83 protein-coding genes and 1 pseudogene are annotated in these 98,500 nt (G+C 69.2%); 55 read left to right on the top strand and 29 right to left on the bottom strand.

The genetic code is table 11. The features are described 5' to 3' along the window. From AC16DP_RS39340 to AC16DP_RS39355, 4 genes are all read left to right on the top strand, one after another. The coding region (locus AC16DP_RS39340; protein WP_483956959.1) for an RHS repeat domain-containing protein at window positions 1-1,571 on the top strand (1,571 nt) is incomplete at its 5' end. Window positions 1,572-1,579: 8 nt separating this feature from the next. Then, window positions 1,580-2,233 (top strand): hypothetical protein, encoded by a 654-nt coding sequence (locus tag AC16DP_RS39345; protein WP_329733129.1) that lies wholly within the window; start codon window positions 1,580-1,582, stop codon window positions 2,231-2,233. 59 nt (window positions 2,234-2,292) lie between these two features. Next, window positions 2,293-2,424: a hypothetical protein gene (locus AC16DP_RS39350; RefSeq protein ID WP_329733128.1), complete on the top strand. Its 132-nt coding sequence runs from the start codon at window positions 2,293-2,295 to the stop codon at window positions 2,422-2,424. Beyond that, the gene (locus tag AC16DP_RS39355; RefSeq protein ID WP_329733127.1) at window positions 2,421-2,900 is read left to right on the top strand and encodes a hypothetical protein; all 480 of its coding nucleotides are present in this window, start codon (window positions 2,421-2,423) and stop codon (window positions 2,898-2,900) included. The genes AC16DP_RS39350 and AC16DP_RS39355 overlap by 4 nt, the downstream gene beginning before the upstream one ends. Window positions 2,901-2,916: 16 nt before the next feature. Here AC16DP_RS39355 and AC16DP_RS39360 read toward each other — a convergent pair whose 3' ends face one another. Together AC16DP_RS39360 and AC16DP_RS39365 are read right to left on the bottom strand one after the other, a co-directional pair. Then, on the bottom strand, window positions 2,917-3,906 hold the full coding sequence (locus tag AC16DP_RS39360) for a hypothetical protein (RefSeq protein ID WP_329733126.1): 990 nt from the start codon (window positions 3,904-3,906) through the stop codon (window positions 2,917-2,919). 101 nt (window positions 3,907-4,007) lie between these two features. Continuing rightward, window positions 4,008-5,378: an MFS transporter gene (locus tag AC16DP_RS39365; protein WP_329733125.1), complete on the bottom strand. Its 1,371-nt coding sequence runs from the start codon at window positions 5,376-5,378 to the stop codon at window positions 4,008-4,010. A 70-nt stretch (window positions 5,379-5,448) separates the two neighbouring features. On the opposite strand from AC16DP_RS39365, the gene AC16DP_RS39370 reads away from it, so the two are divergent. Together AC16DP_RS39370 and AC16DP_RS39375 are read left to right on the top strand one after the other, a co-directional pair. Further along, a complete protein-coding gene (locus AC16DP_RS39370; RefSeq protein WP_329733124.1) occupies window positions 5,449-6,342 on the top strand; it encodes a LysR family transcriptional regulator in 894 nt (297 codons plus the stop codon). Window positions 6,343-6,353: 11 nt separating this feature from the next. After that, on the top strand, window positions 6,354-7,541 hold the full coding sequence (locus AC16DP_RS39375; RefSeq protein ID WP_329733123.1) for a winged helix-turn-helix domain-containing protein: 1,188 nt from the start codon (window positions 6,354-6,356) through the stop codon (window positions 7,539-7,541). Between the two features lie 11 nt (window positions 7,542-7,552). Here the strand turns inward: AC16DP_RS39375 and AC16DP_RS39380 are convergent, their stop codons facing one another. Together AC16DP_RS39380 and AC16DP_RS39385 are read right to left on the bottom strand one after the other, a co-directional pair. After that, window positions 7,553-7,804: an RpnC/YadD family protein gene (locus tag AC16DP_RS39380; protein ID WP_329733133.1), complete on the bottom strand. Its 252-nt coding sequence runs from the start codon at window positions 7,802-7,804 to the stop codon at window positions 7,553-7,555. Window positions 7,805-7,889: 85 nt separating this feature from the next. Then, window positions 7,890-8,018: pseudogene (locus AC16DP_RS39385) on the bottom strand (Rpn family recombination-promoting nuclease/putative transposase); the annotation flags it as partial. 160 nt (window positions 8,019-8,178) lie between these two features. Between AC16DP_RS39385 and AC16DP_RS39390 the strand changes: the two are divergent. From AC16DP_RS39390 to AC16DP_RS39400, 3 genes are all read left to right on the top strand, one after another. Next, complete coding sequence (locus tag AC16DP_RS39390) at window positions 8,179-8,718, top strand: GNAT family N-acetyltransferase (protein ID WP_329733122.1); 540 nt, start codon at window positions 8,179-8,181, stop codon at window positions 8,716-8,718. Further along, on the top strand, window positions 8,715-10,316 hold the full coding sequence (locus tag AC16DP_RS39395; RefSeq protein ID WP_329733121.1) for an alpha/beta hydrolase-fold protein: 1,602 nt from the start codon (window positions 8,715-8,717) through the stop codon (window positions 10,314-10,316). Before AC16DP_RS39390 ends, AC16DP_RS39395 begins: the two co-directional genes overlap by 4 nt. A gap of 156 nt (window positions 10,317-10,472) precedes the next feature. After that, the gene (locus tag AC16DP_RS39400) at window positions 10,473-12,503 is read left to right on the top strand and encodes a sensor histidine kinase (protein ID WP_329733120.1); all 2,031 of its coding nucleotides are present in this window, start codon (window positions 10,473-10,475) and stop codon (window positions 12,501-12,503) included. 15 nt (window positions 12,504-12,518) lie between these two features. On the opposite strand, the gene AC16DP_RS39405 is transcribed toward AC16DP_RS39400, so the two are convergent. Continuing rightward, a complete protein-coding gene (locus AC16DP_RS39405; RefSeq protein ID WP_329733119.1) occupies window positions 12,519-13,307 on the bottom strand; it encodes a tRNA1(Val) (adenine(37)-N6)-methyltransferase in 789 nt (262 codons plus the stop codon). Between the two features lie 210 nt (window positions 13,308-13,517). Between AC16DP_RS39405 and nrfH the strand changes: the two genes are divergently transcribed. From nrfH to AC16DP_RS39425, 4 genes are all read left to right on the top strand, one after another. Continuing rightward, window positions 13,518-14,036, top strand: a complete 519-nt coding sequence (nrfH, locus tag AC16DP_RS39410; protein WP_414640796.1) for a cytochrome c nitrite reductase small subunit — start codon at window positions 13,518-13,520, stop codon at window positions 14,034-14,036. A 24-nt stretch (window positions 14,037-14,060) separates the two neighbouring features. Continuing rightward, window positions 14,061-15,557, top strand: a complete 1,497-nt coding sequence (locus tag AC16DP_RS39415; protein WP_329733118.1) for an ammonia-forming cytochrome c nitrite reductase subunit c552 — start codon at window positions 14,061-14,063, stop codon at window positions 15,555-15,557. A 253-nt stretch (window positions 15,558-15,810) separates the two neighbouring features. After that, window positions 15,811-16,470, top strand: a complete 660-nt coding sequence (locus AC16DP_RS39420) for a DNA-binding transcriptional response regulator (RefSeq protein WP_329733117.1) — start codon at window positions 15,811-15,813, stop codon at window positions 16,468-16,470. Between the two features lie 80 nt (window positions 16,471-16,550). Next, window positions 16,551-17,867: a hypothetical protein gene (locus AC16DP_RS39425; RefSeq protein ID WP_329733116.1), complete on the top strand. Its 1,317-nt coding sequence runs from the start codon at window positions 16,551-16,553 to the stop codon at window positions 17,865-17,867. 9 nt (window positions 17,868-17,876) lie between these two features. Here the strand turns inward: AC16DP_RS39425 and gshB are convergent, their stop codons facing one another. Then, window positions 17,877-18,836, bottom strand: coding sequence for a glutathione synthase (gshB, locus tag AC16DP_RS39430; protein ID WP_329733115.1), 960 nt, complete (start codon window positions 18,834-18,836; stop codon window positions 17,877-17,879). Between the two features lie 357 nt (window positions 18,837-19,193). Here gshB and AC16DP_RS39435 point away from each other — a divergent pair, with 357 nt between their 5' ends. Together AC16DP_RS39435 and AC16DP_RS39440 are read left to right on the top strand one after the other, a co-directional pair. After that, window positions 19,194-20,180 (top strand): AAA family ATPase, encoded by a 987-nt coding sequence (locus tag AC16DP_RS39435; RefSeq protein ID WP_329733114.1) that lies wholly within the window; start codon window positions 19,194-19,196, stop codon window positions 20,178-20,180. A gap of 17 nt (window positions 20,181-20,197) precedes the next feature. Next, a complete protein-coding gene (locus AC16DP_RS39440; protein ID WP_329733113.1) occupies window positions 20,198-22,636 on the top strand; it encodes a S8 family peptidase in 2,439 nt (812 codons plus the stop codon). 816 nt (window positions 22,637-23,452) lie between these two features. Here the strand turns inward: AC16DP_RS39440 and AC16DP_RS39445 are convergent. After that, window positions 23,453-23,707, bottom strand: coding sequence for a hypothetical protein (locus AC16DP_RS39445; RefSeq protein ID WP_329733112.1), 255 nt, complete (start codon window positions 23,705-23,707; stop codon window positions 23,453-23,455). A gap of 110 nt (window positions 23,708-23,817) precedes the next feature. Between AC16DP_RS39445 and AC16DP_RS39450 the strand changes: the two genes are divergently transcribed. Genes AC16DP_RS39450 through AC16DP_RS39460 form a run of 3 tightly spaced genes read left to right on the top strand, consistent with a single transcriptional unit; the run spans window position 23,818 to window position 29,388 of the window. Beyond that, window positions 23,818-25,101, top strand: a complete 1,284-nt coding sequence (locus AC16DP_RS39450; RefSeq protein WP_329733111.1) for an endonuclease domain-containing protein — start codon at window positions 23,818-23,820, stop codon at window positions 25,099-25,101. Window positions 25,102-25,105: 4 nt separating this feature from the next. Then, window positions 25,106-26,128 carry a hypothetical protein gene (locus AC16DP_RS39455; protein WP_329733110.1) on the top strand — a complete coding sequence of 341 codons (1,023 nt, stop codon included), beginning with the start codon at window positions 25,106-25,108 and terminating at the stop codon, window positions 26,126-26,128. Window positions 26,129-26,160: 32 nt separating this feature from the next. Continuing rightward, window positions 26,161-29,388, top strand: coding sequence for an AAA family ATPase (locus tag AC16DP_RS39460; RefSeq protein ID WP_329733109.1), 3,228 nt, complete (start codon window positions 26,161-26,163; stop codon window positions 29,386-29,388). 85 nt (window positions 29,389-29,473) lie between these two features. Here the strand turns inward: AC16DP_RS39460 and AC16DP_RS39465 are convergent, their stop codons facing one another. The 3 genes from AC16DP_RS39465 to AC16DP_RS39475 all read right to left on the bottom strand — a co-directional run bounded on the left by AC16DP_RS39465 (window position 29,474) and on the right by AC16DP_RS39475 (window position 33,550). Then, window positions 29,474-30,964 (bottom strand): hypothetical protein, encoded by a 1,491-nt coding sequence (locus AC16DP_RS39465; protein WP_329733108.1) that lies wholly within the window; start codon window positions 30,962-30,964, stop codon window positions 29,474-29,476. A 146-nt stretch (window positions 30,965-31,110) separates the two neighbouring features. Then, entirely contained in the window at window positions 31,111-32,922 is a 1,812-nt protein-coding gene (locus AC16DP_RS39470) for a protein kinase domain-containing protein (protein WP_329733107.1), read from the bottom strand. A gap of 340 nt (window positions 32,923-33,262) precedes the next feature. Further along, window positions 33,263-33,550 carry a hypothetical protein gene (locus AC16DP_RS39475; protein WP_329733106.1) on the bottom strand — a complete coding sequence of 96 codons (288 nt, stop codon included), beginning with the start codon at window positions 33,548-33,550 and terminating at the stop codon, window positions 33,263-33,265. A 200-nt stretch (window positions 33,551-33,750) separates the two neighbouring features. On the opposite strand from AC16DP_RS39475, the gene AC16DP_RS39480 reads away from it, so the two are divergent. The 7 genes from AC16DP_RS39480 (at window position 33,751) to AC16DP_RS39510 (ending at window position 39,626) form a co-directional block, all read left to right on the top strand. Beyond that, complete coding sequence (locus AC16DP_RS39480; RefSeq protein ID WP_329733105.1) at window positions 33,751-35,934, top strand: tenascin-X; 2,184 nt, start codon at window positions 33,751-33,753, stop codon at window positions 35,932-35,934. 109 nt (window positions 35,935-36,043) lie between these two features. Further along, entirely contained in the window at window positions 36,044-36,400 is a 357-nt protein-coding gene (locus AC16DP_RS39485) for a hypothetical protein (RefSeq protein ID WP_329733104.1), read from the top strand. Continuing rightward, a complete protein-coding gene (locus tag AC16DP_RS39490) occupies window positions 36,397-36,807 on the top strand; it encodes a hypothetical protein (protein WP_329733103.1) in 411 nt (136 codons plus the stop codon). Before AC16DP_RS39485 ends, AC16DP_RS39490 begins: the two co-directional genes overlap by 4 nt. Then, a complete protein-coding gene (locus tag AC16DP_RS39495) occupies window positions 36,807-37,208 on the top strand; it encodes a hypothetical protein (RefSeq protein WP_329733102.1) in 402 nt (133 codons plus the stop codon). The genes AC16DP_RS39490 and AC16DP_RS39495 overlap by 1 nt, the downstream gene beginning before the upstream one ends. A 93-nt stretch (window positions 37,209-37,301) precedes the next feature. Continuing rightward, on the top strand, window positions 37,302-37,949 hold the full coding sequence (locus AC16DP_RS39500) for a hypothetical protein (RefSeq protein WP_329733101.1): 648 nt from the start codon (window positions 37,302-37,304) through the stop codon (window positions 37,947-37,949). 26 nt (window positions 37,950-37,975) lie between these two features. Beyond that, window positions 37,976-38,446: a hypothetical protein gene (locus AC16DP_RS39505; protein WP_329733100.1), complete on the top strand. Its 471-nt coding sequence runs from the start codon at window positions 37,976-37,978 to the stop codon at window positions 38,444-38,446. A 145-nt stretch (window positions 38,447-38,591) separates the two neighbouring features. Further along, a complete protein-coding gene (locus tag AC16DP_RS39510; RefSeq protein WP_329733099.1) occupies window positions 38,592-39,626 on the top strand; it encodes a phytoene/squalene synthase family protein in 1,035 nt (344 codons plus the stop codon). Between the two features lie 4 nt (window positions 39,627-39,630). Here the strand turns inward: AC16DP_RS39510 and AC16DP_RS39515 are convergent, their stop codons facing one another. Next, window positions 39,631-40,611 (bottom strand): aldo/keto reductase, encoded by a 981-nt coding sequence (locus AC16DP_RS39515; protein ID WP_329733098.1) that lies wholly within the window; start codon window positions 40,609-40,611, stop codon window positions 39,631-39,633. 177 nt (window positions 40,612-40,788) lie between these two features. Between AC16DP_RS39515 and msrB the strand changes: the two genes are divergently transcribed. Further along, complete coding sequence (gene msrB / locus AC16DP_RS39520) at window positions 40,789-41,265, top strand: peptide-methionine (R)-S-oxide reductase MsrB (RefSeq protein WP_329733097.1); 477 nt, start codon at window positions 40,789-40,791, stop codon at window positions 41,263-41,265. A gap of 3 nt (window positions 41,266-41,268) precedes the next feature. Here the strand turns inward: msrB and AC16DP_RS39525 are convergent, their stop codons facing one another. Then, on the bottom strand, window positions 41,269-41,868 hold the full coding sequence (locus AC16DP_RS39525) for a DUF938 domain-containing protein (protein ID WP_329733096.1): 600 nt from the start codon (window positions 41,866-41,868) through the stop codon (window positions 41,269-41,271). A 201-nt stretch (window positions 41,869-42,069) separates the two neighbouring features. On the opposite strand from AC16DP_RS39525, the gene AC16DP_RS39530 reads away from it, so the two are divergent. Beyond that, on the top strand, window positions 42,070-43,536 hold the full coding sequence (locus AC16DP_RS39530) for a mechanosensitive ion channel family protein (protein WP_329733095.1): 1,467 nt from the start codon (window positions 42,070-42,072) through the stop codon (window positions 43,534-43,536). 94 nt (window positions 43,537-43,630) lie between these two features. Here AC16DP_RS39530 and AC16DP_RS39535 read toward each other — a convergent pair whose 3' ends face one another. Next, the gene (locus AC16DP_RS39535; protein WP_329733094.1) at window positions 43,631-44,329 is read right to left on the bottom strand and encodes a head GIN domain-containing protein; all 699 of its coding nucleotides are present in this window, start codon (window positions 44,327-44,329) and stop codon (window positions 43,631-43,633) included. A 94-nt stretch (window positions 44,330-44,423) separates the two neighbouring features. After that, window positions 44,424-47,426, bottom strand: coding sequence for a serine/threonine-protein kinase (locus tag AC16DP_RS39540; protein ID WP_329733093.1), 3,003 nt, complete (start codon window positions 47,424-47,426; stop codon window positions 44,424-44,426). A 181-nt stretch (window positions 47,427-47,607) separates the two neighbouring features. On the opposite strand from AC16DP_RS39540, the gene AC16DP_RS39545 reads away from it, so the two are divergent. The 6 genes from AC16DP_RS39545 (at window position 47,608) to AC16DP_RS39570 (ending at window position 54,781) form a co-directional block, all read left to right on the top strand. Then, entirely contained in the window at window positions 47,608-48,093 is a 486-nt protein-coding gene (locus AC16DP_RS39545) for a hypothetical protein (RefSeq protein WP_329733092.1), read from the top strand. Continuing rightward, window positions 48,090-49,640 (top strand): AAA family ATPase, encoded by a 1,551-nt coding sequence (locus AC16DP_RS39550; RefSeq protein ID WP_329733091.1) that lies wholly within the window; start codon window positions 48,090-48,092, stop codon window positions 49,638-49,640. Before AC16DP_RS39545 ends, AC16DP_RS39550 begins: the two co-directional genes overlap by 4 nt. A 523-nt stretch (window positions 49,641-50,163) precedes the next feature. Further along, a complete protein-coding gene (locus AC16DP_RS39555) occupies window positions 50,164-52,224 on the top strand; it encodes a PilZ domain-containing protein (protein WP_329733090.1) in 2,061 nt (686 codons plus the stop codon). A 250-nt stretch (window positions 52,225-52,474) separates the two neighbouring features. Continuing rightward, window positions 52,475-53,413 (top strand): TIGR04222 domain-containing membrane protein, encoded by a 939-nt coding sequence (locus tag AC16DP_RS39560; RefSeq protein WP_329733131.1) that lies wholly within the window; start codon window positions 52,475-52,477, stop codon window positions 53,411-53,413. After that, complete coding sequence (locus AC16DP_RS39565) at window positions 53,410-54,258, top strand: MbnB/TglH/ChrH family RiPP precursor modification enzyme (RefSeq protein WP_329733089.1); 849 nt, start codon at window positions 53,410-53,412, stop codon at window positions 54,256-54,258. Before AC16DP_RS39560 ends, AC16DP_RS39565 begins: the two co-directional genes overlap by 4 nt. Next, entirely contained in the window at window positions 54,245-54,781 is a 537-nt protein-coding gene (locus tag AC16DP_RS39570) for an SCO6045 C-terminal-like domain-containing protein (RefSeq protein WP_329733088.1), read from the top strand. The genes AC16DP_RS39565 and AC16DP_RS39570 overlap by 14 nt, the downstream gene beginning before the upstream one ends. Window positions 54,782-54,818: 37 nt before the next feature. On the opposite strand, the gene AC16DP_RS39575 is transcribed toward AC16DP_RS39570, so the two are convergent. Next, window positions 54,819-55,442, bottom strand: a complete 624-nt coding sequence (locus tag AC16DP_RS39575; RefSeq protein ID WP_329733087.1) for a Uma2 family endonuclease — start codon at window positions 55,440-55,442, stop codon at window positions 54,819-54,821. A 65-nt stretch (window positions 55,443-55,507) separates the two neighbouring features. Further along, on the bottom strand, window positions 55,508-56,920 hold the full coding sequence (locus AC16DP_RS39580) for a hypothetical protein (RefSeq protein ID WP_329733086.1): 1,413 nt from the start codon (window positions 56,918-56,920) through the stop codon (window positions 55,508-55,510). 224 nt (window positions 56,921-57,144) lie between these two features. Between AC16DP_RS39580 and AC16DP_RS39585 the strand changes: the two genes are divergently transcribed. The 4 genes from AC16DP_RS39585 to AC16DP_RS39600 all read left to right on the top strand — a co-directional run bounded on the left by AC16DP_RS39585 (window position 57,145) and on the right by AC16DP_RS39600 (window position 65,497). Further along, window positions 57,145-62,430, top strand: coding sequence for a trifunctional serine/threonine-protein kinase/ATP-binding protein/sensor histidine kinase (locus tag AC16DP_RS39585; RefSeq protein WP_329733085.1), 5,286 nt, complete (start codon window positions 57,145-57,147; stop codon window positions 62,428-62,430). A 104-nt stretch (window positions 62,431-62,534) separates the two neighbouring features. Continuing rightward, on the top strand, window positions 62,535-63,419 hold the full coding sequence (locus tag AC16DP_RS39590) for a hypothetical protein (RefSeq protein ID WP_329733084.1): 885 nt from the start codon (window positions 62,535-62,537) through the stop codon (window positions 63,417-63,419). Window positions 63,420-63,545: 126 nt separating this feature from the next. Next, a complete protein-coding gene (locus tag AC16DP_RS39595; RefSeq protein WP_329733083.1) occupies window positions 63,546-64,841 on the top strand; it encodes an AAA family ATPase in 1,296 nt (431 codons plus the stop codon). Then, window positions 64,838-65,497, top strand: a complete 660-nt coding sequence (locus AC16DP_RS39600) for an HNH endonuclease family protein (RefSeq protein ID WP_329733082.1) — start codon at window positions 64,838-64,840, stop codon at window positions 65,495-65,497. The genes AC16DP_RS39595 and AC16DP_RS39600 overlap by 4 nt, the downstream gene beginning before the upstream one ends. Window positions 65,498-65,527: 30 nt before the next feature. Here AC16DP_RS39600 and AC16DP_RS39605 read toward each other — a convergent pair whose 3' ends face one another. Next, entirely contained in the window at window positions 65,528-66,163 is a 636-nt protein-coding gene (locus AC16DP_RS39605) for a hypothetical protein (RefSeq protein WP_329733081.1), read from the bottom strand. 98 nt (window positions 66,164-66,261) lie between these two features. Between AC16DP_RS39605 and AC16DP_RS39610 the strand changes: the two genes are divergently transcribed. The 9 genes from AC16DP_RS39610 (at window position 66,262) to AC16DP_RS39650 (ending at window position 78,601) form a co-directional block, all read left to right on the top strand. After that, entirely contained in the window at window positions 66,262-67,356 is a 1,095-nt protein-coding gene (locus tag AC16DP_RS39610) for a glucose 1-dehydrogenase (protein ID WP_329733080.1), read from the top strand. A 103-nt stretch (window positions 67,357-67,459) separates the two neighbouring features. Next, window positions 67,460-68,089, top strand: a complete 630-nt coding sequence (locus AC16DP_RS39615) for a cyclase family protein (protein WP_329733079.1) — start codon at window positions 67,460-67,462, stop codon at window positions 68,087-68,089. A 106-nt stretch (window positions 68,090-68,195) separates the two neighbouring features. Continuing rightward, a complete protein-coding gene (locus tag AC16DP_RS39620) occupies window positions 68,196-69,437 on the top strand; it encodes an AAA family ATPase (RefSeq protein WP_329733078.1) in 1,242 nt (413 codons plus the stop codon). Continuing rightward, window positions 69,434-70,126, top strand: coding sequence for a hypothetical protein (locus tag AC16DP_RS39625; protein ID WP_329733077.1), 693 nt, complete (start codon window positions 69,434-69,436; stop codon window positions 70,124-70,126). Before AC16DP_RS39620 ends, AC16DP_RS39625 begins: the two co-directional genes overlap by 4 nt. Window positions 70,127-70,304: 178 nt before the next feature. After that, entirely contained in the window at window positions 70,305-72,167 is a 1,863-nt protein-coding gene (locus AC16DP_RS39630) for a glycoside hydrolase family 15 protein (protein ID WP_329733076.1), read from the top strand. A 353-nt stretch (window positions 72,168-72,520) separates the two neighbouring features. After that, a complete protein-coding gene (locus AC16DP_RS39635) occupies window positions 72,521-73,447 on the top strand; it encodes a TIGR04222 domain-containing membrane protein (protein WP_329733075.1) in 927 nt (308 codons plus the stop codon). Next, the gene (locus AC16DP_RS39640; RefSeq protein ID WP_329733074.1) at window positions 73,444-74,280 is read left to right on the top strand and encodes an MbnB/TglH/ChrH family RiPP precursor modification enzyme; all 837 of its coding nucleotides are present in this window, start codon (window positions 73,444-73,446) and stop codon (window positions 74,278-74,280) included. Before AC16DP_RS39635 ends, AC16DP_RS39640 begins: the two co-directional genes overlap by 4 nt. Next, window positions 74,277-74,768 carry an SCO6045 C-terminal-like domain-containing protein gene (locus AC16DP_RS39645; RefSeq protein WP_329733073.1) on the top strand — a complete coding sequence of 164 codons (492 nt, stop codon included), beginning with the start codon at window positions 74,277-74,279 and terminating at the stop codon, window positions 74,766-74,768. The genes AC16DP_RS39640 and AC16DP_RS39645 overlap by 4 nt, the downstream gene beginning before the upstream one ends. 218 nt (window positions 74,769-74,986) lie before the next feature. Continuing rightward, window positions 74,987-78,601 carry a WD40 repeat domain-containing protein gene (locus AC16DP_RS39650; protein WP_329733072.1) on the top strand — a complete coding sequence of 1,205 codons (3,615 nt, stop codon included), beginning with the start codon at window positions 74,987-74,989 and terminating at the stop codon, window positions 78,599-78,601. Window positions 78,602-78,631: 30 nt separating this feature from the next. On the opposite strand, the gene AC16DP_RS39655 is transcribed toward AC16DP_RS39650, so the two are convergent. The 8 genes from AC16DP_RS39655 to AC16DP_RS39690 all read right to left on the bottom strand — a co-directional run bounded on the left by AC16DP_RS39655 (window position 78,632) and on the right by AC16DP_RS39690 (window position 86,372). Next, window positions 78,632-79,240, bottom strand: coding sequence for an RICIN domain-containing protein (locus AC16DP_RS39655; protein WP_329733071.1), 609 nt, complete (start codon window positions 79,238-79,240; stop codon window positions 78,632-78,634). Window positions 79,241-79,482: 242 nt separating this feature from the next. Beyond that, window positions 79,483-80,256, bottom strand: coding sequence for a hypothetical protein (locus AC16DP_RS39660; RefSeq protein WP_329733070.1), 774 nt, complete (start codon window positions 80,254-80,256; stop codon window positions 79,483-79,485). A 177-nt stretch (window positions 80,257-80,433) separates the two neighbouring features. Continuing rightward, window positions 80,434-80,580 carry a hypothetical protein gene (locus tag AC16DP_RS39665; protein WP_329733069.1) on the bottom strand — a complete coding sequence of 49 codons (147 nt, stop codon included), beginning with the start codon at window positions 80,578-80,580 and terminating at the stop codon, window positions 80,434-80,436. A gap of 217 nt (window positions 80,581-80,797) precedes the next feature. Continuing rightward, window positions 80,798-81,667 (bottom strand): SDR family oxidoreductase, encoded by an 870-nt coding sequence (locus AC16DP_RS39670; protein ID WP_329733068.1) that lies wholly within the window; start codon window positions 81,665-81,667, stop codon window positions 80,798-80,800. Beyond that, window positions 81,648-82,265: a TetR/AcrR family transcriptional regulator gene (locus tag AC16DP_RS39675; RefSeq protein ID WP_329733067.1), complete on the bottom strand. Its 618-nt coding sequence runs from the start codon at window positions 82,263-82,265 to the stop codon at window positions 81,648-81,650. Before AC16DP_RS39675 ends, AC16DP_RS39670 begins: the two co-directional genes overlap by 20 nt. A 60-nt stretch (window positions 82,266-82,325) precedes the next feature. Further along, entirely contained in the window at window positions 82,326-83,156 is an 831-nt protein-coding gene (locus tag AC16DP_RS39680) for an alpha/beta fold hydrolase (RefSeq protein WP_329733066.1), read from the bottom strand. Between the two features lie 126 nt (window positions 83,157-83,282). Then, window positions 83,283-84,572, bottom strand: coding sequence for an adenylate/guanylate cyclase domain-containing protein (locus tag AC16DP_RS39685; RefSeq protein WP_329733065.1), 1,290 nt, complete (start codon window positions 84,570-84,572; stop codon window positions 83,283-83,285). Window positions 84,573-84,614: 42 nt separating this feature from the next. Next, a complete protein-coding gene (locus AC16DP_RS39690) occupies window positions 84,615-86,372 on the bottom strand; it encodes a hypothetical protein (protein ID WP_483956960.1) in 1,758 nt (585 codons plus the stop codon). Window positions 86,373-86,734: 362 nt separating this feature from the next. Here AC16DP_RS39690 and AC16DP_RS39695 point away from each other — a divergent pair, with 362 nt between their 5' ends. Both AC16DP_RS39695 and AC16DP_RS39700 read left to right on the top strand, forming a co-directional pair. Then, the gene (locus AC16DP_RS39695) at window positions 86,735-87,109 is read left to right on the top strand and encodes a hypothetical protein (protein ID WP_329733063.1); all 375 of its coding nucleotides are present in this window, start codon (window positions 86,735-86,737) and stop codon (window positions 87,107-87,109) included. 96 nt (window positions 87,110-87,205) lie between these two features. Beyond that, window positions 87,206-87,670, top strand: a complete 465-nt coding sequence (locus tag AC16DP_RS39700; protein WP_329733062.1) for a hypothetical protein — start codon at window positions 87,206-87,208, stop codon at window positions 87,668-87,670. A gap of 174 nt (window positions 87,671-87,844) precedes the next feature. Here the strand turns inward: AC16DP_RS39700 and AC16DP_RS39705 are convergent, their stop codons facing one another. Further along, complete coding sequence (locus AC16DP_RS39705) at window positions 87,845-87,988, bottom strand: hypothetical protein (RefSeq protein WP_329733061.1); 144 nt, start codon at window positions 87,986-87,988, stop codon at window positions 87,845-87,847. Window positions 87,989-88,122: 134 nt separating this feature from the next. Between AC16DP_RS39705 and AC16DP_RS39710 the strand changes: the two genes are divergently transcribed. The 5 genes from AC16DP_RS39710 (at window position 88,123) to AC16DP_RS39730 (ending at window position 94,973) form a co-directional block, all read left to right on the top strand. Continuing rightward, a complete protein-coding gene (locus AC16DP_RS39710; protein ID WP_483956961.1) occupies window positions 88,123-88,596 on the top strand; it encodes a hypothetical protein in 474 nt (157 codons plus the stop codon). A gap of 4 nt (window positions 88,597-88,600) precedes the next feature. Then, complete coding sequence (locus tag AC16DP_RS39715) at window positions 88,601-89,197, top strand: hypothetical protein (RefSeq protein WP_329733059.1); 597 nt, start codon at window positions 88,601-88,603, stop codon at window positions 89,195-89,197. 119 nt (window positions 89,198-89,316) lie between these two features. Further along, window positions 89,317-90,177, top strand: a complete 861-nt coding sequence (locus AC16DP_RS39720; protein ID WP_329733058.1) for a DUF2381 family protein — start codon at window positions 89,317-89,319, stop codon at window positions 90,175-90,177. After that, on the top strand, window positions 90,174-92,030 hold the full coding sequence (locus tag AC16DP_RS39725; RefSeq protein WP_329733057.1) for a serine/threonine protein kinase: 1,857 nt from the start codon (window positions 90,174-90,176) through the stop codon (window positions 92,028-92,030). Before AC16DP_RS39720 ends, AC16DP_RS39725 begins: the two co-directional genes overlap by 4 nt. 231 nt (window positions 92,031-92,261) lie before the next feature. Beyond that, window positions 92,262-94,973, top strand: a complete 2,712-nt coding sequence (locus tag AC16DP_RS39730) for a DUF3427 domain-containing protein (RefSeq protein ID WP_329733056.1) — start codon at window positions 92,262-92,264, stop codon at window positions 94,971-94,973. A 197-nt stretch (window positions 94,974-95,170) separates the two neighbouring features. Here the strand turns inward: AC16DP_RS39730 and AC16DP_RS39735 are convergent, their stop codons facing one another. Beyond that, window positions 95,171-95,626 (bottom strand): hypothetical protein, encoded by a 456-nt coding sequence (locus AC16DP_RS39735; protein ID WP_329733055.1) that lies wholly within the window; start codon window positions 95,624-95,626, stop codon window positions 95,171-95,173. On the opposite strand from AC16DP_RS39735, the gene AC16DP_RS39740 reads away from it, so the two are divergent. Both AC16DP_RS39740 and AC16DP_RS39745 read left to right on the top strand, forming a co-directional pair. Next, complete coding sequence (locus tag AC16DP_RS39740; protein ID WP_329733054.1) at window positions 95,625-96,218, top strand: hypothetical protein; 594 nt, start codon at window positions 95,625-95,627, stop codon at window positions 96,216-96,218. The two genes, AC16DP_RS39735 and AC16DP_RS39740, sit on opposite strands and share 2 nt — an antisense overlap. Next, window positions 96,215-97,306 (top strand): hypothetical protein, encoded by a 1,092-nt coding sequence (locus tag AC16DP_RS39745; protein ID WP_329733053.1) that lies wholly within the window; start codon window positions 96,215-96,217, stop codon window positions 97,304-97,306. Before AC16DP_RS39740 ends, AC16DP_RS39745 begins: the two co-directional genes overlap by 4 nt. A gap of 66 nt (window positions 97,307-97,372) precedes the next feature. Here the strand turns inward: AC16DP_RS39745 and AC16DP_RS39750 are convergent, their stop codons facing one another. Both AC16DP_RS39750 and AC16DP_RS39755 read right to left on the bottom strand, forming a co-directional pair. After that, on the bottom strand, window positions 97,373-97,993 hold the full coding sequence (locus AC16DP_RS39750; RefSeq protein WP_329733052.1) for a hypothetical protein: 621 nt from the start codon (window positions 97,991-97,993) through the stop codon (window positions 97,373-97,375). Between the two features lie 7 nt (window positions 97,994-98,000). Beyond that, window positions 98,001-98,165: a hypothetical protein gene (locus tag AC16DP_RS39755; protein WP_329733051.1), complete on the bottom strand. Its 165-nt coding sequence runs from the start codon at window positions 98,163-98,165 to the stop codon at window positions 98,001-98,003. Window positions 98,166-98,500 lie beyond the last annotated feature (335 nt).

Raw genomic sequence — 98,500 nt, forward strand, 5'->3', positions numbered from 1 at the left:
AGGCGGAGAACGAGTCGGGGAAGGTGGCCCTGACGAGGGACTCCCTGGGACGGGTGGTGGCCGAGAAACAGGCGGAGGGGGAGGTGACGTCGCGCTACTCGCCTTCTGGCCACCGTATGGAGGTGGAAAGCAGCCTGGGCGCGCACCAGAAGCTGCTGCGGGACGCACTCGGGACGGTAAGGGGGGTGACGTACACCTCACCCGGCAGGCCGGAGTGGGCGGTCCGCATGGAGCGGGACGCGGGCGGGCTGGAGGTGTCGCGGTGGATGCCGGGCGGGGTGGTGGCCACCTGGAAGCATGACGAGGCGGGCCTCCCCACGGAGCGGCGCACCCTGGTGGGCGGCGGGACGGTGGCCCAACGCACCTGGCGCTGGCGTCCCGAGGGGCAGCTGGCGGCCATGTCGGACGCGGCGCACGGCCACACCGAGTACATTCATGACGCCTGGGGACGGATGGTAGGAGAGCGAAGGCCCGACGGCGGCCTCCAGCACCGGGCCATGGACGCGGTGGGCAACCTCTACCGACACCCCGGGATGAAGGACAGGCGCTACGGCCCGGGTGGACGGCTGCAGGAAGCGGATGGCACCCGGTACACCCATGACGCCGATGGCAACCTGACGGAGAAGCACACGCCCGAGGGCACCTGGCGCTATGGCTGGAATGGAGCGGGCCTTCTCTCCGAGGTGCAGCGGCCGGATGGGGTGCGCGTACACCTGGAATATGACGCACTGGCCCGGCGCACGCGGAAGGTGGTGCTGGGCGCGGAGGCGGAGGGCCGGGCGGCCCCCGAGCGCGAGGTGCGCTTCGTCTGGGACGGGCACGTCCCCCTGCACGAGGTGGCCTCCACCGAAGACGTCACCACCTGGCTGTTCGAGCCGGAGAGCTTCGCGCCATTGGCCAGGGAGGACTCCACGGGGCGCTACGCCGTGGTGACGGACCACCTGGGCGCTCCCACCGAGATGTACGACGAGCTGGGGCAGCTCGCCTGGCGGATGCAACTGGACGCATTTGGTGTAGGCAAGGCCGACGTGGCCCTCCAACACTGCCCCTGGCGCTGGCCGGGACAGTACGAGGACGAGGAGACGGGTCTCCTCTACAACCGCTTCCGCTACTACGACGCCTACGCCGGGCGCTACATCAGCCAGGACCCACTGGGGCTCGCCGCTGGGCCCCGCCTCTATGGCTACCCCGAGGATCCGCTCTCCGCCACCGATCCTCTGGGTCTGGCCAAATGCGGGCCCAAGGTCGTTCGTGCGAACTCACGCTCACAGGCGATGCGGCTTGCCCAGCAACATGCCCAGGTGCCGAGAATCTCCCGAGGCGGTCAAGTCATTGGATTTGACGACTTGAACGCGACAAGCAAGGGCCCCAACTTCGGTAGCCTCAAAAAGGATGGAGCCACCAATCTGGGCCGAAGAGATCCTCATAGCAGCGCGCATTTCATGGATCATCCAGATGGGCATCCCGACATGATCGGTCCGGGTCATCCCGCGCACCACGAGTCGCCTCATATCCATTCAGTCAACAGAAAAGGTGACGAAATCATCATCACCTATCCCGGAAAGCATTGAGGTGTCTTGTGGGTATCTTCTTCACGGATGGGCATGAGCGCCTCAAAACGGAAGTATCGTATTGGAGCAATTTCCTTTCCTCTGCTGAGTGCTACTTGCTCGTCTACAAGGCATCTCACATGGGTCCTTCTGGCTTTGATCGCTTTCCAGAAGGACAGGCCTTGGTCGAGCACATTCTTCGAACCTCGACGATCCTCTCTCAAGGATTGGACTCCATTCCCCTGGCTCAGCACCCCTTATTCGAGATCGTACGGAAAGAGGCATCTCCCGGCTGCGTCTCCTTTGATTCACCCGACTCCAACCTGCGCAAGGAACTGGAGAATCTCCAGAAACTTCGAGATGCACTGAAGAAGCAGGCGTTGCTCAAACGGTACGGAAGGAACCCGCCGCCACAACCCCCAGCCCTTTTGAGATCACTTTTTCAAGGGAGCCAAGAAGTGGAGTTCCGCTCTCCACCACATGCGATCGACTCGATGTGTCTGGAATTCATATTGAAGCACTCTTCCCATGCGTGTATCTGGCGATGGGGAGAGTTTGGGCTTCACTTCTTGAGCCTCAGTCGAGACAAGGGAGGCTCGCTCCAATTCATCGAGGAAGCAGCGCACGGGTTGGACGTCGAGCTGATTCGAGCCCGTTCGATCCGCGAAATCCCCACCTGGTAGGAGATGGAACGAGGCCATGTCGCACAGTCCATCCCCCTGACTGGAAGAACCAGTCCCGCATGAGTCTCACCGAGGAGAACTCGCAGGTGCTCCATCTCGTTCAGGCGATGATGGGCGCCATCACGCCCGATTTCCGCAGAGGCACCCTGAAGCCGATCGGCAGTGACAGAAGGCCGCAGGTGAGGCGATGAGCAAGGTGGCGCGGGAACTGAACGCACTCCAGAGGCAGATGGAGGGAGGAGCGCCCCTTCCCCATCAGGCCACGGACTGGGCGATGAGGCTGTTCACCCTCTCGCGTGACACCCAGGTGGATCCGTCCGCGGTCCAGAAGCTGCTCGAGCACTTCCTCGACAGCCTGCCGGAGTGGGGGCTGGAGGATCTCCCCGCTCGAACCGCGGAGTACGCGCACGGACTGGCGACCGCACCCGGGGAGCTCGAATACGAGGAGCTGCACAAGCTCTTCTCGCTCCGGGACGAGCTCCACGTCCTGTGTGAGCTGGGCATGTCCATCGGCAGCGAAACCCGATCCGAGCTGGACGAGGCCCTGCGCGCACGCTTCCAGGCGCAGAAGAAGGCGGCCAGCTCCGTCGCCCGGGACAGGGCCGAGGACTGGAACAGGACCCTGTGGTGGTACGCGGAGCGCTTGAACCCACGCTTGAGGAAATGACCCCGCGCGGAGCCGTCTACCTGCCGCCGCGCTTCTTCACGGCCTTCTTGGGGCGGCACAACGGATGGGGCTTCTTGTCCACGGAGGCGAGCTGGAACGAGCGCTTGCCGTTGCAGGCCACGCGGAACTCGGGGTTCTCCTCCTTGGGCACGCGGAACGTCTTCGCCTTCGCGCCGCGCAGCAGCTGGTGCTGCCACCACACCTTCGTCCGGTCCCTCCCGTACATGCCCGCGCCGCACTCGAGGTACGGCAGCCGGCCCAGCACCGGCGTGAAGGACGGCGCATGCACCCCCTCCACGAGCCGCGTGCCGAAGAAGACGCGGCCCTCGTAGCGCACGAAGCCGCAGCCCAGCTCCTCGTACCCCTGCCCATCCCCTCGCGGCACCGCGACGAAGGCGGGCAACTCGGGGCGCTCGGTGTGGTTGAGGTAGAAGAAGCGCGCGTCCCGCGGCCGGCAGTCCGCGTCCACCTCGAACGTCTCCGCGTCCGCCAGGTCCATGCGCGTGAGCACGTCGGCCCGCTGCCCGTTGGGCTCGTTCACATGGTCCTCCTCGCTCAGCGGCCGGCCCCAGTAGACGCTGGTGGCGTAGCGGAAGTAGCCGCAGCCGATGGGACGGAAGGAGTCCGGCGCGAAGGGCACCGGTGGACGGTTCTTCAGCGGGCGCTGCAGCAGCAGCGTGCAGCCCCGGCGCACCCGGCGCCCATCGGCGTAGAAGCCCTGTCCGAGCGGCCGGAGCATGCCCTCGCCGGTGCCCACCTGCGTGTCGCCACAGTGGGTGATCTCCGGCTCCACGGCCGAGACGGGAGCGGACAGGGAGGAAGCGGGCGCGGGGGCGGCCTCGGCCGGGCTCGCGGGGGCCGCGGGGCCCAAGTCCCGAGCGGGCTCCCGAGCGGGCTCTGGAGTCCTCGCGTCCTGGGCGCGCGCGGCCGGGCCCGCGACCAGCGCTCCGAGCAGGAGTGCCAGGGGGGTTCCAAGCCGCTTGGAAGAATGCCTCGTGCTTCCCATGGGGGCGCATCATGGCGCGTCCGGGGCCTGGGAGCGAAGAATCCCGCTGTCCGGGGAAGCGCCGCCCGGGAGCCCGGAGGGGAGGCGAGCGGGAGCCGGGCTCAGGAGGTGGCGGTGGCCTCGGTGACGACGTGGCCGGGGGCGAAGAGGGCGAGCCCCAGGGCGGCGGTGCCGGCGAGGGAGGCGAGGACGGCGAAGCGCACGGAGAAGCCGGGGGGGACGAGCTCCAGGGCGGCGAGGGTGAAGGAGCCGCCGAGCATGCGGGTGGCGTAGAGGGCGCTGGTGACCATGCCGCGGTGGTGCCAGGGGGCGCGCGTCTGGGGCCCGAGCAGGGAGGTGGAGGCGGCGGGCCCGAGGCCCAGTCCCATCAACCCGAGGCTGACGAAGGCGGCGGGGGTGCCCCAGTCCCGGGAGACGGCGAGGGCGAGCAGGCAGGCGCCGGTGAGACAGAGGGCGAAGCCGCCCCCGGCGCTGGCGCGGAGGCCGCCCCGGAGGAAGACGCGGACGCCGAAGGTGGAGCCACAGGCCCACCCGCCGAGCAGCGGCACCAGGGCGAGCCCGGCCAGGAGGGGGCTGTGGCCTCCGAGTCCCGTCATCCACAGGGGGACGAGCGCGGTGGTGGTGTAGAGGAGGGCGCCGCCAATCACCCCGCCGAGCACGCCACACAGCACGGTGCGATCGCGCAGGAGCTCCAGGGGGACGAGCGGGGAGGGAGAGGAGCGCTGCTGGCGCACGACGGCGGCGAGCCCCACCCCCGCGGCGAGGGCGAAGGAGAGGCGGAGGGCGGAGGAGCCGCCACGCTCGAAGGCGAAGAGGAGCAGCCCGAGGGAGACGCCGGTGAGGACGGGCCCCTGGACGTCGACGCGGGAGGAGGAGGCGCGTGCGGGGTCGCGGTAGGAGGCGTGGAGCAGGGCGAGCGCGAGCAGGCCGACGGGGAGGTTGACGAGGAAGGCCTGGCGCCAGGAGGCGGAGGTGACGAGCCAGCCGCCGATGAGGGGTCCGACGACGGTGGCGGCGCCCCAGGCCCCGGTGAAGAGGCCCTGGACGGCGGCGCGCTCGCGCAGGGTGTAGAGGTCGGCGCTGAGGGTCATGGTGGTGGGCTGGAGCGCCCCGGCGCCGAGCCCCTGCACCACCCGGAAGGCGATGAGGGCGGGGACGGAGGGGGCGAAGCCGCAGAGGGCGGAGCCGAGGAGGAAGAGGCCCATGCCGGCGGAGAAGACGGGCTTGCGGCCGAGCTGATCGGCGAGCTTGCCGAAGAGGAGGATGCCGAGGGTGGAGGCGAAGAGGTAGGAGGAGAAGACCCAGGAGTAGAGGTGCTGGCCGCCGAGCTCCCGGGTGAGGGTGGGCATGGCGCTGGTGACGACGGTGGCCTCGAAGGCGGAGACGACGAGGCCGAGCAGCACGGCGGTGGTGGCCATGCGCCGGGCGGTGCCGGGGAGGGCGGCGGGCTGGAGCCCGGAGGAGACGTCCATGGGGAAGGAGTACGCCTCCGGGAAGCATGCGGAAACCGCATCTGGCGCATAGAGTGGATGCGGAAAGCGCATGAACACGGAACAGCTCAGGGCCTTCGTGCAGGTGGCACGGGAGGGCCGGCTCACGGTGGCGGCGAGGCAGCTCGGGGTGTCGCAGCCGGGGCTGTCGAGACAGCTGCAGGCGCTGGAGACGGAGCTGGGGGTGCGGCTGCTGGTGAGGACGCCGGGAGGGGCGGTGCTGACGGACGCGGGGGAGCGCTTCCTGCCGTACGCGAGGCGGGCGCTGGAGGCCCTGGCGGCGGGGACGGCGGAGCTGGGAGCGCTGACGACGACGCCGAGGGGCACGGTGGCGTTGGGGACACTGCACTCGGTGGGGACGTACCTGTTGCCGGAGCTGGTGAGGGCCTTCAAGGAGCGCTACCCGGAGGTGCTGCCGAGGCTGAGCGAGGGGACGCACGTGGAGCTGGAGGCGCGGGTGGCGGGAGGCGAGTTGGATCTGTGCATCGTGAACCTGCCGATGAGGCGGGTGGACCTGGTGGCGCAGAAGCTGTGGGAGGAGGAGCTGGTGCTGGCGGTGCCGCGAGGGCATCGGCTGACGAAGCTGAAGCGGGCGGTGGCGTTGGCGGAGGTGGTGGAGGAGCCGCTGGTGGTGATTCCGGGCATGGCGGGCACGCACGCGCTGGAGGCGGCGTGCGAGGCGCGGGGGATGAAGCCGCGGGTGGCGGTGGAGATGGACAACGCCGAGGGGCTGAGGCGGATGGTGGAGCGGGGCCTGGGGGTGGCGCTGTTACCGAAGCTGATGGCCCGGGACCATGCGTCGCGAGGCTTCGACGTGGTGGAGGTGGAGAAGGGAGGCCCGAGGCGGCAGGTGGCGCTGGTGCACCGGGGCGAGGAGTACCTCACGGCGGCGGCGCGGGCGCTGAAGACCTTCATCGTGGACTCGCTGCGCCGATCCGGACCGTAATCCCAGACACCATGCCCAGGACGACCCTTCCCCCCGCGATGACGCTCCCCACGGATGAGGCACGCGCCTGGCTCGTCAGCCACCTCGGGCTGGCCACGTCCTCCTGGCCCCAGGGCGCCGAGGGCGTGCGCGCGCTGCTGCGCCACCTGCGCCACATCCAGTTGGATCCGCTCGATGTCATCGGCACCAACGCGGACCTCGTGGCACTCGCGCGCGTGGACGGCATCGCCAAGGGCGACGTGTACCGCCACCTCTACCCCGGCCACGCCTTCGAGCACTGGGCCAAGGAGCGCTGCATCCTGCCCGCCAGCGCCTTCCCCCACTACCGCGAGCGCTCGCTGGAGACCCCGTGGTGGCGCCTCGCCACGCGGCTGGAGCGTCTGCCCGAGAAGGTGCTGGGCGCCGTGCTCGAGGAGCTCGAGGCCCGCGGCCCCCTCACCGCCGCGGAGCTGACCGACCATGGCGCGGTACAGCCGCTCGACTGGAGCGGGTGGAAGGGCACGGGCAAGGCCACCTCCATGGCGCTCGAGGTGCTGTGGACGCGCTGTGAGATCGTCGTGTGTGGCCGGGGCCCCGGTGGCAAGCGCTACGACGTGCCGCACCGGGCGCTCCCGGACGTGGCGCGAGCCCCCGCGGGCCACACCCATGACGAGAGCTTCGCGCGCTGGGCCCTCACCGAGCGCGTGGAGGCCGCGGGCCTGCTCTCGCGCGCCAGCGGCCCGCACTGGTCCACGCTGTCTCCGGTGCGCACCTCGCCACTGCCGGACGCCATGGTGCGCGAGGGGGTGCTGGAAGAGGTGTCACTGCCCGGCTCACCCCGGCGCTACCTGGCTCCCGCGGGCTTCCGCTCGCGGTCCGTGACGGCGCCGGACGAGCGGATGCGGATACTCGGCCCCTTGGATCCCCTGCTGTGGGACCGAGGGCTGGTGAACCAGCTCTTCGGCTTCGAGTACGTGTGGGAGGTGTACAAGCCCGAGGAGCAGCGCCGCTGGGGCTGGTACGTGTGCCCGCTTTTGCACCGGGGCCAGCTGGTGGGAAGGCTGGAGGCACGCGTGCAGGAGGGCGTGCTGCGTGTGGAGAAGTTGTGGAGGGAGAAGGGCGTGAAGCTGGACGACGCGGCGCTCGACGAGGCCCTGGCGCGCCATGCACGGGCCTGCGGCGCGGTGAAGGTGCGCCGGCCCCGGGCCCGCGTGGGCTGAGCTGGACTGAGCTACTGCGCCAGGTCTTCCAGGACGTCGGAGAGCGTGGTGGCGTTCAACGCCCGGTCGAACCAACGGTCGAGGGTGGTCACGTCCGTGCAGGTGAGGATGCGCTGGCGGGACGCCTCATCCACGTGCACGCCGCGCGCGGTGAGTGTCCGCAGGATGTACTCGGCACGCCCCTCCACCCGGCCCTCTTCCCGGCCCCTGACCAGACCCTTCTGGACTCCCTGCTCGAGCATCTCCTCGGCCCAGGTTCTCATCAGTTCCTCCGCTCGCTGCGCATCCAGCACTGAATGTAACACCCGTCTCGCCGCTGTGTGGACTGCGGTCCACCACGCTGATGGGCTCTCGCCGCAGGGACGTCCAGTCCACCTCGGAGACGACGTGCGCGGGCAGCACGGCGCGCAGTTCAGCGGCGGCCCGCTCGGGGTGGCCGAAGGTATAGCGGGCGAAGAGATCATGCGGTCCAGACATGGCCACCCACGCTCAAGCATCCGGCGGGCCAACGGCGCCGGAACGGACCCCTGACGCACTCCGCCAGGGCTCGGGGCGTGAGGAGGGCCACACCCCCGGCGAACCCGGGTGGGCCGGGTCCGTCCCACCTGCTAGGGTTGCCGCCCGCATGTGGCGCACGATGACTCCGAGAGGAGAGACCCTGTTCGAGGTCGGGAAGTACCGGGTCCGGCGGGTCTCGGAGGAGGACGCGCCGATCATCCGCGAGCTGGGCGAGCGCTGCCTGGAGCACCTCGAGCTCCACTACGGCTCACCCCCCGACCCCGCGCAGATGATCCGCGATCTGCTCACGGACCTGCCTCCGGGCAAGACACTCGGCGACAAGTTCGGCATGGGCGTCTTCGATGGCTCGGGCCGCCTGGTGGGCGCCATCGACGTCATCCGCGACTACCCCGAGCCCCACGAGTGGTACCTCGGCCTGCTGGTGCTCGAGCCGGCCTGGCGCAACCAGGGACTGGGCGCCAGGCTGCTCGACGCGCTCACCCAATGGCTGCTCCGGCACGACGCCGCCTACCTGCGCCTCGCCGTGTCCGAGCACAACGCCGCCGGCCAGCGCTTCTGGAAGCGCGGCGGTTTCGAGCCCGTCAAACAGGTGCTCGCCGAGTTCGGCAACAAGAAGAGTGTCTTCCACGTCCTGCGCCGCGCCTTGGAGGTGCGATGACTCTTTCCCCTCACCCGCAGTCCCCCATCCACATGACGCACCGAACTCCCACGCGGCTTCCGCTCCTGCTCCTGCTCACGCTGACGGCCCTCACCGGCTGCCCCAGACCCCCGACGACGACTCCCGAGCAGAACTACTCCGACATCCAGTTCGACGTGACGGTGCCGCTTGAGACGCCCGTGAACGCCACGCTCCTGCTCTCGGGCGAGGACGCGGCCTTCAAGGGCCCCACCGGGCAGGGCCTGGAGCTCGTCTATCAGGGCGGCACCACCTTCTCCGTCAAGACGCGGGTGCCCAAGCACCAGCCGCTCACCTACACCGTGCGGATGACCACGCCGTCCGAGCAGGTGGCGCTCGACACGGCGGGGAGCGCGGTGCCCGCGAGGACGCTCGAGGCGCACGAGAACGAGGAGAACGTGAGCTTCGGCGTGGAGCGCTGGGGCCCGGCCGGGGGAGACACCCAGCCGCGGACCGCCTTCGTGGTCGCGGTGCCGGAGACGACGCCCAACACCGAGGACATCTACCTGGCCGGCAACCATGAGCAGCTGGGCGGATGGAACCCGGCGGGCGCGAAGCTCTACAAGGCGGTGAACAACGGCTACGCCACCGTGCTGTCCTTCGCGCCGGACACGTCGCTCGCGTTCAAGGTGACGCGGGGCGAGTGGACGAAGGTGGAGAAGACGGCCACGGGCGCGGAGATCGCCGATCGCACCCACAAGACGGGGAGCGGCTTCGAGCGCGTCTCCATCACCGTGGGGGGCTGGGCGGACTTCTTCACCGAGGAGCCGCCCGAGGCGGTGCTCACCGGGAAGATCGAGTACCTGCGCGACGTGACGCCTGGCAACACGCTGCTGAAGAAGCGCGACATCATCATCTGGCTGCCGCCGGACTACGACACGGCCACCGAGCGCCGCTACCCGGTGCTGTACATGCACGATGGGCAGAACCTGATGGACGCCACCACGGCCTTCGCCGGGGAGTGGGGCGTGGACGAGACGGCGCAGGAGCGCGTCCTGGCCGGCAAGGTGGAGCCGCTCATCATCGTGGGCATCTACAACACCTCGGACCGCGGCCCCGAGTACACGCAGGTCCCCGATGCCCGCTACCCCCAGGTGGACGGCGCCAACGGCGGCCGGGCGGACGCGTACGGCGAGTTCATCATCAACGAGCTCAAGCCGATGATCGACGGCAAGTACCGCACGAAGCCGGAGGCGGAGTACACGGGCCTGGCCGGCTCGTCGCTCGGTGGCCTGGTGTCCCTGTACCTGGGCATGAAGCACCCCGGCACGTTCACCCGTCTGGGCGTCCTCTCGCCCTCGGTCTTCTGGGGCAACAACGACATCGTGACGAGGGTGGACGCGCTGTCCGGGAAGCTGCCGCTGCGCCTCTGGGTGGACATCGGAACCGACGAGGGCAGCAGCAGCCAGGAGACGGTGGACGACACGCGGCTGCTGCGCGACGCGCTGGTGCGCGAGGGCTGGGTGCTCGACAGCGACCTGAAGTACACCGAGGTGGAGGGCGGCGGGCACAACGAGGCCTCCTGGGCCGCGCGCTTCGGCAACGTGCTCGAGTACCTGTTCCCCCCGCCTTCTCCATGAGCTGAGCCGTCAAGCGTTGGCGGATTCAACCCCGAGGGAGCCCCGCCCATCCCGGGAGGAACGGGAAAGCGGGGGTTCCTGGTAGGATTCCGCTGCTTCGTAGGCTGGCCGTACACGCGTTGCGCGGGGGTGTGGCTGTTGGTGCCCATCGACACAGTGGCTCGACGCCTCCCGTTGCTGCTCGCGGTGGCCGCCCCGTTCCTCGTCTGCTGGCTCTTCATCGACGCGTACGTCCTGCCCGCCCACGCCGAGCCCTACGTGCTGCGCCTGAACGGGACGTGGAAGCTCCAGGAGGGCGACGGGGTGGGGTGGGCGGAGCCGGAGTATGACGACTCGGGGTGGGGGGAGATCCGCTTCCCCGGGGGGTACTCGGCGCAGGGGTACCGGGCGAGCCAGGCGTGGGCGCGCAAGCGCTTCGAGCTTCCTCCACTGCTCCGGGACAAACCCCTGCTCCTCACGCTGGGAGGCATGCGCACCAGCCGCGTGACGCTCTTCGTGAACGGACACGAAGTGGGCCGGACGGACGAGTCCTTCCGGGGACTCAAGGGCGAGGTGGATGGGTTGGAGGCCTGGAGGGTGGACAGCCGGGAGCTGCGGCCGGGCTCCAACGTGCTCGCCCTGCGCTTCGAGTGGATGCTGCCCGGAAGCGATGGCGTGGTGGACGCGCGCATGCTGCTGGGGGCGCAGGAGCGGCTGACGCCGTACTACCTGCGCGCGAGCGACATCCGCCAGTTCTTCCAGAACGGAGCGCTCGCCCTCTTCGCGTTCATGCTGCTGCTGCTGGGCATGTTCATGAGCCGGGAAGCCGATCCCTCGCGGCGGGCGCTGCAGCGCTCCACCGTCTTCGTGGTGACCTGGGCGGCGCTCTATCTGGGCACCCGGACCGGGCTGCTGCCCTTGAGGCAATCCTCTCCCCTGACGTTCACCGTGCTCATCCTCACGGTGGGGGGCCTCGTCTGGGCGATGATGGAGTTCTCCCAGCACTACTGCCTCGGGCACATCACCCGCGGCGGGAAGGTCCACCGGGCGGTCTGCGGGGTGTTCGCGGCCACCCTCCTCGCGGTGCATGGGCTCGGTCCGCTCGGGGGGGCGGTGGTGCTCTACCGGCTCTTCGCCCTCTACATCTTCGGGACCGTGCTGTACGTGACGGGGCTGACGATGGCCACGCTGCTTCGCCGCAAGCGCCCGTCGGATGCGGTGTTCGCGGCGGCCGTCTTCTGCATGCTCGGCGCGGGCGTGGTGGATCTGCTCACCGATCTGTATGTGTTCCAGGCGCCCCGGCTCTTCTCGGTGGCGATGATCAACCTGGGGCTGTGCGTGGGGGTGCTGCTCATCGCGGACTTCATCCAGCTCAGCTACGTGAACGAGACGCTCTCGGCGAGCCTGACGCGGACGAACGCGGAGCTCGCGGTGGCGCTGGCCCGGGCGGAGGACGCGGCCCGGCTCAAGAGCGCGCTGCTGACGGAGCGGCTGGCCTCGGTGGGCACCCTGGCCACCGGGGTGGCCCATGAGATCAACAACCCCATGGCCTACGTGACGGCGAACCTGGCGTTCCTGGCCAAGGAGCTGCCGGAGCTGGCGCGCTCGGAAGGCAACGGCGGGGCGAAGGAGGAGCTGGCCGAGCTGGGACAGGTGGCCGCGGAGAGCCTGGAAGGGGCTCGGCGGGTCAACCAGATCGTCAAGGAGTTGAGGCTCTTCGCTCGGGGCGGTGGCGGGGACGAGCGGCTGGAAGCGGTCGACGTGCGCGCGGTGGCGAAGCGGTCCTTGAACCTGGCGCTGCACGAGCTGGAGCCGCGCGCGCGGATCATCGAGGAGCTGGAGGAGGTACCCCGGGTGCTGGGCAGCGAGTCACAGCTCGGGCAGGTCTGTCTCAACCTGCTGCTCAACGCGGGCCAGGCGATGACGACGGGAGACACGGGCCGGAACGAGCTCCTCCTGCGCACGCGCCGGCGCGAGGATGGCTGGGTGATGCTGGAGGTCGCGGACACGGGCTGCGGGATTCCCCCGGAGGATCAGCGCAGACTCTTCGATCCGTTCTTCACCACGAAGCCGGCGGGGGAGGGGATGGGGATGGGGCTCTCCATCTGCCACGGAATCGTGAAGCGGCTGGGAGGGGAGATCCAGGTGGAGAGCGAGGTGGGGAAGGGAAGCGTGTTCCGGGTCGTCCTGCCGCCGCACGCCGCCTGAGCACCCCACCGTGAATCAACCGGGCTCGAGACGCTCGGCCCGGGGAGCATCCATGAGCGCGGCCACCTCGGGCGAATAACCCCCGGGGCCCTCCCCGTGAGCGATGAGCGGAGGACGCACGGCCAACCCACGCTGCCTGTCACGCACCGCGTGCACGAGGAAGCGCGTGGCGGGAGCGTCCACGCGCGCATGCACGAAGCGCAGGGCCACCGGGTACAGCTTCGAGGCCATGAGCAGCCCAAGCACCTCCGCCACCCGCGCCGCCGGGTACACGAGGCTCACCCGCCCACCCGGAGCCAGCGCGTGGCGGGCGGCCGCCACCACCGAGGGCGCGTCACACGCGAGCTCCTGCTTGGACAGGGCGCGCTCCGCATCCGGGCTACGCACGCCGGCATTCACGGTGCGGAAGGGCGGGTTGGACACCACGTGCGCATAGGCCCCCGAGGGGAACAGCGAGCGGGCCTCGCGCAGGTCCCCGAGCAGCGGCCGCACCCGTCCCTCACAGTCATTGAGGGCCACGGCGCGCACCAGGCGCGCATGCACCTCGGGTTGCAGCTCCAGCGCGTCCACGGGTCCGAGGCCGAACTGGCGCACCAGCAGGAAGGACACCACGCCACTGCCCGCGCCGAGCTCCAGCAAGGGGCCTCCGGCGTCCCCGCCCTCGGTGGCCGCGAAGGCGGCGAGCAGCACGGCATCCAGCGTGAAGCGGTAGCCGCTCCGGCGCTGCAACAGCTTCACGCCCGCGGTGCCAATGGAGTCGAGCGTCTCGTCCAGGGGAATGGGGGCGTGGCTCTTCTCGCTCAAGCGGGGCTCCGCGGAGTGTCGGACAGAGGACCCTGACTCTACCCGGCTGTCCGTGACCTGGGGGGGTGGGCGTTTTTCCAGCGTGCCGGGGTTGGCGTCACGCAAGGTGTGCTGACAGCGGCATTGAGCACCCGGGACCTCACGAATGAGTCCAGTCCGGAGCGGGGATGTGGCATCACGCTCTCCATCATCGGAGAAGGAGACTGAGCCGTGGCCAACGAAGTTCCCGCACCGGAGTCCCCTCCTGGCCCCAGACGCCGGGGACCCTCGGCGTTCGCCTGGCTGAGCCTGGGGTTGAGCGCGCTCGTCGGGGTGGCGATCGGCATCGGGAGCTTCACCTTCGCCTACGCGAAGGGGGCCTCGTACATGACGGACGATCCCGCCGCGTGCGCCAACTGCCACGTGATGAATGATCAGTACGCCGAGTGGACCAACTCCAGCCACCACACCGTGGCGGTGTGCAATGACTGCCACACGCCGCCGGGCTTCGTGGGCAAGTACCTGGCCAAGGCGCGCAATGGCTGGCACCACTCGGTGGCCTTCACCGCGGGGGGCTTCCACGAGCCCATTCAAATCACCCCGCACAACCGCGCCATCACCGAGCAGCGCTGCCGCTCGTGCCACCAGCCCATCGTCCAGGCCATCGACGCGCACGCGGCCACCACGAGCAACGAGCGCGACGACCTCTCCTGCATCCGCTGTCACAGTGACGTCGGACACGGACCCTGAACCCTCTCCACGGAACCGCATCGTATGGAAGCTTCGCCTACCCGCCGCCGATTGACGCTCCTGCTCGCCGCCATGGTGCTCGCCGCGGGCGCCGCCGCCGGTGCCGCCGCGCTGGCGGTGAACATCATGGAGCGCAAGCAGGAGGCCCGGAATCCCTTCTACCGGGTCGTCGAGCTCACCGACGACACGGTGGACCCGGCCATCTGGGGCAAGAACTTCCCGCTCCAGTACGACGACTACAAGCGCACCGTGGACATGACGCGCACGAAGTACGGCGGCAGCGAGGCGGTGCCGCGCGAGCCCACGGCGAATGATCCCCGCGCGGTGACGGCGCAGTCGCGGCTGGAGGAGGATCCGCGGCTGAAGACGTTCTGGGCGGGCTACGCCTTCGCGACGGACTTCCGCGAGGAGCGCGGCCACGCGTACGTGCTGGAGGACCAGCTCTTCACCGAGCGCCAGCACGTCACGAAGCAGCCGGGCGCGTGCTTGCACTGCCACGCCTCGGTGTACGTGACCTACAAGAAGCAGGGCGAGGGAGACCTCATCAAGGGCTTCGAGAAGGTGAACGCGATGCCCTACCCCGAGGCGCGCAAGCGGGTGGAGCACCCGGTGGCGTGCATCGACTGCCATGACTCGCAGACGATGCAGCTGCGGGTGACGCGGCCGGGCTTCCTGGAGGGGATTCGCGCGTTGAAGGCGAGCCAGGGCGTGCAGAACTACGACGTGAACAAGCAGGCCACGCGCCAGGAGATGCGCACGTACGTGTGCGGGCAGTGCCACGTGGAGTACTACTTCAAGGGCCCGGAGAAGCGGCTGACGTACCCGTGGGCCAACGGCATCAAGATCGAGAACATCCTCACGTACTACGCGGAGAACGGGCACAAGGACTGGACGCACGCGGAGACGGGGGCGCCGGTGCTCAAGGCGCAGCACCCCGAGTTCGAGATGTACAACCAGGGCATCCACGCGCGCTCGGGCGTGGCGTGCGCGGACTGCCACATGCCCTACAAGCGCGAGGGAGCGCTGAAGATCAGCGACCACCACGTGCGCAGCCCGCTGTTGAACGTGAACCGGGCCTGCCAGACGTGCCACAACTGGACGGAGACGGAGCTGACGCAACGCGTGACGACCATCCAGGACCGGACCTTCGAGCTGCGCAACCGGGCGATGGACGCGATGATCGCGCTGATTGGGGACATGAAGGCGGCGAGGGGCGCGGGGAAGACGGACGCGGACCTGAAGACGGCGATGGAGCTGCAGCGGCGGGCGCAGTTCATGGTGGACTTCGTGGAGGCGGAGAACTCGATGGGCTTCCACGCGCCGGAGGAAGCGGCGCGCATCCTGGGCATCGCGATGGACCTGGCGAGGCAGGGGCAGCTGGCGGTGAGGCAGGCGGACTACACGCCGAACCTCTTCCCGAGCACGACGCCGTCGGTGAAACCCACGGAACGAGAAGTGACCCCGGCGCCCGGGAGCGCGACGGGTGGCGGCACCCGGGGTGGCGGCGGCACGAACCACTGAAGCTCCCACTGAGAAGCTCCCTCACACGCCGAGCAACAACCCCTCTCCCCTCGGGAGAGGGACGGGGTGAGGGTATCTCGCGCCCCGGATTCCCACCCGTGAGCCTCACCCGAGGCCCCCCGACCCCGCGAGCCGACTATCGGCCACCTGACTCTCCGGGCGTGTAGGCGAGCAACCCTTCGTTCGCCCCGTTCGTTCAATGAATGGTCCGCTGCGGAGGAGCCGGAGTAGACTGGCCTGGAGGACAACCCCCATGGCGAACAGCAGCATCGAGCCGGCGCAGCTCCTAGGGCAGCCGCCGCACATTCTCTGGATGGCTGGCTCCGTCGATGGGGCTCACGGGCCGGGCATGCGCCAGGCGTCGCAGGGAGGGCTGAGGCCGGAGGCGCAGGGTCCGAGGCGCATCCTGGTCGTCGACGATGACCCGGCGATCCTGAATGTCTGGCGCCGGGTGCTGGGGCAGAGGTCGCGCCCCTCGTCGCTGGACCACCTGGAGAAGAAACTGTTCGGGGGCACGCCGCCGGCCACGACCGCGTCCGCGCCACCGGCCACGCCACCGGCGGCGTCGGCGGACGTGGGCTTCACCATCGACACGGCCTCGCAGGGGATGGAGGGGTACCAGAAGGTCATCGCGGCCCTGGAGGAGTCGCGTCCGTACACGTTCGCGCTCGTGGACATGCGGATGCCGCCGGGCTGGGACGGGCTGGAGACCATCCTGCACATGCTGGAGAAGGATCCCCGGCTGGAGGTGGCCATCTGCAGCGCCTTCTCGGACATCTCCCGGGAGGAAGTGGCCAAGCGCATCGGCCGGTCGGATCTGCAGTGGCTGCGCAAGCCGTTCGATCTCGAGGTCGCGAGGGATCTGGCGCGCAAGCTGAGCGAGCAGGGCACCCAGCGGCGTCTGGCCCGCTGAACAGCGCGCATGATGAAATCATGATGGAGCCATGAGCCCCGGATGCGGCCCGGATCCGGGTGATGCGTCAGGGTGCTCCCATGACCCCAGCGCGGCATCTGGCTGTCTCCGCCATTCTCCTGATGGCGGGCTTCCTCGCGTGCGGAGCTCCCCCGGCACCCGCGCGGCTCCAGACGGACACCATCAACCTCGTCCTCGGGGATGAGAGCTTCCACGAGCGCTTCGGGCGGGCTCCGACGGTGGAGGACAACGAGGATCTCCGGATCCGGGTCCACCTGGAATACGTGCTGGAGCGGCTGCGGCGGCGCTCCACGGCGGAGCTCTCCCCGGCCGCGCGCGAGGCCCGGGCCCGGAGTCTCGAGCGGCTGGAGGCCTATGTCCGGCGAGGCGAGTTCCCCCGGAACGACGGCCATACCGATGCGCGGCGCCCCACCTTCATCGACTCGCGGGGACGCATCTGCGCGGTGGGGTACCTCTTCGAACAGGATCTCGGCCGGGAGGCCGCCGGAGCGATCGCCGCCGGATACAAGTACGCCTTCCTCCGGGAGATGGAGTCACCCCTGCTCAGGCAGTGGGCCGCCACCACGGGGCTCGAGCTGGAGGAGCTGGAGATGATCCAACCCACCTACTCGAATCCCGCGGATGATGCCGAGGAGTATGGGCCCCGCTTCTCCCTGTTGGATCCCTTCGATGGAAGAAGCCACCTCTCCCTCGCTCCAGGGTTCCTGTTCGATGGCGGGGGAGACGGCGTCCCCGTGCGGCTCGATCTCTCCACGGCCTTCATGGGGGGATGCGGCCTGGGCGCCTACGCGGCCGTGTCCCTGACGAAGCTCACGGGAGCGGAGCGCTCGGCCTCGGCGCTGAGCAACCTCGACGTGGGAATGGCCTGGGGCCGCTCCATCTTCTCCGACAGCTGGCTCGTGCTCCGCGGAGGGATGCTGCTTCCCACGGGGGACGAGGACGAGGTGGGCTCTTCCCTGAATGGCTCGGTGGCGGCGAAGCGTCCCTCCCAGGCCGTGCTGTTCCAGCCAGGAGCCCTCGGCGGAAGGGTGGGCGCTTCGGTGATTCTGGGCAGCGCCTTCTGCTCGTCCTGCACGCTCCGGCTCGAAGCCGGGCTGGATGGGTATTCGCCCTTCTCCAAATCCTTTCAATTCTCGCCGCGGTGGGGAGCGGGGTTCGCCTATCGCTATCAATACCTGGTCGCCCTGCTCGAGGTCGCGGGCGCCCGGTACGCGGAGAGCCTCTCCTCGAGGAGCAGGCTCCATCATTCCGTCGGATTCGCGTTGCGGCGCGCCACCGGACAACCGGGATTCCAGCCCGGGATTTCGCTCTCGGTCCCGCTGGAGGGACGGCTGAAGCGGTGGTTCCTGGGCTTGGATCTGACGATGCGGTACTGAGCCGGCACCTCAGCGCCGCTGGCCCACGAGCCGCTCGGCGACGTCGATCACCTTCGCCTCGACGTTGGTGTCGTCCAGCTTGTCGATCTCCGCGATGCCGGTGGGGCTGGTGACGTTGACCTCGGTGAGCCAGTCGCCGATGACGTCGATGCCCACGAGGTACAGGCCGCGCTCCTGGAGCGAGGGCTTGAGGCGGGCGCAGATCTCCCGCTCGCGAGGGGTGAGCGAGGTCTTCACGGGAGTGCCGCCAGCGGCCATGTTGCCACGGTGGTCATCGTGTGCGGGGACGCGGAGGACGGCGCCACAGGGCTCGCCATCGACGAGGATGATGCGCTTGTCGCCCTGACGGCTCTCGGGGAGGTAGGCCTGGACGACGATGGCCTTCCTGCCGCCGAGGGTGCTGATTTCGAGGAGGGAGCGGGTGTTGCGGTCGCCGGGCTGGAGGAAGACGATGCCCTGGCCGCCGAAGCCCTCGACGGGCTTGAGGATGGTGCCCTGGGGGTGGCGGGCGACGAACTGGGCGATGGCCGTGAGATCGCGGGAGATGAGCGTCTCGGGCATGAGGTCGGGGAAGCGCAGGCCGAAGAGCTTCTCGTTGGCGTCGCGGATGCCGGTGGGGTTGTTGAGGAAGACGGGCTCGCGGCCGTTGCACAGCTCGACGAGCTGGGTGGCCTGGAGGAAGTCGGCGTCGACGGGAGGATCCTTGCGCAGGAAGAGGACGTCGAGGCTGGAGAGGGGGCGGACCTGCTCGTCGAGGAGATCGAAGTGGCGGCCGGGCTCGCGGCGCACGGTGACGGTGCGCATGCGGGCCTCGGCGCAGGAGCCGCTGAAGCGGAGCCAGGGCTGCTCGAAGTAGCGCACCTGGTGACCGCGGCGCTGGGCCTCGAGCATGAGGGCGAAGGTGGAGTCATGGTCCACCCGGACCGTCTCGAGGGGATCCATGAGGAAGCCGAAGGTGAGCGCGGCCATGGGGACGGGTGCCTCCTGGGGGGTACGAGGATGATACCCGGTGAGTAGACGCACGGAGGCGCGAGCGCGACAGAAAAAGTACGCGGAGTAGGAGAGGGGGCTATGGGGGGCGCGGTGGAGACACCCCGGGAACTTCGACCCACGAGTATACGGCAATCACGAGGGGGCCCCGGCTCCGATCCCCGCCTTACCTCCAGCGAGCTCTCCACGAGGGTTGGATGCCTTGCCCTCGGGCATCCGAACAACGAAGCCCCTGTAGCGGCCGCTACGCTCCCATAGCAGCGCCATCCGTTCATGGCTCGGAAGCCGGGGACGTCATAGGGTTGCGGTAGGATTCCGTTTCACGAGGAGATGGACTTGGCGACGGCAGAGCAACTGAAGGCACTCGTGAGGAGCTACGCCGAAGGTGACCAGGCCCAGTTCCTTTCGGTGGCCATGCAGGTCGCCGCCCATGCAGCCAGGCAGGGGCATGCCAGGCTTGCTCAAGAGCTTCGTTCGCTCGTCGATCAGGTGAAGTCACGAGGGGAGATGGCTCCCCGCCGTCTCGAACCTCCGACACCGCTCGCCCAACCTCGCGGCGAGCTCTCGGGGCTCCTGTCCGTCAGCTACCCGGACACGCGCCTCAACGAGATGGTTCTACAGCCCGCTGTCCGTGAGCGCCTGGAGCGTGTCCTGCGCGAACAGCAGCAGGCACACAAACTCCGGGAGCATGGTCTCCGCCCTCGCCATCGGATGCTTCTGGTGGGCCCACCCGGCTCCGGGAAGACCATGACGGCGGCCGCTCTGGCGGGTGAGACACAACTGCCGCTCTTCACCATCCTGTTGGATGGCCTCATCACCCGGTTCATGGGAGAGACCGCGGCGAAGCTGCGGCTGGTGTTCGATGCCATCCGCTCGACCCGGGGTGTCTACCTCTTCGATGAGTTCGATGCGATTGGCGGGCACCGAAGTGCTTCGAATGATGTGGGGGAGATCAGGCGTGTCCTGAACTCCTTCCTGCAATTCCTGGAGCAGGATCAGTCGGACAGCCTCATCATCGCCGCGACGAACCATCCCGAGCTGCTGGACCATGCGCTCTTCCGGCGCTTCGATGATGTCGTCGAGTACAATACTCCTTCAGGAGAATTGGCTACCCGGACCATTCTCGCCAAGCTGGGGTCCTTCTCTTCCGAGGACCTGGATTGGAAGCTCTTGAGCAAGGCGGTGAAGGGGCTGAGTTATGCCGAGCTGGCGCGAGCCTGCAATGACGCCATCAAGGAAGCCATTCTCGATGACAAGTCATCGGTCACGACTCAAAGCCTTCTTCGAGCGTTCGATGAACGCCGCTCCACCCGGCGCTCATGAGCCTCCCGGGAAAATGATTGGCTAGACCCTTCAATCGGCCGCATCTCTTCATCCGGAAGCTTCCGGACATCTCGCTCTTCACCTCTCCGAAATCAGGCGGAGGGGGCATCAGGACCAAGGCCCAGGACCGGGCGAAGCATGGCGCCCACCTGAAGGAGCAGTACGAGGCCGAGCTCGCCCGGATCGAGGAAGACGAGACGCTGGCGCTCCGCTTCGAATTCGAGAGCGAGCCAGGGTTCGATCTCAAGCTTCAAAGCCTCGAGTCCGAGCGGCAGGGGATCGAGCTGCTCGCCGTCCGGGACGTAGGAGAGACCACGTTCGCGACGGTGCTGATCCCTCGCGACAGGCTGGGGCACTTCATCAAGCTCTTCGAGGACTACCTCACCAAGACGCGCGGAAAGAAGAACAATCCCGCCAACAAGGACCTCGTCGAGAGCATCGCCCATGTCCGGCGCGCCTCCGTCCGCTCCTTGTGGACGGACCCGGAGGAGCGTTTTCCCTCGGGAGACGGTCCCTTCTGGTGGGAGGTCTGGCTGCGCCGGACCCAGGGCGCGTTCGAGCGGTTCCGAGCCACGGCGCAGCAGGCGCGGCTGTCCGTCAGCAACATGCCGCTGCGTTTCGTGGATCGCATCGTGCTGAACCTGCAAGCGACGGTCATCCAACTCAGCCAGCTGCTGGAGCAGGACGAGTTGATCGCCGAGCTCCGGGAGGCCAAGACCACCACGGCGGAGTTCATGGAGCTGACGCCGTCCGAGCAGGCCGCCTGGGTCAGGAATCTCCTGCCGCGCATCCAGGCACCGCCCGGGGATTCACCCTCGATCTGTATCCTCGACACGGGCGTGAACCGGGGGCACGAGCTCATCGGACTGGCGCTCCCCGCCTCCTCCCTGCTCACGGTCGATCCCCGCTGGAAGGCGGATGACCACCATGGCCACGGTACCGAGATGGCCGGGCTCGCGCTGTATGGCGATCTGGGTCCCGTGCTCATGTCCAAGGGGCCTGTCGCGCTCAGGCACCAGCTGGAAAGCGTGAAGCTGTTCCCCATGCCGGGAGATACGCACGCGCCCGAAGTCTACGGAGCGGTGACCCAGGAGGCCACCGCTCGTGCGCAGATCCAGTCTCCCGGGCTCGCACGGACGTTCTGCATGGCCGTGACCAGTCCCGATGGTCATGAGAAGGGGGTCCCGTCTTCCTGGTCGAGCGCCGTCGATGCCATCGCCTTTGGTTCCGCCGATGGAGAGCGCCGCTTGATGTGCATCTCCGCGGGCAACATCCAGCTGGACCACTTCATCCATTACCCGGATCGCAACGTGACCGAGCTCATTCGCGATCCGGGGCAGTCGTGGAATGCCGTCACCGTGGGGGCGTACGCCGACCGGGATGTGGTGATGGACCCGGCGCTGTCAGGCTGGAAACCAGTGGCTCCGCTGGGTGGGCTCTGCCCTTCCAGTCCGACTTCTGTTGCTTGGAACGAGACCTGGCCCATCAAGCCGGACATCGTGATGCCCGGCGGTAATGCCGTGGTGGATCCCACGGGGACGAGGTGCGATTTCACCGACAGCCTCTCGTTGCTGACAACCTACTCCCGGCCGATCATCCGGCAGTTCACCGCCTCGGGAGAGACCAGCGCGGCCACGGCACTCGCGGCACGGCTCGCGGCACGGCTCCACGCCCAGTACCCGCGGCTCTGGCCCGAGACGGTCCGGGCCCTGCTCATCCACTCCGCGGAGTGGACGGAGTCGATGCGCGGCCACCTTCCCCAGAAGAAGCCCAGGAAGAGCGACTACGCGAGGCTCCTTCGAACGTTCGGCCATGGGGTACCCGATGAAGAGGCAGCTCTCTTCAGTGCCAATGACGCGCTCACGCTGATTGCCCAGCATGAGATCCAGCCCTACGACGCGCATCCCCACAAGAAAGGGGAGTTCGTCACCAGGGACATGCACCTGCACGCGCTCCCATGGCCCGAGGACGTCCTCCGGGGACTGGGAGAGATCGACGTCGAGCTGCGCGTGACGCTCTCCTACTTCATCGAGCCCCTACCGGGAGACCGGGGTTACAACCAGAAGCAGCGGCATCGGTACGCGTCCCACGGGTTGCGGTTCGATTTGAAGACGGCGGCCGAGACGCTCGAGCAGTTCAAGATCCGCATCAACAAGGCGGCGCGAGAGGAGAAGGAGAAGGCAACGAGCACCAGCGATTCCAAATCCTGGAGGTTCGGCCCGGACATCCGGAGCAGCGGGTCCATTCACTCCGATCGCTGGACAGGTCCCGCGGTGGACCTCGCGGACAAGGGGTATCTGGCCGTCTATCCGACGATTGGCTGGTGGAGGGAGCGGCCTCGCCATCAGCGTTGGAAGACGAGAACCCGCTACGCCCTGGTGGTCTCGATTCGCACCCCAGGAGTGGACGTCTACACGCCCGTGGCCATCGAGCTGGGCATTCCCATCACGGTTTGAGCAGGTGGGTACCCCCATCGGACTCATGGGGATGGCGACAGAAGCCCTGGACACAGGAAGTGCCCGGGGGGCACGCCGGCCCACCGTCCGAGCAGGAGACCCGGGAGCAGGCCATCTTCAGCTCCAGCCGGGAGTCCTTGTAGCGCGGGGGCCAGACGGAACAGAGGCCGCCCTCGGAGCAGGGCACCTTCTGACAGTTCTCCCCACGCACCACCGCGCAGACCGAGATGCCCTCCCCGAGGGAGACGCACTCCTGGCCTTCGGAGCAGCCCGTCGCCTCGCAGGTGGGAAGGCAGGAGGGACCGTCCAGGCCCTCGCGGCAGAAGAAGCCCCGGGGACAACTCGTGGGTTCATCTGGCTGGCAGGAGCGGCCACACCATCCCACGTTGCAATGAAGTTCCCGCGCGCAGGTCTCCTCTTTCATCCCCAGGGTCTGCACACATGCTTCGCCCTCCTTCCTCAACCCAGGAGGGACACAGGTGCGTATCAGGGTTTCACTCCCCAGCGTACGGACCGTCTGGCACATCCAGTCCTCACCACACTGGAAGTCCGCCTGGCACGTGCTGCCTCCACAGAATCCTTCGCGCTCACCCGCGAAGTACAAGCAACCAAGGGGCGCTTCACACTCCTCACCTCCCGAGCAATCGAGCCCGAAGCTCTGGAGTGCTTTCTGCTCACGCATTGGAAGAATGGGAGCCACCTGCTCCTTCGCTCGAGGCAGTTCGTCCCGCTGCTCCCGCCGCATCTCACCGGCCAGAAGCATCAGGGGCACGGGCAACAACAGCCCGGCGATGCCACCGAGGAGGGTGCTCCACCTCACTGGCACTCCACCTTGCATGGATACGAGGTGCAGTCACGGACTTCCATCTTACCCTCGGGACAGTGCTGTCCCTCATCGTCCTCCATGTCCTCCCGTCTCTCCCTCAGCTCACGCCTTCGCTCCTCTTGCATGTCCTGGATGTCCTTCGCCATGGCCTGATCGAGCTTGCCGCCCTTTCCGTAGACATCCGGGCAACCGGTCCCCAGGATCAACAACCCCATCACCGCCGCGAGCATCGCGCGTCGAGTCATCAAAGCCCCCCGGAGACAATACCACCTGAGGGGTAGATGGAATCCGGGCGGGGTCGTGCATCATGCCCGTGAGCTGACCACTGCCAGACACAGCCGTGGGGGAGGGGCTCTTGCTGACACGCCCCGACTTCATGGACGCTTCTCCCCCCGTGCCTCTCGCCAGACCGGACAACCGGAGTGATGCCTTCGTCCTCCACGAGCTGGAGCGGCATCAGCGCCGGCGTGAGCAGGGCATCCCCACCCTCACCGTGCTCGCCGGCCCTCCCGGCACCGCGGCCTCCTTCTGGCGCCAATGGCTCGGCTCGATCCACAGGCCGGGCTGTACCGTGCCCGCTTCGAGCGAAGCCGAGGTGGTCCGCGCCTGGCTGGAGGCGCTCGCCCGCGTCAGGGCGCTCGAAGCCGATGCCGCGGACTTCCTCGGCACGGCCGGAGGTCTCGCTCCGGGCGAGCTGCACGCCCGCTTGAGAGGAAAGACAGCCCACGAGCGCGGCGTCCTCCTCCAGGAGCTGTTCTCCTCCGCTCCCGATGGAGATGTCTCCACCGCGTGCAGGTGTCTGCTCCAGCCACAAGTTACCCACAATTCAGGGGCCCCCCTCGACGCGGTGCTCGACGCACTCGAGCATGATCCCCTCCGCGCCCTCACGGCACTGCACGCCCTCGTCCCGCACGGCACGGCGCCCGCGCTGCTGCTCACCGGCTCCGGCTCCGAGGGGTTCGCACACGCGGCGCGCGTCGCCTCGCGGCTGTGCGCCTCCCTCCCGGCCCTCGTCATCGCCCTGATCGCGGACCGCTCCACCCTCGACACCTACCTGCGGGGCGGCGGCTCCCAATCCCTCGCCATGGTGCGCGAGGGCCTCCTCAAGCTCGCCGCCCCCTCTCCCGAGGCCCTCGGGGTGAAGCTCGAGGCCCTCGGTGTCCCACCCTCGGAGGAGCTCGCCCGCCCCCTGGCCAGGCTCGCCGCGGAGGGCGTCTCGGACGAGGTGCTCGCGCTCTTCGGTGAAGTGGTCCGCGAACACCAGCGCACCTCCCCTCCCGAGGCCCCCGAGGACCGGGCTCGCAGCACCGAGGAGCGCTTCCTCTCCGCCTTCCTCGACTCGCACCCCGCCACCCACGGACTGTTCGAGCTCAATGCTTCTCCGGGGTTCCGGCTCGCGGGCCGTGACGTGGAAGTGGATCTGCTGTCACGGCGCTTCCGCCTCGCCATCGAGATCGACGGCTACCGCCACTTCCAGGATGCTGAGGCCTACCGGCGGGACAGGCGCAAGGATGCCGCGCTGCAGAGCCACGGTTTCTTCGTGCTGCGATTCCTCGCCCAGGACGTGGTGGCGCGGCTCGAGGAAATCCTCGACACTATCTCGGAAGTCATCTCGCATCGACGTGAGCTTGGAGGTTGAACACATGCAGGGGCCTGAGGTTTCTCGACTGGGTGAGCTGGCGCTCACGTGGCTGCTGACACGCGAGGAGGGGAAGGGCTCCCGGAGCGAGCTCTCCCGCGCGCTGAAGCCCTTCGCCGAGCACCGTTGGACCGCCGGTGACTGGAACCTCCGGCTCGACGAGACGCTCACGGCACTCGAGACGGCGGGGCTCGCCCGGCGCACCGCGCGCAATGGCCTCGAGCTCACCTCCCAGGGGCGGACGCATGCGCTCGCGTGGCTCGGGGTGAAGCGGCTGCCCGACGGCACCTCCTGGAAGAAGCTCAAGAACACGCACCTCCTGGCGCGCGTGCTGGAGCTGCCGCCCTCCCACGGCAACCTGGACCGGCTGGGCACGGCCGATGGCATGCGCGCGGTGCTCGTGCAGAAGCAGTTCGGCGGCGAGTCCCCCGGCATGAAGAGCCTCACCCAGGTGCGCGATGCGCTGTGCTGGAAGCAGCTCGGCATCGACACGGACAAACCCTTCACCGCGGCCGCCGTGCAGGCCGTGCTGCTTGCCCGCGTCCTGCAGGCCTCGCGCGAGGCCGAGCCCACCCAGGCCATGCGCCAGCTCGCGGCGAAGAGCGTGGGCGCGAAGCGCTCGGACGCGGAGAGTCTGCGGCTGGCCGCCCTGCGCTCCTGGCTCGTCCCCGGCTCGGAGCCCGTCACCGCGCCGTCCACCGCGCCGGCCTCGCGCAACGTGCTGACCCCGGCTCCGGTCCGCGAGGATCTCCAGTCCTTCGCCGAGCGGGTCCATCAGGCGGCGAAGGCCTCCACGAGCGGCCGCTTCGGTGAGGACAAGATCTTCATCTCCCACGTCTGGCGCGCCCTCCAGGGCCAGGTGCGGGGTCTGGACGAGCAGGCCTTCAAGAACAGGCTGGTGGAGGCCAACCGGGCCCGGTTCCTCTCGCTGAGCCGCGCCGATCTGGTGGAGGCCATGGATCCCGCGGATGTCGCCGACTCGGAGACCCGCTACCTCGGCGCCACCTTCCACTTCATCTCCCTGTAGTCCTCTCCCCACCCGGTTGCCAGGGACTCCCCATGAGCCCGTCCGATCTCCGCCTCGCCGCCTTCCTCTCGGACCGCACCGAGGTCTTCCACTCCATCCAGCACCGCCACGAAATCTGGCGGCCGGATCCCTTCGACGTGGAGCGCGTGCACCAGGACGCCCGTGCCTCCTTCGAGCGCCTGCTCACCCGCGCCACCACGCCGCCCGGCCTGAGCTCGGGACGCATCCTGTTGCTGCTCGGCGAGTCCGGCTGCGGCAAGACGCACCTGGTGCGCGCCTTCCGCGCCCGCGTCCATGAGCACTCCCTGGGCTTCGTGGGCTACCTGCAGATGACGACGTCCACCAGCAACTACGGGCGGTACGTCCTCTCCAATCTCATCGAGTCGTTGGATCAGCCCTACTTCGAGCCCTCGCAGCCCGGCTCCGGGTTGATGAAGCTCTCCAGCGCGCTCTTCGCGCGGTGCGGCAAGTGGGCCGCCAGCCTCTCGCAGACCGAGACGGACGCGGACGACGTCCACCAGATCGTCAGCGACGCGGCCGACGAGCTCATCGATCAGCCCGAGCTCAAGGAGTTGGATCTGGATCTGCTGCGCGCGCTGCTCTACCTGCAGCGCAGCGAGTCGCGCATCAAGAACCGGGTGCTCAAGTATCTGCGCTGCGAGGATCTCTCGGAGCCGGATCGCAAGGTGCTGGGCGGGATGGTGCCGCGCATCCACGACGAGGATCCGAAGAAGATGGTGGAGCACCTGGGCCGGCTCATGCGGGCGCTGGGGCACTCGCTGGTGATCTGCGTGGACCAGCTCGAGGACATGTATGATCAGCACAACGCGGGCGAGCCCTTCCGGCGAGCCGTGCAGACGTTGTGCGATCTGGCCGATCGCGTGCCCTCGTCGCTCGTGGTCATCAGCTGCCTGAAGGACTTCTGGACGAAGCTGAGCCCGATGCTGACGCGTCCGATGCTGGATCGCCTCACGTTGGATCCAGCGCCCATCCATCTGCACAGCCTGCGCACGGCGGAGGAGGCGCGGCTCATCGCGGAGAAGCGGCTGGAGTACCTGTACGATCAAGAGAACGCGCCCTTCGAGGCCGCGGAGCCCACGTACCCCCTTCCGCACGAGGGTTTCGAGGCCCTGGCGGGCCTGCGGGCCCGCGACGTGCTCAACCACTGCCGCCGCTATCGGGAGCTCTCCGTCCATCTGGGCCGTCTGCCCGAGCACTTCCCGCTCGTGGAGGAGCTGACGAAGCCGGGCTCCCCGGAGAGCACTCCCGAATCCACGTCCGTCTCGGAGCTGGATCCGCTCTGGAACGACTTCCGCACCGGGTACAAGGGCTCGACGCCCGATGACGACTCGGAGCTGGCGGTGCTGCTCACGTGGGCCCTGAGCACCAGCACGGACGAGTGGGACGGCGGCCACCGCTTCGAGGCCAGGACGCTGGACGAGTCCATCCAGGTGGATGTCTCCCCCGGCAACACGAAGCTCCAGGTGGTGCTGTGCAACAGCAAGCCCAATGGAGGAGCACTCGCGCGGGAGATCGAGCAGGCCCGCAAGGAAGCCAAGGGCCGCACGCCCGTCGTCGTGCGCACCACCGTCTTCCCCAGCAATCCCAAGACGCAGGCGGCCGAGGAGCTGGGCAAGCTCATCGCCAAGGGCGGACGGCGCGCGGTGCTCGAGGACAGTGATTGCCGAACGCTGCTCGCGCTGCGGGACTTCCGCGCCCAGCACGAGTCCCGGGCCGACTTCGCCGCCTGGCTGCGCTCGGCCCGGCCCCTCACGCAGGTCAAGGCCCTGCGCGACATCCTCGATCTGGAGCATCTGCGTCCCGTGGCCCGCACGCCTCCGGCCGCTGCCCAGGCCCCAGCCACCGAGAAGCCCGGCACCCCGCAGCAGCCGCTCGCGCTCCGGACGGATCCGAAGCCCCAGGAGGCGTCGCCGCAGCCCTCGCGTCAGCACGAAGCGTCCCAGGAGCCTCCCCGGAGGCAGGAGCCCATGCGCATCGGCGAGCTGGAGAGCCTCTCGCGCGACACCGTCACCCTCACCCCCCAGGAGCTCATCCAGCACGCCGCGTTCCTGGGAGGCTCGGGCAGTGGCAAGACGACGCTCGCGCTCAACGTGGTGGAGCAGCTGCTCCTGCAAGGCATTCCGGCCATCCTCGTGGACCGCAAGGGAGACCTCGCCGGGTACGCGCAGGACGCGTCCCACCCCACCTGGACGCGCCCGCTCGATGATCCGCGCCGCTCCGATCGCCGGGCCCTGTTGCGCGATCGGCTCGACGTGGCGCTCTTCACGCCCGGGCACCCACATGGCCGCCCGCTGGCCATTCCCATCGTCCCGGACGGGCTCGGCTCGCTGTCCGAGTTCGATCGCAAGCAGGCCACGCAGCTCGCGGGCGACGCGCTCGGCGGCATGCTGGACTACCGGCACAGCGGCCGGGACAAGGCCTGCCGGACCGTCCTCACGCAAGCGATTGATCAACTCGTGCAGCTCTCGCCCGCGGGCGTCACGCTGGAGAAGCTCGTCTACTTCATCGACGAGAAGGATCCGCGGCTGGTGAACGCCGTGGGCCGGCTGGAAACGAAGCTGTTCGAGAAGCTGGTGCAGGATCTGGAGACGCTGCGGCTCAGCTCCTCGGCGCTGCTGGGCAGTGGAGGGGAGAAGCTCGACATGGAGCTGCTGCTCGGCCGGGGTGCGCACGCGCGGCCCGGGAAGACGCGGCTGAGTGTCATCAGCACCAAGTTCCTCGGGGACACCGACAAGGTGCTCTTCTGGGTGTCCCAGCTGCTCATCGAGGTGTCGCGCTGGCTGGGCCACCATCCCTCCACCGCGCTGCAGGCGGTGCTCATGTTCGACGAGGCGGACATGTACCTGCCGGCCACGCGCCAGCCCGCCACCAAGCAGCCGATGGAGAACCTGTTGCGGCGGGCGCGCTCGGCGGGCCTGGGGGTGATGCTCGCCACGCAGAGCCCGGGGGACTTCGACTACAAGTGCCGCGACACCATCCGCTCGTGGTTCGTGGGCCGGGTGAAGGAGAAGAACTCGCTGGACAAGATGAAGCCCATGCTCAGCGAGGCGCGGGTGGACTTCACCGCGAAGATTCCCAACCAGGTCACCGGCCAGTTCCACGTGCTGCGCGAGGGCAACGTCCAGCCCATGAAGGCGGATCCCTCGGTGCTCGCCACCGAGCAGCTCCCGGATGACGAGCTGCTGCGGCTCGCGGCGAGCACGCTGCCTCCGGCGGATCCGAGGCGCACGGGCTCCTGACGCCTCGTGCCGTTCCCTCTCCCTCTCCCGTTGGGAGAGGGAACATGCCTCGACCCTGCTCTTGCTGAATCGAGCGCCCGTCAGCTCACCGCCGCAGCAGCTCGTTGCCGATGGCGCGCTGGGCCTCGAACGTCCTGGGGATGGAGGAGGGCGACTGGTGCGTCCACAAGCCGAAGTTGAGCAGGCCTTGGATGCGCGGGTCGCTGCGGGCCAGGTCGTAATACTCCCAGTTCGCGCGGGCGAGCGACGCGTCATCGCTGTAGGCGCCCACCAGATAGGACTGCGGCACCAGCCAGAGCTTCTGGGAGGGAGTCAGGGTCGCACGCAGCGTGTTGAGGTAGCCCACCACCTCGGACATGGGGCCGTAATGGTCAAAGCCCACCCAGTCCGCGCGCGCGGGAGTGACGAGTGACGGCGACAGCGAGGGCACCGCGTGCACCACCATCACCGGAATGGTGGGGAACGTGTCCTTGAGGGTGTTCACGCACGTCTCCAGATCCCTCACGGAGACGCCCACCCAGTAGGGCTCATCGATGACGTAGAACCCGCCCACGCTCCCCAGGTACGGGGTGATCTGCGTGACGAGCTGGTTCCAGGCCTGGACATAATCCGGGCGCAGCGCCGAGCCGTTGAAGAACTGCCAGCGCGTCTCCAGCAGGCACTTCACCCCGCGCGCGGCGCAAGCGGCGAGATCCTCGGGGCGCTGAACGAAGTTGAGGTTGGTATGGGCCGTCACCTCATCCAGGTGGGGGCCATGACTCCCGGACTGGGCCCAGTAATAGCCATAGTGCTTCAGGTGGTTGACCACCGGGGAGACCGCCACGTCATCGAAGCGGGACACCTGTCCCTCCTCCACGTACGCCCCCAGGTAGAGGTACGCCGAGGAAGGAAGCACGCCGGGCCCGTTGAGCCGGGCGGAGAAGGACACACCGTTGACGGTGCCGAGCACCTGTCCGTCGCGCACGGCGAGGCTCACCGAGTACCTGTCCGCCGCGGGGACGCTCCCCGGCGTCACCGTCATGAACTGGCCATTGTCGAAGATGCCCAGCCCACCGTTGGAGCGGATGAGGAAGCCGAAGTCGATGTCCGCGTTGCTGACGTAGCCGCTCGAGGTCCCCGTGCCGCCGAGCATGACGGACATCCAGTTGCCGCTGTCACGGGCATCGGAGACGACGGGCTCGGCGACGAAGGAGAGACGGAAGGCCCCCGAGGCATCCCGCGAGAAGGGCTTGTCCATGCGCAGCGCCGAGGGGGACGCATGGAAGGAGAGCGTATCCGGGCTCCAGATGTGGTTGACCTGGGCCACCCAGATGCTGGGCGCGGGCGCGGGGTACCACAGGCCCGAGAGGCGCGTATAGGTCGCCGGAGCCAGCGAGCCGGACTGCCTGCCCGCGAGGTTGTCGTTGAGCCCCGTGCCGTTGGCGTTGTTGGCACCGTTGAAGGTGTCCCGGAACTGCTCGGTGGGAATCAGCGCCTGCTGTCGCGACGCCGGTGCTTCCCACTCGGGCTCCGTGAGCCCCGCACTGCACCCACACAGCACCGACACCGCCAGCCAGCCCATTCGAATCCGATGCATTGCTCTCTCCCCACGAAGACGGTGGCCTTCATGATCCACCATCGGTTGGAGAGGCTGTATCTCATTCCCCTCACGCTTCGTGTACAGCCAACCAGACAGGCGTCGCGGCTCTCCCCCGCCCTCTCCCAGGGGAAGAGGGCGCCAGCTCAGCGCTCGGGGATGTCCGTCAGCTTGAGCTTGAACTGCGTCGTCTTGCCCACCCGGATGGGAACCGACAGCTGCCGCCGCTTCCCGTCCGCGCCCTTGATGCGCAGCAGGTGTCTGCCCGCCGGCACCGGCTTCTTGATGAGCGGCGTCTTCCCCAACGAGCGCCCGTTCAGGAACACCTCGGCCTCCGGCAGCACCACCAGCGTCAGCGTGCCCTGCTTCACGCCACGCACCGGCTCGTCGTCACCGTCCTTCTTCGCCGGCTCCTCCGAGGCCTTCTCCTGCGCCTGCTCCGGCTCGGCCGCCCGCGCCGTGGGCTCCGGCTCCGCCTTCTTCTGCCCCGGCGGCTGGAGGGGCGTCATCGGGGACACGTCCCCCAGCGGCATCGGAATGGGTGTCCCCTCCTCCTCCTGCGCCTTCATCGCCGCGAACAGCTTCACCACCCCGTAACCCGCGCTCCCCCCCACCACCAGCAGCGCGATCAGCACCGCCCAGAACCTCGCCGTTCCTCCCCGCGAGGGCTGCTCCGCCGTCCGCGCCTCCCTCGCCGCCACGGGCGCCTCCCGCGTCACCCGCCTCCCCGTGGTGTGCACCCCCGCCGCCGGCGCCTCCTCCGGCTCCGCCCTCCTCGCCCTCTGGCCCCGCGCGAGCATCGTCTCCTTCGGATCCGCCTGCCGCGTCTCCTCCGCCTTCCGCGCACGCGCGTCCGGCCGCGGGGACTCCGGTTCCGTGGACGCCCTCTCCGGCTCCTCGCGGCCTCCCAGCATCCGCGCCATCTCCGCGTCCACCGGCTCCTTCGCCTGCTCGACGCTCTCCAGCAGCCGGCGCGTCGCCTCCCTCCGGTCCCCGAAGTGCTCGAGCATGAAGGCCGCCCGCTGCTCCGCGTCCATCAACAGTCCGCCCGCCGCGGCCTCCAGCGCCTTCGCCATCTCCCGGCCGCTCGCGTAACGCTGCTCCCGCTCTCGTGCCAGCGCCTTGAGCACCACCTCCGGCACCCCCGGGGGCAGCGTGGGCACCTTCACCCCGGGATCCGGAATGGGCGCCTTCAGGATCATCTCCATCTCCTGGCGCTCCGTCTCCGCCGAGAAGAGGCGCTCGCCCGTGAGCAACTCGTACAGCATCACCCCGGCGGCGAAGAGATCACTGCGCCCATCCAGCGGCTCGCCGCGCACCTGCTCGGGGGACATGTACCCGGTGGTGCCCTTCACCATGCCCACCTGCGTGCGCACCACGCCGTCGCGCGCCTTGGCGATGCCGAAGTCCAGCAGCTTCACCCCCCCGTCGTACGTCACCATCACGTTCTTCTGGGACACGTCCCGGTGGATGACGGGCGAGGGCTTGCCTCCGGGCGTGGTGAAGGCGTGCGCGTAATGCAGCGCCAGGCACACGTCGCGCACCACCGCCAGGGTGAAGCCCACCGGCAGCACCTGGCCCCGGCGCCGCGGCACGTCGGCCACCTGGTTGAGGTTCTGCCCCGCGATGAACTCCATCGCCAGGAAGAGGCCCTCGGCGTCCTGGCCCAGCTCGAACACCTGACCGATGTTCGGGTGGTTCAGCGCCGCGGTGATGCGTGCTTCATCCAGGAACATCTTCTCGAACTGCTCGTCCCCGCGCGCGTCCGGCAGCACCCGTTTGAGTGCGACATACTTGCGGAACCCGCCCGGCCCCGAGGTGTAGCCCAGGAAGAGCTCGGCCATGCCACCCACTGACAGTTGGGTGAGCACCTCGTATCTTCCGATGCGCTGGCCGTGGTGCGGATCGGGGAGAGCGGAATTCAGCGGCTGGGGAGCCCCCCGGACCGGTGCGGACATGGGCCGAACCATAGCCCACACACCCTGTGGACGGCCTGTGGATGGCCGGGACCCCCGCTGTGGATAACCCCCCGGGTGATCCACACCCTGTGGATGGCCGGGGATAAGCGCCAACTTCCCCACATGTAGCAGGTTCGGGATTCCTCAGGGGTTCCGCGAGCTTGCTGACTTTTCCACAAGCCCACAGCCCCTTCTGTTACCTCTGATCTAAATAAATACCTATTCACTCAGTACAGAAACAGAGGGCCCTGGGGACAAGTGGAACTGTGGAGAAACACCCCCGGCCCATGGCCATCGGCCACCGGCTGCCGGACAGCGGCTCCCGGACCCGGCAGGCCCCTCAGTACCGGCCCCGGATGAGCGAGACGAGGGTGAGGCGGGCGCGAGGGGCATCCAGCTCGATGCCCACGTCGCAGCCGGCCAGGAGGAACTCCAGGGTGACGGGGCCGTGGCGGGGCAGCAGGCAGCGCTCCTGCCAGGCCTGGACGGCGAGGCGGAAGAGCTCGCCCAGCAGGGTGTGCCGGGTTTCGGATGGCAGCTGGTCCATCCCGGGCTGCAGCTCGTACGGGATGCAGACCGTGAAGGCCTGCGCCAATTGCTCGGAAATGGCGGATTCGATGGAAGCCATGACTGGGGAACTTGCGAGAAGCATACCGGGAGGAGGGCCTGTGTTTTCGGGGGTTTGGCGGGACTCCCCCCCGGGGTGGACCGTAGAAACGCCAGTGCCCGCGAGGGTGGGGTGGTGAACGGGAGGAAGGAGGATGTGGGGCGGGCCCCCTCGTGCCTGGGAGGAGCGAGGGCTATAGCCGTGGGAGCGGGGGCTCACGCATGGCGAGCGGAACGAGAGTGGACGGTTGGGGGCGGGTGCTGGCGGCGGTGCTGCTGTGCGGGCTGCTGGGGGCCTGCCGTGAGGAGCAGCCGCCCCTGGTGGGCTCCTCCAGCCAGGTGCGCTTCTCGCAGGAGGCGCTGGCCTTTCCGGCCACGTACGTGGGTGCCACGCGGGAGGCCTCGGTCCGGCTGGTGAGCGCGGGGCGCTCGGGGGTGAGGGTGGTGTGGAACGGGGTGCAGGGGCCCTTCTCGGTGGAGGGGCTGCCCGCGGAGGTGAGGCCCTCGGAGGAAGCCTCGGTGAAGGTGCGTTTCACTCCGGGTGCGGAGGGGACGTTCTCGGCCACGCTGGTGGGCACGGACGAGGCGGGCCGCACGGTGACGCTGCCGCTGTCCGGGGAGGCGCGGCTGGCACCCCCCTGTCCCATGCCCTCGGCCTGCCACCGCTTCACGTTCGACCCCGAGCGCGAGGAGTGCGTGGAGGAGGTGCTGGAGGACGGCACGGGGTGCGATCCGGGCAACGCGTGCGTGCTGGACGCGGTGTGCCAGCAGGGCCGCTGCAAGGGGCGCGAGCGGGTGTGTGACGACGGCAACGCCTGCACCACGGACGTGTGCAGCCCGCTGGATGGGTGCCAGCCGGTGCCGGCGCCGCCGTGCCCGGGGGATGGGGCGTGCCAGGAGGGGTGGTGCGATCCCTCGCGGGGCTGCCAGTTGAGGCCCGCGCGCAACGGCACCTTCTGTGGCGAGGCCCGCGGGTGCGATCTGGCGGACGTGTGCGTGGAGGGGGCGTGCGTGAAGAGGGATCCGCCGGACCACTTCGTGTGCGCGCCGGCCTCGCCGTGCCAGGGAGAGGGCCGGTGCAAGGGCTCGGTGTGCGAGCGGCCGCCGGCGAGGCCGCTGGTGCCGGACTGGACGTACGACGCGGCGGGGCGGGATCAGAAGCTGCACGATCTGCTGGTGGGCCCGGAGGGGGACGTGACGCTGGCGGGCTTCTTCGAGAAGCCGGTGCTGGACGCGGCGGGGGAGGCGCCGGTGCAGGCGCAGGTGACGGGGCGGCGGTGCATGTTGTGGAACGAGCGGCTCTTGTGCATGGACCTGCCGCAGCAGGGGAAGGTGTCGCTGATGGAGCGGGCGACGGCGGCGCCGCGGTGGAGCTTCGATCTGGGGAGGGCGAGGCCGGACATCGCGGGGAAGTCCTCGACGCTCTTCATGGCGAGGCTGGCGGTGATGGCGCCGGATCGGCTGGCGGCGCTCTTCGAGGCGTACCCGGCGGGGCAGGACTCGAGGACGCAGTGCCGGCTGTACTACCTGGTGGTGCTGGACGCGGCGGGAGGGCTGGTGTCGGCGCAGCTGCTGGAGGATGCGCTGCTGTCCGAGTGCAACCACCCGCACCCGTTCGGGCTGGCGTCGGATCCCTCGGGGGACCTGTACGTGACGTTCAGCCCGACGGTGAACCCGGGGGCGCCGCTGAGGGCGGGGGCACCGACGCTGGTGATGGCGTTCTCGTCGGACGGGGTGCCGCGCTGGAGGAGGACGCTGCCCTTCCCGGGAGGCGAGCTGGGGCTGGTGCGGGGGCTGCTGCTGCCGGAGGGAGGAACGGAGCCGCTGCGCACGTCGGATGGAGAGCCGGTGAAGGCGCTGCCGTCGAAGCTGGGGAGGGCGGTGGCGACGCGCGAGGTGCTGGTGCCGAGCCCGGCGGGAGCGACGGTGAATCCGGACGGGGTGCCGGTGGAGTCACCGCGGTTGGAGGGGTACGCGGTGCCGGGGTTGGAGCCGGCGTGGACGTACCGGCTGCCGGCGGGGAGCAGCTTCGTGTCGAAGGAGCTGCGGCTGGGGACGTGGCCGGAGGGAGGGGTGAAGCGGACGATGGTGCTGGGCTTCGCGACGGAGGGACGGAGGCCGGTGCTGGTGGGCGTGAGGGCGGGGGATGGGAGCGAGGCCTTCCGGTGCGAGCTGGGGTACTCGCCGAAGACGATTCCACAGCTGTTCGAGCTGGGACCCGGGTCGCTGACGATGATGGACGGGGCGACGAGCTGCGGGGAGTGCGATCCCCCGTTCTCGGAGAGCAGGGCGCGGTTCCAGCGCTTCACGCTGCCGGGACTGGAGCCGGCCGAGGCCCCCTGGCCGGGGACGTTCGGCGGGCCGGGACATGATCACCACGAGGACCCGGTGCGCGCGGCGCCGTGAGGCTGCCAGAGCCTGGTGGCATGGACCGGACAGGAAGGGCTCCGGAACACCACCTTTCAGGTCATAAAAAGGGTGCATTCACGCCGTGCGGCGTCTAACATTCCCCGGGATGACCATCTCCTGGTTACCCGCTCAGCTCGAAGCCGTGTCCGAAGTGCTCGACAGGTATCCTGCGGAGAGCAATCGCTGTGAGTTGGCTGCAAGGGAGCTTCTCCCCATTGCCCGTCAGCTCGAGGTGGCGGCGAGAGCGCGCAAGCTGTTTCCCGTTGAAGGCCGCTTCCTGGTTCCCAAGCGTGGGGTACGTTGGTGGGAGCATGTCGCCGTGCACGTGCAGCAGCATGTCGTCGACGCGCTGACCGGTGCCCATGGCACTCCCGAGCAGTCCTATCTTGACCAGCACTATCTGTATCCCGACCGCCTGGCCTGGCGGGAGTGGGACGAAAAGGAAGTGGCGGTGAAGCAATGAGCCTGTTGCAACGGACTCTGCTCGAATTCATTGATGAGCGGCTCGAGTCACTCCTCCGGGTGCCGGAGATGTGGGGGTCGGACGAGAGCGTCGAGTTGCAGGTGCTGCAGTTGCTGGAGCTCCGCCTGCTCACCCTGAGCCCTTCCTTGAAGGAGGAGGTGGCGAGGGTTCAACAGGAATACGTCCGATATATCCGGGAGATGTTTCCAGGTGAGCCGCCCGAGTCGCTGGCTGCGTTGCTGTCGAGGCAGGGGCGTGGCGCGGAACTGACCCGCGTACTGCGGGGGTTCGTTGACATGGAGCGGAGAAGGGCCCAGGAGGCCCTGGAGCGATTCCCCTCGGGCAGGCGTTTGCTCGATGATGTGCCCGGACAGCAACGTCCCCTTCGTCACTACGAGCTGAATTGATGTACGCCACCGCGCATCGGGTGTCCCGGAACGGTCAGACGGGCGTCAACGCCTTCCTGTACCTGCATGGTCGGGACTTTCCCTGGCCCGAGAATGCCTCCTCGCTTCCGGATACGAAGCCGGGAACACCGACGGATCGTCAATCCATCTCGGTCCCACCCGGGAGCAATCCCGTCCATTCCTACCTGGATGTGGTCGCTCCGGATGGAACGCCCCGAGCCATTCTCCTCGAAGCCTTGAAGCTGTTCCGCCAGGATGTCTCCGAGCGAAGCAACCCGGCGCTCTTTGTCTTCGGCGAGGTCACCCTTCGGTTTGGAGTACGGATTGGCCTCGAATCGGAGCGTGACTCCGAGCTCGACCGGCTGCTCGTATCCCTGGAGCAGGTGCTGCCGCCGGTCTGAGGGACGCCCGAGGAGCATCCGGGGGAGCACCCGTTCCTGGCTCGCGTCCGCGCCCCTAGCTTGAGGGGGTGATCGACGAAAGGCGGTGACACCGTGACACAGCCCCCGTTTCCGAGGCGCGGCCTCCTCGCTCCCCTGGCGGCGGTGCTGGTGTGGGGTCTCGGCCCGCTCGCCGCGGCCCAGGTCACCGCCTCCGCCCGCGAGCCCCTCCTGCTCCAGGTGGGCGAGCGCCGCTTCCAGCTCCAGGTCGGCTCCCAGGCCATCTCCGGCAGCGGGCTCGAGCTGCGCCGCGTCCAGGGAGGCCTGCGCGGCAGCCTGAAGGGCCAGCCCGTGGAGCTGAAGTGGAGCGAGGACGGCGACATCACCGGCCGGGCCGCCGGCGCGTCCGTGCGGCTCGATGCCATCCCCCGCGCCCCCCAGCCCGGGCTCGTCCTGCGCGGTTGGTTCGGCGCGGATCCGGCCGAGCTGACGCTGACCCCCACGGGCATCTCCGGCAGCGTGGGCGGCTGTGACTACTCGCTGCCCCTGGCCGGCAACCGCTACGCCGGCTGGCGCACGTGCGACACCCTCCGCGGCCCACCCTCCCCCGTGACGCTGCGGATTCCCGACGACATCGTCCCGCTCGGCCTCGCCGAGGAAGGCGCCCTCCTGGCCCTCCTGCTCTCGGACGAGGCCCTTCCTCCGGCTCCCTCCCCGGGGGAGACACCGGGCGTGGGCGGCTCGGGCTCCCCATCTCCATGAGGAGAACCCAGACACAGGAGGCTCCCATGGCACGCAAGGCGTTGGCATGGCTCGCCGTGCTCGGGCTGGTGGCCCCGGCGGGCGCGCAGGAGGTACTGGACGCGGTGCCGGAGGATCTCCCCGACAACATGGACGAGTTCCGCAGGACGCCGCTCTCGGATGACTCTCCCGTCACCGCCGAGGACCTCCCCATCACCGACGAGACGGCGGGCGTGGGCGGCTCGGGGACGGCGGGCACCGGCGAGGAGGCCCGCCAGGGCGAGCTCTACGGCGAAGTGGTCAACGTACGGGGGGATCAGCTCTGGCTGCGGCATGGCGGGGCCGTCTTCCCGCTCGAGCTGACGCCACGGACCCGCTTCACCCCGGATCGGAGCCAGGCGCTCCAGCCGGGACGGGAGGTGCGGGCGCGCTTCACGCTCGAGAAGGACGGTTATGTGGTGAACGCCCTGGAGCCCGCCGGGCAGGTGCCGGCGACGAAGCAGCCCGGGGAACGGTGAGGGAGAAGAACGGATTGCGTGCACGCAGCGCCGGTCTGGGGTAATGCCGAGTCTCGTGCCGAGTGGGAGAGCGATGGAAGACCGTCCGTACGTCCTCATGTCCAGGGACGAGCCGTCACAGCCTCCCGCGTCGACCCGGATACCGATGCAGACCGAACCCGCCGCCATCGCCTTCTGCCGGGAGGTGTTGCCGGCGGTGTCACGCACCTTCGCGTTGAACATTCCCGTGCTGCCGCGCCCGTTGGACACGGCGGTGATGGTGGCCTACCTGCTGTGCCGGATCGCCGACACGCTGGAGGACGAGGCCCACGGCCCGGCGAGCGAGGTGTTGCTGGCGGAGCTGGCGCGGCTGAGCACGCTGCCGGCGGGGTGGGAGGCGGACGCGCGGCGCTTCTCGGAGGAGGGGGCGCGGGTGCTGAGGGCGCAGGCGCCGGAGGCGGAGGTGCGGCTGGTGGAGGGGACGGCGCGGGTGCTGGAGGCGCTGGCGCTGCACGCGGCCCCGGTGCGCGAGCACGTGGCGGCCTGCGTGGCGACCATGACGAAGGGCATGGGGAAGATGGGGGACAAGGGCCGCGCCTCGGGAGGAGGCCTGGGGCTGGCGAGCCTCGAGGAGACGCTGGAGTACTGCTACTACGTGGCGGGGACGGTGGGGGAGATGCTGACGCGGCTCTTCCAGTGGTACTCGCCGGCCATCGCCGAGCGCGCGGCGGCCCTGGAGCCGAGGGCGGTGGCCTTCGGTAACGCGCTGCAGCTCACCAACATCCTCAAGGACGTGCGCGAGGACCTGGAGCGGGGCAGCTGCTGGCTGCCGAGGACACTGTTGGCCGAGCACGGCCTGACGCCCGAGGCGCTGCTGGAGCCGGGCAACCGGGGCGAGGCGATGAAGGCGCATGGGCAGATGGTGGCGGTGGCGCACCGGGAGCTGCGCAAGGCCTTCGAGTATGTGATGGCATTGCCGGGGCAGGAGCGGGGCATCCGCCTGTTCTGCCTGTGGCCGCTGTTCCTGGCGGTGATGACGCTGCGCAAGCTGTATGGCAACGCGGCGGTGCTGGAGCGGCGGGCCGTGAAGGTGTCGCGGCGCACGGTGAAGTGGGTGGTGGCCTCGACGAAGCTGCTGGTGGGCCAGGACGCGGCGTTGAAGCTGATGTTCTCCACGCTGACGGCCCCGCTGCCCCGGTAGCCCCTCAGTTCCATGGCAGGGCGGAGCGTTTCGTCCAGTAGGTCTCCGGTGGCTCGCCGAGGCGGCGCAGCTTCTCCCATGCCTCGTCCCCGAGCCTCACCTCCAGCGCGCGCACGTTGCTCTGGAGCTGCTCCACGGTGGTGGCCCCGCTCAGCACCACGGATACCCATGGCTGCGCGAGCACCGCGGCGATGGCCACCGCGTCCACCGTGGCGCCCAGGCCCGCGGCCACCTCGTGCAAGGACCACAACGCCGGATCCTCGTTGCGCGCCGTGAGCCGCCCGTTGGCGACGGCCTCCTTGATGATGACACCCCAGCCCGCCGCATGGGCCTCGGCGAGCACCGGTCCCGCCGAGGGCTCCAGCAGGTTCCACGTGGCCTGCACGCAGGAGAACAGCGGCGAGCCGCCGGCACGTATGTCCAGGGCCCGCCGCAGCACCTCGGCCTGCCGGGGCCCACTGAGCGACAGCCCCACGCGCACCCCCGAGTCCCTCAGCCGTCCGAGCTCCTCCCGGACTCCCGTGTCCTCCAGCACGCCGCTCTCGAAGGTGGCCGAGTGGATTTGATACAGCCGCAGCCAGGGCCCGAGCAGTGTCTGGCTTTCGGCCCACTGCCGGCGCAGGGTGGGCAGCGAGTGGTCCTTCACCTCGTGGCGCTCGGCGTCCACGCGCCAGTTGGCGGTATAGGTGTAGCCCCACTTGGAGCCGGCCACGACGTCCTCCGGGCCCAGGCCGCGAGCCTTCAACCACGAGGCGAGGAAGGCCTCGGCCCGGCCATAGGAGCGGGCGGCATCGAAGTAGCGGACGCCCGAGAGGTACGCGGCATCCAGCACCTCATGGGCCTGGCGCTCCAGGGCCTCGGCGGAGCGATCGCCGCCGAGATCCTCCGCATGGCCGAGGGTGATGTACCCGGGGCGGCCGAGCGCGGCGAGTCCGAGGCCCAGGGGAGACACGGCGGGCCCGGAGGCCCCGAGGGTGCGTGACATGGCCTCCTGCCTACCCGAAGCGGGTGGCCGTGGGGAGGCTCGTGCGGCGGCTCTGCGGGAGAGTGGACGGCCGGATTGTGGAGAATTTGGGGACGGAGCCGGTGCCTTCCTGTAACCGAAAAGGGTCGAGGCACTTATCCACAAGATATGAGCCAGGAGAGACGAAGCCGATACGGGGTGCTGCTGCTCCTGCCGTTGTTGGTGCTCGGGGGGCTGGCGGCCGGGAAGCCGGAGTCCGGGCATTCACATGGCGAGGGCACGAAGGTGTACGCCGTCCAGAAGACCGAGGCGGAGTGGAAGCAACAGCTCACGCCCGAGCAGTACAGGGTGTTGCGCCAGAAGGGCACGGAGCGCGCCTTCACGGGGAAGTACTGGGACCTGAAGGCCGCCGGCACCTACCACTGCGCGGCGTGTGGACAACCGCTGTTCAGCTCGGAGACGAAGTTCGACTCGGGCACGGGCTGGCCGAGCTTCTGGCAACCCCTGCCCGGCGCCGTGGACACCCACGAGGACAGGAGTGGGTTCATGGTGCGCACCGAGGTGGTGTGCAGCCGTTGCGGCTCGCACCTCGGGCACGTGTTCGACGATGGCCCGGAGCCCACGGGCCTGCGCTACTGCATGAACTCGGTGTCGCTCGACTTCCGGCCGAAGTGAGCCTCACGCGCCGCGCTTGCGGAACACGACGGTGAAGTTGTTGCTGGGCATGTCGATCACCCGATCGAGCTCCAGCCCGTGGGCTCGCGCCTCCGCGGTGACGGCGCCCAGCTCGCGCACACCCCAGGCCGGGTTCCGCTCGCGCAGCGAGGCATCGAAGGCGAGGTTGCTCGGCGCGGTGGGCCGGCCCTCGATGAAGTACGCCCCGTAGAGGATGAGCGGCCCTCCGTGCGGAAGCACCCGCGCCGCACCGCGCATCAATCCCTGACACGCCTCCCACGGGGAGATGTGGACCATGTTGATGCACACGATGGCGTCCGCCGACTCCACGGACCAGGGGGAGGCACTGGCATCCAGCGCGAGCGGCTCGAGCACATTGGGCAGACCCTCGTCCCGGCGCCAGGCCTCGATGCTCGAGCGGGCGACGGCGTCCGCATCGGTGGGCTGCCACACGAGCCGCGGAAAGGCGCGGGCGAAGAAGACGGCGTGCTGCCCGGTGCCACTGGCCACCTCGAGGACATTTCCCCGCGAGGGCAGGAGCTCGCGGAGGACGGGGAGGAGGGGCGCGCGGTTGCGTTCGGCGGAGGGGGCGTGCTGTTTCATGGGTTGCGCATGCTCCCCCGACGATTGCTCCCCCGTCACAAAAATCCGCCCGATATCCCCTCTCCCCCCGGGATAGGAGCCCCCCGTCGTTCAAAGGGGGGGCAAGCCCCCCGGGGTGAGGGTATCCGAGTCCGTGTTCATCCCTGGAAGCGAGACTCCGCGTGCCTTGATTCCCTCTGTGCCCGGGGAGAGGCTCACCCGGTGCTGCCCTTCCTGCAGAGCCATCTGTCTTTGATCGCGGGAGTCCTCTTCACGCTGCTGGTCATCGGGGTCCGGGCGGCGAGCGCGGACGCGCAGTTCCGCAAGGAACTCCAGGGAGCGCTCGGCTTCCTGATGACGTTCCTGGTGCTGCGCGTGGTGGACGGGCAGTTCGGAGATGTACTGCACCCGCGGGTCCTCCCGCTGCTGCGCGTGGCGTGGATGCTCACGTTCGCCTTCGGCGGCATCCGCGCGGGCATGTCGCTGGGCGTGCTGACGCTGACGCGCCTGGGCATCCGCACCCCGCCGCCGAAGATCCTCCGGGACGTGGTGGAGATCTCCCTCTACGTCATCGCCGTGGTCCCCATCCTGCGCGCCGAGCTGGCCATCGATCTCACGAGCCTGCTGGCCACCTCGGCCATCGTCTCGGTGGTGCTGGGTCTCGCGATGCAGGACACGCTGGGCAACCTCTTCGCGGGCCTGTCGTTGCAGCTCGAGCGCCCGTACCAGGTGGGGGACTGGGTCACCATCAAGGAGATCACCGGGCGGGTCGTCCAGGTGGCGTGGCGCGCCACGAGGTTGGAGACGTCACGCAAGGAGATCATCACCCTGCCCAACAACATCTGCTCCAAGGAGGCGGTGAAGAACTACTCGCGGGGCGGGCAGCCGGTGGGGGTGGACCTGTCCTTCCATGGCCCGTACGACCGGGCGCCCAACGAGGTGAAGGAGGCGGTGCTGGAGGTGCTGGAGCAGGTGCCGCTGGTGCTGGGCGTGCCGCCGCCGATGTGCCGCTCGGTGGGCTTCGAGGAGCTCGGCATCCGCTACCAGGTGCGCTACTACGTGGAGGACTACTCGAACGCCGACGCGGTGATGGCCGAGTTCTACACGCGCATCTGGTACCGCTTCCGGCGCGAGGGCATCGAGCTGCCGGCGCAGCGCAAGCTGAACATGCCGCTCGGGGCACCGGGCTCCGAGTTCTCCGAGGAGCTGGTCGCCGACATGCTGCGGCGGGTGGACCTCTTCAAGGTGCTGCGCGAGGAGGAGCGGACGAAGCTGCGGCGGGAGATGGTGGCGCGGCGCTTCGCCCGGGGCGAGCACGTGATTGTCCAGGGCGAGAAGGGCAACACCTTCTACCTGGTGGGCCGGGGCGAGCTGAGCGTGCGCACGGGAGGGGTGGAGGTGTCGCGGCTGTCGCGGGGCAACTACTTCGGGGAGATGTCGCTGCTGACGGGCGAGCCGCGCACGGCGACGGTGGTGGCGCTCACGGACGTGGTGCTGCTGGAGCTGGGCCGGCCGGTGTTCGCGCGCCTCTTCGAGGAGCACCCGGAGCTGGCGCCCAAGCTGTCCGGAATGCTGGCGCACCGGCGCATGCAGCTGGAGGCGGCGATGACGGCCTCGGGCGAGACGCTGCCCATCACCGAGGAGGTGGACATCCTCGGCCGGCTCAAGAGCATCTTCCGGCTCGACTGAGCCCTGGAAACGAGAAGGGTGGAGACATGGAGCCCCCCAGCCCCATGTCCCCACCCCGGTACCTCGTGATCCGCGGCCCGTCCTACTTCAAGAGCTACTCGTACCGCACCTGAGAACCGCCCGAGCTGTTCACCTGTACGCTCGCGGGCTTCTTCCCGGCCTTCACCGTCGAGCCACCGGACAGGTTGCCCTGGATGCTGCGCTCGGGGGAGGCCTCGACGCGGGTGCCGCCGCTGGCGTTCACCTGGAGCGACTCGAGCCGCAGCTTGCCGGCCTCGATGACCGAGCCGCCGCTGCCGGTGACCTTCAGCTCACCCGCGCTGCCCTCGAGGCTCAGCTCCGAGCCGCCGCTGGCCGCCACCTGGACGTTCTTCGAGTCCACCCGGGTGAGCTCCACCTCGGCGCCCCCGCTGGCGGCCACCTCGAAGGTGTCCACGCGGGTGGCCTCGGCGTCCACGTCGGCGCCGCCGCTGGCCGCCACGCTCTCCACGCGCGGGCTGGTGACGTACAGGCGGACGTTCTTCAGGCCCTTGCCGAAGTAGGACGATCCCTTCTCCACCTGCGTCGTCAGCACGCCGTCCTTCACCTCGAGCTTCACCCGGGCCAGGTCGTCCTTGCTGCCCTCCAGGCGTACCGACTTGGGACCCGGTTTCACCTCGGCGTGGATGCCATGGGCCACCGCCACACCGCGGAAGTCGGGGACCTCGATCTGCCCGGCCTTGGCGGCGTCCTGCGCGAAGGCGGACGTGGAGGCCAGGAGGGCAACGGGGAGGAGCAGGGAGCGCAGCTGCATGGTGGAACCTCGGAGAAGGGAGAGGCCGCGGGGCCTCGTGTTCCTCGAGGTACGCACCGCCGCGCGAGCGATTGCACGCGGGCCGCCCGGCCGCTCACTCCCGGACGAGCTTCTCGAGGGGCGCGCGGATGGAGGTGACCTCGCCCGCCTTGATCTCCACCGGGAGCTTCAGGGTCTTGAAGCGGGGAGCCACCAGCCGCAGGGTGTACTTGCCCGGCGCGAAGGGCACCCGGAAGAGGGGCGTCTCGCCCAGCACCTGGCTGCCCAGGTACACCTTGGCGTAGGGCTCGGTGGCGAGCGTCAGGAAGCCCTTGTTCCCCGAGGGCTCGGCCGCGCCCGTACGCTCGCGCTCCAGGGCCTGCCAGGCCCGATCCGCCTCGTCCGCCGTGGTCACCTGCTCGGGCGACGTCTCCACGTTGGACGCGGTGCGTGGGGCCGTCCGGCGCGAGGTCGTCCCCTTGCCGCGCTTCGCCGGTTGCGCCGGCGCCTCGTCCTTCGGGGAGGCCTCCGTGGATTCATCCGGCGGCGAGCCCGGAGCGGTGCCCGCGTTCTCCTCTGGCGGCACGGCGGCCAGGGCTTCCGTGGGGGCGGCGGCGTCCGGTGGAGCGCTGGCTTCCGGCGGGGCCGCGGCGGCGGTCTCGGGGGTGGCGGACTCCGGCATGGCGCTCGCGGCGGCCTCGGGGGCGGTGGCCTCCGGCGTGGCGTTCGCGGCGGCGGCCTCGGTGCTCTCGGGAGTCTCGGGAGCGGGGGCGGAGTCACCCGGGATGGCGGGTGCGGTCCGGGCCTCCGGTGGGGACTCCGTGGCGGGGACCGCGGGGGCCTCCGGTGGAGGCGGGAAGAGCTGGGAGGACACGAGCCCCCCATCCAGCCTCAGCACCACGAGGGTGGCGAGTCCTCCCACGAGGAGCAGGAGGAGCAGCGCGGCCCACAGCACTCCCCGGCGCGAGGGGGCCGAGGGGGCCGAGGGGGCCGCGGGGGCCGTGGCCTCGCTGTTGGTGAGGGTGGCCTCCTCCGAGGGATCGACCTCCCGCTTCACAGGGGTGTGTCTGCGGGAGATGGGCTGGGGATGGACGGGCGTGAGCTCTTCCTCGTCCGGCTCGTCGCTCCGGGGCCCGGGGAAGGAGCGGGAGGCCGCGGGCGGTTCCGGCCCATCGTTCTCGGGCTCCACCGGCCGCGAGGGCGTGGCCGGCGGCCGGAGATAGGGAGCGGTGAGGAACTCCGGTCCCTCGTCGTCCTCGGGCTCCGGCGTCCGGGCCAGCGGCGCGCGCCGGGCGGGCGCGGTGGGGCTCTCGGAGGGGAGCGGGGGAGTTGCAGGCAACGTGGACGAGCCGGTGGGCAGGGTGACGGCGTCCTCGGGCTCCGGCGAGGGCCGGCGGGCGACGCGGGTGGAGTCGTACCGGGGCTGGGTGGCGTCCGAGTCCGAGGCGGCGGGCTGCTCGCCGGCGGGCGAGGAGCGGGGCGGCCGGATGACGGCGGTCTTCAGCCCGGGCTCGTTCTCCGGGAGGGCGGGCACGGCATCGGAGCGGCCCAGGCTGCCGCGAGGGCGCGGCTCGGCGCGGGCCGGCTCCGGAGCCGCGGCCCGGTTCTGCTCCACGGGCGTGGGGGAGCGCACCGGGCGGGGCGGCTCGGTGAGGACGGGCAGCGAGGGCAGGGTGGAGGGATCCACCTGGGCGCGGGCCGGGGCGGACGGAGCCGGGGCCCGGGGCGGCTCGATGAGGACGGGGAGCGAGGGCAGGGTGGAGGGATCCACCGGGGCGCGGGCCGGGCGGGCGCGGGCCGTGGCCGTCTGGACTCCGGTCTCCTCGGGAGGAGGAGGCGGCGTGGAGGGGAGCTGGGACGAGGAGGTGGTCCGCTTGTCCCCCGGGAGCGCGCCGGGAGGCTTCGCGACGACGGGGTAGGGGACGAGCTCCGTCTGATCCGGCCGTTCGCGGCCGGGCGCCGGGAGGTGGGGCGCGGAGATGATGGGGAAGCGCGGCGCGTTGGGCGTGGGCGTGCGCGGGGGCGGGCCCGCGGCGGCGGCCGCCTCGGGAGGAGCCGGCGGCGGGACGGGCGCGTCCTTGTCCGGGAAGAGCTGGGCGAGCTTCACCACGCCCGTGCCGTCGACACCGGCGCGGCCACTGGCCAGCAGCTGCCGGGTCTGCTCGCGGCGCTCGGCGAAGAGGCGGCGCAGCAGCTCGCCATTCTGCTCGGGCAGCCAGATGAGGGGGCCCGCCGCGCGCTCCAGGGCGCGGGCGAACTCGAGCGTGGTGGCGTACCGGTCCGCCCGCTTGCGCGCGAGCGCCTTGAGCACGATGGCATCCAGCTCGGGGGGGATGGCCTTGTTGGCGCGCGAGGGCTCGGGGATGGGGTTCTTGAGCACCGCCTGCACCACGGCCGCCGGCACCTTGCCGGGGAAGAGCCGCATGCCGGTGAGGCACTCGTGCAGCACCACACCCAGGCTGAACAAGTCGCTGCGGGCATCCAGCGGCTCGCCGAGAATCTGCTCGGGGGACATGTACCCGCTGGTGCCCTTCACCATGCCCACCACGGTGCGGCTGACGGCGGACAGGCTCTTGGCGATGCCGAAGTCCAACAGCTTGGTGACGCCCTCGTACGTCACCATGATGTTCTTCTCGGCCACGTCGCGGTGGATGACGGGCGAGGGGTGGCCGAGCGCGTCCGTGAAGGTGTGCGCGTAGTGCAGCGCGAGCGCGGTGTCCCTCACGGTGGCGAGCCCGAGGCCCATGGGCATGGGCTCGTTGGTGGCGCGGCAGGCGCGGGCCACTTCCAGGAGCGTGGCGCCGGGGACGAACTCCATGGCGAGGAACAGCTCGTCCTCGTCCACGTCCAGGTCGAACACCTGGGCGATGTGGGGGTGGTTGAAGGCGGCGGTGACCTTGGCCTCGTCCAGGAACATCTGGACGAACTCCTCCTGGCCCTGGATGTCCGGGAGGATCTTCTTGAGCACCACGGGCTTGTGGAAGCCGGCCAGGCCCCGCTTGGAGGCGAGGAAGATCTCCGCCATCCCACCGGTGCTCAGACGGCAGAGCACCTCGTAGTTGCCCATCTGCCGGCCGCGCACATCACCCGGCGCGAAGGGGAGCTTCGACCCAGCCATTCGAGAAAACCAAGCTTATAGGACTCGGGGCTCGAAGGTGAAAGCCACCCCCGTGATTTTCACCGTAATTCTTTGAAATCGCTTGATCCCGGAGAAAGGGATGCGCAACGGGCGGATTGCGCAATGGAATCGTTGCGCAATATCCTCGTTGCACGATTCGAGCAGCGGACGGGGAGCCGACATGCCACCGAGGAACATCGCAGGCGCGCCAGCGCGGGGACCGGACTTCTGGGGCCGGGAGAGGGACGTGGAGGTGGTCTGGAAGCTGCTGGAGCGAGGGAGCGTGCTGCTCACGGCTCCGAGGCGCTGGGGCAAGTCGTCGCTGATGTACGCGCTGCATGATCAGCCGTGGCCCGCCTGGAGCGTGCGGCAGCTGGATGTGGAGTACGTCGAGACGCCCGCTCAGTTCCTCACCGAGCTGGCGGCCAGTCTGATGCAGCTGGATCCAGTCCTGGGGATGCTCAAGAAGACCAAGGAGCTCCCCACCGATGATCTGCGCATGGCCCTGCTGCGGCACGGTCTGGACAAGGTCGAGCTCGATGACCTGGTGGCGCGGCTCGAGTCCGACTACTACGTGACGCGCAGCGGGGGTGAGGTGCGCTTCCACAGCAACTTCCTGAAGGACTGGTGGCTGCGAAATGCCCCGGGAGTCCGGAGGAAGCCATGAGCCAGCGCGCGCCCCTGCTGTTCAATCCCTCCCGGGCCTCCTTCGAGGAACTGGAGAAGACCTTTGTTGGCAGGTGGCCGCAGATGGAGGCGCTCGAGCGCGACCTGCTCGCGGATGGCGCGGGTCCGAGCACCCGGCACTGGCTGCTGATAGGGCCTCGTGGCTCGGGCAAGAGCCACTTCACGGAGCTGCTCAGCCGGCGGCTCCGGCAGAACCATGGGTGGGGCGTCGCCCGCCTGCCGGAGGAGCACTACCAGGTCGCCAGCGTGGCGGAGCTGCTCGAGCAGATCATCATCCGCCTGGAGGGGCTGAAGGCTTCTCCCTTCGCGCAGGAGCGGGATCCGCGCAAGGTGGAGGAGCTCGCGATCGATCGGCTGAGGTCGTGGAGGCAGAAACATGGGAAGCCCTGCCTCGTCGTCCTGGAGAACCTGGGCCAGTTCCTCGATCGGAAGCTGACGGCGCGCCGGGACCAGAGCCGTTTGAGGGAGGTCCTGATGCAGGAACCGCCCTTCATCCTGCTCGCCACGGCGACCAGCTATGTCGAGGCCACGGTCGAGCACAGTGCCCCCTTCTACGACTTCTTCCAGATCAACACGCTCGAGGAGCTATCCAGGAAAGAGGTCATCGGGCTGGTTCAAGCGCGTGCGCAATGGGACCAGGACGAGAACCTGCTTGGGAAGATGGAACAGGTCAGGCTCCGCATCGAGGCCATCTTCCACTTCAGCGGGGGTAATCCAAGACTCGTGCTGGCGCTGTATGGCGTCCTGCGGCACGGCGTCACGGAGGATCTGCATACCCAGCTCCTCGAACTGCTCGACGAGGTGACTCCGTATTACCAGGCACGACTCAACGATGTTTCCCCGCAGATGGTCCGCATCCTGACCGAGATGGCGTTGGCTGAAGGCCCGCTGACGCCGACGGAGGTCGGGCGCAGGACGCGGCTCACCACACCACAGGTCACGGCGAACATCACCAGGCTCGTCAACGAGCGATTCGTCTGTCCGGGGGGGCGGCCCGAGGACCAGCGCAGCCGCTACTACGAGCTGACGGATCGCCTCTTCCGGATCTGGATGCAGATGCGCGAGGGCGAGTCCATCCGCCAGCGGTTGCATTTCCTGACGGAGTTCTTCCAGCACTGGTATGGCCGCAACCCGGAGGAACTGAATCGTGACACCGCTCGTGTGGCCCAGACCTTCCTCGGGTCTGACTCCCAAAGAGGGCCTGTGGCAGAAGAATTGGAAGAATGGCTCTCGGAGTTGCACATCGGGTCAGGCGTGATGGAAGAGACGTTCCGCACCCACATGCCCCGGCTGGCGCGCGTTCCCAGCCTCCGTCCCCACGTCCTGGAGTGCTACCGGCGCCTGCGGGAGAGGGGCATCCTCGCGGAGGACATTCCTCCCTACTCCACCGCTCTCACCGTCCAGGAGGCACCCTCGACACAGAGAGCACTCAGCGCCCTGCACCCGGAGATGCGCGAGGCAGTGGTCCTGCTCCTGGGCCTCGCTTCCGGCGAGGCGGTGAACTCCAAGCAGCAGAGCACCGCGTAGCGGCCCATCCGCCAGCCGCGCGCCTCAGCCGGAGCGAGGGGGCACCTCGAACCGGCCATTCGCGAAAACCCCGCTCGTAGGACCGGCAGCTCCGGAGCGAAAATCCCCACCGTGATTTTCGCGTGAGAGCGCAATCACAGCGGATTCCACCCACATCCGAGTACCCACGAACCGCTGAGCCTGGTGTGACACGGAAGCTCGGGGGGTGAGGTGTCCGGGGGTTCATTCTCAAGAACCAGAAGAAAACTCCAGGAGGCACGGAATGCCCATGCCCTGGGTGCGGCGAGGGGAGGAGGCAATGCCTACCGGCGGTACGAGGGAGCTGTTCACTGTCCGGCGTGCCACGGAGGCGGGGTTGGGCAGCAACGCTTCCGGAGATCCGGCCCCGGGGTGCCGCTGCAAGGGCTTGGGCGTGTGTCCACATTGGCGGAACCGAAATTCCATCCAGGTGGCCGGTACGACGGTGGGGCAAAAAACTTTCAGTGTTCACGTAAATCAGCTCTCCACGACAAACGGAGTTCCCATGGCGACGGAGAAGGCGGAGCGCGTGCGAACGCGGGAAAGCGGCCTGGGTTACCGAATGGGACCGGGGCTGGCGGCGGTGGCGGAGGTGGGGGAGCTGCACTCGGCGGGGAGGCTGGTGCAGCTGTCGCCGGAGCATCTGACGTTGAGCCTGGCGAGGCCCACGGGGCTGAGGCCGGGCCAGCGGACGAACGTGCTGTTGGGCGTGGGAGGCGAGGCCCAGATGCTGAGGGCCGAGGTGGTGAACGAGTACCAGCCGGGCCCGGAGGAGCGGCCGGAGCTGAGCCTGCGTTTCGTGGCGCCGCCGCTGGACCAGGGCCGTCACATCGTGACGATGCTGGAGGGCTGGAGGGATCTGGGCCAGCTCGAGGCGCCGAGCTCGCACCCCATCTGGCGGGAGCGGATTACGCGGGTGGACCGGATTGGCCGCATCTTCGAGGCGCTGACGGCGAGGCGGTGCCGGGGGATGGCGCGGTGCGCGGGCGGGGATGTGGAGCTGGTGGCGGCGCTCTACGACAAGTACGACGGGCGGGTGTCGTGGGAGGTGAGAGGCTCGCTGCCGCCGGTGCCGTTCACGCTGGAGGTGTTTGGCTTCAGCTCGGTGCTGCACTTCTGGGTGGAGCACGCGGTGTACGAGGACGGGCTGTGGGGTGTGCCGCTGCCGCGGGAGCTGGTGCGCTACCGGCACCGCAAGCTGAGGAGGGCACCGGCGGGAGAGGGGTGCTCGGCGCGGTTCGGGCATCCGCTGTGGCCGCAGGTGCGGGTGGAGCGGGAGCTGACGGATATCTCGTACGAGGGTCTGTCGTTCGCGACACAGCCGGGGGAGGACCTGCTGTACCCGGGGCTGGTGCTGCCGGAGCTGGAGGTGGGGGTGCCGGGAGGGGAGCCGGTGAGGATGCGGGCGGAGGTGCGCAACATCACGGGCACGGCGCTGGGCCGGCGGTGCGGGATGAAGGTGGAGCCGCTGGGGGAGCGGGAGCTGGCGCGCTGGCGGGAGCTGGTGGAGGAGCAGAGCCATCCGAACACGCGGGTGTCTGGGGATTGGAACCGGGGGACGTGGGAGCTGTTCGAGCGCTCGGGGTACTTCCGGCTGTCGGGGAAGAGCCCGGGGGACTTCGCGCGGATGCAGGCGGAGTACCGGGAGGCGCACGAGAGGCTGGAGGGGTACCGGAGGCTGGGCTACCGGGTGGTGAGGCCGATGCCGGGTGGGGAGTCGGTGGAGGCGAGCCTGTCGTGGCTGAAGCCGTACTCGGGGAGCTGGCTGGCGCACCAGCTGGCGAGACACCAGCCGCGCAACGAGAAGCTGAGGAGCACGGCGCGCGAGGCGTTGCGGGACGTGTATTTGAGAGGGTTCGAGCCGGCGCAGACGGATCCGGAGGTGAAGTGGTTCCTGGCGTACTGCGAGGCGAACGTGAGGTGGGTGCGCTTCACGGCGTTCGACTTCGCGGAGTGGTACCAGCACACGGGGCAGGCGTGCATGGTGCCGTTCCGCTTCATGGAAGCGGACGCGAGGCGGGAGTGGGAGATGCCGGAGGGCTTCAGCCTGGGGGCGCCGGCGGAGGAGGAGAAGGCGGCGCTGTTCGAGCGGCTGAAGGAGACGAGGCCGGAGGCGTACCGGGAGGCATTGGACCTGGTGCCGGAGCGGTTCGGGCTCGAGAGTCTCAAGGCGAAGTGGGCCGAGGCCGGGCTGAAGCGGGAGCGGGACGTGCTGGTGGCGCGGAAGGACGGGCGCGCGCTGGCGGTGGGAATCCTGGAAACGGCGCACGTGGGGTTGAACCTGTTCCACGTGCTGGACGGGCTGCGAGTCATTTCGCTGGTGGACGAGGCCTCGGAGGAGGGGCAGCAAGCGCTGCTGGCGCTGCTGGCGGGAGCGGCGGAGTGGTACCGGGCGCGAGGGCTGAACGTGTTCGTGCACTACGTGGAGACGGAGCACACGGGGTACACGGAGAAGGCGAAGCTGGTGGACCTGGGAGAGGGACGTATCTGGATCCTCTCGGCACAACTGCTGCCGGACTTCATCGAGCACCTGTGCGAGGCGACGACCCCGAGGGGAGATCTGTGAGCAAATATCCCCTCGCCCCCCGGGAGAGGGACGGGGTGAGGGTGCCACGTCTCCCGGGTTGAGCCCGTGCGATGCTCCCTCTCCCTCTGGGAGAGGGCTGGGGTGAGGGATTGAGCGGTCCGTTCCTGTCCAGACGGCCTGTCAGAGCAAGCTCAATCCATCCGAACCGTTCCCATGTTCAACAGACAGGAATGGCTTCGGATGGAGGGTGACGATGTTTCCCTTTTATCTCCGTGGACCGCAGTTCTTGATGTTCTACATCACGCTGCTGGGGGTGGGATTCATCGCGGCGTACCTCCTGATCAAGAGGCTGCGCGGGCCGGGCGACGAGGGCACGCCAGCGGATCGCGATCTCGATCCCTACGCGATGGCGTTCCTGGCGGGGGGCGGGAAGAGGGCAGCCGATACGGTGATTGCCCATCTGGTCGAGCGGGGCGATCTCGTCTACGACGCCCAGGCCAAGCGCCTCCTCAGGGGCGAGCGAGCCCACACCTCCAGGTTCTGGCATCCGCTCGAGCTCGCCATCCACGACTCCCTGCCCGAGGACGGGCGGTCGATCGGATCGGTCCATCAACAGGCGATGGTGGTCGCGGAGGAGCTCTTCGCGAAGGAGCTGATCAGGAAAAGGTTGCTGCTCTCCAGCGATGAGCGCCTCCGGCTCAAACGCATCCCCAGTTACCTCCTGGGAGCGATCATCATCATCGGCCTGGTGAAGCTCGACCTCGCCCAGTCGTGGAACCGGCCCACGGGATACCTGAAGGTGCTGCTCGTCGTGGGGACGGTGGGGTCCATCCTCTTCGTCAAGCGCATGACGCGGGACACGCGGACGCTCCGGGGCAAGCGGGTCGTCAAGACCCTGTGCCGGCAGAACGCGGCGCTCGTCACCACGGCGCGGGCACAGGCGGCGTCCGGGTTGCCGGAGAAGGAGTCCCTCCTGCTCATGGGGCTCTTCGGCCTCTCCGTGGTGACGCTGCCCGCCCTGGCGGAGTTGCAGCACTCGCTGCTGCACCTGGCGGCTCCCCTCATGAGCGGTGGCGGCTGGACGTCCGGGGGAGGAGGTCCCTACTGGTACGGCGGGGGCGGAGGAGGGAGCAGCTGCAGCGGCTCGGGCGGCAGCAGCTGCGGAGGAGGCGGAGGCAGCAGCTGCGGGGGTGGGGGCGGTTGTGGCGGCTGTGGAGGCGGCGGATGACACCTGGGGAGCGGTGGCCGGGGACGTTGGGGCTCGGGATGGGCTGGAGGCCCGAGCTGGCCCACTTCATCGATCGCCATCCGGGGCTCGGCTTCGTCGAGCTGCTCGCGGAGGACTTCGAGCCCCGGGGTCCCTTGCCGCCGGCGCTGGAGAACCTGCGCGAGCGGGGGATGACGTTCGTGCTGCACGGGGTGTCGCTCTCGCTGGGGGGAGCGGCACCCCCCGAGCCGCGCCGGTTGGAGCACCTGGCCCGGGTCGCGGAGCGCGTGGGCGCGGTGCTCGTCAGTGATCATGTCTGCTTCGTGAGGGCGGGGGGCCTCGAGTCGGGACACCTGCTGCCGGTGCCGCGCACGCGCGAGATGCTGGAGGTGCTGGTGGAGAACGTGCGGCTGGCGCGGGAGGCGCTGCCCGTCCCGCTGGCGCTGGAGAACATCGCCACGCTGGTCGAGTGGCCCTCGCCGGAGCTGGACGAGGCCACCCTGCTCGCGGAGCTGGTGGAGCGCACGGACACGCTGCTGCTGTTGGACCTGGCGAATCTGCACGCGAACGCGAGGAACCATGGCTGGGAGCCGCTCTCGTGGCTGGAGCGTCTGCCATGGGAGCGGCTCGCCTACGTGCACATGGCGGGAGGCGTCGAGCAGGGGGGCCGCTACCACGACACCCACGCGCACCCGTTGCCGCGCGAGCCGCTCGAGCTGCTCGCGGCCCTGTGTGAACGGACCCGGCCCCCGGGCGTGCTGCTCGAGCGGGATGACCATTTTCCACCGGACGCGGAGCTGGCGGCGGAGCTGGACGCCATCACCGGAGTCCTCTCGCGAGGGGAGGGGGCGCATGCCGTCCGATGACGCACGGCACCGGCTCGAGCGGGCGCAGGCCGGCTTCCTGCGGGCCCTCACGGGGAGCGCGCCATCGCCTCCGGGTTTCGAGCGCTCGGACGTGGAGGCGGCGGCGGAGTCCCTCGCGTCCAAGCGGCGCCGGGCGGTGGCGCGGACCTGGCCCTCGCTGGCCCGGGCCCTGGGAGACGGGTTCCGGGAGAGATTCGATGCATTCGCCAGACAGACACCGCTGCCCGCGCGGGGTGGGCCGCTGGCGGATGGACGCGCCTTCATCGAGCTGCTGTCCCGGGAGGGCCCCCTGCCGGAGGCCGTGAGCCGGCAGGTGCTCGGGGTGGATCTCCGCTTCCGCCGGAGCGGAGATGGACTGGTGCCGCGCCGGGGATTCTCGCTGGTGCATGGCGTGCTGCCAGCAAGCGGGTACCGCCTCCTGGGTATCCGTTGGGCGGGCCACGGCGAGCGCTGGTTCAGACTGCCCGCAGGCATGGCAGTCCCGGTGGTGCTCGGCCGCCGCTGGTCGTCCCAAAGGTCGTAGTACCTGTTCACCCCGCTCATGGCGCTCTCGTGGCAAGCTACTCGGACCAGACGAGCGCCAGATCCAGTTCGAGGGCCTCGAAGGGCTCGGCGCGTACCCGCTCGCCTCCGGCGAAGGAATGGACGAGCAGCCATTCCCTCTCGATGAGCCGGAACACATCAATCGTCTGGGCCAGCGGATCCACGTGCCACACGTGCCGCACGCCTTCCCGGGCGTAGATGCGCATCTTGTGGCCCTTGTCCCTGCGCCGCGTGCGCTCGGAGAGGACCTCGCACGCCCAGTCCGGCGCGAGATCGTAGTGTGCTGGAGCCTCTTTGCCTCCCACGGCGCGCGGCAGGCGCTCACGCCTCCACCCGGCGAGGTCCGGTACGAGCTTGTCCGGGCCGGGGCCGAGGTGCAGCTCGGGTTCATCGATGATGACCCACCCGCCCGGTCCACTGCTGCCAAACTTGAAGGGCCCCATGAGGATGCCGCCCAGGTTCGACGTGACGTTGGCATGCGGGCGGGCCGGACGCGGACTGAGGTGCAACGCACCGTTCATGATCTGCGCCACCATCTCCTCCGGCGCTGCCTGGAAGGCCGCCTCGACGGACGGGGCGTTTCGCTCGGTGGACTCGGACTCGGGTGGACGGCGGATGGCCATGACTGAGGATTTCATCATGCCCCTCGCCCCGTGCAATGCCGGGGCCGGGAACCGTCTCCCTTCGAGACTCTCCACTCGACACCCTACGCGCGCGCGTCCTTCCACTGCAGCTCCGTCAGCTCCCGGCCGAGCTGCTCCCTCCGGCTCTCGGCCTCGGTGACGGCCTGCCCCCATCGCTCGACGTCATGGGTCCGCGCCTGCTCGGGCGAGAAGATCTCCGCCACCTTCCGCAGCAGTCCGCACAACCTCTCCACATCCGCGCGCGAATTCTCGGTGGCCTCCTTCAGCCGCCGCAGCGAGTCCTCCAGCAGTGGCTCGGCCACCACGCGCTTCAGCTCCTCGGCGGTGTTCACCTTCGCGCCCCTGCCCAGCAGGCCCGCGAGCACGCCTCCGAGCAGCGCCGCTCCCAGCACCGCCCACCCTCCATGCTTGCGCGCCACCCCCGTCACCATCGCCGCGCCCACTCCCGCCACTCCGCCCCTCTTCGCGAAGCCCCAATCGAAGAAGAGCGAGCGCGGCTCCACGAGCCGGCCGAACCGGTCCGCCAGCTCCAGCCGCGCCTTGCCCCCGGCCTTGTCCTCCACGTCTCTCGCCAGCTCGCGCGCCAGCACCTGGTCGAGCCGCTGGCGCAGCGCGTGCGAGCGCGGCTCCACCCGCGCGCCCAGCTTCTCCCGGAAGGCCCGCGTCAACGCGCGCTGTGTCTCCGGCAGCCGCGGCTCCAGCTCGCGCACGCTCTCCTCCGCGAGCCGGGGCAGCTCGCCCTCCAACCGCCGGCCCTCCTCCCGCAGCAGATCGTCCAGGCCCAGCCGCAGGCGCGTGAGCGTCTCCGGCCTCAGCCTCGCCAGCTCCCTCATCCCCAGCAGCGCGTGCACGTCCGCGAGCACGCCGCTCCAGTCCTTCAGCGCCTCCTCGAGCAGCACCCGCTGCCGCCGCGCCAGCGCCTCCGCCACCTGCGCGCGCAGCGCCTCCAGCCCCTCGCCCGTGCTGCCCGACACGGTGAGCACCGGCAGCGTCCGCGCGGGCACCGCCTCCCGCAGCACCGGCTCGAGCCGCTCGCGCGCGGTGCCCGCCGGCATCCCCTCGGGCAGCGCATCGCAGCGCGTGAGCACCACCTGGAGCGAGCCCTCGGGGAACGCCTCGGCGAGCCGCGGCAGCCACGCCAGCACCTCCCCGGACGGTGCCTCCCCCGCCGTGAGCACCAGCAGGCAGTGCTCGGCCAGCCCGCCCACGCTCAGGCCTCCGGTTTCCCCGCCGCCGCCCGACTCCACCTCCAGCCACTTCCAGGGCACCTCCGTGCCCAGCGCCCGCTTCAGCGTGCTCTTGCCCACCCGGGCCGCGCCCGCCACCGCCACCACCGGCCGGGCGATCCGCTCCAGCTCCGGCTCTCCTCGCTCCAGCTCCCGGGCGAACGGCACCTGCTCGAACAGGTGGCTCCGCTCGTCCGAGAGCCGCCGGGCCAGCTGTGCCTGCTCCCGGATGTGTGCCTCGTGCTTCATGGCCCTCCTCCCTCGCACCGTCAGCGTAGCGCACCCACGCCCGGTGATATGTTCGTTGCGGAACACTCGCCGGTCGTGGCATCAGGAGTTGCACTGACGAAGCAGCCATGCCGCGAAGGCGCTCATCAGGCGGGCGCTGCTCCCCGCCAGGGATGTGGGGAGCAGCGGGCAGGGGGGAGAGGCCGATCGTGGCCGAAAGAACCGAACCGGTTTGAGGCCATACCATGATGAACATCCCGGGCCACACGTTGCTCGAGCCCCTGCGAGCGACGAGCGCCAACCACCTCTTCCACGCCGTGTGTGGGGCGGACAACCGGCCCGTCATCATCAAGACGCCCCTGCAGCCCTCGCCCGGCCCGCGCGAGTGGGAGCGCTACCGGCGTGAGCAGGGCCTCCTCCAGCGGCTCCGGGACGTGCGAGGGGTGCCCCGCGTCCATGCGTGCGAGCTCACCCACTCGCGCCCCCTGCTGCTGCTGGAGGAGGTGGAGGGGGAGCCCCTGTCCAGACGCGTGGGCCAGCGGCTGGAGATCACCCGCTTCCTCTCGCTGGCGATCTCCCTGGCCGCGACGCTCGGCGAAATCCACCGGCGCGGCGTCATCCACAAGGACCTGAAGCCCTCCAACCTCATCCTCACGCCAGAGGGGGAGGGGTGCATCATCGACTTCGGCTCGGCCACGCTGCAGCGGGTGGAGCACGTGGACTCGGCGCTGTCCTACGCCATCGAGGGGACGCTGGCGTACATGTCCCCGGAGCAGACGGGGCGGATGAACCGGGCGGTGGACTACCGCACGGACTTCTACTCGCTGGGCGTCACCTTCTACGAGCTGCTCACGGGCGCGCTGCCCTTCCAGGCGCAGGACGCACTCGGCTGGTTCCACGCGCACCTGGCCGTGCGTCCGAGGCCGCCGCACGAGGTGCTCGAGTCGGTGCCGCCCGCCCTGTCGGCCATCGTCATGAAGCTGCTGGCGAAGGTGGCCGAGGAGCGCTACCAGGGCGCGGACGGGCTGAAGGCGGACCTGGAGCGGTGCCGGGAGCGGCTGCTGCGCGGGGAGCGCGAGGCCTTCGCGCTGGGCGAGCAGGACTTCCCGCACCACTTCCAGATGCCGCAGCGGCTCTACGGGCGCGAGGCCGCCGTGGCCACGCTGTTCGAGCGCTTCGAGCGGACGGCGCGGGGAGGCCGGCCGCAGCTGGTGCTCGTGAGCGGCTACTCGGGCATCGGCAAGTCGGCGGCCGTCCACGAGCTGCAGCGGCCGGTGGTGGAGCGGCGGGGCTTCTTCCTGCAGGGCAAGTTCGATCAATTCCAGCGGGACGTGCCGTACGCGACGCTGTCGCAGGCCATCCGCGGGCTGGTGCAGCAGCTGCTGGCGGGCACGGACGAGGAGCTGGCGACGTGGCGCGAGCGGCTGCACGCGGCGTGGGGCGAGCAGGGCCAGGTGCTGGTGGAGCTGGTGCCCCAGTTGGAGCTCGTCGTGGGCCGGCAACCCGCCGTCCAGGAGGTGCCGCCCGCCGAGGCGCAGCACCGCTTCCACCGGATCTTCCAGCGGTTCCTCGGTGCCTTCACCCACGCCGGGTATCCGCTCGTCGTGTTCCTGGATGACCTGCAGTGGGCGGACCTGGCGAGCCTCAATCTCATCCAGCACCTGCTCGTGGACCCGGAGGTGCCGCCGGTGCTGTGGGTGGGGGCCTACCGCGACAACGAGGTGAGCCCCTCGCACCCGTTGATGCTGATGCTGGATGAGCTGCGCAAGACGGACGCGCGCCTCACCGGCATCCGGCTCGAGCCGTTGAGCCGCGGGCAGCTCCAGCAACTCGTGGCCGACGCGCTGCCGGGAGTGGGGGAGGACATCGTCGCGCCGCTCTCGGCCGTGGTGCTGGAGAAGACGGGGGGCAATCCCTTCTTCCTCATCCAGTTCATGCTGACGCTGCACCAGGACGGGCTGGTGACGCGCACGGCGGAGGGGCGGTGGCGGTGGGATGCCGCGGGCGTGCGGGCCCGGGGCTACTCGGACAACGTCGTCGACTTCATGGTGGGCCGGTTGCGCCTGCTGCCGGAGCAGACGCAGCACCTGCTGCGCCTGGCGGCGTGCGTGGGCAATGTCTTCCCGCTGCCGATGCTGGCCCTCGTCTCCGGCCTCACGCGGAACGAGGTGGAGGACGGCCTCGAGCCCGCGCTCCAGGAGGGCCTGGTGGCGCGCGGGGGCCCGGAGCAGTTGCGCTTCCTCCATGATCGCATCCAACAGGCGGCGCAGGCGCTCATCCCCGAGCGGGAGCGCAAGGCCGTGCACCTGCGCATCGGCCGGCTGTCGTTGGAGCGCCTGACACCCGAGGAGCTGCGCGAGAAGCTCTTCGACGTGGTGGGGCAGCTCAACGCCGGGTTGGAGTTGCTCACCACCCCCGAGGAGCGGCTGCGCGTGGCGCGGCTCAACGCCGAGGCGGGCTGGAGGGCCAGGCGCTCGACGGCGCACCGCTCGGCCATCGTCTATTTCACGACGGCCTTCGAGCTGATTCCAGGAGATCCGTGGACGACGGACCCCGCGTTCGCCTTCCAGCTGCGGATGGACCAGGCCACCAGCGAGTTCATGAGTGGCAACACCGCCGGGACGCTCGCCCTGGCCGGGGAGCTGCTCTCCCAGGCGCGCACCCCCGCGCAGACCGCCGCCGTGTACCGCCTGAGGAGCGAGCTGCACCTGGCCGCCGGGGAGATCCAGGCGTCCGTCTCCAGCCTGCTGGAGTGCCTGGAGCGGCTGGGCATGCCCATCGCGCTCCATCCCTCCTGGGAGGAGGTGGTGGCCGCCAACGACGAGGTGTGGGCCCTGCTGGGCGAGCGCTCCATCGAGAGCCTCGTGGAGCTGCCGCGGGTGGAGGATCCGGACCTGCAGGCGGTGCTCAGCATCCTGGGCGCCCTCTTCACGCCCACGTTCTTCACCGACAACCACCTGCTCATCCTCACGCTCTCACGGCTGGTGGCGCTCAGCCTGCGGCATGGCAACAGCGAGGCGTCCGTCCACGGGTACTCCTGGTACGGCCTGGTGCTGGGGCCCGCCTTCAAGAAGTACCGGGAGGGGTATGCCTTTGGCGAGCTCGCCTGCGCGCTGGTGGAGCGTCATGGCTTCGCCTCGGCCCGGGGCATGGCGCTCTACAGCCTGGAGCTCATCAACTACTGGACGCGGCCCCTGTCCCGCTCGCTGGAGCTCATCCGCGGCGCCTTCCACCACGCGCTGCAGGGCGGGGACTTCCAGGTGGCGTGCTACTGCTGCAACCACATCGTCACGGACTGCCTCGCGCTGGGCTACCCGCTGGATGACGTGTACGCGGAGTCCGTGGCCCGCTACGACTTCGCCCACCGGGCCGGGTACCTGGACGTGCGCGAGGTCATCCGCTGCACGCGGGCCTACATCCAGCAGTTGCGCGGGCACACGCGCTCGTTCGGCTCGCTGAGCGGCGAGGAGCTCGAGGAGGAAGCCTTCGAGGCGGGGCTGACGCCCGAGCGCATGAGCACCATGCGGTGCTGGTATTGGATTCTGAAGATGCAGGCGCGCTTCATGTGCGGCGCGTACGCGGAGGCGCGGGAGGCGGGAGAGAAGGCCGCCGCGCTCGCCTGGTCCTCCCTCGGCCACATCCAGCTGCTGGATTTCCACCTGTACCGGGGGCTGACGCTGGCCGCGTGTCCACCGGGGGAGGCGCCCGGGGAGCGGGAGCGGTGGCTGGAGGAGATTGGCGGGCACCAGCGGCAGCTGGCGGAGTGGGCGGGCCATTGCCCCGAGACCTTCCTGGCGCCCGAGCGGATGGTGGCCGCGGAGCTGGCCCGGGTGATGGGGCGCAACGAGGAGGCGGCGCGCGCCTACGAGGACGCGGTCCACTCGGCCCGGGAGCATGGCTTCATCCAGAACGTGGCGCTGGCCAGCGAGCTGGCGGCGAACTTCTGGCGCGAGCGGCGCTTCCAGACGATCGCCGACGCCTATGCGCGCTCGGCGCGGGAGGCGTACCTGCGCTGGGGCGCCCTGGGCAAGGTGAAGCAGTGGGAGGCCCGCTGGCCGGACCTCGCGCTCGCGGTGGACTCCCAGGGATGCGAGGACAGCACGGGCTCGACGCGCATCGACGCGCTGACGGTGGTGAAGGCCCAGCAGGCCATCTCCGGGGAGATCGTCCAGGAGCGGCTGGTGAACACGCTCCTGCAGGTGGCCCTCGAGAACGCGGGGGCCCGGCGGGGCGCCCTGGTGCTGGCGCGAGGGGACGAGCTCCGGGTGATGGCCATCTGCGGCGTCTCCCCGGGAGAGGCCCTCGTCCAGCCGGAAGCCGAGGCGTCCCGGGAGCTGCCGTGGACGCTCCTCTCCTACGTCAAGCGCACGCGCGAGCACGTGCTCCTCGGCGATGCCACGCGGCCCCATGCCTTCGTGGCCGACGAATACCTCGCGCGGGGCCGGGTCCGCTCGGTGCTGTGCCTGCCGCTGCTGCGCCAGGAGGCACTCTACGGCGTGCTGTACCTGGAGAACGAGCTGACCACCGAGGCCTTCACCCCCGAGCGCCTCACGCTGCTCGGGCACCTGGCCTCGCAGGCCGTCATCTCCATGGAGAACGCGAGGCTGTACGCGGAGGTGCAGCACGCGGAGGCGGCGCTGCGGCGCGCCAATGACGAGCTGGAAGCACGGGTGGAGGAGCGGACGCGGGAGCTGAGGCAGGCCCAGGCCCACCTGGTGGACACCGCGCGCGCGGTGGGCATGACGGAAGTGGCCTCCAACGTGCTGCACAACGTGGGCAACGTGCTCACCAGCGCCGTGGTCAACCTGGAGGTGCTGCGCGAGACGGTGGCGGGCTCGCGCCTCGGCCGGCTCAAGCAGGTGTCGGCGCTGTTGGAGGAGCACCGCGGGTGCCTGGAAGAGTTCTTCACGAGGGATCCCCGTGGGCTGCGGATGCCGGACTACATCTCCGCGCTCGCCGAGACGCTCCTGGCGGAGCAGACGAAGGTGTGCGACGGCCTGACGGAGATGGGCTGGCACGTGGAGCACATCCGCTCCATCGTCCAGGTGCAGCAGGACTACGCCAGGACGGCGCTGCTCCTCGACGAGTGCGAGCTGTCGGAGCTGGTGGACGACGCGCTGCGCATCCAGATGCCGGCGCTCGAGCGCCACGGCGTCACCGTCATCCGCGAGGTGAGGGATTCACGCCGGGTGCGGGTCGACAAGCACAAGGTGCTGCAAATCCTCATCAACCTCATCAGCAACGCCAGGTACGCGCTGGATGGGGTGCCCGAGGGCGAGCGGCGGATGTCCGTGAGGCTCTCCCTGGAGGGGGACCTGGCGCGCATCCAGGTGGTGGACAGCGGCGTGGGCATCTCGCAGGGCATCCGCGAGCGGCTCTTCTCGCACGGCTTCACCACGCGCCGGGACGGGCATGGGTTCGGCCTGCACTCGAGCGCGCTGGCGGCCCAGCTGCTGGGAGGCCACCTGCTGCTGGAGAGTGACGGGCCAGGCAAGGGTGCCACCGCCACGTTGGAGCTCCCGCTCCAGTAGGGAGTGGACGTGGCCGGAGGGGGGCGGGGAGGGTCGTTTGACGGGGCTCCTCGGGCCCTGGCAGCCTCGACGTCCCTTCCCCCAGGTGAGCAGGAGCCTCCGTCGTGACCGACCTCTTCACGCCGCTGTCCCCGACCCAGAAGGCCGACTTCCACCGGCGCTACCTCGCCTACCTGCGCGGGCGCGACGGCGAGCCCCAGTGGCAATCCCATACGTTCTCGGTGCGCGAGGCGTTCTACCAGGAGGTGGAGCAACGGCCCGTGCGGCGCACCGGAGCGCCCGTGGTGCGCCAGGACGTGTTCGACCGGCACCACGTGCGGTACCGGCCCGAGGAGAAGCTGGACGAGCCCACGCTCTGGGCGCTGTGCGTGGCGAAGACGAACCGGAGCGAGCGCTTCGGCGTCGAGTACGCCCACCGGATTGGCACCGCGGAGCGCAATGGCGATCCGGGGGACCCGGCGACGTACATCGGAATCGAGGAGTTCTATCACACGCGGATTCTGCGGGACGCGCTGCGAGTGATTGGGCTCGAGATGGAGATGTTGGATCCGGGCCTCGGCCAGCAATGGCTCATCAAGACGATGGCGCGGCTGCCGAAGAAGCTGGGCCTGCCGTTGATTCTGTGCGGGGAGATCACCGGCGTGGCGATGTTCCACCTGCTGCTGCACAAGGCGCGGGAGCTGTTCTCGGACCAGCCGGAGCCGCTGGCGCGCATCGAGGAGCTGTTCGCGCAGATCATGGTGGATGAAGTGGGGCACGTGCACTACGCGCGCAGCCAGCTGGACGGACCGGGGCTGGCCATCGCGAAGCGGCTGCTGCCGTTGGTGGCACGCGGCATCGTGGATGGGATGCCCGAGTACTACCAGCTCTTCGGACGCGAGCGGCTCATGGAGGAGGTGCTCCGCGCCGACGTGGACGCCGCCGCCCGGCCGTACCCGGATCGCTTCATCCCGTTCGACACGGAGGAACGGGCCCGGTCCGCGGCGTGAGGGCCTCCTTCATCGCGGGCGACTCTGCGGGATGGTCATCGGATGGCGAGTCGGAGGCTGGCGCAGCACGATTGGCCTGCTAACTTGCGTGGCAGCGCGGGATGTGCCCGCGCGGAGCCAGGGACGATGCTCGAGACGCTAGAGCTGAAGTACGTAGGGCCAGCACAGCATATGATGCTGGGGTTCAACCCCCGGCTCAACCTGCTCACGGGCGACAACGGGCTTGGCAAATCCTTCATCCTGGACACGGCCTGGTGGGCGTTGAGCCGCACCTGGCCAGGAGAGGAGGCTCAGCAGGCGTGGCCTCAGCCCGGACGCCGCAAGAAGGCCTTCATCTCCTACCAGGTTCGCGGAAAGAGCAGATCCAGCAAGCAGACCGCCCGGTTCGATCTCAAGACCTGGTCCTGGAAGCGCTCGCAGGGAAGAAAGCCCAATCCGGGGCTCGTCATCTATGCCCGCGTCGAGGGCGGCTTCTCCGTCTGGGACCCTGCCCGGAACTACTGGAAGGAAGGGAAGCTGGACGAGGGCGGTCTCCCCGAACGCAACCACGTGAATTCCTATCAGTTCTCGCCCAGGACGCTCTGGTATGGATTGCCCGGCGAGGAACCGAATACCCTGCTCTGTAATGGCCTCATCAGCGATTGGGTCACCTGGCAGCTCAAGGACTCACCTGAATACAAGACACTCTGTGAGGTGCTCGAGGTCCTTTCTCCCGGAGAGGCGGAGACCTTGAAACCGGGAGAGCCCGTGCGCCTCAGCCGTACCGATGCACGCGTGTATCCCAGCCTCGAGCTCCCCTACGGCAGGATTCCCATCATCCATGCCTCCGCCGGAGCCCGCCGCATCCTCGCGCTCGCCTATCTGCTCGTGTGGACCTGGCACGAGCATGTCCAGGCCTCGCATCTGGCCGACGAGCTCCCCACGGATCGCATCGTCCTGCTCATCGATGAGTTGGAAGCGCATCTGCATCCACGCTGGCAGCGGCTCGTCCTGCCGGCCCTGCTGAAGATCGTCACACGTCTGCAGGAGGGGGCCAGCATCCAGGTCATCGCCGCCACGCACGCACCCCTCATGCTGGCCTCCGTCGAGCCGTTGTTCGACACGGAACGGGACGCGCTCTTCGATTTCGATCTCGTGAAGGATGCACACGGAGCGAGGACGGTTCAGGTACGCAAGACGCACTGGCGCCCGCGAGGAGATGCGAATGCCTGGCTCGTCTCCGACATCTTCGACCTGGGGGAACCACGCTCCGTCGAAGCCGAGAAGGCGCTCGAGCAGGCCACGGCGGCCCTGCGCGACCCCGGGTTGGACATCAAGGAGGTCAGGCGCATCCACCGCCAGCTGCACAAGGTGCTCAAGGACACGGACCCCTTCTGGCCACGGTGGGAACTGAGAGCGCGTGCCGCGGGAATCGCGCCATGATTCACGTCGAGCCCCAGCCCGAGCCCAGGGACTTCGATGCGAAGGTGCGCCGGCCCGGCCGGAAGGTCCTGACACGCAGTCCCCAGAAGATGCCGGAGTTGTGGCGCAAGTGCCTGGGCCAACTCTGGGATGCCTATGGGGGTATCTGTTCCTATCTGTGTGTACGGATCGCACCGGGCACGGGGTCGCGTACCGTCGAGCATCTTGCTCCCAAGTCGCAGAACCCCCGTCTGGCCTACGAGTGGTCCAACTTCCGGCTCGTCTGTTCCTTGATGAATGCCCGGAAAGGGGTCTTCGAGGATGTCCTGGACCCCTTCGACGTGCAGGACGGTTGGTTCATCCTGGAGCTCTCCTCGCTCGAGGTGCTGCCCGCTCCCGAGCTGAAGGCCAGCGTGAGACGGCGGGTGCTGGACACCATCCACCGTCTGAGGCTCAACGACCGGGAGTGCCGCAAGGCTCGCGAGGAGCACTACGACGCATACCTCCGGCACTTGAGGGACCCGAGCGAAGGTCTCACCTTCAAACAGCTCATGGAATGGAGCCCTTTCGTGGCCATGGAGCTGAAGCGGCAAGGCCTCGTTCCCTCGGCGCTTTCACCCGCGCGCGCCGCGGCTCGACGCAAGAAGGCCAGGGCGAAGCGGCCAGTGCCCAGGTAGGGCCTTTCGTCTGCTCCAGATTCCGCCCCGCTACACCCCCGGAGCCGTGCCCTGGGCGCGCTCCTCGCGGCGGCGGCGCACGGCGCGCCAGAGGAGCCACAGCCCGAGCAGCAGCACCAGCACCGCCGCCACGGTGAACATGGCACCCATGCGGCTGGCGCGCGGCCGGTTGTCGTGCCACAGCGTGAAGCCCGGCGTCTCGGGGTTCTTGAGGAACCGGTTGACGGAGACGACGGTCCGGTTGGCCTCCTTCTCCTCCTCCATCCACTGGTGCGACAGCGGGAACTCGCCCCGGACGGTGACGAGCACCGGCCGGTAGATGTTCTGCTGCTCGCCCCGGGGACTGCGGCTCCGCTCGACCCGGGCTTCCTGGATCTCCCCCGGGTAGAAGGCGAGCGGCCGCTCCTTCGTCAGCCAGCCGCTGCGGGTGAGGGCACAACCCCCGCCCCGCTGACACTGCAGCTCGATGCGGGCCTTCGTGTCCAGGAAGCTCAGCCCGAAGATGAAGAAGGGCACGGACAGGGCCAGCACGCCCAGGGCGGCGATGAACAGGGAGCGCGAGGGGGTGACGGAGGGCGCGGAGTCGCTCACGGCCCCGTCATAAACCCGCTCCCGGGTGCGGAGCACGCGCAAACGCACGTCCCGCTCCGTTGGACCGGTACGCACCCCGCCCCTCCCGAGTGTCCACCACCGGTGCCCCCTCCTCCTTCCCGGGTGCGCTCCGGGTGAATCCAGGGCATCGACGGGACTCCCAGGAGGTGGAGATGAAGGCGGTGGCCGTGTTCCCGAAGGGCCGCGAGGTGAAGGTCATCGACGTGCCGGAGCCCACGCTGCGCTCGCCTGGCCAGGTCCGGGTCCGCACGCTCGAGGTGGGCGTGTGTGGCACCGACAAGGAGGTGGTGGAGCAGAAGCACGGCAAGCCTCCGGAAGGGGAGGACCACCTCATCGTCGGCCACGAGTGTCTGGGCGAGGTGGTGGAGGTGGGCGAGCAGGTGAAGAACCTCGAGCCCGGGGACCTGGTGGTGCCGCGCGTGCGCCGGCCGTGCCCCCGGGCGGAGTGCGCACCGTGCCGCGCGGGGTACTCGGACTTCTGCGTCACCGGCGAGTACACCGAGCGGGGCATTCAAGCGGCCCACGGCTTCTGCGCGGAGCTCTTCGTGGAGGAGGCGCTCTACCTGCACCCGGTGCCGCGCGAGCTGCGGGGCGTGGCGGTGCTGACGGAGCCGCTCACCATCGCGGAGAAGGCCCTGCGCGAGGTGGGGCACATCCAGACGCGCATGCCCTGGGAGAAGAAGGAGGGCGGCCGGGCGGTGGTGCTGGGCGCGGGGCCGGTGGGCCTGCTGGGCGCCATGGCGCTGATGCGCGCGGGCTTCCAGACGACGATGTACTCGCGCTCGCCCAAGCCCAACCCCAAGGCGGAGATGTCCGAGTCGCTGGGCATGCCGTACGTGTCCTCCAAGCAGCACCGGGTGGAGGAGCTGGTGAAGCAGCGGGGACGGGCGGACGTGGTGTACGAGGCGGCGGGCGTGGCCAGCGCGGGCTTCGAGCTGATGAAGGCCCTGGCGCCCAACGGCGTGTATGTCTTCACCGGCGTGCCCGGCGGCGAGGAGGGCGAGCTGGACGAGGGCGAGCTGATGAAGCAGTGGGTGATGAACAACCAGGTGGTGCTCGGCACGGTGAACGCGGCGCCGGAGGACTTCGAGGCGGCGGTGGCGGACCTCGGGCGCTTCCGGACGAAGTGGCCCGGTGGCCTGGAGCGGCTCATCACCGCCCGGCATGCCCCCGAGGACTACGCCGAGGTGGTGACGGGTCGGAAGGGAAGCCACATCAAGGACATCATCGTCTTTTCCCGGGGGTGAGAAACGGGTGACACTGCGTGGGTCCCCTCTCCCCCTGGGAGAGGGCTAGGGTGAGGGTCTCTCAACCCCGAGGACACCCGCGTCCCGCGAAGAGGAGAAGCACATGGAGGGAGCCTGGCTGGACATCTCGGTGCCGTTTGGTGAGGAGCCGCCGCCGGAGGGCACGACTGAGGCACCGAGGGCGGGGCTTCCGGAGAGCTCGGCGGAGCAGGCCGAGTGGCTCAAGCGCGCGGCGTGGATGGGCACGTACGTGACGGCCCCGCCGAGCCTCGAGTTGGATCTGGAGGACATGGAGCGGCTGCCGCTGACGGCCACGGTGGGCAAGGCGCGGGTGCTGCTGCTGGACGACGTGGACTGCATCCGGGCCGACTCGCTGGCCGAGTACGAGCCGAGGGCGGGGGAGCGGTTGCTGCTGCGCACGCGCAACTCGCAGCGCGAGTGGTGGAAGCGGCCGCATGGGGAGGACTTCGTGCGCTTGTCGGACGCGGCGGCGCGGCTGCTCATCGAGCGCCAGGTGGCGTGCGTGGGCGTGGACTACGTGTCGCGCTCGGGCTTCCACTCGGACGGCGTGGCCGTGCACCAGCTGCTGCGCGAGGCCGGGGTGTGGGTCATCGAGGGCCTGGACTTGAGCGACGTGAAGGTGGGCATGCACGAGCTGGTGTGCCTGCCGCTGAACGTGAAGGCGGAGTGGGGCTCGCCCGCGCGGGCGTTGCTGCGGGCGATGCGCGAGTAGTCCACAGGACGGCATTCGGATTACGCATGGGCGGAGGGGTTCTGGGTCCTCTGCCCGTTTCCTTTGCTTGTGGAGCTCGGGGTGCCGTGCTCATGATTCAGGCCCCATGCCGGTGCCGCTCCTCGAACTCTCGGTGAAGAACTACAAGAGCCTCCGGGACGTCACGGTGCGGCTCGGGCCGCTCAACGTGCTGGTGGGACCCAACGGGAGTGGCAAGTCGAACCTGCTCGACGTCATCCAGTTCCTGGGAGACTCGGCACGGGAGGATCTGGTGCCGTCATTGGAGCGGCGCCAGGGCTTCGAGCGGGTGTACTTCCGCGGTGGAAGCAAGACAGCTCGTCTCCCCACCATCAGCATCCACGTCAAGGCGAACGTCACCTCCTATGCCCACAAGGGGGCGCCGGATGAGTACGGGCTCAGCTTCGAGCGGATGCGGATAGCGAGGCGTCTCCAGCAGCAAAGAGGGCGTATCCCCATCTTCCAGACCTATCTGACCCGAAGTGAGCACTTCACCTTCAAGCCCTCCAAGGGCCGTGGGCGGCGTATCACCATCAGCGGCGAGAAAGCGGAGTTGGTCGAGACGCGCGGCGAGAAGAAGACGACGCACGGTTTCGCTCTTCGTAGCGATTCGCTGGGGCTCTCCACCCTGCCACGGCTCTCCGCCGCGCAGGGCGGCGACGCGGTCCGCAAGATGGCCGAGCTCTTCTCCACCTTCCGGGTCTTCGACGTGGACGCCCGTGCCGCGAGACAGCCGTCCACTGTCTCGAGCAGCCCCACGCTCCAGCCGGACGCCAGCAACCTCGCGGCCTTCCTCCACTACTTGAGCCAGGACGAGGAGACCTTCGAGCGGCTGCAGGAGGACGCCCGCGCCATCGTCCCGGGTCTCGAGCGCATCCACCTGCGAAAGGTGGGTGGGGCCGCCGAGGCCGTCACCGTCGAGTTGGAGGAGTCTGGCCTGAAGGGGCGCACGACACTGGCCGAGGCCTCCTTCGGCACCGTTCGTGCACTTGCGCTGCTGGCCATGCTCTACGACCCGAACCCTCCGCTGCTCACCTGCGTGGAGGAGATCGATCACGGTTTTCACCCGTACGTCTTCGACCGGCTGGTCGAGCGTCTGCGCTGGGCCTCCAAGCGCACGCAGTTCCTCATCGCGACGCACTCACCCTCCTTGGTCAACCGGCTGCGAGCCGATGAGCTCATCGTCTGTGAGCGAGACCCTCGGACCGGGGAGTCCCGCATCCCCGCGGCCGATCCGGAGAAGGTCCGGGCCATGGAGCAACGGGCCGAAGGCAGGATGGGGCTTGGGGAGCTCTGGTTCACCGGAGCGCTTGGAGGTGTTCCGCGGTGAGTCTCAAGAAGGGGAAGCATCAGAAGGGAAAGGGTGACAAACGTCCCTCGATCGTTCTGGTCTTTGGTGAGGACGAGAACGACACGAAGTCCATCCGTGAGCTCATCGAGGGTCTTCGACCGGAGCTTGTCGGCCAGGTTCAGCACCGAAGACAACCGCTGGTCCTCATCAAGAACGCACGGCCGGAAGATGTTCCTGAACGCGCCCAGAGGATCGCGGACGCCGTGGATATCGAGCGGGCCACGCATGACGTGGCGTGTGTCTTCGCCCACGAGGACTGCGACGAAGTGGAGCCCAAGCACCTGGAGGTGTGCGCGAAGATCGAGACGGCCTTGGCGAAGGCTGGCTGCCCGGCACACGCAGTGGTGCCAGCCTGGGAGTTGGAGGCGTGGTGGTTCATGTGGCCCGATGCGGTCCAAGCCGTGAGACCGAAGAGCTGGCGTGCTCCCGATGACCATCTCGGCAAGCGAGTCGGGCTCATCAAGGACGCCAAGGAGGAGCTTCGCAAGAGGGTCGTTCCCAAGGATCTCAAGCCCGAGAAGCGCAAGGGCTTTCCGCACTACCAGGAGTCCGACTCACCGGCGATCGCACGGCAGGTTCGTGAGAAGAATCTGGCGCGGAGGCCCGGGGCGAAGAGCGATTCCTACTCACGCTTCGTGTCGAGCGTAGATGAGTGCACGGTTGGATGACGCTTGGATGGTCCTCGTAGCGACATCCGAGCGCTCGGAGTTCCCTCGGTGAGGAGGAGGACGGGCGGAGGCTGGCCTCCCGTCACCTCCCGACAGTCGGGCGCATACATCTCCTAGACGCCGCGAGGCCGCCGAAGGCGAGGGTGCCCGGGTCCCCCGCGCGCGTGGAGGAGCCTGTATGAATGGGCAGAAGACGTCGCGCGCTCCAGCCATCGAGGACCACGGCGTCATCGGGGACCTGCGCACGGTCGCCCTGGTGGCGACGGACGGGACGATGGACTGGCTGTGCTTCCCCCACTTCGACAGTCCGAGCGTCTTCGCGGCGCTGTTGGATCCGGAGAAGGGCGGGCACTTCCGGATTGCCCCGGAGGTGGACGGCGAGCGGGTGGTGCACAAGCAGTTCTACTGGCCGGACAGCAACGTGCTGGTGACGCGCTTCTACTCGCCGGACGGGGTGGGCGAGCTGGTGGACTTCATGCCCATGGGGCGAGAGGGCCATCCGGGCCGGGGGCGCGAGGTGGTGCGGCGCATCCGCGTGGTGCGCGGCGAGCTGGCCTTCCGGGTGGAGTGCATGCCCGCCTTCAACTACGGGCGGGACGTGCACCAGGTGCGGATGCTGCACGGCGGGGCGAGCTTCCTGTCGGAGACGCTGAAGCTGACGCTGGTGACGTCGGTGCCGCTGGAGACGGACGGGCGGCGCGTCACCGGGCGCTTCACGCTGCACGAGGGACAGTCGGCGGTGTTCGGCCTGCGCGAGGGGGCACCGGACTCGTGTCATGACACGGTGATGGGGCACGAGGCCTCGGAGGCGCTGTTCCGCGGCACGGTGGACTACTGGCGGCACTGGGTGGCGGGTTGCAGCTACACGGGGCGGTGGCGCGAGGTGGTGCAGCGCTCGGCGCTGGCGCTCAAGTTGATGACGTTCGAGCCCTCGGGGGCCATCGTCGCGGCGCCCACGTGCAGCCTGCCGGAGGCGCCAGGCGGCGTGCGCAACTGGGACTACCGTTACGTGTGGATTCGCGACGCGGCCTTCACGGTGTACGCGCTGTTGCGCATCGGCTTCAAGAAGGAGGCGGGGGCCTTCATGCGCTGGCTGGAGGCCCGCATCGCGGAGCTGCCCGAGGGAGAGCCCCTGCCCCTCATGTATGCGTTGGACGGGGGCGAGGTGCCCAGGGAGCAGGAGTTGTGGCACCTGTCTGGCTATGGGGGCGCGAGGCCGGTGCGCATCGGGAATGGGGCGGCGCACCAGCTCCAGCTGGACATCTACGGGGAGCTGATGGACTCGGTGTACCTGTACAACAAGCACGGAGCGCCCATCTCGTATGACTTCTGGAGGCACCTGCGGCGGCTGGTGGACTGGGTGTGCGAGCACTGGCGGGATCGGGACGAGAGCATCTGGGAGGTGAGGGCGGGGAAGCAGAACTTCGTGTACTCGAAGATGATGTGCTGGGTGGCGGTGGATCGGGCGATCCGGCTGGCGGACAAGCGCAGCTTCCCGGCGGACCGGGCGCGGTGGTTGCGGACGCGCGACGCCATCTTCGAGGAGATCATGCAGAAGGGCTGGTGCGCGAAGCGGGGCGCGTTCATCCAGTCGTACGAGACGATGGCGCTGGACGCGGCGAACCTGTTGATGCCGCTGGTGTTCTTCCTGTCGCCGGTGGACCCGAGGATGCTGTCGATGCTGGACATCCTGCGCAAGCCGCCGGCGCAAGGAGGGCTGGCGTCGGACGGGCTGGTGTTCCGCTACGACGCGGAGGCGACGGAGGACGGGGTGTCGCGGGAGAGGGAGGGCACGTTCAACCTGTGCACCTTCTGGATGGTGGAGGCGATGACGCGGGCGAGCGTGATGAGGCCGGACCTGTTGGACGAGGCGCGGCTGACGTTCGAGCGGATGCTGGGCTACGCGAACCACGTGGGGTTGTACGCGGAGCAGACGGGGCCCTCGGGTGAGGCGCTGGGCAACTTCCCGCAGGCACTCACCCACCTGTCGCTCATCAGCGCGGCGTACAACCTGGACCGGGCGCTGGGCCACAGGGACTGAGCCGCCCGCCGGGCGCGCTCGTCACCCACTGGTCCAACAATCGGACCAGTTCGCGAACTTCGCCACCGGAAGGCTCCGCGCCTCCCTTGCCCGACCATTTCCCCTCTCCCCTCGGGAGAGGAGCCCCCCGTCGTTCAAAGGGGGGCAAGCCCCCCGGGGTGAGGGTATCTCGGACCCCGGGTTGCCCCTGTGTCCGGCACCGCGGTTCCCATGAGACACTCCGGGCCGGACGTCACCGTCCCGCTCCCTGCGAGTCACGCAGATGTCACAGGAGGAGCCGTTACCTCCGGTCCGTTCTTCCTTCAAGGGAAGGCGAAACCCGAGAAGGGCGGAGAGCCCGGAGGAGGGAAGCCATGAACCCGTTGGACTGGAGTGGTGAGCAGTTCCTGAGCGTGTACATCCCGTTGCTGGTGCTGCTGTTGCTCGTGGCGAAGACCTGGCAGCTCACGTTGAACCAGCCGTCGGAGGAGCCGCGCCCCGGAGAGCTGGAGTTGAATGCGTACCAGGTGGCGGTGCTCCAGCGGAGGGAGGGAGTGGTGAGGGCGGCGGTGGCGGCGCTGGTGCATGCCGGGGCACTGCGGCTGGAGCACGGGGTGCTGAGGACGGTGGACGGGCCGCCGATGCGCCTGCTGCCCTTCGAGCTCGCGGTGTACGAGGCGGTGGCCGGTGGGATGGGGGATGTCTCGGAGCTGGAGAAGAAGCTGGGCCGGGAACTGGACGCCATGGAGGAGGGGCTGCGCCAGCGGGGCCTGCTGATGAAGCCCGAGGTGGCCGAGCGGTACGGGAGCTACCCGAAGTGGCTCTTCTTCGGAGCGGGGCTGGCGCTGGGGTTGATGAAGCTGATGGTGGGGCTCTCGCGAGGCAGGCCGGTGGGGTTCCTGGTGATTCTGCTCTGCTTCGCCACGGTGGTGGGCTTCTGGGCGCTGGGGGGAGTGCCCCGGCGCACGCTCCGGGGTGACAAGGCGCTGGCGAAGCTGAGGCAGGACAACGAGGCGCTGCGGACGACGGCGAAGGCGGACGGGGCGTGGGGGGTGATGAACAGCGGGAGCGTGGCGCTGGCGGTGGGGCTCTTCGGGACGGGGCTGCTGGTGACCTCGGGGCTGGGGGACCTGCGCGAGTACCTGGTGCCGCCGGGGAGCGGGGGCGGGGGCGGGGGCATGGACGCCGACTTCGGCGGTGACAGTGGAGGCGGTGGTGACAGCGGCGGTGACAGCGGCGGAGGAGACGGGGGAGGCGGTTGCGGCGGAGGCTGCGGCGGTTGTGGAGGAGGCGGGGATTGAAGCCGCCGGCGGGAGTGGGGCTGGGGTGGAGGAGGCAGCTGGCGCACTACCTCGACGAGGCGGAGGGGGTGGACTTCGTGGAGGTGCTGGCCGAGCACCTGGATCCGAAGGGAGCGCTGCCGGAGCCGCTGAAGCGGTTGAAGGAGCGGGGAGTGCCGGTGGTGTTGCACGGGGTGTCGCTGGGGCTGGGGAGCGCGGAGCCGCCGGAGCGGAAGAGGTTGGACATGCTGGCGCGGCTGGCCGAGCGGCTGGGCGCGGTGTGCGTGAGCGAGCACCTGGCCTTCGTGAGAGCGGGAGGAGTGGAGAGCGGGCACCTGCTGCCGCTGCCGCGCACGGGGGAGATGTGGGAGGTGCTGGCGGAGAACGTGAGGCAGGCGGAGGCGGCGCTGCCGGTGCCGCTGGCGCTGGAGAACGTGGCGAGCCTCTTCGAGTGGCCGGGCGAGGGGATGACGGAGGCCCGGTGGCTGGCGGGGGTGCTGGAGCGGACGGGGGTGGGGGTGCTGTTGGACGTGGCGAACCTGTACGCGAACGCGCTCAACCACGGGACGGACGCGGAGGCGGTGCTGGAGGCGGTGCCTCGCGAGCGATTGGCCTACGTGCACGTGGCGGGAGGGGTGAAGCGCGGGGGCCTGTACCACGACACGCACGCGCACGGGGTGCCCGAGGGGCCGCGGGTGCTGCTGGAGAAGCTGGTGGAGCGGGTGGGGCCGGTGCCGGCGCTGCTCGAGTGGGATGACCACTTCCCACCGCCGGAGGTGCTGGGCGCGGAGCTGGAGGCGATGAGGGCGGCGCAGGCGCGAGGCCTGGCGAGGTGGAAGGGTGGGGGCGCATGAGCGCGCGAGAGCGATTGGCGAAGGCGCAGGCGGAGCTGGCGCGGGCGTTGGGGATGGGAGAGCCGGTGCCCGAGGGCTTCGATGAGGAGCGGGTGGGAGCGGCGGCCGAGGCACTGGGGATGAAGCGCCGGAGGCTGGTGCAGCGGACGTGGCCGATGCTGGCGGCGGCGTTGGGAGCGGACTTCGCGAGAAGCTTCGAGACGTGGGCGAGGGAGAACCCATTACTGGGAGTGGAGCCGAATCCGCTGGCGGACGGGAGGCGCTTCGCCGGGAGCCTGCGAACGGCGGGAGTCTTCCCAGCGGAAGCGGAGGAGGAGTGGCTCCACTTCGAGCTGCGCTGGAGGCTGACGGACGAGGGAGGAGTGGCGGCGCGGCGAGGGGTGGTGCTGAAGACGGGGCGAGTGGGCAGGACGAAGCGGAGGATGCTGGCGGTGCGACTGCCCGGAGGCCGGGTCCTCTGGTGGAGCCTCGAGAGAGGGGAGCGCTGAAGCAGCAAGATCGAGCGCTCATCTGACCCAGACGCGGACAAATCCCCTCGCCCTCCGGGAGAGGGACGGGGTGAGGGTATCGAGCCCCCCAGGTTGAGCCCGTGTCAGGCTCCCTCTCCCTCTGGGAGAGGGTGGGGGTGAGGGTCTGGAGCTCGCCCGCCTTCCGGGCAACCCGGGTGGAGCCCCTGTCCGAGCCCCTCGGCTGCTAAGCTGCGCCCGTGCGGAACGAGCCCCTCGCGGCCCACCCAACGCCCTCCGACGTCCGGCCCTACCGGGGCCTGCTGGCCTTCGAGCCCGAGCACCGACGCTTCTTCTTCGGCCGCGGCGAGCTGGAGCGCGAACTGGTGCTGCGCGTCCGCGCGTCCATGGGGGGCTGGGGCTCGCGCTTCCAGGTGGTGGTGGGGGCCTCGGGGAGCGGCAAGTCCTCGCTGGTGCTGGCCGGGCTGGTGCCTCGCCTGCACGAGGACGCGCGCGAGCCCTGGGACACCGTCGTGCTGCGGCCCGGCGAGGCCGGCGCTGCCCGGATGCTCGAGGTGGAGGAGGGCCCGGGCCGCTTCAGCTCGCTCGGCCGGCTGCGCGCGCTGCTCTCCGGACTGCACGGCCAGGCCACCGTGCCCACGGGCCAGGGGGCCACCGTCGCCGAGGTCCTCCGCGAAGCGAAACGGCTGCGCGAGGCGGGGCCGGAGCGGTGGCTGCTGGTGGTGGTGGATCAGCTCGAGGAGCTCTTCACGCAGGTGGCCACGGTGGAGGAGCGCGAGGCCCTCATGCGGGCGCTGTGGAGACTCGCGCACACGCCCGAGGTGCGGGCGGTGGTGGTGGCCACGCTGCGGGTGGACGCGCTCGGGCGCTGCGAGCACGTGCGGGTGGACCACGAGGGGCCCCAGCTGGAGTCGGTGGTGTACTCGGCGGCGCACCGGCTCTTCGTGGGCCCGCCGCGGGCCGAGCAGCTCGTGGACGTCATCGAGGGCCCGGCGCGGGTGGTGGGGCTGGAGCTGGAGCCGGGGCTGGTGGAGGTGCTGCGGCGGGACGTGGAGCAGGAGCCCGGAGCGCTGCCCTTGCTGGAGCACGCGTTGGACCAACTCTGGGAGCGCCGTACGGGGAGCCGGCTGACGCGGGCGGCGTACGAGGAGCTGGGCGGGGTGGTGGGGGCGATGGCGCGCACGGGAGACCGGCTCTACGAGTCGCTGCCCGAGGCGGAGCGGCACCAGGCGCGGCGGCTGCTGGCGAGGCTGGTGGACCTGCGCGAGGAGATGAGCCCGCACGCGCGGCGCGAGGGGTGGAAGCAGCTGCGCCCGGAGCGGGAGGACGAGGCGGCGGCGTTCGACGCGGTGGTGGAGAAGCTGGTGCGGCACCGGCTGGTGGTGCGGGGCGAGGACGGGGGGCAGCCGCCGGAGCCGTGGCTGAGGCTGGCGCACGAGGCGTTGATCCGCCGGTGGGGCCGGCTGGTGGAGTGGGTGCGGGAGAGCCGCAAGCGGGAGCCGAGGGCGAGCGAGGCGGAGGCGCGGGAGCGCGAGCGCACGCGGTACGCGAGGGACGTGGCGCGGGTGCTCCAGGCGAGGCGGCTGCTCGAGTGGGATCTGGCGTTGGCGGTGCGGGTGCTGCGCGAGGTGGCGGAGCCGGAGCGGACGCCGGAGTGGCACCCGAGCGTGCTCGAGGCGCTGCACCGGGGGGCGATGCAGCCGCGGGTGCTCGCGGGCCACGAGGGGCGGGTGGAGCTCGCGGCCTTCAGCGCGGACGGCGAGCGGGTGCTGACGGGCTCGGCGGACGGGACGGCGCGGGTGTGGAGGGCGGACGGGGCGGGCGAGCCGGTGGTGCTGGCGGGGCACGAAGGAGGCGTCTGGTCCGCGGAGCTGAGCGCGGACGGGGCGCGGGTGCTCACCACGTCGCAGGAGGGGCGGGTGCGGGTGTGGAGGGCGGACGGGGCGGACGAGCCGGTGGTGCTCGGGGCGGACGAGGAGCGGGTGTGGCCGGCGGAGTTCAGCCCGGACGGGCAGCGGGTGCTGAGCGTGTCCGAGGACGGCACGGTGCGGGTGGGGCTGGCGGATGGCACGGGCGAGCCCGTGATGCTGCGAGGCCACGGAGGCCGGGTGCTGAGCGCGGAGTTCAGCGCGGACGGGCAGCAGGTGGTGACGGCGTCCGAGGACGGAACGGCACGGGTGTGGCGAGCGGATGGCGCGAGCAGGCCCGGGGTGCTCGCGGGGCACGCGGGCCCGGTGCGCTCGGCGAGATTCAGCGCGGACGGACAGCAGGTGGTGACGGCCTCCGAGGACGGAACGGCGCGCGTGTGGCGAGCGGACGGCACGGGCGAGCCGGTGGTGCTCGCGGGCCACGCGGGCGCGGTGACGCGCGCGGAATTCAGCCCGGACGGGCAGCAGGTGCTCACGGCCTCGCAGGACGGAACGGCGCGGGTGTGGAGCGCGGACGGCACGGGCGAGCCGGTGGTGCTCGAGGGGCACGCGGCGGCGGTGGCGAGCGTGGCGTTCAGCGCGGATGGGCAGCGCGTGGTGACGGCGTCCGAGGACGGGACGGCGAGGGTGTGGCGAGCGGACGGCACGAGAGCGCCCGTGGTGCTGAGGGGCCACGTGGCGGAGGTGCGCTCGGCGGAGTTCAGCCCGGACGGGCAGCGGGTGCTGACGGCCTCGGAGGATGGAACGGCGCGGGTATGGAATGGCCTCGGAGAGCCGGTGGTGCTCGGGGGGCACGAGGGCGCGGTGACGTGCGCGGCGTTCAGCGCGGACGGTCAGCGGGTGCTCACGGCGTCGGAGGACGGAGCGGTGCGGGTGTGGAGGGCGGACGGAGCCGGAGCGCCGGTGATGCTCGCGGGCCCCGAGGGAGAAGTGGGAGCCGGGGCCTTCAGTCCGGACGGCGAGCGGGTGGTGACGGCCTCGCGAGCGGGGACGGTGCGGGTGTGGAGGGCGGACGGAGCGGGAGAGCCGGTGGTGCTCCAGGGGTACCTGGCGATGCTGTGGCCCGCGAAGCTGAGCGCGGATGGGGAGCGGGTGCTCACCAGGTCGCAGGAAGGGGCGGTGCGGGTGTGGAGGGTGGACGGCGCGAGCGGGCCGGTGGTGCTGCGAGGCCATGAGGAAGAGGTGTGGTCCGCGGAGTTCAGCCCGGACGGGCAGTGGGTGCTCACGCGGTCGCGGGATGGGACGGCGCGGGTGTGGAGGGCGGACGGCACGGGCGAGCCGGTGGTGCTCGCGGGTCACACGGGAGGCGTCAGGGCCGCGGAGCTCAGCGCGGACGGGCAGCGGGTGGTCACCGTGGCCGAGGACGGGACGGTGCGGGTGTGGAAGGCGGATGGCACGGGCGAGCCGCGCGTGCTCGTGGGCCCGGAAGCGGAGGTGGAGCTCGCGGCCTTCAGCGCGGACGCGCAACGGGTGCTCACGGCCTCACGAGACGGAACGGTACGGGTGTGGAGGGCGGACGGCACGGGTGAGCCCGTGGTGCTCCGAGGCCATGAGGGCCGGGTGGAGCGCGCGGCGTTCAGCGCGGACGGTCAGCGGGTGCTCACGGCGTCGGAGGACGGGACGGTGCGGGTGTGGAGAGCGGATGGCACCGGCGATCCGCTCGTGCTCGGTGGACCCGAAGGCCGGATGGAGCGCGCGGCGTTCAGCGCGGAGGGCGATCGGGTGTTGTCGGTGGCGGAGGACGGAACGGTGCGCCTCTGGACGGTGGGCACGGCCCGGCTGCAGGCACTGCTGCGCGAGGCGGTCACGGGCAGCCTGACGCCGGAGCAGCGCCAGCGCTACCTGCTGGAGACTCCCGAAGAGGCGCGGGAGGGTTACGAGCGGTGTGAGCGCGAGCGAGCGCGTCACATCCAGCAAACCTTGTGATGACGAGGGAGGCGTGGCCTCCACGGTGCCTCAGAACGGGCTCATGAACCAATCCTGGTTTTGCGCGCTGCCGTTGCAGGGCCAGTCATGCAGCCAGTTGCCCATCTCGAGAGAGTTGTAGTACGGATTGGCGCAGCGCTGACTGCCAGCGTTCTGCAGCAGATTGACATTGGGCAGCCCATTGACGTTCCTCCACGACTGGTCGGTGCCCCAGCCGTCGCAGGGCACGGTGACGAGGACACGGGCCGTGGGTTCCGCATACAGACAACCCTGTGTGGCCGCATTCTGCAGCAGCCTATACCCACCATGATTGCTGTACCACGCGCGCCACTGGAAGCGTGGGTCCGAAAGGATATTGCAAATCCACTGGCGGACCCGCGGCTGACCATTATACAGGTCATTGGGGTCTGAATACAGGCACATCCCGAGGTTGTTTGAAGCGTCCCGACACTGGGTGGTGTCGCAGAGCAGGGCCACCCGCTGACCGTTTTCCATGTGCTGTGTCTGGCGGGTCAGCTCGTCTTCCGAGGGGCCGCCAGCGGCCTGCTCGAGTTCACCGCCTGTCCCGCACCCCACCACGAAGGTGAAGGCCATGATGAGCGCCCACGACAGGCGCCAGCCGCTGTTTCCCTTATCCATGCACGTCTCCTTTCAAAGGACACGTGGTTGTCTAATGCAGCGACATCCCAAAAATCGTCACAGAGAACGTCACGGTGGAGGCGGGTCGGTGCTTGCCGAGCAATCGCGGGAGCCTGGGGAAGCGTCCCCCCCCATGGAACTGGGGAGGAAGGAGCCCGCGGGGCCAACGCGCCTCCGCTAAGCGGCCGAGACCCTGCAAGTGGAGCTTCGCGAATGCGTTCCCGTCCAGGAACAGACGGGAGTCATTGCACGCATTGGCTGCACTCTCCGTAGGCGTAGGTGCCGGCGATGAAGCTGTTCACGGTGGCCGCGGAGTTGGTGGGCACCACGGGATGGTTGTTCGTGCTGGCCCAACCGCCATTCCACGGGCGCTCGGAGCCGACCAGCGGCTCCTGGTAGCCCGGATAGCTGGGGTTGTTCAACCAAGACGCGTTCCAGCCACACTTCTTGTAGGAATAGAGGTTTCCGTCAGTGCCCGTCCCCTTGAACAGCCGGCACGCGAAGTTCGTGGCGCTGCTCCACACCGGGTAGTTGACATTATCGTAGACCACCATGTTCCCGTCATTCTGGACGGCGAACTTACTCGCGTACCCGTAGTAGGCGGTGGCGGTATTGGTGCTCCACAGCCGACGAGCGTAGTCGGACGTGTAGAGCACGAGATTGCCATCGGACTGCATGGCGAGCCTGTTGCCGGCCCCGGAGGTGAAGGTTGCCCAGATCGCCCCAACGGGGCCGTAGAGCACGAGATTGCCGTCCGTCTGAACGGTCAGCATGAAGCGGCCATCACACGAGTACTTCGCTTGACCCGCGAAGAGCGTCTCGCCGGGGTACAGGAACCCGCACTCATTGATCGCCTGCGTCGCCTCGCCGAGCTCCTCGCTCGCGGCGACGTTCGACCCTTCCGCCGAGACCCCTTCGCCCTCCCCACCGGCGTCGGCCATGCAGCCGCCCATCAGCATGCTCGCCGCCAGCAGACTCGCCACCGAGCACCACATCGTCGTCTTGTTCTCGTTCATGGTTCCTCGTTCGCCTTTCGGGGTATTGCTTCCATCCACGCTTGCTCCGGTGCCAACTGCCCGCCCTTCGCATGCGAGAAGAAAGTTGCACCCCTGCCGTCACGGCAAGCGTCACGGAAAGCGTCACAGCGTACAGCCCCTGTCGATTCTTCTGGCGGCACCGCACAGGTGTAGGTGTCAGGGGACTTGCCCCTGGATGAAGCCCGCCTCGCGCTGCTCCAGCACGTGCGCCACCCAACCGGTGCTGGAGCACCTCGGCGGCACCCCGCTCGAAGCGGGAGTGCACGACGTCTGGTATTGCGCCGCCGGACCCGCTGGGCCCAAGTGACGGCTCCAGGCGGCCCCGGCTGTGTCGATATCACCCAGACGCCGCCGTTCAGGCGCGATGTCCTGCAGCGAGGAGGGCCGCTGGAGACTCCCGAGGAGGCGCGGGCAGGTTACGAGCAGTGCGAGCGTGTCATCGCTGATTCGCGGCGGAACTCCCCGGCCAGATGAGCAATTGTGCAACAACTTGTTGCACGAGTTGCCTGACGAGCCCGCCTCACATCCAGCAGGCCCGGTGGTCCTGGATGAACTGGCGCATGGAGAGGGGCGCCCGTCCCAGCAATGTCTGGGTTTCGGGTGTCACCGTCCCGGCGAGCCCCAGTCGGCACACGGTGTAGATGCCCGTCATCACCGCGATGAAGGGGACGGGCTGCTTCCGCTGGTACCAGCGCGCGGCGAAGCGCAGGGCCCCGGGCTCGGGGTAGCGGATGGGCCGGCCGAGCACCTCGGTGAAGAGCGCGGCGACCTCGGCGTAGGTGAGGGCCTCGGAGCCGGTGAGGTCATACGCCTTGCCCTCGTGCCCGTCCTCCAGCAGCGTCCGCGCGGCCACGGCGGCGATGTCCCGCGCGTCGATGAAGCCCGTGCGCCCCTTCCCCGCGGGGACGAAAATCTCATCGTGCTCGCGGATGTCGTCGCGGTGGGTGGTGCTCAGGTTCTGCATGAAGAAGCTGGGGCGCAGGAAGGTATGCGGCAGCCCGGCCTCCAGGATGAAGCGCTCCACGTGGGCGTGGGGCATCATCGGGTTCTTCTCCACCCCGAGCAGCGACAGGAAGACGACGTGCCGCACGCCCGCGTCCTTCGCCGCGCGCACCACCGGCAGCAGGTGCCGCTTCACGTCCGAGAGGGCCGGCGGGCGCAGGAGGAACAGCTTCTCCACCCCCTCCAGCGCGGGCGCATGCGTCGCCGCGTCCTCGAAGTCGAAGCGCACGGCCCCGGCTCCCGCGGGCGCCCGGGCCCCATCGCGCGACGCCACGAGCACCCGCGCACCCCCGGCCACCAGGTGCTCCACCAGCGGCGCGCCCACGTTGCCCGACGCCCCCGTCACCAGGACGCGGGGGCCCTTCGCCTCAGCGGCCGTGCTTCCCATGGCCCGCCTCCGGTGCCACCCCGCGCCAGAAGATGTCCACCATGCGCTCCAACCAGGGATCCTCCGCCTCCGTGGGGACGCGCTGGTTCGTCACGTGGGCCAGGAAGTAGCGGTGCTGGATGCCCGCGAGGAACAGGCTCGCCATCACGCTGGGGTCCCCCTCGCGCAGCTTGCCCTGCTCCTGGGCCCGCCGGAACCAGCCCGCCATCGCGAGGCTGGCGCGCGCGGGCGCGGGCACCTGCTGGTTCTCGCCCCGCAGCTCCTCGGGGGTGAGGCCCGCCTCGCGCAGCACCGCGAACGCCGGCACCATCTCCCGGAAGAAGGCGTCGATCGTCCCCGCCAGCTCGCGGATCTGCACCGTCAGCTCTCGCTCGTCCGGCCCCGCCTCCACCATGGGCAGCCACGGCGGCGGCCTGCCCACGGAGAACGCCGCCTTGAGCAGCTCCCGCTTGGTGCCGAACCGCTTGAGCAGCGCCGGCCCCGACACCCCCAGACGCGCGGCAATGGCCTCCGTGCTCACCGAGGCTCCGTGCTCGATGAAACACGCCCGGGCCGCTACCAGAATCTCCTCGTCCAGGACCTGTCGGGGACGTGCCATGACTCCACTCGCTGATTGGTTAGCTAGTGCTAACTAACTAACTCTCGGAGGGGGTTGGAATCAAGTGGGCGTGGGAGCCAACCCACCAGGGTGGGTAGCGAGGGCCGAGTCGAGGAAGCGGCCGATGCGGGCGGCCATCTCCTCGGGGAACTCCAGCATGGGGAAGTGGCTGCGGGCGGGCAGCTTCTGCACCTGGAACCAGGGGTGCGAGGAGGCGAAGGAGCGCTGGGCGTCCAGCCAGGCGGTGTCCTCGGGCTGGGCGTAGAGGTGGAGGGTGGGCACGGGGGGCGAGAGGGTGGCGAGCGCCTCCAGCGGGCTGCCGTACCGGGAGTACACCTGTTGAATCTCCCGCCCGGCGCGCTTCCACATGTCCTCGCCGAAGGAGCCCATGTCGTCGCGGACGAAGCGGATGACGTCCGGCGAGCCCACCCCCTGCAGCCACAGGGAGAAGAGCCCGTCGCGGGCCTGCTTCCACTGGGGGGACTGCAGGGCCTGGAGGGCCTGGAGGAAGGGCGGAGGCGGCTCCAGGACGAGCCAGTCCAGCAGCACGACGGCGGGGATGCGCGAGCCCAGCTGACGCCGCAACTCGAGGGCCCACCAGCCGCCGTGGGACAGGGCCACGGGCACCACCTGGCGCGCGCCGCTGGCGTCGATGACGGCGCGCAGGGTGTCCAGCACGGTGGCGTTGTCGAAGCCGGGGCCGGGCTGCTGGGACTCGCCGTGGCCGGGCAGGTCCACCACGAGCGCGCGGTGGAGGATGGAGCTCCACGGGACGAGCTTGCGGAACACCTCGCGGCTGGTGCACCAGCCGGGAATGAAGAGCAGCGTGGGCTCTCCCTGCCCCACGTCGTCATAACGGATGCGAGCCCCACCCACGCGCGTCTCGGCCATGTGTCTCCCCCCGGCGGCCCCGCGACAGGACCCGGGCCGCCATGGGGGCGAGTCATGCTCCGGGAGGGCGGGGGAAGGACAGGGGACGGCGGTGCGGTAGGGCTGTCGGCTGCCGGTCAATCCCCCTCAGGCGGCCTGGCGCGAGTCGCGCTCGGGCACGCCGAACACGTCGAGCTGCTGGCTGCGGCCCTTCACGAAATGGGCGCCGAGCGGCTCGAAGGTGCCGTCCTCGCCGAGGGCCTCGCGGCACTCGCGGGTGAGGAGCAGGGAGCGGCCGAGCACCTTCGTCAGGTCCTGCACGCGCGAGGCGGTGTTCACCGTGTCGCCGATGACGGTGTACTCCTGGCGCTGGGCGCCGCCCACGTTGCCCACGACGGCCTCGCCGCGGTGCAGGCCCACGCCGACGCGCAGGCCGGGGAACTCGCCCTGCTCGCGCATGCGGGCGGCCTCGGCGAGCATCTCCCGCGCGGCGGCCAGGGCGCGGCGCGTGTCGTCCGGCTGGTGCGTGGGCGCGCCGAAGACAATCAACATCCCGTCCCCGAGGAACTTGTTCACCAGCCCGCCGTGGGCCGCGACGATTTCACACATGCGCCCGAAGTAGAGGTTGAGCAGGCGCAGCGTCTCCTCGGGGGGCTGGGACTCGGCGAGCCGGGTGAAGCCGCGGATGTCGGTGAAGCAGACGGTGACGGCGCGGCGCTCGCCGCCCTCGGGGATGCTGCCGGAGAGCAGGTGCTCCATGACCTGCTCGCTCACGTGCATGCCCAGCAGGCCGCGCACGCGCTCGCGCTCGACGGCGCTCTCGGTGAGGCGCATGAGCAGCGAGCGCATGGAGCCGCTGGCCACCATGCCGAGCGCGCCCATGGTGACGAGGAAGATGGCCTTGGCGAGGGTGACGTAGAAGTCATACGCGCCGGTGGCGAGCATCTCCGGGGAGGCGGCGGGACGCAGGACGAAGTGGATGACGGCGACGAGCTGGGTGGCGGCGGCCAGGCCCGCGAAGAGACAGAGGCGGGGCTGGAGGCGCGGCGTCGCGGCGGCGACACCCACGGCGTAGAGGGCGGGCCCCCCGGCGGACAGGGCGAAGGCGGGGCCGTTGACGCCCAAATCCAGCAGGGCGACGACGGTGCCCATGGAGACGTCGACGAGCGAGGACGCGTAGCGCATCCACGGGCGGAAGTGGCCGGTGCGCAGCAGCAGCGAGACACAGGAGTACCAGACGAGGTACCCCACGGTGGCCGAGAGGATGAGGGCGGGAATCTGCGAGCCGGAGACGCGGCCGACGAGCACCAGCGCGGTGGCGATGACGCCGGCGCTGGTGGCGACGTGGGCCACACGCGTCTCCATGTGCCGGACGGTCTCCCCGAGGACGGTGTCGAAGCCGTCGGGGGCGGGGCTGGAGCGGAGGGGGACGCGCATGTGGAGGCAGGATAGCGCCTGGAGGAGGGCGGCGGCAGGGCGTCAGCGTTCTGGCGGGGAGCCCACGGCCGCGTCCAGCTCGGCCTGGAAGGCGCGGTGGCGGCGGAAGCCCTCGCGGAAGCCGGCGAGCAGGAGGTTGCCGCGTGCCTGCTCGCCGTGCAGCCAGAGGACCTCGGCCGCGGCGGCGAGCAGCCAGGCGGCCTTGGCGTAGCTGCGCCGGTGCTGCCGGCTGACGATGGCGCTCGCGCGCTCGCGGGCGAGCTCCAGACACCATTCGCGCAGCCGCTCGCGCTCCGCGGGCTCGAGGGAGAGGGCGGGGAGGGCCTCGGCATAGGCGCGGGCCAGCCGCTCGCGGAGAGCCTCGTCGTGGCGCGAGCCGCCCGAGTACCAGGCACCGGCCCGGGTGCCGGACTCGAGGGCCTGGCGCCAGAGCGCGTCCACGTTGCGGGGCAGCCGTGAGAGGGATTGGCCGGAGAGGAGCACGAGGAAGGCGGGCACGACGAGCCCCTGGGGGTTGTCGCCGAACGTCCACCCGAGCGCGTTCTCGCGGGCGGCGAGCGCGTGGGCGGCCTCCCAGTCATGGGCGAGCAGCCAGGCATGGGCGAGCAGCCGGCGATCGACATGTGCGGGGACCTCGAGGGAGTCCTCGGCGTCGGGGAGCGCGGCCATGGAGCCGGAGGGGGCGCGGGGTTGCTGGAGGACGGCCTCGAGGTGGCGGGCGGCCTGGAGCAGGAGGGGAGGGCGCTCGGACTCGGAGGGGAGGGTGTCGCGCAGGTCGAGGAGCCGGGAGAGGGTGGGTTGGGAGACGAAGGCCTCCCAGCGGGCGGAGCGGACGGTGCCGGGCTGGCCGAGGCGCCCGGCGGCGGAGGCGAGGAAGCCGGCGACGGTGGCGCGCAGGGGGAGGGAGGAGGGGAGGACGGCGAGGGCCTCCCGGGCGGTGGTGAGCACGGCGAGGGGTGGGCCCTCGCGCTCGAGGGCGGAGAGGAGATCCACGAAGGCGCGGGGGTGACGGGAGGGCTCGGAGAAGGCGAGCTCGCGCAGGCCGCGGGTGCCCTGGGAGAGGCGGAGGGCCTCGCGCAACCAGGCATCGGCATCGGGGCCCTCCTGCGGACGGAGGAGGGCGCTCCAGTCGCGCAGGAAGACGTCGAAATCGGGGAGGGGCTCGGAGGAGAGGTCGAGCCACTCCTGGACGAGGGGGCGGGGTGAGTGGGGGAGGAGCTGGCGCAGGGAGCGCAGCTGCTCGAGGAGGACGGGGGCGCGCTGTGCGGGGGGAGTGGAGAAGTAGACGGCGCGGAGGTAGCGGGCGCGGGCCTCGGGGAAGTCGACGTGGGAGAGGTGCTGGGGGCGGGGGCCGCGGCCCTGGCCGTCCGTGTATTCGAGGAGGGAGAAGAGGGCGCGATAGGCCTCGCGGGCGAGGGAGTGCTGACCGCGCTCGGAGGCCTCGAGGGCGCGCTGGAAGAGGGAGGTGAGGGGCTCGAGGAATTCGGCGTAGGGGCCGAGGGAGTCGTTCTCGGGCCAGAGGTCTTCCCATTCTTTTGCCTTGTCTGGGAGGGATTGAGCGAGCCCGGAGATGTCCTCGAGGAGGGAGTGGGGGTGGAGGGAGGCGGGGGCGTTGGGGTCCGCGCGGAGGGAGTGGAGGAAGGCGAGCCGCTCGGAGGGCCGGACGCGGCTGGCGAGGAGACGGAGGAGGGCGCGCAGCTGCTCGGGGGAGCAGTCCGCGAGCCGTGCGTCGACGGCCTCACGGAAGTCCGTGAGGGACAGCTTCTCCGCCGGGGGATGGGACAGGTCGACTCCAGCCATGGGTAACCAGAAGATGACCTCGGCGGTCACGTCCGGCCACCCCCGGGTTGCTCGGCTGGCTCCTCTCCGGCCCTGGATGGAGGTATGGGCGGTGATGAAGACCACCACACGGAGGCCTTGGCGCATTCAACTCGGGACGTCGCGTCCACGAGCCCCATCTGCTTCATCGTTCTCAATCAATCCCATTCTCTTGATGATTCTCGAAGCAGGGCCCAACTCGCGTCTCTGGAGTGTTTATGGCATTCATGTGGAGAGCATGGGTGTGTACGGCCTTCCTTCTGCTTGGAGGATGCGGCCATGGAAGCTCCATTCGTCCTCAGGCGGGTGCGGAGTCTGTCCAGACCAGGTACGACGTATCGGCCATGGGCGCTGTCGAGGAGGAGGAAGAGCAGGTCCGTTTCAAGGGAAACACACTGGCTGCGCGTATCTGGGTGCTGATTGGCAATGGGCAGTTCGTCGAGGCAGAGGCCTTGATTGCCGAGGGCACGGCAGCAGGTCTGCTATCCAAACCTCAGGCAACCCGGATGTTGGAGAAGATCTCTCAGCTGAATACGCGGCTGGGAGATATTCCCGCGAGTGTGCAACGTGCCCCGGACTTTCCTTCCCAGCTCAAGGACTATACGCTGTTCGAGATAGACCAGATGTTGCAGAGGCAGGATTTCAGCATCGCGGCCAAGGCCCAGTTGATGATGGCCAAGAAGCTGATCAAGGAGTTCCCCCGGCTGCTGGCGAAGTGAGGTGACACCGTGACGCATCCGAGCCTGGAAGAGCTGGAGGCGAAACTCCAGGAGGCCCGAGCCGTTGGAGGGGCCAACCGGGCCAGCCCGGAGCAGTTGCGCCTGCTGCGCGAAGTGGCCAGGGAATGCCCCGCGTTCACGCCCAATCTCCTGGAACTCGCCCGGCTGTTGTTGCTGAACGAGGAAGCGGGAGTGAGCGCGGATGCGGCCTTCGCGGAAGTCCAGCGGCTGCTGGAGCAGGCCGTCCGTGGCTCGAAGCGCAACCCCGTCGCGGTCCTGGAGCTTGCTCACTTCCTGGATGCCTTCCGCAATGTTCCTCGGGAGGCGGAGAAGCTCTACGAAGAAGGAGCAGCGGGGGCCTTGAAGCTGGTCGAGGAATCATGGACGGCTCTGCTCGACCTCTGGACGGGTGAGAACACCCGGGAATCGTTGGGGAAGGCCTTGGAACTCGCCGCGCTGGCGGAGAAGGTCTTTCCCGAATCCGGGGACATCATGCTCGCCGTGGTGACCGCGAGGAACTACGCAGCCCGAGCCGGCCTGATGGACGCAGAGGAGGCCTGAGCGGGGGGAATGTGATGGGGCGAGTCACCTGGGCCGGAGTGACCGGGCAGGTCGAGCGGTCCTTGCCTGGGCAGGCGGGCTCCTCTACCCTGCGGACCTCCCCCTGAAGTCCGCGTGCGCCCACGTCCCTGGTCCGTCCTGCTCTGGGTCCTCCGAAGGCGCGCCGCCCGTGCTCTACGTGGCCGCGCGGGTGTCCACGCTGGTGGACTTCGAGGGCCTGCTCGAACCGCGCGTGGCGCTGACTCCCGAGTTGGGCGATGAGCCGGGGGCGGGCCAGGGGCTGGCGCTCGTCATGCCGGGCGAACGCCTGACGCTCATGCACACCATCCTGGCACCTGTTGTGCTCATGACATCACCAGGAACCCCAATTGCCCCTCTCCTCACGGCGATGACACCATCCACGGTGACGGACGCTTGGTTGAACCCTCTTGGGCTTGGGTGGTGCTCTGGACATGTCGAAGCGTGTCACGCGGAGGTCCACACTTCAGTTCCTGCGATGTCTCGTGGTGGTTCTGCCAGGTCTCTTGGGATGCAGCATCAATCAATACCAGCCAGGTCACTTCCGGTTCACCACGATTGTCGAGAAGAAAGGCCCGGGGCCCGGTGGCTGGCGTGCCGCATGTATCCATGCGACTGTCATCAACAAATCGACGATGGAGCCATACTTCTGTCAATTTGGCGTAGGCATACCCATGGAGACCAAAGATGTTGCCTGGATGTCCGAGCCACTGACTCAGCGAATCGCCGCTGATTGTGCCAACAAGGCGCTCCGTGATGTGATCGCCGCTCCCGCGTCCCCACTTCCTGGCCTCGTCTGTACGCAATTCATCGACACGTTCAACGTCGTCCTGGATCGCGCCGTGCCCGGCTCGAGAGTGACGGCATGGTGTGAGAAGAAAACAAAGCCCTTCCCGGTCGAGCTCTAAGTCCATGTCAATCTCAGCGGAATATCTGCTTTCGATTGCCCGCAACTACTGGCGTTCGGACCACGAGTTCGATGGCAAGCTGGAGAGGAGCCCCGAGCTGGAGAGATTCCAGGGGTTGTGGGAAGAGAAGCTCGAGAAGATGGAGGAGTGGTGGGTGCTCCATGACGAGCTGCGGGTGGCGTTGCCTCACTTGAAGATCGGGGATGCCACCTCCACGGTGGATGCCTGCTTCCGCTGTCTCGTGTATGCGGAGCAGCAGCTCGCGGCCGAAGACCCGGAGGCTGCGCCCCGGTCGCGCTGCTGGGCCGTTGTCGGCTGCGTCAGCATTCTGGCGCCTGTCTATACGGTGTATGGCGTGCAGTACGACTACAAGGGGCGGCAATGGATCGCCCGGCGGGTCTTCTTCGAGCCGTTGCCACCTGAGATGAAGGCTCCCGCGGAGGTTGTCGCCAGGAAGCTCGAGGCGTTGTTCGGGGTGGAGGCCCTTCCTCGTGAGCTCGCCGGGACCCGGGTCCCGCTGATCGTGGAGCCACGGGAGCCGCCTGAGACCACGCTCTTTCATGCGCTCTTCACGGGCCGGCCCGAGAGCGTGCCTCTCTAGCGGACGGGGCGCACAGGTGATGGGGCGAGTCACCTGGGCCGGAGTGACCGGGCAGGTCGAGCAGTCCTTGCCCGGGCAGGCGGGCTCCTCTACCCTGCGGACCTCCCCATGGAGTCCGCGTGCGCCCACGTCCCTGGTCCGTCCTGCTCTGGGTCCTCCTCCTGTCCACGGCGGCCACGGCCCGGGAGACGCGGCAGGGGACCGTGCTCGTCGCGGGACACCCGGAAGGCGCGCCGCCCGTGCTCTACGTGGCCGCGCGGGTGTCCACGCTGGTGGACTTCGAGGGCCTGCTCGAACCGCGCGTGGCGCTGACACCCGGGCTGGGCGAGCGCCTCGCGGTGCTTGCCGTGGGAGCGCGCTCGCTGGTGGTGGTGCCCGTGCGCGACCTGGCGCGGGGCGAGCGCGTGCTGCTGCCGGTGACGGGGCGGACGGAGGCCGGCGAGCCCCGTGCGCTGACGCTGGCGCTCGTCACCCGGGAGGACGAGGTGGACGTGCACGCCCACGTGTCCCTCGGGACGCCCGGGCCCCGGGGGCTGGAGGCCTCGGCGGAGGACGGGGGGGGCACGGTGGCGGGGATGCTGCTCGCGAGCCATGAGCCGGGGGCGGGCCCGGGGCTGGCGCTCGTCATGCCGGGCGAAATCCAGACGCTCATGCGGGCTGACGAGGTTGAGGGTCGGCTTGAATCCGTTCTCCGGATGGACCGGGGGCACCTCTTCGTCACGGTAGCGGTCAAATTCAAGTCACGACTTCTTCGTCCATGGCACCTGGGCCGGGCCCGGGTGGAGGCGGGATGCTGGAAGGAGCGCGCGAGGGCGAATGTGGTGCTCCCCGTCGTCGTCACCTCCGCCATCCCCGGGCCACGCGTGCAACGCCACACCCTGGCCATCCGGCTGCCGGAAGGGGCCGGGTGTCTGTCGTTGACCCTGGAGGAGGACGGCCCCCGGACACTGCACCTCCAGGACTGGAGGTTTCCTCCATGACGAATCCCTTCCATCCGGACCTGATTCAACCCGGAGACATGGTGCGGCACTACCGGGTGGTGAGCCGCCTCGGGAGCGGTGGCTTCGCGAACGTCTTCCTGGTGGAGCACGGGGGGCGGCCCTACACCCTGAAGATCGCGGCCCGCCCACCGGGGGATGAGGACGAGGCCCGGGAAGACGAGCGGGCCTTCCGCGAGGCCATCTCCCTGGGGCACTTCCGGCACCCCAACCTGTTGACGGTCCGCGAGCTGGGCCGCTGGCCGGAACTGGAAGGGGGTCACTTCTTCTTCGTCACCGACCACGTCCCTGGCTCCACCTTCAACAGGTGGCGCTGGGAGACGCAGGCCGCGCTGAGGCGCTTCATCCGGGTGCTGGCCGAGCTGCTCCTGGTGATGGCGGAGCTGCACGAGCGCGGCGTGTGCCACCGCGACATCAAGCCCGACAACGTCCTGGTGAGGGAGGGCGATGACAAGCCGTTCCTCATCGACTTCGGCGCGGTGTTCCTGCCCGGGGCGTACACGCTGACGCGGGAGCTCCCACCGGTGACGTTCCACAACATGCCGCCCGAGGTCGCCGCCTTCCTGCGAGGGGGCGCGTGGGAAGAGGGCGCGCACTTCCCCGCGAGTCCCGCGGCGGATCTCTACGCCTTCGGTGCCCTGCTCTACGAGGCGCTCACGGATTGCCACCCCTTCAACCCACGCCTGCCGTTGGACAAGCTCCTGCTCGCCATCGAGTTCGTCCCGCCGGTGGAGCCCGTCCAGTTGGAGCCGCGTGTGCCGCCGGGCCTGAGCAGCCTGGTGATGAGGCTCCTGGCCAAGGACCCGGCGCAACGGCCCCCGAGCGCCCGGGCCGTCCACGAGGAGTTGATGCGGTTGCTGGAGGACGAAGGGGACACGGAGGCCTGGACGGTGCCGTATGCCTTCGCCACGGAGGAGGGCGCAGCGGCTCCACCCGAGGAGTCCCGGTCCGAGGCGGCGGCGGGCACGTGGGAGGTTCCCGAGTCATCCCCAGTGTCCGAGAATGCCGCTCCGGCGGCCTCTGACTCCGCTGGGACGGGTGGCGAGGAGCGGGACGCCGGGCGGCCTTCTGGCGGGTGGAGGAGGGGGCTCGCCGTGTTCGCCTTCGTGTTGCTCCTGCTCGGGATAGCGTGGGGCTTCGGCCGCACGGTGTTCGCGTCCGCCCTGGAGGCGGTGTGTTCCGGTGCGGCCTCCACCGCGCTGGTTGCGCCAGCGCCTTCCGAGAAGGGATGCGAAGCCTTGCTCTTCACCCCACCGAAGTCCTTCCGCGACACCCACGCGCTGCTCTGTGCCGCCTCCGTGCAACTCCTGGCCTGCGCGGGGGCACCGGTGCGCCCTGATGCTGGAGGTTTCCTGGAGCAGTGCCCTCCCGAAGCCCGTCAGACGGCCGCGCGGGCGGGCTTCGGGCAGATGCCCTTCACGGATGTCGAGCTGGTGACCGGTGTGGAGGTTGGCAACGAGTCGAACACGGGCCTGTTCAACGTCAGGAGCGGACCCATGGAGGGATGGATGTTCCTGCCCGGTGATGAGCGGAGCTACCGGGTGACGGGTGAAGCGAAGGTGTTCCAGAATCGGTTCTACGCGCGGTTCGACCGGATCTACCTCGACGCGCTCTACCCGACGCCCGGCATTGTGCCGTCTCCCATCTGCGCCGTGGTCGTGAGCGACAGGGAGCCGAGGAAGAAGTTCGGGGTGCTGACGTACGAGAGCGAGAATCCCAGCGGGTCCGAGGTCGAGCCCGCCAAGGTGGTGTATCGCGGCGCCGACTCCACCATTCTCAACGCACAGTTGGTGGACGTATACGTCCAGCTCCCCGGCCGCCGTTTCCCGGAGTAGGGCATCGGCCCGGAGCAGGACCCTTCTGGCCGCGAGGTGTACCAACTGGTCCGATGGTCGGACCAGTCGCGGAAGGTCACGGGGGAAGGAGACCCACGGGAGGGTCTCCCGTGCCGGTGGGGACCCGAGGGGTCGTGCGGAGGGCTTGAGTGAATCACGGCGCGAGCTAACCTGGTCGGAATGGCCGCAGCTGTTGAGCACTCGATCCTGAATCTCCCTGGCGAGCCCCGCATGCTCGATGCCGTGCGCGAGGGCCTCGCGGGGGCGGAAGAGGTCCTGCTCGCCGTCTCGTTCACCCGCTGCAGCGGGTTGCAGCTCCTCGTCGATCCACTCCAGGAGGTCGCGAAGCGAGGCCGCGTCAGGGTCCTCACGTCCACCTACCAGCAGATCACCCAGCCCGAGGCGCTGGAGGCGCTCCTGGAGATGGAGGGCGTCGAGTGCCGGGTCCAAGGCGGTCCGACCGGCTTCCACTCGAAGTTCTGGTGGTTTCGCGGGAAGAGTGGCGCCGAATGCTGGGCGGGCTCCTCCAATCTCACGAGGGGTGGGCTCGCCACCAACCTCGAGTGGAACATCCGTTCCCTGGAGCAGGCGCGTATCGAGCAGACCCGGCGGCAGTTCGAGGCCCTCTGGGGCCGCTCCGATGTGCAGCCGCTCTCTCGCGAGCTGATCCACCGCTACCGCTTGCACCGGCGGCCCGAGCGCCCGGCGCCCATTCCCCTCCCTCTGGCCGCCGATGAACTGCAGCAGGCGCCCAGACCCAACCCGGCACAGCAGGAGGCCCTGAAGAAGCTGGCCGAGCTGCGTGACCGGGGTGAGCGGCGTGCCGCGGTCATCGCGGCCACCGGCCTGGGCAAGACGTACCTGGCGGCGTTCGATGTCGCCGCGAGCCGGGCGCGGCGGGTCCTGTATGTCTCGCATCGTCTCGAGCACCTCACCCAGGCCATGAGGGCCTTTGCCCTGGTGCTCGGGAAGAAGCACCTCGGGCTCGTCGGCGGGGGCTACGTGGAGGCGGACGCGGACATCGTCTTCGCGACGGTGCAGAGCCTTCGCGGTCATGCCACGCTGCTCGGACGCCGCTGGGACTACGTCATCATCGATGAGTTCCACCACGCGGAGGCCTCTGGCTATCAGCCGCTGCGCAAGCTCATCGAGCATGCGTTCTTCCTGGGGATGACGGCGACTCCCGAGCGCCAGGACGGGCATGATGTGCTCGAGTGGTGCAACTGGAACATCGCCTACGAAATCCGTCTCCCCGAGGCAATCGATCGTGGCTGGCTGCTCCCGTTCCACTACTTCGGCATCGCGGACGAGACCGTCGACTTCGCGCGCATTCCCTGGCGCAATGGGAAGATTCCCATCGACATCCTGGAGCAGGAGCTCTCGATCGAGGCGCGCGCCGAGCTGGTGCTCGAGCAGGCGTTGCTGCATGGCTTCGATGGCCCGAAACGAGCGACCGTTGGCTTCTGCGCCAGCATCCGGCACGCGGAGTTCATGGCGAAGGCCTTCAACGCGTGGAATCAAACCGCCGTGGTGGTCTCGGGAAACCAATCCGTGGAGGAGCGCGAGCTCATCTACCGCAAGCTGGCGGACGTGACGCATCCACTCCAATGGATATTCGTCGCCGACGTGCTGAACGAGGGCGTGGATATCCCGGCCATCAACTCGCTGCTCTTCCTCCGGCCAACGGATTCGGCGGGATTGTTCCTCCAGCAGCTTGGGCGAGGGCTGCGCCTCTTTCCCGAGACGGAGGTCCTGACAGTCCTCGACTTCGTTGGCCATCACCGGAGCAGCTGGATCACGTTGCAGGCGCTCCACGACCCGAAGGGAACGGGGGCGCGAGTCGACGTCGTCGAGGGCTTCACCCTCAAGCCGCCGCGCGGCTGCGAGGTGGTGCTCCAGAGACGCACGCGGGAAATCCTCGCGAAGATTCGCCGGCTCACGACGCGGCAGCGCTGTGACGAGGCCTACCGCCTGCTCCGGGACGAGCTGGGACGCCCTCCGCTTCCCGTCGATCTCTGGCTCCGCGAGGAGCTGCCGGAGCTGAAGGATTTCCGTGGGGCCTACGGCTCGTGGCTGAAGTGCCAGCAGGCGCAGGGGGACGCTCCCGCCTGGGCGAAGGGCCTGCCGGAGGAGCACCCCGTTCACCAACTCCTCTCGGCCGCGGAGACCGACTGGCAGGCCCAACGGGTTGGGCCCTACGCGCTCTTGTGGGGGCTGGCCGCGCATCCTGATGATCCACGGGCCGGTTACGAGGAATTCTTCCGCCGCTACCCCCAATGGGAGAGGGAGCACGCGTCCTTGGACAGCTCCAAGTCATGGAAGACGCTGCGCAAGAAGGTTCCGGCGGCGGTCCTCACTCGGGAGCATCTGGCGAGCCCCATCATCACCGCGCTCGGCTCGGAACTGCTGGAGCAAGTGGAAGGACGTCTGCTGTACACCGTGAACAAGGATCATCAGGAGCGTCACGGAGGCGTACTCCGGACTCCTTCGGACCTGGCCCGGTATGGGCAGTACACACGGCCGGAGATCGTCCGCCACTTTGGCGCGCAGTACGACCCCGCGCGCCACAACATGGGCATCCTCTGGTTCGAGCAGCGTGGCGTCATCATCACGAAGCTCGATACGAGCAGCGCGAAGGAGGGGCAGCGCTACCTCAACCGTTTCATCACGAATCGGCGTTTCTCGTGGAGTAGCCAGCCCAAGATGACCCGGACGAACGAGGCGGGCCGGAAGGTGCTCGAGCACGAAGAGCGCGGCTTGACGCTGTACCTGTTCGTTCAAGGGCGCTCGCATGAGCCCGCCCTGTACATGGGCGAGGCAACATTCGTCGCGGCCGAGGGTAACAAGCCGATGGCGATTACCCTGAAGTTGGATCGGCCCGTTCCGGCCGAGGTGCAACGCGAGCTCAGAGTGGAGCTCCCGGAGGATGAAGACTCCGCCTGAACGGTGGAGGACCCTCTACTGATGCCTGCGAAGCTTCGGTTGCAACTCGACCGAGAATAAGCCTGGGTTGGGTTTTGGACTGTCAGCCGTGACTCTGTCCGAATGTGTCATTGAAAGGTATAGGATGATGTCATGTGCGCTCGGTGAAAAATTGATTCGAGGTGGTTGTGGGATTTCTAGGACGAGTTGTGCCGGTGTCAGTATTTCTTCTCTTGCGATTGCTCGCGGGGGCACTGCCAATCCTCTCGGGTTGCAGCATCAATCATTACCAGCCAGGCCACTTCCGATTCACCACGATTGTCGAGAAAACAAAGCCGGGAGCCGATGGCTGGCGTGCCGCGTGTATCCATGCGACCGTCATCAATAAATCGACCATGGAACCCTATTATTGCAAATTCGGTGTGGGAATGCCCATTGAGAACAGGGATTTTGGATTCATGTCCGAACCGCTTGCTCAGAGAATCGCCGCCGATTGCGCCAACAAGGCACTGAGTGACGTGATTGCCGCTCCCGCTTCTCCGCTTCCGGGTCTTGTCTGTTCTCAATTCATCAACACGTTCCATGAAGCCCTGAGTCGTGCCGTGCTTGGGTCGAAGGTGACGGCTGAGTGTGAAAAGAAGACCAAGCCATTCCAGGTTGACCTCTGAGCCCATGCCACTTTCAGCGGAGTCCCTGCTTTCTGTCGTCCGCAACTACTGGCGTTCGGACCATGAGTTCGATGGCAGACTGGAAAGGAGCCCCGAGACGGAGAGGTTCCAGGACTTGTGGGAAGAGAGGCTCGAGAGGATGGGGGAATGGCACATGCTCCTGGATGAGCTCCAGGCGGCGTTGCCCCGGTTCCTCATCGGGAATGCCACGGCCACCTGTGATGCGTGTTTCCGCTGCTCCGTGTACATGGAGCGGGAGCCCCTCCATTCGAATCAGGGGAATGAACAGTTGACGCGCCGCCAGGTCGTGGTCGGCTGCGTCAGCATTCTGGCTCCTGTCTATACAGTCTACGGCGCGCAGTACGACTACAGAGGCAAAGAGCGCATCGCCGACAGGGCATTCTTCGAGCCGCTTCCTCCTGAGATGCGCGCTCTCGCGGAGATCGTTGCCAGGAAGATCGAGGCGAGGTTCGGGGTCGAGGCCGTTCCTCGCGAGATCGCCGAGACGCGTATCCCGCTCATCGTGGGTCCACGTGAGCCGCCCGAGACCACGCTCTTTCATGCGCTCTTCACGGCGTGGCCCGAGAGCGTGCCTTGATGCGCTGGACGTACAAGGGCCTCACGCAATCGCTCCCCATCGGCGCCGCCGGACCCGACGGCAAGAAGCGGCCCATTCAGCTCTTTCCAAAGGTCGGGGCCCTCAAGGACCCTGGGCTGGAGGCATTCAAGGTCTACTTCCCGCACTTCCTCGGGAATCGGCGCGGCAGCGATCTCATGACTCCAGAGCTGGGCACGTCCCTTCACGCGCTTCTGGAAACCCAGGACGAGGAGCAGCGCGCTGCAATCGTCCGCCGCGTGGCGCGGGAAGAAATCCCGGAGACCTTTGGCAGGTACCTCGAGGTCATCCGGTCCTTCGACGTCACGGTGCACTCCGAGGCGCGCACGATGCAGGTGTCCCTGGAGTTGAAGCCACACGGGGCCGGGTGGGTGTCGTGGAGCTTCGCGGTGCACTTTCCTCCGCGACAGGAGGGCGGGGGCGAGGTGGAGACCAGGCCTCGTCCGAGTCCCGAGGCGATGAACGATCCCCGGACGGCGGAGCTCATCCGCGTTGCGCGGCACTACTACCCGGCGGGCTACCCCGTGTGGGAGGACGACGACGAGGAGTCCGAACCCGCCTATCGGCGGACGCCCGAGTACCAGCGGTGGCGCGCGCTCCGTGAGCAGACCTGGGACGACTGGAAGGAGTGGGAAGAGTTCCTGCGCCGCTCGCGCGCCGTGTTCCCCGGGCACCCTGTGTCTGATGTGACGCATCCCTCGGCGGATGCCTGCTCCCGCTGCTGCGTGTATCTGGAGCAGCCATTGCCGGACGGCGGACGTGCCGTGACCCGGGTGGTGGGGGCCGTCTCCATCCTCGCGCCGCTGTACCTCGTCTACGTGACGACGCACAGCGTGGGGCCCGACACGACGGCGACCTTGCCGCAGCTCGACTTCACGCCCGGCGGCGAGGCGAAGTCCTCCGCGGACGCGCTGGCCCGGCTCATCGAGCAGGTGTTCGGCTACCGCCCCTTTCCGATGGAACTGGCGGATGTCCCCCTGCCGGAGCTCCGGGTCGAGTCGCTGCACGAGTCCGCGACGCTCCTCGGAGCGCTCTTCGCGGACCGGGGCACGCTGGCCAACGTGCCCTGAGCGCGGCGGTGGCGATGGAGGCCGCCGCCGCGGTGGAACGTCCTTGTAGGGGTCCCGCAGCGTGCCCTACATGAAGATTCCTGGTGCCGTCTCCAACGCCGCACGCAGGTCCTCGACAGTCGTGTCCATCCCCTCTACGACGGTGGGAGCGTGCCACGTCACCGCGACTGTTCCCTCGGGCGACTCACACGCCACCTCGACGGTGACCCGCCCGAAGCGTCCCGGCCAGGAATGCCGCCGCAGCTCCGCGGCGCGTTTGCGTGGGTCGATGAAGGTGAAACACGGCCAGCGCGGCAGGCGGATGGTGCTCATGTCGCAACCGTTGAAGCCGACCCCATGGAGCTCGGCCTCGGAGAAGTCGCAGTCCTCAATCCCCCCCGGCTTCCACCGCCGCGTGTCCACCAGGGCCTCCCGGAACCCGAACTCGTTGCCCCGGAAGCGGCCCTTGAATCGGCACCCCTTCAGCGTCATCTGTGCCCACACCACGCCCTTCAGCTGCCCCTTGGCCTGGAGGGTGCAGTTGATGAACTGGCCCGACACAGGCACCAGCGAGCGCCCGGCCGCACTGATGATGACAGTGGAGTCGCGCACCGTGAGGTCCGGGCCGAGCCAGTAGATGGGGCCCTTTTTCAGCTCCAGCCGCTCGCCGGCAATCTCTCGCTTCTCGTAGTGGATGTTGGGAGTCACGCGGGCCTCAGAAGAAGATCATGCGGAAGAAGGTGCTCGCCATCCGCCGCCCGTGCAGCGCGAAGTTCGAGTCGGTGCCGGACAGGATTTCGTAATGGTAACCCTGTCCGCCCGGGCCCGTGATGTCGGCACCGCGGCTGTTCCAGGACAGGCCCGGGAACCGTAGCTTCATTTGAGCCTCTACCCAGCGCCCGCGAGCCTGCCGCTCCAGGAGATTCGCTCGATGCTCCAAGCCGCGATCCAGCATCGACTGAATGGCGTTTCGCTCCTCCTGACGGAGCTTCGCGGGCGACCACCTTCCCGCGATCTCCCTCACCGCGGCCTGCAACTCATCGCCCAGCCGGTCCTCCCCCGGAATGTCCCTGTAGCTCTTGCCTCGTGGGAGGACGGCGTCCACATACTGCACCCCCGACATCACTCCCCAGCTCCGAGCAGGTGACGGTGACCTTGCGTGGGCACCCCCTCCAAGGAGTGCGGCTGCCAGTTACTCAGGCCTTTCGTACCCAG

The organism is Archangium sp. (genome assembly GCF_057119385.1).

Bases quoted from the DNA above. Each gene is read 5' to 3' on its own strand.
- AC16DP_RS39350 (WP_329733128.1), top strand. From the start codon at position 2,293: ATGAGTCTCACCGAGGAGAACTCGCAGGTGCTCCATCTCGTTCAGGCG.
- AC16DP_RS39355 (WP_329733127.1), top strand. From the start codon at position 2,421: ATGAGCAAGGTGGCGCGGGAACTGAACGCACTCCAGAGGCAGATGGAG.
- AC16DP_RS39360 (WP_329733126.1), bottom strand. From the start codon at position 3,906: ATGGGAAGCACGAGGCATTCTTCCAAGCGGCTTGGAACCCCCCTGGCA.
- AC16DP_RS39365 (WP_329733125.1), bottom strand. From the start codon at position 5,378: ATGGACGTCTCCTCCGGGCTCCAGCCCGCCGCCCTCCCCGGCACCGCC.
- AC16DP_RS39370 (WP_329733124.1), top strand. From the start codon at position 5,449: ATGAACACGGAACAGCTCAGGGCCTTCGTGCAGGTGGCACGGGAGGGC.
- AC16DP_RS39375 (WP_329733123.1), top strand. From the start codon at position 6,354: ATGCCCAGGACGACCCTTCCCCCCGCGATGACGCTCCCCACGGATGAG.
- AC16DP_RS39380 (WP_329733133.1), bottom strand. From the start codon at position 7,804: ATGAGAACCTGGGCCGAGGAGATGCTCGAGCAGGGAGTCCAGAAGGGT.
- AC16DP_RS39390 (WP_329733122.1), top strand. From the start codon at position 8,179: ATGACTCCGAGAGGAGAGACCCTGTTCGAGGTCGGGAAGTACCGGGTC.
- AC16DP_RS39395 (WP_329733121.1), top strand. From the start codon at position 8,715: ATGACTCTTTCCCCTCACCCGCAGTCCCCCATCCACATGACGCACCGA.
- AC16DP_RS39415 (WP_329733118.1), top strand. From the start codon at position 14,061: ATGGAAGCTTCGCCTACCCGCCGCCGATTGACGCTCCTGCTCGCCGCC.
- AC16DP_RS39420 (WP_329733117.1), top strand. From the start codon at position 15,811: ATGGCGAACAGCAGCATCGAGCCGGCGCAGCTCCTAGGGCAGCCGCCG.
- AC16DP_RS39425 (WP_329733116.1), top strand. From the start codon at position 16,551: ATGACCCCAGCGCGGCATCTGGCTGTCTCCGCCATTCTCCTGATGGCG.
- gshB (WP_329733115.1), bottom strand. From the start codon at position 18,836: ATGGCCGCGCTCACCTTCGGCTTCCTCATGGATCCCCTCGAGACGGTC.
- AC16DP_RS39445 (WP_329733112.1), bottom strand. From the start codon at position 23,707: ATGACTCGACGCGCGATGCTCGCGGCGGTGATGGGGTTGTTGATCCTG.
- AC16DP_RS39455 (WP_329733110.1), top strand. From the start codon at position 25,106: ATGCAGGGGCCTGAGGTTTCTCGACTGGGTGAGCTGGCGCTCACGTGG.
- AC16DP_RS39460 (WP_329733109.1), top strand. From the start codon at position 26,161: ATGAGCCCGTCCGATCTCCGCCTCGCCGCCTTCCTCTCGGACCGCACC.
- AC16DP_RS39465 (WP_329733108.1), bottom strand. From the start codon at position 30,964: ATGCATCGGATTCGAATGGGCTGGCTGGCGGTGTCGGTGCTGTGTGGG.
- AC16DP_RS39470 (WP_329733107.1), bottom strand. From the start codon at position 32,922: ATGTCCGCACCGGTCCGGGGGGCTCCCCAGCCGCTGAATTCCGCTCTC.
- AC16DP_RS39475 (WP_329733106.1), bottom strand. From the start codon at position 33,550: ATGGCTTCCATCGAATCCGCCATTTCCGAGCAATTGGCGCAGGCCTTC.
- AC16DP_RS39480 (WP_329733105.1), top strand. From the start codon at position 33,751: ATGGCGAGCGGAACGAGAGTGGACGGTTGGGGGCGGGTGCTGGCGGCG.
- AC16DP_RS39485 (WP_329733104.1), top strand. From the start codon at position 36,044: ATGACCATCTCCTGGTTACCCGCTCAGCTCGAAGCCGTGTCCGAAGTG.
- AC16DP_RS39490 (WP_329733103.1), top strand. From the start codon at position 36,397: ATGAGCCTGTTGCAACGGACTCTGCTCGAATTCATTGATGAGCGGCTC.
- AC16DP_RS39495 (WP_329733102.1), top strand. From the start codon at position 36,807: ATGTACGCCACCGCGCATCGGGTGTCCCGGAACGGTCAGACGGGCGTC.
- AC16DP_RS39505 (WP_329733100.1), top strand. From the start codon at position 37,976: ATGGCACGCAAGGCGTTGGCATGGCTCGCCGTGCTCGGGCTGGTGGCC.
- AC16DP_RS39510 (WP_329733099.1), top strand. From the start codon at position 38,592: ATGCAGACCGAACCCGCCGCCATCGCCTTCTGCCGGGAGGTGTTGCCG.
- AC16DP_RS39515 (WP_329733098.1), bottom strand. From the start codon at position 40,611: ATGTCACGCACCCTCGGGGCCTCCGGGCCCGCCGTGTCTCCCCTGGGC.
- AC16DP_RS39525 (WP_329733096.1), bottom strand. From the start codon at position 41,868: ATGAAACAGCACGCCCCCTCCGCCGAACGCAACCGCGCGCCCCTCCTC.
- AC16DP_RS39535 (WP_329733094.1), bottom strand. From the start codon at position 44,329: ATGCAGCTGCGCTCCCTGCTCCTCCCCGTTGCCCTCCTGGCCTCCACG.
- AC16DP_RS39540 (WP_329733093.1), bottom strand. From the start codon at position 47,426: ATGGCTGGGTCGAAGCTCCCCTTCGCGCCGGGTGATGTGCGCGGCCGG.
- AC16DP_RS39545 (WP_329733092.1), top strand. From the start codon at position 47,608: ATGCCACCGAGGAACATCGCAGGCGCGCCAGCGCGGGGACCGGACTTC.
- AC16DP_RS39550 (WP_329733091.1), top strand. From the start codon at position 48,090: ATGAGCCAGCGCGCGCCCCTGCTGTTCAATCCCTCCCGGGCCTCCTTC.
- AC16DP_RS39555 (WP_329733090.1), top strand. From the start codon at position 50,164: ATGGCGACGGAGAAGGCGGAGCGCGTGCGAACGCGGGAAAGCGGCCTG.
- AC16DP_RS39560 (WP_329733131.1), top strand. From the start codon at position 52,475: ATGTTCTACATCACGCTGCTGGGGGTGGGATTCATCGCGGCGTACCTC.
- AC16DP_RS39565 (WP_329733089.1), top strand. From the start codon at position 53,410: ATGACACCTGGGGAGCGGTGGCCGGGGACGTTGGGGCTCGGGATGGGC.
- AC16DP_RS39570 (WP_329733088.1), top strand. From the start codon at position 54,245: ATGCCGTCCGATGACGCACGGCACCGGCTCGAGCGGGCGCAGGCCGGC.
- AC16DP_RS39575 (WP_329733087.1), bottom strand. From the start codon at position 55,442: ATGATGAAATCCTCAGTCATGGCCATCCGCCGTCCACCCGAGTCCGAG.
- AC16DP_RS39580 (WP_329733086.1), bottom strand. From the start codon at position 56,920: ATGAAGCACGAGGCACACATCCGGGAGCAGGCACAGCTGGCCCGGCGG.
- AC16DP_RS39585 (WP_329733085.1), top strand. From the start codon at position 57,145: ATGATGAACATCCCGGGCCACACGTTGCTCGAGCCCCTGCGAGCGACG.
- AC16DP_RS39595 (WP_329733083.1), top strand. From the start codon at position 63,546: ATGCTCGAGACGCTAGAGCTGAAGTACGTAGGGCCAGCACAGCATATG.
- AC16DP_RS39600 (WP_329733082.1), top strand. From the start codon at position 64,838: ATGATTCACGTCGAGCCCCAGCCCGAGCCCAGGGACTTCGATGCGAAG.
- AC16DP_RS39610 (WP_329733080.1), top strand. From the start codon at position 66,262: ATGAAGGCGGTGGCCGTGTTCCCGAAGGGCCGCGAGGTGAAGGTCATC.
- AC16DP_RS39615 (WP_329733079.1), top strand. From the start codon at position 67,460: ATGGAGGGAGCCTGGCTGGACATCTCGGTGCCGTTTGGTGAGGAGCCG.
- AC16DP_RS39620 (WP_329733078.1), top strand. From the start codon at position 68,196: ATGCCGGTGCCGCTCCTCGAACTCTCGGTGAAGAACTACAAGAGCCTC.
- AC16DP_RS39630 (WP_329733076.1), top strand. From the start codon at position 70,305: ATGAATGGGCAGAAGACGTCGCGCGCTCCAGCCATCGAGGACCACGGC.
- AC16DP_RS39635 (WP_329733075.1), top strand. From the start codon at position 72,521: ATGAACCCGTTGGACTGGAGTGGTGAGCAGTTCCTGAGCGTGTACATC.
- AC16DP_RS39645 (WP_329733073.1), top strand. From the start codon at position 74,277: ATGAGCGCGCGAGAGCGATTGGCGAAGGCGCAGGCGGAGCTGGCGCGG.
- AC16DP_RS39655 (WP_329733071.1), bottom strand. From the start codon at position 79,240: ATGGATAAGGGAAACAGCGGCTGGCGCCTGTCGTGGGCGCTCATCATG.
- AC16DP_RS39660 (WP_329733070.1), bottom strand. From the start codon at position 80,256: ATGAACGAGAACAAGACGACGATGTGGTGCTCGGTGGCGAGTCTGCTG.
- AC16DP_RS39670 (WP_329733068.1), bottom strand. From the start codon at position 81,667: ATGGGAAGCACGGCCGCTGAGGCGAAGGGCCCCCGCGTCCTGGTGACG.
- AC16DP_RS39675 (WP_329733067.1), bottom strand. From the start codon at position 82,265: ATGGCACGTCCCCGACAGGTCCTGGACGAGGAGATTCTGGTAGCGGCC.
- AC16DP_RS39680 (WP_329733066.1), bottom strand. From the start codon at position 83,156: ATGGCCGAGACGCGCGTGGGTGGGGCTCGCATCCGTTATGACGACGTG.
- AC16DP_RS39685 (WP_329733065.1), bottom strand. From the start codon at position 84,572: ATGCGCGTCCCCCTCCGCTCCAGCCCCGCCCCCGACGGCTTCGACACC.
- AC16DP_RS39690 (WP_483956960.1), bottom strand. From the start codon at position 86,372: ATGGCTGGAGTCGACCTGTCCCATCCCCCGGCGGAGAAGCTGTCCCTC.
- AC16DP_RS39695 (WP_329733063.1), top strand. From the start codon at position 86,735: ATGGGCGCTGTCGAGGAGGAGGAAGAGCAGGTCCGTTTCAAGGGAAAC.
- AC16DP_RS39705 (WP_329733061.1), bottom strand. From the start codon at position 87,988: ATGAGCGTCAGGCGTTCGCCCGGCATGACGAGCGCCAGCCCCTGGCCC.
- AC16DP_RS39710 (WP_483956961.1), top strand. From the start codon at position 88,123: ATGTCGAAGCGTGTCACGCGGAGGTCCACACTTCAGTTCCTGCGATGT.
- AC16DP_RS39715 (WP_329733059.1), top strand. From the start codon at position 88,601: ATGTCAATCTCAGCGGAATATCTGCTTTCGATTGCCCGCAACTACTGG.
- AC16DP_RS39725 (WP_329733057.1), top strand. From the start codon at position 90,174: ATGACGAATCCCTTCCATCCGGACCTGATTCAACCCGGAGACATGGTG.
- AC16DP_RS39730 (WP_329733056.1), top strand. From the start codon at position 92,262: ATGCTCGATGCCGTGCGCGAGGGCCTCGCGGGGGCGGAAGAGGTCCTG.
- AC16DP_RS39740 (WP_329733054.1), top strand. From the start codon at position 95,625: ATGCCACTTTCAGCGGAGTCCCTGCTTTCTGTCGTCCGCAACTACTGG.
- AC16DP_RS39735 (WP_329733055.1), bottom strand. From the start codon at position 95,626: ATGGGCTCAGAGGTCAACCTGGAATGGCTTGGTCTTCTTTTCACACTC.
- AC16DP_RS39755 (WP_329733051.1), bottom strand. From the start codon at position 98,165: ATGAAGCTACGGTTCCCGGGCCTGTCCTGGAACAGCCGCGGTGCCGAC.